Origin of the sequence: Microbacterium sp. KR10-403, from assembly GCF_040196215.1 — a bacterium.
GTDB lineage: Bacteria > Actinomycetota > Actinomycetes > Actinomycetales > Microbacteriaceae > Microbacterium.
The window spans coordinates 342244-456608 of sequence record NZ_JBEGDC010000004.1 but is presented as its reverse complement, the minus strand read 5'-3'; the positions used below and the strand labels follow the sequence as shown (position 1 = coordinate 456608).

General features: G+C 70.2%; 102 protein-coding genes and 1 pseudogene (2 of these 103 only partly in view). 49 read left to right on the top strand and 54 right to left on the bottom strand.

The window, feature by feature from the left end:
• Window positions 1-517, bottom strand: partial view of an ABC transporter substrate-binding protein gene (locus ABMQ42_RS11390; protein ID WP_349723106.1) — the start only. The gene continues 833 nt to the left of window position 1, outside the view; the window shows 517 of its 1350 coding nt (coding positions 1-517); it begins with the start codon at window positions 515-517; its stop codon lies off the left edge, out of view.
• A gap of 295 nt (window positions 518-812) precedes the next feature.
• On the opposite strand from ABMQ42_RS11390, the gene ABMQ42_RS11385 reads away from it, so the two are divergent.
• The 3 genes from ABMQ42_RS11385 (at window position 813) to ABMQ42_RS11375 (ending at window position 5203) form a co-directional block, all read left to right on the top strand.
• Entirely contained in the window at window positions 813-1802 is a 990-nt protein-coding gene (locus tag ABMQ42_RS11385; RefSeq protein ID WP_349723105.1) for a LacI family DNA-binding transcriptional regulator, read from the top strand.
• A 249-nt stretch (window positions 1803-2051) separates the two neighbouring features.
• Entirely contained in the window at window positions 2052-3572 is a 1521-nt protein-coding gene (locus ABMQ42_RS11380) for an FGGY-family carbohydrate kinase (RefSeq protein ID WP_349723104.1), read from the top strand.
• Entirely contained in the window at window positions 3569-5203 is a 1635-nt protein-coding gene (locus ABMQ42_RS11375) for a fucose isomerase (RefSeq protein WP_349723103.1), read from the top strand. The genes ABMQ42_RS11380 and ABMQ42_RS11375 overlap by 4 nt, the downstream gene beginning before the upstream one ends.
• 69 nt (window positions 5204-5272) lie before the next feature.
• Here the strand turns inward: ABMQ42_RS11375 and ABMQ42_RS11370 are convergent, their stop codons facing one another.
• From ABMQ42_RS11370 to hemE, 9 genes are all read right to left on the bottom strand, one after another.
• A complete protein-coding gene (locus ABMQ42_RS11370) occupies window positions 5273-6610 on the bottom strand; it encodes a M64 family metallopeptidase (RefSeq protein WP_349723102.1) in 1338 nt (445 codons plus the stop codon).
• A 163-nt stretch (window positions 6611-6773) separates the two neighbouring features.
• A complete protein-coding gene (gene mgtE / locus ABMQ42_RS11365) occupies window positions 6774-8123 on the bottom strand; it encodes a magnesium transporter (protein ID WP_349723101.1) in 1350 nt (449 codons plus the stop codon).
• 399 nt (window positions 8124-8522) lie between these two features.
• Complete coding sequence (gene hemL / locus ABMQ42_RS11360; RefSeq protein WP_349723100.1) at window positions 8523-9836, bottom strand: glutamate-1-semialdehyde 2,1-aminomutase; 1314 nt, start codon at window positions 9834-9836, stop codon at window positions 8523-8525.
• Window positions 9833-10819: a porphobilinogen synthase gene (gene hemB, locus ABMQ42_RS11355; protein WP_349723099.1), complete on the bottom strand. Its 987-nt coding sequence runs from the start codon at window positions 10817-10819 to the stop codon at window positions 9833-9835. Before hemB ends, hemL begins: the two co-directional genes overlap by 4 nt.
• Window positions 10820-10855: 36 nt before the next feature.
• Window positions 10856-11776 (bottom strand): hydroxymethylbilane synthase, encoded by a 921-nt coding sequence (gene hemC, locus ABMQ42_RS11350; protein ID WP_349723098.1) that lies wholly within the window; start codon window positions 11774-11776, stop codon window positions 10856-10858.
• Window positions 11773-12816: a ferrochelatase gene (locus tag ABMQ42_RS11345; protein WP_349723097.1), complete on the bottom strand. Its 1044-nt coding sequence runs from the start codon at window positions 12814-12816 to the stop codon at window positions 11773-11775. Before ABMQ42_RS11345 ends, hemC begins: the two co-directional genes overlap by 4 nt.
• On the bottom strand, window positions 12813-13529 hold the full coding sequence (gene hemQ / locus ABMQ42_RS11340) for a hydrogen peroxide-dependent heme synthase (RefSeq protein WP_502884676.1): 717 nt from the start codon (window positions 13527-13529) through the stop codon (window positions 12813-12815). Before hemQ ends, ABMQ42_RS11345 begins: the two co-directional genes overlap by 4 nt.
• A gap of 214 nt (window positions 13530-13743) precedes the next feature.
• Window positions 13744-15126 (bottom strand): protoporphyrinogen/coproporphyrinogen oxidase, encoded by a 1383-nt coding sequence (locus ABMQ42_RS11335; RefSeq protein ID WP_349723095.1) that lies wholly within the window; start codon window positions 15124-15126, stop codon window positions 13744-13746.
• Entirely contained in the window at window positions 15123-16223 is a 1101-nt protein-coding gene (gene hemE / locus ABMQ42_RS11330; protein WP_349723094.1) for a uroporphyrinogen decarboxylase, read from the bottom strand. Before hemE ends, ABMQ42_RS11335 begins: the two co-directional genes overlap by 4 nt.
• Window positions 16224-16428: 205 nt before the next feature.
• On the opposite strand from hemE, the gene ABMQ42_RS11325 reads away from it, so the two are divergent.
• Both ABMQ42_RS11325 and ABMQ42_RS11320 read left to right on the top strand, forming a co-directional pair.
• Entirely contained in the window at window positions 16429-16854 is a 426-nt protein-coding gene (locus ABMQ42_RS11325; protein WP_349723093.1) for a hypothetical protein, read from the top strand.
• Between the two features lie 63 nt (window positions 16855-16917).
• Window positions 16918-18249, top strand: a complete 1332-nt coding sequence (locus ABMQ42_RS11320) for a glutamyl-tRNA reductase (protein ID WP_349723092.1) — start codon at window positions 16918-16920, stop codon at window positions 18247-18249.
• A 31-nt stretch (window positions 18250-18280) separates the two neighbouring features.
• Here the strand turns inward: ABMQ42_RS11320 and ABMQ42_RS11315 are convergent, their stop codons facing one another.
• Window positions 18281-20176, bottom strand: coding sequence for a CocE/NonD family hydrolase (locus ABMQ42_RS11315; protein ID WP_349723091.1), 1896 nt, complete (start codon window positions 20174-20176; stop codon window positions 18281-18283).
• A gap of 128 nt (window positions 20177-20304) precedes the next feature.
• Between ABMQ42_RS11315 and ABMQ42_RS11310 the strand changes: the two genes are divergently transcribed.
• Window positions 20305-20721: a hypothetical protein gene (locus tag ABMQ42_RS11310; protein WP_349723090.1), complete on the top strand. Its 417-nt coding sequence runs from the start codon at window positions 20305-20307 to the stop codon at window positions 20719-20721.
• A 104-nt stretch (window positions 20722-20825) separates the two neighbouring features.
• Here ABMQ42_RS11310 and ABMQ42_RS11305 read toward each other — a convergent pair whose 3' ends face one another.
• Entirely contained in the window at window positions 20826-22208 is a 1383-nt protein-coding gene (locus tag ABMQ42_RS11305) for a DUF2252 domain-containing protein (RefSeq protein WP_349723089.1), read from the bottom strand.
• 46 nt (window positions 22209-22254) lie between these two features.
• Here ABMQ42_RS11305 and ABMQ42_RS11300 point away from each other — a divergent pair, with 46 nt between their 5' ends.
• The gene (locus ABMQ42_RS11300; RefSeq protein ID WP_349723088.1) at window positions 22255-23331 is read left to right on the top strand and encodes an AI-2E family transporter; all 1077 of its coding nucleotides are present in this window, start codon (window positions 22255-22257) and stop codon (window positions 23329-23331) included.
• Here ABMQ42_RS11300 and ABMQ42_RS11295 read toward each other — a convergent pair whose 3' ends face one another.
• The gene (locus tag ABMQ42_RS11295) at window positions 23332-23916 is read right to left on the bottom strand and encodes a hypothetical protein (protein ID WP_349723087.1); all 585 of its coding nucleotides are present in this window, start codon (window positions 23914-23916) and stop codon (window positions 23332-23334) included. It lies immediately after the preceding gene.
• A 142-nt stretch (window positions 23917-24058) separates the two neighbouring features.
• On the opposite strand from ABMQ42_RS11295, the gene ABMQ42_RS11290 reads away from it, so the two are divergent.
• Together ABMQ42_RS11290 and ABMQ42_RS11285 are read left to right on the top strand one after the other, a co-directional pair.
• Entirely contained in the window at window positions 24059-25240 is a 1182-nt protein-coding gene (locus ABMQ42_RS11290; protein WP_349723086.1) for a glycosyltransferase, read from the top strand.
• On the top strand, window positions 25240-26337 hold the full coding sequence (locus tag ABMQ42_RS11285) for a glycosyltransferase (RefSeq protein ID WP_349723085.1): 1098 nt from the start codon (window positions 25240-25242) through the stop codon (window positions 26335-26337). The genes ABMQ42_RS11290 and ABMQ42_RS11285 overlap by 1 nt, the downstream gene beginning before the upstream one ends.
• 15 nt (window positions 26338-26352) lie before the next feature.
• Here the strand turns inward: ABMQ42_RS11285 and ABMQ42_RS11280 are convergent, their stop codons facing one another.
• Genes ABMQ42_RS11280 through ABMQ42_RS11270 form a run of 3 tightly spaced genes read right to left on the bottom strand, consistent with a single transcriptional unit; the run spans window position 26353 to window position 27833 of the window.
• Entirely contained in the window at window positions 26353-27105 is a 753-nt protein-coding gene (locus ABMQ42_RS11280; RefSeq protein WP_349723084.1) for a hypothetical protein, read from the bottom strand.
• A 54-nt stretch (window positions 27106-27159) separates the two neighbouring features.
• On the bottom strand, window positions 27160-27573 hold the full coding sequence (locus ABMQ42_RS11275; RefSeq protein WP_349723083.1) for a type II toxin-antitoxin system VapC family toxin: 414 nt from the start codon (window positions 27571-27573) through the stop codon (window positions 27160-27162).
• Window positions 27570-27833: an AbrB/MazE/SpoVT family DNA-binding domain-containing protein gene (locus tag ABMQ42_RS11270; protein WP_349723082.1), complete on the bottom strand. Its 264-nt coding sequence runs from the start codon at window positions 27831-27833 to the stop codon at window positions 27570-27572. Before ABMQ42_RS11270 ends, ABMQ42_RS11275 begins: the two co-directional genes overlap by 4 nt.
• Window positions 27834-27999: 166 nt before the next feature.
• Between ABMQ42_RS11270 and ABMQ42_RS11265 the strand changes: the two genes are divergently transcribed.
• The gene (locus ABMQ42_RS11265) at window positions 28000-30201 is read left to right on the top strand and encodes an ATP-dependent Clp protease ATP-binding subunit (protein WP_349723081.1); all 2202 of its coding nucleotides are present in this window, start codon (window positions 28000-28002) and stop codon (window positions 30199-30201) included.
• A gap of 313 nt (window positions 30202-30514) precedes the next feature.
• Here ABMQ42_RS11265 and ABMQ42_RS11260 read toward each other — a convergent pair whose 3' ends face one another.
• A complete protein-coding gene (locus ABMQ42_RS11260; RefSeq protein WP_349723080.1) occupies window positions 30515-31888 on the bottom strand; it encodes a glucose-6-phosphate dehydrogenase in 1374 nt (457 codons plus the stop codon).
• A gap of 63 nt (window positions 31889-31951) precedes the next feature.
• Between ABMQ42_RS11260 and ABMQ42_RS11255 the strand changes: the two genes are divergently transcribed.
• From ABMQ42_RS11255 to ABMQ42_RS11230, 6 genes are all read left to right on the top strand, one after another.
• Window positions 31952-33748, top strand: coding sequence for a glycoside hydrolase family 15 protein (locus tag ABMQ42_RS11255; protein ID WP_349723079.1), 1797 nt, complete (start codon window positions 31952-31954; stop codon window positions 33746-33748).
• 60 nt (window positions 33749-33808) lie between these two features.
• The gene (locus tag ABMQ42_RS11250) at window positions 33809-34786 is read left to right on the top strand and encodes a sensor histidine kinase (RefSeq protein ID WP_349723078.1); all 978 of its coding nucleotides are present in this window, start codon (window positions 33809-33811) and stop codon (window positions 34784-34786) included.
• Window positions 34779-35474: a response regulator transcription factor gene (locus tag ABMQ42_RS11245; RefSeq protein WP_349723077.1), complete on the top strand. Its 696-nt coding sequence runs from the start codon at window positions 34779-34781 to the stop codon at window positions 35472-35474. Before ABMQ42_RS11250 ends, ABMQ42_RS11245 begins: the two co-directional genes overlap by 8 nt.
• 133 nt (window positions 35475-35607) lie before the next feature.
• Complete coding sequence (locus ABMQ42_RS11240; protein WP_349723076.1) at window positions 35608-36648, top strand: ABC transporter substrate-binding protein; 1041 nt, start codon at window positions 35608-35610, stop codon at window positions 36646-36648.
• A 36-nt stretch (window positions 36649-36684) separates the two neighbouring features.
• Complete coding sequence (locus tag ABMQ42_RS11235; protein WP_349723075.1) at window positions 36685-38424, top strand: ABC transporter permease; 1740 nt, start codon at window positions 36685-36687, stop codon at window positions 38422-38424.
• Window positions 38402-39598 (top strand): ABC transporter ATP-binding protein, encoded by a 1197-nt coding sequence (locus ABMQ42_RS11230; RefSeq protein WP_349723074.1) that lies wholly within the window; start codon window positions 38402-38404, stop codon window positions 39596-39598. Before ABMQ42_RS11235 ends, ABMQ42_RS11230 begins: the two co-directional genes overlap by 23 nt.
• A gap of 325 nt (window positions 39599-39923) precedes the next feature.
• Here the strand turns inward: ABMQ42_RS11230 and ABMQ42_RS11225 are convergent, their stop codons facing one another.
• The 4 genes from ABMQ42_RS11225 to ABMQ42_RS11210 all read right to left on the bottom strand — a co-directional run bounded on the left by ABMQ42_RS11225 (window position 39924) and on the right by ABMQ42_RS11210 (window position 44195).
• Window positions 39924-41015, bottom strand: coding sequence for an ABC transporter permease (locus tag ABMQ42_RS11225; RefSeq protein WP_349723073.1), 1092 nt, complete (start codon window positions 41013-41015; stop codon window positions 39924-39926).
• Complete coding sequence (locus tag ABMQ42_RS11220) at window positions 41012-41896, bottom strand: ABC transporter ATP-binding protein (protein WP_349723072.1); 885 nt, start codon at window positions 41894-41896, stop codon at window positions 41012-41014. The genes ABMQ42_RS11225 and ABMQ42_RS11220 overlap by 4 nt, the downstream gene beginning before the upstream one ends.
• A 105-nt stretch (window positions 41897-42001) precedes the next feature.
• Window positions 42002-42955, bottom strand: a complete 954-nt coding sequence (locus ABMQ42_RS11215; RefSeq protein ID WP_349723071.1) for a response regulator — start codon at window positions 42953-42955, stop codon at window positions 42002-42004.
• Complete coding sequence (locus ABMQ42_RS11210) at window positions 42948-44195, bottom strand: sensor histidine kinase (protein ID WP_349723070.1); 1248 nt, start codon at window positions 44193-44195, stop codon at window positions 42948-42950. Before ABMQ42_RS11210 ends, ABMQ42_RS11215 begins: the two co-directional genes overlap by 8 nt.
• A gap of 170 nt (window positions 44196-44365) precedes the next feature.
• Between ABMQ42_RS11210 and ABMQ42_RS11205 the strand changes: the two genes are divergently transcribed.
• Window positions 44366-44950, top strand: coding sequence for an NADPH-dependent FMN reductase (locus ABMQ42_RS11205; protein WP_349723069.1), 585 nt, complete (start codon window positions 44366-44368; stop codon window positions 44948-44950).
• Window positions 44951-44996: 46 nt separating this feature from the next.
• On the opposite strand, the gene ABMQ42_RS11200 is transcribed toward ABMQ42_RS11205, so the two are convergent.
• From ABMQ42_RS11200 to ABMQ42_RS11175, 6 genes and pseudogenes are all read right to left on the bottom strand, one after another.
• Window positions 44997-45188, bottom strand: coding sequence for an ABC transporter ATP-binding protein (locus ABMQ42_RS11200; protein WP_349723173.1), 192 nt, complete (start codon window positions 45186-45188; stop codon window positions 44997-44999).
• Window positions 45189-45383: 195 nt separating this feature from the next.
• Window positions 45384-45860 (bottom strand): annotated as a pseudogene (locus ABMQ42_RS11195) (ATP-binding cassette domain-containing protein); the annotation flags it as partial.
• An 11-nt stretch (window positions 45861-45871) separates the two neighbouring features.
• The gene (locus tag ABMQ42_RS11190) at window positions 45872-46735 is read right to left on the bottom strand and encodes an ABC transporter ATP-binding protein (protein WP_349723068.1); all 864 of its coding nucleotides are present in this window, start codon (window positions 46733-46735) and stop codon (window positions 45872-45874) included.
• The gene (locus tag ABMQ42_RS11185) at window positions 46732-47727 is read right to left on the bottom strand and encodes an ABC transporter permease (RefSeq protein ID WP_349723067.1); all 996 of its coding nucleotides are present in this window, start codon (window positions 47725-47727) and stop codon (window positions 46732-46734) included. Before ABMQ42_RS11185 ends, ABMQ42_RS11190 begins: the two co-directional genes overlap by 4 nt.
• Window positions 47727-48665, bottom strand: coding sequence for an ABC transporter permease (locus ABMQ42_RS11180; RefSeq protein WP_349723066.1), 939 nt, complete (start codon window positions 48663-48665; stop codon window positions 47727-47729). The genes ABMQ42_RS11185 and ABMQ42_RS11180 overlap by 1 nt, the downstream gene beginning before the upstream one ends.
• Window positions 48666-48690: 25 nt before the next feature.
• Complete coding sequence (locus tag ABMQ42_RS11175; protein WP_349723065.1) at window positions 48691-50376, bottom strand: ABC transporter substrate-binding protein; 1686 nt, start codon at window positions 50374-50376, stop codon at window positions 48691-48693.
• Between the two features lie 303 nt (window positions 50377-50679).
• On the opposite strand from ABMQ42_RS11175, the gene ABMQ42_RS11170 reads away from it, so the two are divergent.
• Window positions 50680-51576, top strand: a complete 897-nt coding sequence (locus ABMQ42_RS11170) for a LysR family transcriptional regulator (RefSeq protein WP_349723064.1) — start codon at window positions 50680-50682, stop codon at window positions 51574-51576.
• Window positions 51577-51592: 16 nt separating this feature from the next.
• Here ABMQ42_RS11170 and ABMQ42_RS11165 read toward each other — a convergent pair whose 3' ends face one another.
• Entirely contained in the window at window positions 51593-52165 is a 573-nt protein-coding gene (locus tag ABMQ42_RS11165) for a TetR/AcrR family transcriptional regulator (protein WP_349723063.1), read from the bottom strand.
• A 69-nt stretch (window positions 52166-52234) separates the two neighbouring features.
• Between ABMQ42_RS11165 and ABMQ42_RS11160 the strand changes: the two genes are divergently transcribed.
• Window positions 52235-53305 (top strand): epoxide hydrolase family protein, encoded by a 1071-nt coding sequence (locus tag ABMQ42_RS11160; RefSeq protein ID WP_349723062.1) that lies wholly within the window; start codon window positions 52235-52237, stop codon window positions 53303-53305.
• A gap of 26 nt (window positions 53306-53331) precedes the next feature.
• On the opposite strand, the gene ABMQ42_RS11155 is transcribed toward ABMQ42_RS11160, so the two are convergent.
• Complete coding sequence (locus tag ABMQ42_RS11155; protein ID WP_349723061.1) at window positions 53332-54174, bottom strand: exodeoxyribonuclease III; 843 nt, start codon at window positions 54172-54174, stop codon at window positions 53332-53334.
• A gap of 88 nt (window positions 54175-54262) precedes the next feature.
• On the opposite strand from ABMQ42_RS11155, the gene ABMQ42_RS11150 reads away from it, so the two are divergent.
• The 4 genes from ABMQ42_RS11150 to ABMQ42_RS11135 all read left to right on the top strand — a co-directional run bounded on the left by ABMQ42_RS11150 (window position 54263) and on the right by ABMQ42_RS11135 (window position 57465).
• Window positions 54263-54700, top strand: a complete 438-nt coding sequence (locus tag ABMQ42_RS11150) for a VOC family protein (RefSeq protein ID WP_349723060.1) — start codon at window positions 54263-54265, stop codon at window positions 54698-54700.
• The gene (locus ABMQ42_RS11145) at window positions 54701-55390 is read left to right on the top strand and encodes a winged helix-turn-helix transcriptional regulator (RefSeq protein WP_349723059.1); all 690 of its coding nucleotides are present in this window, start codon (window positions 54701-54703) and stop codon (window positions 55388-55390) included.
• A gap of 93 nt (window positions 55391-55483) precedes the next feature.
• Window positions 55484-56413: a phosphotriesterase family protein gene (locus tag ABMQ42_RS11140; RefSeq protein WP_349723058.1), complete on the top strand. Its 930-nt coding sequence runs from the start codon at window positions 55484-55486 to the stop codon at window positions 56411-56413.
• Window positions 56410-57465, top strand: a complete 1056-nt coding sequence (locus ABMQ42_RS11135) for a phosphotriesterase family protein (protein WP_349723057.1) — start codon at window positions 56410-56412, stop codon at window positions 57463-57465. The genes ABMQ42_RS11140 and ABMQ42_RS11135 overlap by 4 nt, the downstream gene beginning before the upstream one ends.
• A gap of 183 nt (window positions 57466-57648) precedes the next feature.
• On the opposite strand, the gene ABMQ42_RS11130 is transcribed toward ABMQ42_RS11135, so the two are convergent.
• Genes ABMQ42_RS11130 through ABMQ42_RS11120 form a run of 3 tightly spaced genes read right to left on the bottom strand, consistent with a single transcriptional unit; the run spans window position 57649 to window position 61191 of the window.
• Window positions 57649-58185 carry a YbhB/YbcL family Raf kinase inhibitor-like protein gene (locus ABMQ42_RS11130; protein WP_349723056.1) on the bottom strand — a complete coding sequence of 179 codons (537 nt, stop codon included), beginning with the start codon at window positions 58183-58185 and terminating at the stop codon, window positions 57649-57651.
• A 52-nt stretch (window positions 58186-58237) separates the two neighbouring features.
• Complete coding sequence (gene pntB, locus ABMQ42_RS11125; RefSeq protein ID WP_349723055.1) at window positions 58238-59650, bottom strand: Re/Si-specific NAD(P)(+) transhydrogenase subunit beta; 1413 nt, start codon at window positions 59648-59650, stop codon at window positions 58238-58240.
• The gene (locus ABMQ42_RS11120) at window positions 59647-61191 is read right to left on the bottom strand and encodes a Re/Si-specific NAD(P)(+) transhydrogenase subunit alpha (protein ID WP_349723054.1); all 1545 of its coding nucleotides are present in this window, start codon (window positions 61189-61191) and stop codon (window positions 59647-59649) included. The genes pntB and ABMQ42_RS11120 overlap by 4 nt, the downstream gene beginning before the upstream one ends.
• A 150-nt stretch (window positions 61192-61341) precedes the next feature.
• Here ABMQ42_RS11120 and pyrE point away from each other — a divergent pair, with 150 nt between their 5' ends.
• The 6 genes from pyrE (at window position 61342) to ABMQ42_RS11090 (ending at window position 67398) form a co-directional block, all read left to right on the top strand.
• Entirely contained in the window at window positions 61342-61920 is a 579-nt protein-coding gene (gene pyrE, locus ABMQ42_RS11115) for an orotate phosphoribosyltransferase (protein ID WP_349723053.1), read from the top strand.
• A 245-nt stretch (window positions 61921-62165) separates the two neighbouring features.
• Window positions 62166-63200, top strand: a complete 1035-nt coding sequence (locus ABMQ42_RS11110; RefSeq protein WP_349723052.1) for a LacI family DNA-binding transcriptional regulator — start codon at window positions 62166-62168, stop codon at window positions 63198-63200.
• A 110-nt stretch (window positions 63201-63310) separates the two neighbouring features.
• Window positions 63311-64600, top strand: a complete 1290-nt coding sequence (locus ABMQ42_RS11105) for an ABC transporter substrate-binding protein (RefSeq protein WP_349723051.1) — start codon at window positions 63311-63313, stop codon at window positions 64598-64600.
• 70 nt (window positions 64601-64670) lie between these two features.
• Window positions 64671-65561 carry a carbohydrate ABC transporter permease gene (locus tag ABMQ42_RS11100; protein WP_349723050.1) on the top strand — a complete coding sequence of 297 codons (891 nt, stop codon included), beginning with the start codon at window positions 64671-64673 and terminating at the stop codon, window positions 65559-65561.
• A complete protein-coding gene (locus ABMQ42_RS11095) occupies window positions 65558-66487 on the top strand; it encodes a carbohydrate ABC transporter permease (RefSeq protein ID WP_349723049.1) in 930 nt (309 codons plus the stop codon). Before ABMQ42_RS11100 ends, ABMQ42_RS11095 begins: the two co-directional genes overlap by 4 nt.
• Window positions 66484-67398 (top strand): ROK family protein, encoded by a 915-nt coding sequence (locus tag ABMQ42_RS11090; RefSeq protein ID WP_349723048.1) that lies wholly within the window; start codon window positions 66484-66486, stop codon window positions 67396-67398. Before ABMQ42_RS11095 ends, ABMQ42_RS11090 begins: the two co-directional genes overlap by 4 nt.
• A 259-nt stretch (window positions 67399-67657) precedes the next feature.
• Here ABMQ42_RS11090 and ABMQ42_RS11085 read toward each other — a convergent pair whose 3' ends face one another.
• Entirely contained in the window at window positions 67658-68434 is a 777-nt protein-coding gene (locus ABMQ42_RS11085; protein WP_349723047.1) for an HAD-IIA family hydrolase, read from the bottom strand.
• Window positions 68435-68767: 333 nt separating this feature from the next.
• Between ABMQ42_RS11085 and ABMQ42_RS11080 the strand changes: the two genes are divergently transcribed.
• Window positions 68768-69742, top strand: a complete 975-nt coding sequence (locus ABMQ42_RS11080) for an SDR family NAD(P)-dependent oxidoreductase (protein WP_349723046.1) — start codon at window positions 68768-68770, stop codon at window positions 69740-69742.
• Complete coding sequence (locus ABMQ42_RS11075) at window positions 69739-70419, top strand: VIT1/CCC1 transporter family protein (protein ID WP_349723045.1); 681 nt, start codon at window positions 69739-69741, stop codon at window positions 70417-70419. Before ABMQ42_RS11080 ends, ABMQ42_RS11075 begins: the two co-directional genes overlap by 4 nt.
• A gap of 10 nt (window positions 70420-70429) precedes the next feature.
• Here the strand turns inward: ABMQ42_RS11075 and ABMQ42_RS11070 are convergent, their stop codons facing one another.
• On the bottom strand, window positions 70430-71065 hold the full coding sequence (locus ABMQ42_RS11070; protein ID WP_349723044.1) for a metal-dependent transcriptional regulator: 636 nt from the start codon (window positions 71063-71065) through the stop codon (window positions 70430-70432).
• An 18-nt stretch (window positions 71066-71083) separates the two neighbouring features.
• Window positions 71084-72352, bottom strand: coding sequence for an Nramp family divalent metal transporter (locus ABMQ42_RS11065; RefSeq protein WP_502884674.1), 1269 nt, complete (start codon window positions 72350-72352; stop codon window positions 71084-71086).
• Window positions 72353-72615: 263 nt separating this feature from the next.
• On the opposite strand from ABMQ42_RS11065, the gene ABMQ42_RS11060 reads away from it, so the two are divergent.
• Complete coding sequence (locus tag ABMQ42_RS11060) at window positions 72616-73239, top strand: TrmH family RNA methyltransferase (RefSeq protein WP_349723043.1); 624 nt, start codon at window positions 72616-72618, stop codon at window positions 73237-73239.
• A gap of 4 nt (window positions 73240-73243) precedes the next feature.
• Here the strand turns inward: ABMQ42_RS11060 and ABMQ42_RS11055 are convergent, their stop codons facing one another.
• The gene (locus tag ABMQ42_RS11055; RefSeq protein WP_349723042.1) at window positions 73244-74566 is read right to left on the bottom strand and encodes an MATE family efflux transporter; all 1323 of its coding nucleotides are present in this window, start codon (window positions 74564-74566) and stop codon (window positions 73244-73246) included.
• A 204-nt stretch (window positions 74567-74770) separates the two neighbouring features.
• Here ABMQ42_RS11055 and ABMQ42_RS11050 point away from each other — a divergent pair, with 204 nt between their 5' ends.
• The 3 genes from ABMQ42_RS11050 to ABMQ42_RS11040 all read left to right on the top strand — a co-directional run bounded on the left by ABMQ42_RS11050 (window position 74771) and on the right by ABMQ42_RS11040 (window position 78353).
• On the top strand, window positions 74771-76150 hold the full coding sequence (locus tag ABMQ42_RS11050) for an ABC transporter substrate-binding protein (protein ID WP_349723041.1): 1380 nt from the start codon (window positions 74771-74773) through the stop codon (window positions 76148-76150).
• Window positions 76151-76236: 86 nt separating this feature from the next.
• Window positions 76237-77379, top strand: a complete 1143-nt coding sequence (locus ABMQ42_RS11045) for a carbohydrate ABC transporter permease (protein ID WP_349723040.1) — start codon at window positions 76237-76239, stop codon at window positions 77377-77379.
• 2 nt (window positions 77380-77381) lie between these two features.
• The gene (locus tag ABMQ42_RS11040; protein WP_349723039.1) at window positions 77382-78353 is read left to right on the top strand and encodes a carbohydrate ABC transporter permease; all 972 of its coding nucleotides are present in this window, start codon (window positions 77382-77384) and stop codon (window positions 78351-78353) included.
• Window positions 78354-78370: 17 nt separating this feature from the next.
• Here the strand turns inward: ABMQ42_RS11040 and ABMQ42_RS11035 are convergent, their stop codons facing one another.
• On the bottom strand, window positions 78371-78925 hold the full coding sequence (locus ABMQ42_RS11035; RefSeq protein ID WP_349723038.1) for an isochorismatase family protein: 555 nt from the start codon (window positions 78923-78925) through the stop codon (window positions 78371-78373).
• A 97-nt stretch (window positions 78926-79022) separates the two neighbouring features.
• On the opposite strand from ABMQ42_RS11035, the gene ABMQ42_RS11030 reads away from it, so the two are divergent.
• From ABMQ42_RS11030 to ABMQ42_RS11020, 3 genes are all read left to right on the top strand, one after another.
• Window positions 79023-80987 carry a M13 family metallopeptidase gene (locus ABMQ42_RS11030; RefSeq protein ID WP_349723037.1) on the top strand — a complete coding sequence of 655 codons (1965 nt, stop codon included), beginning with the start codon at window positions 79023-79025 and terminating at the stop codon, window positions 80985-80987.
• A 125-nt stretch (window positions 80988-81112) separates the two neighbouring features.
• Window positions 81113-82003 (top strand): serine hydrolase, encoded by an 891-nt coding sequence (locus tag ABMQ42_RS11025; RefSeq protein ID WP_349723171.1) that lies wholly within the window; start codon window positions 81113-81115, stop codon window positions 82001-82003.
• A gap of 236 nt (window positions 82004-82239) precedes the next feature.
• On the top strand, window positions 82240-83724 hold the full coding sequence (locus tag ABMQ42_RS11020; protein WP_349723036.1) for an MFS transporter: 1485 nt from the start codon (window positions 82240-82242) through the stop codon (window positions 83722-83724).
• Between the two features lie 285 nt (window positions 83725-84009).
• Here the strand turns inward: ABMQ42_RS11020 and ABMQ42_RS11015 are convergent, their stop codons facing one another.
• From ABMQ42_RS11015 to ABMQ42_RS10995, 5 genes are all read right to left on the bottom strand, one after another.
• Complete coding sequence (locus tag ABMQ42_RS11015) at window positions 84010-84936, bottom strand: LysR family transcriptional regulator (RefSeq protein ID WP_349723035.1); 927 nt, start codon at window positions 84934-84936, stop codon at window positions 84010-84012.
• A gap of 88 nt (window positions 84937-85024) precedes the next feature.
• Window positions 85025-86173 carry an FAD-dependent monooxygenase gene (locus ABMQ42_RS11010; RefSeq protein WP_349723034.1) on the bottom strand — a complete coding sequence of 383 codons (1149 nt, stop codon included), beginning with the start codon at window positions 86171-86173 and terminating at the stop codon, window positions 85025-85027.
• A gap of 57 nt (window positions 86174-86230) precedes the next feature.
• The gene (locus tag ABMQ42_RS11005) at window positions 86231-87253 is read right to left on the bottom strand and encodes an ABC transporter permease (RefSeq protein WP_349723033.1); all 1023 of its coding nucleotides are present in this window, start codon (window positions 87251-87253) and stop codon (window positions 86231-86233) included.
• Window positions 87250-88833 carry a sugar ABC transporter ATP-binding protein gene (locus tag ABMQ42_RS11000; RefSeq protein ID WP_349723032.1) on the bottom strand — a complete coding sequence of 528 codons (1584 nt, stop codon included), beginning with the start codon at window positions 88831-88833 and terminating at the stop codon, window positions 87250-87252. Before ABMQ42_RS11000 ends, ABMQ42_RS11005 begins: the two co-directional genes overlap by 4 nt.
• Before the next feature lie 189 nt (window positions 88834-89022).
• Window positions 89023-90192, bottom strand: a complete 1170-nt coding sequence (locus ABMQ42_RS10995) for a sugar ABC transporter substrate-binding protein (RefSeq protein WP_349723031.1) — start codon at window positions 90190-90192, stop codon at window positions 89023-89025.
• 305 nt (window positions 90193-90497) lie between these two features.
• Here ABMQ42_RS10995 and ABMQ42_RS10990 point away from each other — a divergent pair, with 305 nt between their 5' ends.
• Complete coding sequence (locus ABMQ42_RS10990; protein ID WP_349723030.1) at window positions 90498-91643, top strand: acyl-CoA dehydrogenase family protein; 1146 nt, start codon at window positions 90498-90500, stop codon at window positions 91641-91643.
• A gap of 95 nt (window positions 91644-91738) precedes the next feature.
• On the opposite strand, the gene ABMQ42_RS10985 is transcribed toward ABMQ42_RS10990, so the two are convergent.
• From ABMQ42_RS10985 to ABMQ42_RS10970, 4 genes are all read right to left on the bottom strand, one after another.
• A complete protein-coding gene (locus tag ABMQ42_RS10985; RefSeq protein WP_349723029.1) occupies window positions 91739-93772 on the bottom strand; it encodes a hypothetical protein in 2034 nt (677 codons plus the stop codon).
• Between the two features lie 460 nt (window positions 93773-94232).
• Window positions 94233-94952: an SDR family NAD(P)-dependent oxidoreductase gene (locus ABMQ42_RS10980; protein ID WP_349723028.1), complete on the bottom strand. Its 720-nt coding sequence runs from the start codon at window positions 94950-94952 to the stop codon at window positions 94233-94235.
• Window positions 94939-95736 carry an SDR family NAD(P)-dependent oxidoreductase gene (locus ABMQ42_RS10975; RefSeq protein ID WP_349723027.1) on the bottom strand — a complete coding sequence of 266 codons (798 nt, stop codon included), beginning with the start codon at window positions 95734-95736 and terminating at the stop codon, window positions 94939-94941. Before ABMQ42_RS10975 ends, ABMQ42_RS10980 begins: the two co-directional genes overlap by 14 nt.
• A complete protein-coding gene (locus ABMQ42_RS10970; protein ID WP_349723026.1) occupies window positions 95733-97142 on the bottom strand; it encodes an FAD-binding oxidoreductase in 1410 nt (469 codons plus the stop codon). Before ABMQ42_RS10970 ends, ABMQ42_RS10975 begins: the two co-directional genes overlap by 4 nt.
• A gap of 127 nt (window positions 97143-97269) precedes the next feature.
• Between ABMQ42_RS10970 and ABMQ42_RS10965 the strand changes: the two genes are divergently transcribed.
• From ABMQ42_RS10965 to ABMQ42_RS10950, 4 genes are all read left to right on the top strand, one after another.
• Window positions 97270-97662 carry a RidA family protein gene (locus ABMQ42_RS10965; protein WP_349723025.1) on the top strand — a complete coding sequence of 131 codons (393 nt, stop codon included), beginning with the start codon at window positions 97270-97272 and terminating at the stop codon, window positions 97660-97662.
• 138 nt (window positions 97663-97800) lie between these two features.
• The gene (locus ABMQ42_RS10960; protein ID WP_349723024.1) at window positions 97801-98565 is read left to right on the top strand and encodes an SDR family NAD(P)-dependent oxidoreductase; all 765 of its coding nucleotides are present in this window, start codon (window positions 97801-97803) and stop codon (window positions 98563-98565) included.
• 63 nt (window positions 98566-98628) lie between these two features.
• Window positions 98629-99576, top strand: a complete 948-nt coding sequence (locus tag ABMQ42_RS10955; RefSeq protein WP_349723023.1) for a LysR family transcriptional regulator — start codon at window positions 98629-98631, stop codon at window positions 99574-99576.
• 96 nt (window positions 99577-99672) lie between these two features.
• Window positions 99673-100098: a hypothetical protein gene (locus ABMQ42_RS10950; RefSeq protein WP_349723022.1), complete on the top strand. Its 426-nt coding sequence runs from the start codon at window positions 99673-99675 to the stop codon at window positions 100096-100098.
• A 39-nt stretch (window positions 100099-100137) separates the two neighbouring features.
• Here ABMQ42_RS10950 and ABMQ42_RS10945 read toward each other — a convergent pair whose 3' ends face one another.
• Window positions 100138-101061: a LysR family transcriptional regulator gene (locus ABMQ42_RS10945; protein WP_349723021.1), complete on the bottom strand. Its 924-nt coding sequence runs from the start codon at window positions 101059-101061 to the stop codon at window positions 100138-100140.
• Between the two features lie 37 nt (window positions 101062-101098).
• On the bottom strand, window positions 101099-101641 hold the full coding sequence (locus ABMQ42_RS10940; RefSeq protein ID WP_349723020.1) for an allene oxide cyclase barrel-like domain-containing protein: 543 nt from the start codon (window positions 101639-101641) through the stop codon (window positions 101099-101101).
• 184 nt (window positions 101642-101825) lie between these two features.
• Between ABMQ42_RS10940 and ABMQ42_RS10935 the strand changes: the two genes are divergently transcribed.
• Window positions 101826-103007 carry a sensor histidine kinase gene (locus tag ABMQ42_RS10935; protein ID WP_349723019.1) on the top strand — a complete coding sequence of 394 codons (1182 nt, stop codon included), beginning with the start codon at window positions 101826-101828 and terminating at the stop codon, window positions 103005-103007.
• Complete coding sequence (locus ABMQ42_RS10930) at window positions 103004-103660, top strand: response regulator (RefSeq protein ID WP_349723018.1); 657 nt, start codon at window positions 103004-103006, stop codon at window positions 103658-103660. Before ABMQ42_RS10935 ends, ABMQ42_RS10930 begins: the two co-directional genes overlap by 4 nt.
• A gap of 3 nt (window positions 103661-103663) precedes the next feature.
• Here the strand turns inward: ABMQ42_RS10930 and ABMQ42_RS10925 are convergent, their stop codons facing one another.
• The 5 genes from ABMQ42_RS10925 to ABMQ42_RS10905 form a co-directional block, all read right to left on the bottom strand.
• Window positions 103664-104380 (bottom strand): IMP cyclohydrolase, encoded by a 717-nt coding sequence (locus ABMQ42_RS10925; protein ID WP_349723017.1) that lies wholly within the window; start codon window positions 104378-104380, stop codon window positions 103664-103666.
• A 155-nt stretch (window positions 104381-104535) separates the two neighbouring features.
• Window positions 104536-105504: a fumarylacetoacetate hydrolase family protein gene (locus ABMQ42_RS10920; RefSeq protein ID WP_349723016.1), complete on the bottom strand. Its 969-nt coding sequence runs from the start codon at window positions 105502-105504 to the stop codon at window positions 104536-104538.
• A gap of 1 nt (window position 105505) precedes the next feature.
• The gene (locus tag ABMQ42_RS10915; RefSeq protein WP_349723015.1) at window positions 105506-105799 is read right to left on the bottom strand and encodes a putative quinol monooxygenase; all 294 of its coding nucleotides are present in this window, start codon (window positions 105797-105799) and stop codon (window positions 105506-105508) included.
• A gap of 138 nt (window positions 105800-105937) precedes the next feature.
• Window positions 105938-106705 carry a cyclase family protein gene (locus ABMQ42_RS10910; RefSeq protein ID WP_349723014.1) on the bottom strand — a complete coding sequence of 256 codons (768 nt, stop codon included), beginning with the start codon at window positions 106703-106705 and terminating at the stop codon, window positions 105938-105940.
• A gap of 340 nt (window positions 106706-107045) precedes the next feature.
• Window positions 107046-107675, bottom strand: a complete 630-nt coding sequence (locus tag ABMQ42_RS10905) for a TetR/AcrR family transcriptional regulator (RefSeq protein ID WP_349723013.1) — start codon at window positions 107673-107675, stop codon at window positions 107046-107048.
• A gap of 77 nt (window positions 107676-107752) precedes the next feature.
• On the opposite strand from ABMQ42_RS10905, the gene ABMQ42_RS10900 reads away from it, so the two are divergent.
• From ABMQ42_RS10900 to ABMQ42_RS10885, 4 genes are read left to right on the top strand one after another with little or no spacing between them, the layout of a single operon-like run.
• Window positions 107753-110470: a family 78 glycoside hydrolase catalytic domain gene (locus tag ABMQ42_RS10900; RefSeq protein ID WP_349723012.1), complete on the top strand. Its 2718-nt coding sequence runs from the start codon at window positions 107753-107755 to the stop codon at window positions 110468-110470.
• 54 nt (window positions 110471-110524) lie between these two features.
• Window positions 110525-111379: an MFS transporter gene (locus tag ABMQ42_RS10895; protein WP_349723011.1), complete on the top strand. Its 855-nt coding sequence runs from the start codon at window positions 110525-110527 to the stop codon at window positions 111377-111379.
• Complete coding sequence (locus ABMQ42_RS10890) at window positions 111286-111810, top strand: MFS transporter (protein ID WP_349723010.1); 525 nt, start codon at window positions 111286-111288, stop codon at window positions 111808-111810. The genes ABMQ42_RS10895 and ABMQ42_RS10890 overlap by 94 nt, the downstream gene beginning before the upstream one ends.
• The gene (locus tag ABMQ42_RS10885; protein WP_349723009.1) at window positions 111807-113045 is read left to right on the top strand and encodes a glycoside hydrolase family 1 protein; all 1239 of its coding nucleotides are present in this window, start codon (window positions 111807-111809) and stop codon (window positions 113043-113045) included. Before ABMQ42_RS10890 ends, ABMQ42_RS10885 begins: the two co-directional genes overlap by 4 nt.
• Window positions 113046-113492: 447 nt before the next feature.
• On the opposite strand, the gene ABMQ42_RS10880 is transcribed toward ABMQ42_RS10885, so the two are convergent.
• Window positions 113493-114365: the 3' portion of an NADP-dependent oxidoreductase gene (locus tag ABMQ42_RS10880; RefSeq protein ID WP_349723008.1), read on the bottom strand. It continues 39 nt past the right edge of the window; the window shows 873 of its 912 coding nt (coding positions 40-912); its start codon lies off the right edge, out of view — the gene reads right to left on this strand; it ends in the stop codon at window positions 113493-113495.

The following is a 114365-nucleotide window of genomic DNA, read 5'->3' as shown; positions in this document are numbered from 1 at the left end:
ATGAGAACAGGTTGGTATTGGCCCACATGTTCACGGTCTGCACCAGAATCGGCAGCGCGTAGTAGTTGTCGTCGCCCTTCGGGTTGCCCAGCTGCGCCTGCTCGAGGCCGATCGGGTAGAACTTGTCCTTCCAGTTCGCGCCCCACGTCTTCTCCGCGCACTCGTTGAGCGGGAGCAGGTTGTTGCGGTACTGCTGGGTCAGCGCGCCCGGCTGCAGGCCGATGATGTCGGGCATCGTGTTGGAGCTGGCCCGGGTCTGCAGGTCGACCAGGTACTCCGGGTAATTGAAGATCGTCGAGTCGATCGTGGTGCCGGGGTTCGCGTCCTGGAACGCCGTGACCATCTGCTGCGTCGTCTGCTGGATCGGGCTCCAGGACCGGAACGTGATCTTGCCCGTGTCGCCGGACTCGGTGCCGCCGTTGTTTGGGGCGGCACCGCCTGCGCAGGCGCTGAGCACGAGCGTACCGGCGGCCAGGGCCGCCGCGGCGATCCAGCCTCGCTTTGTTCTCCTTGACATGCTGTGTCCTCCGTTACTTCCTTGTACCGATCAGCGCGCGGATGCACGAGGTCTTGCCGGGAGCCTATGTCAACATGAAACCGATTTCGTCTGAAAGGCGGGGATCCTTCCGATATCTCCACAAACCGCGGAATTCCCAATGCTGGGGCCTGTCGAAAGCGAAAATCCAACGGGAATAGTGGCGTGCTCCTTCTGGAGGGGGCGAAGCTGCGGCCAGCCACAGCAATCGATTTCATCGCGCTAGGGTGAGTGTCGTGCGCGAGAACATCCCGCGCACGATACGCGGGGTGAGTGCATGACCACGATCTATGAGGTGGCAAAGTTGGCCGGAGTCTCGCCGGCGACCGTCTCGCGCGTCTTCAACGGGCTCGGCGTCTCCGAGGAGAAGACGCAGGCGGTGAGGGATGCTGCGCGGCAACTGCGCTTCAGTCCGAACCGCACAGCCCGATCGCTGCGCCGGCAGGAGTCGGAAGTTATCGCCCTCGTGATACCCGACATCGAGAACCCGTACTTCACCGAACTTGCACGCGGAGTCGAAGACGTCGCGCAAAGCGCTGGGTATTCCGTTGTGCTGTGCAACTCCGACGCGCAGGTCGAGAAGGAGGCCCGGTACCTGCAGATCGCGGTCGCCGAGCACATGGCCGGAGTGATCCTCGCAGCGGCCGCCGACCATACCAATCTCGACGACATTATCGCCACGGGTCGACCAGTCGTCGCCGTCGACCGCGGTACCGGATACGACATTGACGGTGTTGTCATGGCGAATCGCGCGGCCGGCACGGCGGCCACAGAGAATCTGGTGGATGCCGGATACCGCCGCATCGCCTTCCTCGCGGGGCCCGAGCACATCGAGACCGCGCAGGAGCGCGCCCAGGGGTGGCGGAGGGTCATGGCCGAGCGGCTGCCCGAAGCCCCCGTCGACGAGCTGTTGCACTACTCGAGCTTCCAGGTGGAAGGCGGGCGTAAGGCGATGGAAGAGCTGCTCAGCCTGCCGGGGCCGCCTGACGCCGTCGTCGCGGGGAACAACCTCATCGGGGTTGGAGCGATCCAGGTCCTCACCGAGCACGGCTTGACTCCGCCGCGGCTCGGCGTGGCAGTCATCGGCTCATTGCCGTTCACCACGCTGTCGCCGAGCGCGGTGACCCTTGTGCGTTTGCCTGCGCGGCACATGGGTGTCACGGCCGCGAAGCTGCTTCTCGAGCGGATCGGCGGCGATGACCAACCGGCTCGCACGGTCGTGCTGCGCAACGAGGTGCAACCGGCGACGGCCATTCGCGCGGTCTGAGCCCCGGCCTCCCGCCCGCCCTCCTGCGCGCGAGATAACCCTCCTGTGTGTGAGAGACCCTCCTCTACGCGGGGTGCTCCAGACGCCTACCGCACTCCGCACCGGGTGATCTCGGCGACAGGAGGGTCATCTCGGCGAGGGGTGGACCTCGGAGTGGGCTGCGGTTGCGGCGCATTGTGTATGAAATCGATTTCGTGTAGCGTGGGGCCGCGGTCGCGAAGGCGTCAGAAACCGCACCGGGAGGACGCGATGAAGTGCACGCTCGGCGTTGACGTCGGCACGTCCAGCACGAAGGGTGCGCTGCTCGACGAGGCCGGCGCGACCCTCGCCACGGGCGCGATTGCGCACGATGTCGGGCGTCCACGAATGGGCTGGGCGGAGATGGATGCCGCGGTCTGGTGGCGCGAGTTCGTCGCGCTCTCCCGCGAGCTGCTTTCCCGCGCGGGCGATGATATCGATCTCACCGGCGTCGGCGTGAGCGGCATGGGCCCATGCGTCGCCCTCACCGACGAACACGACGAGGCTGTCCGCCCCGCCATCCTCTACGGCGTCGACACCCGCGCGACTGCGCAGATCGAGCGGATGACCGCGGAGCTCGGCGTCGACGAGATCGTCCGGGTCGGGGGGTCTCGCCTGAGCAGCCAGGCCGCCGGCCCCAAGATCGTCTGGATCGCCGACGAAGAACCCGCCGCCTACGCGCGAGCCCGTCGCCTGTTCATGCCGGCCTCGTACCTCGCCCGCAAGCTCACCGGTGCATACGTGCTCGACCACCAGTCGGCGAGCCAGACCACCCCGCTCTACGACGTCGAGCGAGGTGCGTGGCACGAGCCGTGGTGGGATCGCTTCGCGCCCGGCATCGAGCGTCCTCGGCTGCGCTGGGCGGGCGAGATCGCCGGAACCGTGACGGCCGAGGCGTCCGAGGCCACCGGCATCCCGGTCGGAACACCGGTGACGACCGGCACCATCGACGCATGGAGCGAGGCGGTGAGCGTCGGCGCGCACGGGACCGGCGATCTGATGCTCATGTACGGCACGACGATGTTCCTCATCGTGACCGGCGAGCGGACCCTGCGCACCCCGTCGATGTGGACGACGGTGGGTGCGTTCGAGGGCACCCGCAACCTCGCCGGAGGGCTTGCGACCAGCGGTGCGATCACCGCCTGGCTGAAGGAGCTCACCGGGTCCGACTACCCCGTGCTGCTCGCGGAGGCAGAGGCATCCGGCCCCGGTGCGCGCGGAGTGGTGATGCTGCCGTACTTCGCCGGGGAGCGCACACCGATCCTCGATCCCGATGCGCGCGGCGTCATCGCCGGACTCACGCTCGACCACTCGCGCGGCGACCTCTACCGGGCCGCGCTCGAGGCCACCGCGCTCGGCGTGCGGCACAACGTCGAGACGATGCGCGCCGCCGGCGCGGACATCCGCCGCATCGTCGCCGTCGGCGGCGGCACGCAAGGCGCGCTCTGGATGCAGATCGTGTCGGATGCCACGGGCCTGACCCAGCAGGTTCCGCAGACGACGATCGGCGCGAGCTACGGCGCGGCGTTCCTCGCCGCGACGGCAGTGGCGGGGCCCGGTGAAGCCCCGCGCATCGACGACTGGAACCCCATCGTGCGGACGATCGAGCCGGATCCCGCGGCATCCCTCGTCTATGACGACCTGTTCGACCGCTACCTGCGGCTGTATGCCGGCACGAAGGACGTCGTGCACGAGCTGGTACGGGCCCAGCACGCGACACTCACCGACCCCGACCTCAAGGAGGCACCATGACCGACTACACCTTCCCGACGCCGACGGCGCGGCCGACTGCGGCCCCGAACACGGTCTACCTGATCACCTCGGGCGACCTTCGCGAACCGGCGAACATCGACAGCTGGCCGGTGCAGGCAGGGGTCGAGGCGGCGGTGACGAAGGCCTTCGAGGAGCTCGGCTGGAGCGTGCAGCGCGCCTTCGGCGTCGACGAAGAGCGCGGTCACGGGTTCATCCGCAGTCAGCGCATGGGCATGGAGGTGTTCAAGAACATCCCCGTCGACGCCCCGCTCGTGGTCGCGATCGCGAACTGGCAGTACTCGCATCACGTGCTCGCCGGCCTGCGCACGCACCGCGGGCCGATCCTGACCACTGCGAACTTCGCGCCCGATTGGCCGGGGCTGGTCGGGCTTCTCGGCCTGAACGCCGGGCTCACGAAGATGGACAAGGAGTACTCGACGATCTGGTCGGTCGACTTCACCGACGAGTGGTTCCGCGCGGGGCTCAAGGAGTGGGTCGAGACCGGTCGCATCACCCACGACGCGTCGCACGTGCGCGATCTGCCCGCGCTGCCGTCGTCGCCCGAGGTCGAGCTGGGCAGGGCGCTGGCCGCGCAGCTGGTCGACGACAAGGCCATCATCGGCGTGTTCGACGAGGGCTGCATGGGTATGTACAACGCGATCTTCGACGATGAGCTGCTCAACCACACGGGCATTTACAAGGAGCGCCTGTCGCAGTCGGCGCTGTACGCCGAGATGCTGACCGTGACCGACGCCGAGGCCGACGCCGCCTACGACTGGCTGACCGATCAGGGCATGACGTTCGAGTACGGGCAGGATGCCGCGACCGAGCTCACCCGTGACCAGGTGCAGTGGCAGCTCAAGATGTACATCGCCGCCCTGCGCATCGCCGACGATTTCGGGTTGGATGCCGTGGGCATCCAGTATCAGCAGGGCCTGAAGGACCTCGTGCCGGCGTCTGACCTCGCCGAGGGCATCCTGAACTCCACGGACCGGCCGCCGGTGCTCTCGCGCGACGGACAGCGTGAGCTGCACGCGGGCCGCGCGTTCCCGCACTTCAACGAGGCCGACGAGGGCGTCGCGGTCGACGCGCTCGTGACCAACCGGGTGTGGACGGCGATGGGACTGAACCCCGACACGACCCTGCACGACGTGCGCTGGGGCGAGGACTACGACGGCGAGTTCGTGTGGGTCTACGAGATCTCGGGGTCGGTGCCGGCGTCGCACCTCGGCGGCTGGGACAAGGCCGTCGGCAACAGGCAGGGGCACGTGTTCTTCCCCGCCGGCGGCGCGACGATCAACGGGGTGTCCAAGCCCGGCGAGGTGGTGCTCTCGCGCATTTACATCGCGGACGGTGCTCTGCACGCGGACCTGTTCCGCGGGTCGGTTGTCGAACTGCCCGCGGAGGAGTCGCAGCGCCGCAAGGATCTGACGAACCCCGAGTGGCCGATCGCCAGCGTCGTGCTGCACGGCCAGAGCCGCGACCAGTTCATGGCGCGGCACAAGGCCAACCACGCGCAGCTCGTCTACGCCCCCGACGCCGAGACCGCCGACAAGGCGCTCGCCGCCAAGGCCGCAATGCTCGACGGCATGGGCATCACGGTGCACCTCTGCGGGGAGGTGAAGCTGTAGGGCGGCCGAGAGACGACGGCAGGCCCCGCGCGCGTTCGTGACGCGCGCGGGGCCTGTATCGCTGTCGGGTCAGCGCTTCTTGTGCGGTTCCGGCGCGACCGTCCAGGTGACGGAATCGGTCAGGTAGTCCGCCCTGAACTCGGGGTCGCGCACCCAGGAGGTGGTGTCGGTGACCACGGCCTTCACGGTGCGCACGTCGACGCCACCGTTGCTGTGCGCACCCTTACCGTGGCCGTTGCTGACCGTGTTGATGCGCACGGTCGACTTGCCGCGCCACGGCTTGTACTCCTTGCCGTCGACATACCAGCGGATCTTCACCGTGTCGATCGGCACCGCGCTGACGGTGAGTGTGCTCTTGGCCTTGACCGCCGTGTCGTTGGCCGTGTGCGCGTCGATGAGCCCCGTGAACGTGTAGAACGACTGCACCATCTTCTCGCGGCTGGGCAGGTTGAACTCGCGGCCGAGGCTGCGCATGAGCGAGTTCTCGCTGGGGCGGTAGACGCCCAGTTCGGTGTAGTACGCGCCCTCGTAGGTGTCGGTGACTCCGCCGTCGGGCGAGGGCTCGCCCAGCCAGCGCCACCACTTCAGGTGGTCGGCCGTCATCGTGGCGGCGTCGTAGGTCGACGCGTTCGCCTCGACCGGCTCGTCCCAGACCCATTCGCTGCCGTCGCCGGGGTAGGCGTAGTAGGGGTATTCGTCGGCGAGGTCGCCGATCGAGTGGCCGAGCTCATGCGACAGGATCTCGGGTCCCGACGCGTTGCCGCCGCTGAAGGTGACCATCTCGTCGGAGGTGTAGCCGGCGCCGCCGTAGGTGGAGCTGTTGACGACCACGCCGATCTGGTCGGCCTCGGGGGCGAGCGATGCATACTGCTTGACCGCATCGACGTCGGCGCAGATGAGGCGGTCGAGGTTGTTGCAGTAGTAGTAGGTGCCGAGCGGAGTGTCTTTGACGACGTCGGCGGTGGGGTCGCCGCTGACGCCCGACACCGGCGAGGTGATGTTGATGCTCCAGACGTTGAAGAGGTCGCGGTAAGTGTGGAACGGCTCACGCTCCGACAGCAGCTCCCACGCGGCCTTCATCTGCTCGTCGTACAGGTCCTGCTCATCGGCGGTGTAGCCGTCGCCGAGGAACACCAGGTCGATGCGGTTCTCGCTCGGACCGTGGATCTCGACCGGAGTCAGGGTCGCTTCCGCGGTGGGGGTCGCGGCGAACGAGCGAGCCCGCGCAAGCGGGGTCGCGACCTCGGTGCGGGTGATCGACCCGTCCTGTGAGAAGACCTCGACCGTGGTGGCGTCGCTGCCGTCGGTCGTGTCGGAGTCGGCTGCGGCGGGGACGGCCGCGAGAGCGGTTGCGATCACGGCGCCGGCGGTGAGCGCCAGGCCGGTCACGCGGAGGGGATGATGCACGTGATGTCCTTTCGGGGGAAATCGGAACACACAGATATTCGGTTGTTGAGAAGTCACAGTAGGGATGCTGTGAATCGACCGTCAACGAAATCGGCCCGACCGTCCCGTGGCGATTTACGACGAATACCGTCCGGGATTTGCGGATGGAACGGCGCCAGGCGGCTCAGAGCCCGAGCACGGTCTTCGCGATGAGGAAGTAGATCACCAGGCCCGTGGCATCCACGAAGGTCGTGATGAACGGGTTCGAGAACACGGCCGGGTCCACGTGGATGGCCCGTGCGACCAGCGGCATGATCCCGCCGATGGTCGCCGCCACCGTGCACACGGCGATCAGGGTCAGGCCGATCACGACGCCGATCGGCCAGGTGTAGATCGCGCCGGCGATGGTGAACCCGACGATGCCGAGGGCGAGGCCGAGCAGGAAGCCGACGCGCACCTCGCGTCCGAGCACGCGCAGGATGTCGCGCGGCGCCACCTCGCCGAGCGCGAGCGCGCGGGTGACGGTGGTGGCCGCCTGGTTGCCGGTGTTCCCGCCGGTGCCGATCAACAGCGGCACGAACAGCGCGAGCGCGGTCATCTCCGCCAGGGTCGCCTCGAAGTGCGAGAGCACCTGCACAGTCAGCGTCGCCCCGATGGCGAGCACGAACAGCCACACGACGCGCGAGCGCACGAGCCGAGGGATCGGCGTGCTCAGGTACGGGCGTCCCAGCGGCTCGACGCCGCCCTGGCGGGCGACATCCTGACTCTCCTCGTGCTTCAGGATGCGGGCTGCGTCGTCGAGGGTGAGGATGCCGACGAGCCGCCGCTCGCTGTCGACGATCGGCAGCGCGAGCAGCCCGCGGTCGGCGCAGATGCGCGCGGCCTGCTCCGCGTCGCTGGTGGCGCTCGCCGTCTGCGGCTCGGTCATGACGTCACCGATGGCCGCGTCGTCGGACGCCGACATCAGATCGCGCAGGCTGACGACGCCGACGACCTCACGCCCGGCGCCGGTGACCGGCAGCGTGTAGACCGTCTCGGCGTCGTCGAGCCGCGCGCGCACGCGCTCCATCGTCTGCGCGACGGTGAGGCCGGGGTGCGTGGTCACGAAGTCGAGGCTCATACGGCGGCCCACGGCATCCTGCTCGTATCCGAGCACGGCCGCGGTCAGCTGACGGTCGCGCACCGGCAGCCCCTGCAGCAGGCGCTGCGCGACCGAGGCCGGCAGCTCGTCGAGCAGCCACACGCGGTCGTCGGGGTCGAGGTCGGCGAACACCGTGGCGACCTCGGAGTCCTGCAGCTGCCGGACGAGGTCTCCCTGCACTGCGGGCGAGAGCGCGTCGAAGACGGCAAGGGCCCGGTCCTTCGACAGCAGCCGGAACAGCACCGCGCCCGCCCGGGGACTCAGGCGTTCGATCGCGGTCACGATCTCATGCGGATCCAGCGCGGTGACGGCGTCGGATGCCGCGACCAGCTCATTGCCCGAGAGCAGCTGTGCGAGGTCGTCGATACGGTCGGTGAGTTCCTGGATGGTCATGGCGGAGCCTCCTGCAGCGCGCAGGCGCATGCAGCGCCCACGCGGGTCGGATGGGAAGGGGTGCCACCCCTGGCTCAGCGCAGAGGGCTCAGTGCAGAGCGGTGGAGGTGGCGTTCGGCAACGGACTGCAACTGTCACTACTCATGTCGAACCACCTCGCTCTCGTTCTCCAGGGCGCGTCTCACGCCGCGTCAAGCATAGACCGTCCGCGCTGGGCGGTCGGTGGGCAGGTGACGGGATGCCGCGGGCCGCGGCATCCATCCCCCACAGCGGCCCGGAACATGGCGCACGCCGCCATGGCCTCACAGACTTCGGAGGATGGGACGAAGCTCGGACCGTTGTGCGCGATCGCTCCGAACTTCGCGCGATGCTCCGAAGTCTGGGAGAGCGCCCGGGGGCTCAGGCCGGCGTCGCCGCGGCCGCCGCACGCGCCGCGGCCGGCAGCGCCTCGAGCACGCGCGAGACCGCGGCGTCGTCGTGCGCGGCGCTGACGAACCAGGCCTCGTAGGCGCTCGGGGGCAGCGAGATACCGGCCTCGAGCATCGCATGGAAGAAGGGTCCGTAGCGGAACGCCTCCTGCCGCTGCACACCCGCGTAGTCGGCCGCGAGCGTGTACTGGAACTGGATGCTGAACAGGTTGCCTGCGCGTGAGATGACGTGTTCGACACCCGCCGCAGACAGCGCCTCGTCGACCGCCGTCGAGATGGTCGCGGCGACGTCATCGACCCGCGCGTACACGTCCGCGTCGGCCGTGCGCAGGGTCGCGAGGCCTGCGGCGACCGCGACCGGGTTCCCCGACAGCGTGCCGGCCTGGTAGACGGGGCCCAGGGGAGCGAGCTGCTCCATCATCTCGCGCCGCGCGCCGAGGGCGGCCAGCGGCATCCCGCCCCCGATCACCTTGCCGAACGTGACGATGTCCGCGGCGACGGGCTCGAGTCCCAGCCAGCCGGCCGCGGATTCGCGGAAGCCGGTGAGCACCTCGTCGACGATCAGCAGCGCGCCGTTGTCGTGCGCGGTCTGCGCCAAGAACGCGTTGAACCCTGGCGCGGGCTTCACCACGCCCATGTTCGCCGCCGCGGCCTCGACGATGATCGCGGCGATGCGGTCGCCGTACTCGGCGAAGGCGGCGGTGACCGCGGCGGGGTCGTTGTACGGCAGCACGAGCGTCTGTGCGGCGATCTCGGCCGGCACGCCGGCGGACGCGGGCAGGGCGAGGGTGGCGAGTCCGCTGCCGGCGTCGGCGAGCAGGCCGTCGGAGTGCCCGTGGTAGTGCCCGGCGAACTTGATGACCAGCGAGCGCCCGGTGACGCCGCGCGCCAGCCGGATCGCGGTCATGGTCGCCTCGGTGCCGGTCGAGACCAGACGCACCTGCTCGATGACGGGGCGGCCGTCCGCTGTCACCGGCGCAAGCCGCGCGATCACGGCCTCGGCGAGCTCGGTCTCGGCGGGCGTCGACGCGCCGAACGACAGGCCGCGGTCGACCGCCGCGTGCACGGCGTCGAGCACCGCGGGGTGCGCGTGTCCGAGCAGCAGCGGGCCCCACGAGCACACCAGGTCGACGTACTCCCGGCCCTCGACGTCGACCACGTACGGTCCGTGGCCCGACACCAGGAAGCGGGGCGCGCCGCCCACCGAGCGGTAGGCGCGCACCGGCGAGTTCACTCCGCCGGGGATGACGGTGGATGCCGCCTCGAACGCCGTCTCGTTGGTCATGCCCGTCCCTCCGATGCGGCAAGCTCCAGCGCCCAGTACGTGAGCACGGCGCCCGCGCCGGCGCGCAGGATGCCCGTCACGCTCTCGCGGATCGCGCGGTCGCGGTCGATCCAGCCGTTGGCGGCCGCGGCCTCGATCATCGCGTACTCGCCCGACACCTGGTAGGCCCACACCGGCACCTGCGCGGTCGCCGCGACGTCGGCGAGCACGTCGAGATAGCTCATCGCCGGCTTGACCATGAGCACGTCGGCGCCCTCGGCCTCGTCGAGTGCGGCCTCACGCAGCCCTTCGACGCGGTTCGCCGGATCCTGCTGATAGGTGCGCCGGTCGCCCTGCAGCTGCGAGTCGACGGCCTCGCGGAACGGGCCGTAGAACGCCGACGCGTACTTCGCCGCGTACGCGAGCACGGCGGTGTCGGCGAAGCCGGCGTCGTCGAGCGCCTCGCGCACGGCGGCGACCTGGCCGTCCATCATGCCCGAGAGACCGAGCAGCTGCGAGCCCGCCTGCGCCTGCGCCACCGCCATGTCGCGGTAGCGCTCGAGCGTCGCGTCGTTGTCGACCGTGCCGTTCGCGTCGAGCACTCCGCAGTGGCCGTGGTCGGTGAACTCGTCGAGGCACAGGTCGGTCTGCACCACGAGCGCATCGCCGGCCTCGCGAGCTGCGACGGTCGTCGCGCGGTTCAGGATGCCGTCGGCATCGGTCGCTCCGGATCCTGTGGCGTCGCGCACGGCCGGGATTCCGAACAGCATCACACCGCCGAGGCCGGCGGCCGCGGCATCCTGCACCGCCCCCTTCAGCGAGTCGAGCGTATGCTGCACGACGCCCGGCATCGAGCTGATCGGCGCGGGCACGGAGATGTCTTCGCGCACGAACAGCGGCAGGATCAGCTGTGCCGGGTGGACGCGGGTCTCGGCGACCACGCGGCGCATCGCCGGGGTGGTGCGCAGGCGACGGGGTCGGATGACCGGATGCCAGGTGCTCATCGGTTCACTTCCTCAAGCGGGCGGCGGCCCGCGGTATCAGTTCAGTTCGTCGGATCCTGCGTCGCGCAGGGCTGCGACGACCTCGCGGGCCGCGCGCTCGCCCGCGTCGGCGCCGGTGGCCGTCACGGTGGTGGAGATCTGCCGCTGTCCGTCGAGGCTGTACACGGCGGCCGACAGGGTCAGGGCGTCGCCGTCGACGTGCGCGCTCGCGCCGATCGGGGCCGAGCAGCCGGCCTCGAGGCCCGCGAGCACACCGCGCTCGGCGGCGGCGCAGGCGGCGGAGGCCGGGTCGGCGATCTGCGCGAGCGCGGCGGCGAGCGGGGTGCCGGTCGCGTCGGCCTCGCGCACCTCGATCGCCAGGGCTCCCTGCGCGGGAGCGGAGGGCCATGCCTCGAGCGGAAGGGGCTCGGCGGCGACCTCGGTGCGGCCCAGGCGGTTGAGCCCGGCCGCCGAGAGCACGACCGCATCGAGCCGGTCTTCGCCGGTGCTGTCGAGGCGCGCGAGGCGCGAGTCCACGTTCCCGCGGATGTCGACGACCTCGAGATCGGGCCGCACAGCGCGCACCTGGGCGATGCGCCGCGGCGATCCGGTGCCGACGCGGGAGCCGGCGGGCAGATCCTCGAGCCGGGTGCCGTCGCGGGTCACGACGACGTCGCGGGCGTCTTCGCGCGGCGGAACCGCGGCGACGACGAGGCCCGGCGAGGGCGCCGTGGGCAGGTCTTTGAACGAGTGGACGATGACATCGCACTGGCCCGCGCGCAGTGCGTCGCGCAGCGCGGTGGCGAACACTCCGGTGCCGCCCAGGCTCGACAGCGAGGCGCGCGAGGTGTCACCGTGCGTCGTGATGCGGATGATCTCGACGTCCACGCCGCCCAGGGCCGCGGCCAGCGCGTCGGCGACCTGCTGCGTCTGCGCGGTCGCGAGAGCGCTGCCCCGGGTGCCGACGTGCAGGGTCATCGGGCCACCGCGGGCTCTGCGGCGTCGATTCCGGTGACCGTCGCGTGATCGGGCCACGGGCCGAGGGCCGTCAGGTGCGGACGCTGGGCGTCGGGGATGTCGTTCAGCCGCTCCTCGATGAGGTCCACCAGACCCGAGACGAACGCAGGGTGCACACCCGGGGTCGCGACGCGGGTGAAGCCGACGCCCACCTCTGCGGCGGTCTCGGCGGCCTCGGTGTCGAGGTCCCAGATGACCTCCATGTGGTCGCTGACGAAGCCGATCGGCACGACGACGACGTGCTGCACGCCTTCAGCCGCGAGCCGCCGGATCTCGTCGTTGACGTCGGGCTCGAGCCACGGGGTGCGCGGGTCGCCGCTGCGCGACTGATACGCGAGCGAGTATGCGACGCCGGGAGCCGCGGAGGCGGCGATGACGTCGGCCACGGCGAGGTGCTGCGCGACGTACGCGCCGCCGGGGCCGTGTTCGGGGCCGGATGCCTCGGCCGCCGTGTTCGGGATCGAGTGCGTCACGAAGAGCACGTGCGTCGGGGTCGCGGCATCCCGAACCGCCTCGCGCACGCCCTCGATGAAGGGAGCCACGAAGCCGGGGTGGTCGAAGAACTCGCGCAGCCGGTCGATCGTGACCGTTCCCACGAGGCCGGTGTCGGCGAGCGTCTGCTCGAAGTTCTCGCGATACTGGCCCACGCCCGAGTACGAGGTGTAGGCGCTGGTGACGACGGCGAGCAGCCGGTCGTCGCCTGCCTCGTGTGCGGCGCGAACGGCGTCGGGGAAGTACGGGTCCCAGTTGCGGTTGCCCCAGTAGACGGGCAGGTCGATGGAACGGGCGGCGAGCTCGGTCTCGAGCGCGGCCTTGAGGGCCCGGTTCTGCGCGTTGATCGGGCTGACACCGCCGTTGTGCCGGTAGTGCACCGCGACCTCTTCGAGCCGTTCGTCGGGGATGCCGCGGCCGCGGGTCACGTTGCGCAGGAACGGGATGACGTCATCCTGGCCCTCGGGACCGCCGAAGCTCGCGAGCAGAATCGCGTCGAAGTCGGTCACGACAGCACCTCGGCGACCTCGGCCGTCGAGACGACGTGGCCGGTGAAGAACGGGGTCTCTTCGACGACGTGGCGGCGGGCGTCGACGTAGCGCAGGTCGCGCATCATGTCGACGAGGTCGACCAGCTCGTCGCTCTCGATCGGCACGACCCACTCGTAGTCGCCCAGCGCGAAGGCCGCGACCGTGTTGGTGAGCACGCCGGTGTACGACGCGCCCGCCATCCCGTGCTCGCGCAGCATACGACTGCGCTCGGAGTCACGGAGCAGGTACCAGTCCTTGCTGCGCACGAACGGGTACACGGCGAGCCACGGCTTGGGCTCGACGCCGCGCACGAACGCGGGGATGTGCTGCTTGTTGAACTCGGCCGAGCGGTGCACGGCGACGAAGGTCTGGCGCGGGGTCAGTGCGGCGATCGCGGGCACGCGGCGCAGGATGCGCAGGGCCGCCTGCAGCTCGCGGGGCGTGGGGCCGTGCAGCCAGAACAGCAGATCGGCGTCGGCGCGGAAGCCCGAGACGTCGTAGGTACCGCGCACGGTGACGCCGGTGGATTCGACCTCGGCGATGGCCGCGTCGAGGTCGGCGCCGGCGGTGCTCAGCGCGCCTTCGGGGACGGCGGCTCCGGCCGGACGCGCGAACGCGGCCCAGAGGGTGTAGACGGCGGGGGCTTCGGAGGATTCGGGGGAGGGCGCAACGCGATCGGACACGACGTCCATCATCCGTCCGCCGGTTGGGAAACCCCAAAAAAGCTTCAGGTCATCTGCAAGATATCGTGCGCTCGGTCGGCAGGCGTGCGCGTCGACACGCACGGGAGTTCGGCAGTCGGTTTCGGCAACCGAGACGCAGATGTACCCGCCGAAAGCGACTGTTCGACAGGGGGTGGATGTCGCGGCGCGGGGGTGCGCGGGGCGGGGCGGGGCGACGGGCGGGTCAGCGTGCGACGGCGCGGGATGCCGCGGCCCGCGCGTCGGGCACGACCGAGGCAAGGCCCGTGCCGGCGACCCAGGCGCCGGCGACGTCCAGCCCGGGCACCGCGGCGACCGCCTGGCGCACCGCGGCGACGCGCTCGGCCTGCCCGCGGGCCGCGAGCGAGACGGCGTTCGTCCAGGTCGAGCGGGCGAATCCGGCCAGCTGCGCGGCCTCGAGCTCGACGTCGAGGAGGGCCGCGGCATCCCGCATCGCCAGCTCCTGCAGCGCCGCGTCGTCGATATCCGCAGCCTGGCTGCGGTGCCCGGCCTGGCCGTACGACAGGCGCACGACGTGGCGGCCGGAGCCGGCCTGCTCGGCGACCCACGCCCACTTGATGCTCGCGTGCGTCAGCGCCTTGGCCGCGACCACGTCGTGGGCGTCGTCGGCGACGAGCAGCCCGGTGCCGCGCGGGGCGGCATCGAGCTCGGGCGCGTCGAGCACGAGCGTGGCGAGGTCGACGCGGGTGGGCGCCGGCCAGTCCGCCGGCGGGATCAGGTCGCCCAGCAGCCGCACCGCTGCCGACTGGGCGGTCGCGACGATCACTGCGTCGGCGCGCAGGGTCTCACCGCGATCGACGTCGACCAGCCAGGCGTCGCCGTCGCGATGGATGCCGCGTACCGGCGCGTCGACGAGCACCCGGCCGCCGCGGGCGACGAGGTCGTCGGCCAGTGCCGACATCAGCGTCCACATGCCGCCGCGCAGGCTGCCGGCGGCCGATCCCGGCTTGGCTGCGCTGCCGCCGCGCAGCTTGCGCACGGCCCGGGCGAGCGAGCCGGTGCGGCTCAGCGCCGCGCGCAGCCCGGGCGCGATCGCGTCGACGGCGAGGTCGTCGGCCGGCGTCGAGTACACGCCGTTGGCGACCGGGGAGACGAGCCGGTCGAGCACGGCCCGGCCCATCCGCGTGCGGACGAGCTCGCCGAGGGTCGCCGGGGCGAATCCTTCGGGCAGCGGATCGTCGAGGTCGCGGGCGGCGCGGGCCGCGGCATCCACCCCGATCGCGGCGACGACTTCCGGTGACTGTGGGTCCATCGGAATGCCCAGCAACCCGCCCTTCGGCGACGGCACGGTGCGGTCGGGCAGGTGCAGCCACGAGCCGGCGATGTGCGGCCAGACGATCAGGTCCGAGAGTCCGAGCTCGTCGAGCAGCGGGGCGACGGCGCCCCCGCGGGTAGCGAAGCTCTCGGCGCCCGCGTCGAGGGTGAGGCCGGCGACGGTGTGGCCCGCGATGCTGCCGCCGACGGTCGGCCTCGCTTCGAGGACGGTGACGTCGGCGCCGGATGCCGCGGCCTCACGGGCCGCGACCAGCCCCGCCGCGCCCCCGCCGATGACGACGACGCGGGTCATTCGGCGCCGAGCTCGTGGATGAGAGCGACCAGGCGCGTGAGCACGGCCGGGTCGGTGTCGGGCGGCACGCCGTGACCGAGGTTCACGACGTGCGCGGGGGCGGTGCGTCCGCGGCGCACGACGTCGCGCGTGTGCTCCTCGAGCACGGACCAGGGGGCGGCCAGCAGCGCGGGGTCGATGTTCCCCTGCAGCGGCACGGACCCGCCCAGGCGCCGCGCTGCCTCATCGAGCGGCAGGCGGTAGTCGATGCCGACGACGTCGGCTCCGGCATCCCGCATCTCGGTCAGGAACTCGCCGGTGCTCAGGCCGAAGTGCACGAGTGGGGCGCCGAGGTCGTGCGCGTGCGTGAGGGCACGGGCCGATGCGGGTGCGACGTGGCGCGCGTAGTCGGCGCGGCTGAGGGACCCCGCCCACGAGTCGAAGAGCTGGCCCGCGCTGGCGCCGGCCAGCAGCTGGGCGCGCAGGAACGCTCCGGTGACGTCGGCGCACCAGGCCAGCAGCCGTGCCCACGCGTAGGGCTCGCTGTGCATGAGGCGGCGGGCGGCGAGGTGGTCGCGCGACGGGCGACCCTCGGCGAGGTACGCCGCGAGCGTGAACGGTGCGCCGGCGAAGCCGATGAGCGGGGTCGAGCCCAGCTCGGCCACCGTGCGGCGCACGCCCTCGCGGATCGGCTCGAGCGCCGCATCGTCGGCCTGCAGCGTGCCGGTCGCGACGAGCGCGTCGACGTCGGCGGCGGTGCGCACGGCGCGGTCGAAGACGGGCCCGGTGCCGGCCTGGATCTCGACGCCGATGCCCGCCAGGCGCAGCGGGATGACGATGTCGCTGAAGAAGATGCCCGCATCGACGCCGTGTCGGCGCACGGGCTGCAGGGTGATCTCGCTCGCCAGCGCCGGGTCGAGGCACGTGTCGAGCATGCCGAGGCCGGTGCGCAGTTCGCGGTACTCGGGCAGCGAGCGTCCGGCCTGGCGCATGAACCAGACCGGCAGCGTCGCGCCGCGCACACCGCGGTACGCCTGCACGAGCGGGGAGGTGGATGTCGCCCCCGTCGTCAGCGGATGGTCGGCGGGCAGCGGGGCGCGGTCAGGCTGGGCACTCACCCGGCCGATTCTCGCAGACCGGGATGGGAGCGGCTCCCGGGCAAGCCGTGGCAAACGGGGCGGGCGCCGATACCGCGCTGCGCCCGGTGGGCGCCGATGCCGCGCTGCGCCCGGTGGGCGCCGTGCCCGCGGATCGTGGCCGAATCGTCATCTCGCGTACGCGGCCGCGCGCGTATCGTGAGCGGATCGAGGCGAGGAGGCGACGATGGCGCACTTTCGGTCCCTGAGCGCGGCGGGCATCGTCGCCGCCGGCCTCGTTCTCGCGGGGTGCGCGTCGGGCGGTCTGTTCGGTGGGTCGGCCGAGGGTTCCTGCGTCGCACCGGAGGCTTCGCCCTCACCGGCCAGGGCGGCGCCGGGCGGCACCATCTCTCTGGAGGGCCGGTATTTCGCGCCGTGCAACGACACGAATGCGCACACCGACCCGCCCTGGACGTCGGTCGACCTCGTCTGGGTTCAGAACGGGCAGACCACGCCGCTGACGACCACGCGGCCGACCGACGACCTCGGCGAACTGCACGTCGACATCACCGTTCCCGTGGACGCGCCGCCCGGCGACGCGAGCGTGCGGGTCATCATGCCCGACATCTACGGCTCGCTCGACATCCCGGTGACGGTCGCGCCGGCGCCGTGACCCGACGTCCTGACCCGGCGTCCTGACGGAACGGCACAGGTGAGCGGGGTATCCTTCAATCCCGTGCTCCTCTGCTTCTCGTCCAGCCACCGCTCCGCAGCCCTCGACGTCGTCGAGCGGCTCGAGCGTCGTGCCGACGAAGTGACGGCACGACTGTCTGAGCCGGTGCCCGGAGTCGACGGCAGCGTGATCCTGTCGACGTGCAATCGGTTCGAGGTGTACCTCGATGTGCGGGATGCCGCGGCCGACGCGTCGTCGTGGGAGGCGGCATCCACCCGCCTGGCCGACACCGTCGCCGCAGCGACCGGTCTCGCGCGCGACGAGGTGCGTGAATCGGGCATCCTGCTGCACGGCGAGGCCGTCGCCGAGCACGCGATCTCGGTGGCCAGCGGCCTCGAATCGATCGTCGTGGGCGAGGGTGAGATCGCCGGTCAGGTGCGTCGCGCGCTGGAGGGCGCGCGCGAGCGCGGCACCGCGAGCCGCGAGCTCGAGCGGGTGTTCCAGCTGGCATCGCGCACGTCGCGCGGCGTCAAGAACCGCACCGAGCTGTCGAGCGCCGGCCGCTCGGTCGTGCGCCTCGCGCTCGACATGGCCGAGACGCGCATCACCGACTGGGCGCAGACCCGCGTGCTGCTGGTGGGCACCGGGCGCTATGCCGGCGCGAGCCTCGCCGCCCTGCGCGACCGCGGCGTCACCGACGTGCGCGTGTACTCGCGCACCGGACGGGCCGCGACCTTCGCCGCGAGCCACGACATCGCCGCGGTGCCGGTCGACGGGCTCGAGCAGGCCCTCGCCGACAGCGACGTGGTCGTGGCGTGCAGCGTCGCGCCGCGGGTGATCGTGGATGCTGCGCTGCTCGCCTCGGCACGCGCACTGCCGGGCGCCCTGGAGCGTCGGCTGATCATCGACCTGGGACTGCCGCGCAACGTCGACCCCGAGGTGTCGATGGTGCCCGACACCGAGCTGCTCGACCTCGAGACGCTGCGCGCGCACGCACCGCTGCCCGAGCTGGGCGCGACCGACGAGGCGCGCACGCTCGTCGACGAGGCACTCGCCGAGTATCGGCGGGCGACCGCCGAAGACGCCGTGACTCCCGCGCTGGTCGCGCTGCGCGCGCACGTGTTCGACGTGCTCGACGGCGAGATCGCGTGGGCGCGCAAGCGCGGCGACGCGACGCCCGAGACCGAGGCGGCGCTGCGGCATCTGGCAGGCGTCTTGCTGCACGGGCCGTCGGTGCGCGCCCGCGAGCTGGCCGCCGAGGGCCGCGCCGGCGAGTTCGCCGACGCCGTCACCGCGCTGTTCGGGGTCAAGCCCGCCGCCGCGCATCCGGTGGCCGAGCTGCGGCCCGCAGCCGGGCGCGACGTCGACGCCGAGCGCGACGAGACCGCGTCCTGACGCGGCTCGCCGGCCTGCGGCATCCCGACCGCTATTCGTCGAGCCTCGGCAGTGTCAGCACCTGACCGGCCGATCCGGTCGTGACCGTCACCGTGTGGGCGAACAGGCCGCCCCGATAGTTCGCCGACCCCGAGGCCACCACGACGCGAATGCGGTGGCCGGCCTCGAATCGGTGCACGAGACCCGGGAGCCGGGTCGTGAACGACCGGGACGCGTCCGGAATGCGCACGGGCGTGACCTGCCGGCCGACCAGTGCGGCGCTGCCGTCGGGAGCGACGTCGAGCACCTTCACGAACAGCACGAGCTCGCCGCGCGCCCCGAGCGTCTGCGTCAGCAGGGCACCGGGGGACGAGACCGTGAGGTCGAGGGTCGGCGAACCGGCGATGTCGAGCGATGCGTCGAGCGCTCCGGTGGTCCACTGCAGGCTGGTTCCCGGGGCGTCCGCCTCGGCTCCGGTGCCGAGGCTGCCGTCGAGCAGATCGTCGAGGATGTCGGTGGGATCTGCGCTGGTCGGCAGCCCGAGAGCGGGCGTCACGAGCCCCCAGGTGCCGGCGATGATGTCGCGCGGGTCATGCACGAGGTGCCCGCCGCTGGACAGATACAGCGGGTCCGCATCGGCGACGGGGAAGGTGTCGGATGCCGCGAACGCGGCGGCTCCGGTCGGGTCGGTGTCGTCGTCGGCCCAGTCTCGGTAGTAGGCGAACAGCGGTCCGGTGCCTACGTCCGCCCCGCGCACGTAGTGCGCGATCCAGTCGACCATGCGGCCGGTCGTGTACTGGGCGGGATCGGGTGCACTCCAGTCGATGTCGCCCGCGGCGGGTTCGGACTCGGTGTGCCCCGAGCGCTGCCAGATCATCGCGGTGGGTGTGCCCTGTGCTCGGAGCGTCTCGAACGTCGCGGTCGCCTCATTGAGGTTGAAGAGCGTGTCGCGCTCGCCCTGGATCAGCAGCGTCGGCACGCGGACATCCTCGAGATACGAGACCGGCGACACGCGGTGGAGCGCGGCGAGGTCGCTCGGCGAGGGATATCCCTGCAGCGCCCCGTGGACCAGCGTCTGGCAGACGGCCGAGATGGTGTGCTCGCAGCCGAGCAGGGCCGCGGGCCGGGTGCCGTCGACACCGGTTCCCGTCGCCGACGCCAGAAGCCCGAGCGTGAGCCCCCAGTGGATCTTCATCGCACCAGGCGTTGTGCTCGACACGCCCGTCGTGGTGGCCGTGCCGTTGGGGAACAGCGAGTAGCTCAGATCGTTCCAGGTCTCGGTCGGCACGATGGCGTCGATGCGCGGGTCGACAGGTGCCGCCGCGAGCTGAACGGCCCCGCCATAGGAGCCTCCGACCATCCCGACGCGCGGATCGTTCCGGTGGTGGGTGCCGTCGTGAGCGCGGCGATCGATCGTGACGATGTCGAGCGTGGGCGCTGCCTCGGTGTGTGCGGCGTCCTCATAGGCGATCCCGTCGGCACCGCCCAGGTAGCTGACGAGGTCTTCTGCGGCCTTCCCGTCCCGCTGCGGATCGTCCATCGAGACAGGGCAGGTCGATCCGCCGAAGCCCAGTCCTGAGTATGCGAGCACGGCATAGCCGAGCCGGGCGAACATCGTCGCCATGGGCGCGACGCCGTCCTTCGACCCGCCGAATCCGTCGGTCATGAGCACGGCCGGCACGCGGCTGCTCGGCGACGCGCCGGCCGGTGTGTACAGGTCGCCCACGACATCGCAGCGCGTGGTGTCGTCGTCGCCGACGGTGACGGCGAAGTGGAGGGTGGTGAGGGATGCCGCGGCCGAGGCCGCGGCTGCGGTCGATGTGGTCGCGGCGGGTGTGGTCCCCGTCGATGCGGCCACGGCGTTCGCCGGCACGGCGACGGCGACGGTCGCAGCCAGAGAGACAAGCCCGGTGACGGCGAGCAGACGGGACAGGGGACGAGCAGGCATCGGCACCTCCGGTTCCGGACCCGCTCCGATGCGGGCCCGGAGGGAGCCTAACGCAAAATAGACCAGCTGGTAAGTTTTATCGCCCACTCGCGGTGGACGCCGCCGCGGCGCGGGAGGACAATCGCCGTATGGCGACGCTCGACGATGTGCGCGCGATCTGCGCCGAGTTCCCCGATGTGACCGAGACGACGACCCCTCACGGCGCCCCGGCCTGGCGTACCAAGGCCGGTCAGGTGGTCTGGGAGCGCGGCCCGCGCAAGACCGACCTGCAGAAACTCGCGGCCCTCGGCCGCACCTGGCCCGACGGCCTCGTGGTGGCCGTGCGCACCGACGGTCTCGACGGCAAGGCCGCGCTGCTCGAGACCTTTCCCGACGCGTTCTTCGACATCCCGCACTTCAACGGATGGCCCGCGGTGCTCACCGAACTCGGCGGCATCGACCTGCAGCTCCTGCGCGAGACGATCACCGACGCGTGGCTGCTGCAGACCACCCCGGCCACGCGCGACGCCTGGCTCGCCGAGCACGGTCTGCCTCCCGCCCCCTGAACCGTGACAGTGCAACTGGTCGCCGAGAGAGAGGGAAGCAACCGCTTCTTCGTCCACCAGTTGCACTCTCACCGATTGGCGCGGGGTGAGGCCAGGGCGGAAGATCAGCCAGCGGGGGTGGATGCCGCGGCCGCGGCATCCAGGAACGCGTCGTAGTCCTCGCGCGAGAGCGCGGCGTACGCGTACGCCCACTCCAGCAGGGGCTCAGCGATCTTGCGGCCGCCGCCGACGTATCCGGCCACCTCGGCCGCCGTCGGCGACTGCGCGTGCGCCCGGGCGAGCACCGCCGCGCACGCCTCGGCGTAGCGCACGAACGGCACGTCGTCGAGCGTGTCCATGTCGATGCCGCCCTTCATGTCGTGGAACTGGCGCACGTACAGGTCGATTCCGGCGCTCGAGCGGAAGTGCCCGAGGAAGGGGTCGGATGCCGCCTGCAGAATGCGCTGCAGAGCCACGACCCGCCCGCCCTGGCCGTTCTGGGCCGAGTACTCCGACACGGTCGTCGGCTGCTCGACACCGCCGTACTGCGAGAGCACGCTGCGCCCGGCCTCCTTGGCCTGCAGCAGCAGGGTGTGGCCGTCGCCGTCCTGCAGGGCGATGAGATAGCAGCGGGTGCCGACGCTGCCCACCCCGACCACGCGCCGCGCGACGTCGGCGATCGTGTAGTTCTGCAGCAGCAGCCGGATGTCGACGTCCGCGGTGCGCGCGTACTCCTCGACGTACTCCTTCACACCCGTGACGACGTCGGAGGTGACGTGCGTCATGGTGGGCGGATTCTCGATGAACACGCGCCGGCCGTCGTCGCCGACCGTGGTGGTGCGCCGTGCGGCGCGCTCGCCGGTGCGCTTGCGCGCCTCGCGCGTCGCGGCCTTCAGGGTCTTTCGCGAGCGCTTGTCGAGCGCCTCCAGCGAGGCGGCGATCGTGAAGTGCGCGAAGTACCGGTCGGTCGGCGACTGCTCCACCCCGGCCCGCAGGGCGCGGGCATAGGCGCGGATCGTCGTGCGCGCGGCATCCTGCACCACCGCGTCGTCACGCGAGGTCGCCTGCCCGGCGATGATCACGCTGGTCACGAGACGCTTCACATCCCACTCCCACGGTGCCCACGCGGCCTCGTCGAAGTCGTTGAGGTCGAAGACGAGTTCGCGTGAGGGCGCGGCGTAGAAGCCGAAGTTCGAGACGTGTGCATCGCCACAGGAGGCGACGAGGATGCCGCTCGACGGTCCCTGTGCCAGATCCGCCGCCATGAGCGCCGCCGTGCCGCGGTAGAACGTGAACGGGCTCGCGCTCATCCGCTCGGTGCGCAGGGCGACGAGGTCGGGCAGGCGCGTCTCGTTCTGCGCGTGCAGGATGCCCAGCGGATCACGGCGGCCGGAACCCAGCTCGGCGAGCGCGCGCCGCGGGGTCTTGGCGCGCCGCGCGCGCCCCTGCTCGAGACGGCGTGCGAGGTCGGGCTGCGGCCACCACTCGGCGGCGAGAGGATCGCTCATGCGCTCATCATGGCACCGGGTCGCGCCCGCCCGATACGCTGGCCGGATGAAATCTCGCGACCAGCCCGTCGAGGCATCGGCACCCGCGCTGAGCCCGGCCCTGCGGGTGCTGCTGATCCTGGCGGCATCTGTCATCGCGCTGGCGGGACTCTGGTTCGCACGCGAGATCGTCGGGCCGCTCGCGCTCGGTGCGGTGATCGTGATCATCTGCCACCCGCTGCGCCACCCGCTCGAGCGCGCCGGCTGGCCGCGCTGGCTGGCGACCACCGCGGTGATCGCGGTGGCCTACATCGTGCTCATCTTCCTCGTGCTGCTGCTCGTGTTCGCGGGCATCCAGTTCGCGCACCTGGTCGCCGACTACGCGAAGGACCTCGAGACGACCGGGCAGAACCTGGTGGCGTGGCTCAGCTCGCTGGGCCTCGACAAGCAGGTGTCGGATGCCACGGCCACCTTCCTCGACGCGTCGAAGATCCTCTCCTACGTGACCTCGCTCGGCGGCACGGTGGTCAACGTGCTCATGGCGCTGTTCTTCGTGCTCGCCTACATCATCTTCATGGCCGTCGACGGGGCCCGGTACGCGCGCGCCGAGCACGAGTTCGGCCGCGGCATCCGCCCCACCGTCGAGCGCTTCCAGCGCTTCAACATCGGCGTGCGCCGGTACTACATCGTCAACGCGAGCTTCGGCGCCATCGTCGCGATCCTCGACGGGCTCGCGCTGTGGTGGCTGGGGATCCCCGCGCCGATCGTGTGGGCGATCCTCGCGTTCGTGACGAACTTCATCCCCAACATCGGGTTCGTGATCGGCCTGATCCCGCCGGCGCTGCTGGCGCTCGTGGTCGGCGGCTGGCCCATGATGCTCGCGGTGATCGCGATCTACTGCGTCGTCAACGTCGTGCTGCAGGTGCTCGTGCAGCCGAAGTTCGTGTCGGATGCCGTGAACCTGAGCCTCACGCTGAGCTTCTTCTCGGTCATCTTCTGGACGTTCATCATCGGCCCGCTCGGGGCGATCCTGTCGATCCCGCTGACGCTTCTCGTGCGCGCGCTCGTGATGGAGGGCGACCCGGGTGCGACGTGGCTGCGATGGCTGAGCGGGGACACCACCGTCGCCGGCATCGCAGACTGATCAGCTCGGGTCGAGCCGCAGCACGTCGGCCTCGCCGACGGTGAGGTCATCGACCACGCGCAGCGTGCGGGCGAGGTCGTCGAGCGAGCCGTCGACCGTGCCGAACCGCTCGCGATCGGCGCCGACCGCGGTGAGCGTCACGAAGTGCGTGCCCATGTCCCACGTATAGGTCGCGAACGGCGGCTTCGTCTGGTCGCTCGGCATCTTCATCACGAGCTTCTCTCCCTCGCCGAGATGCGGATTGCGGAACGACACGGTGTCGTCGTACTCCATCGGCATCATCGCGCGGGCGGTGCGGATCTGCGGCGTGGCCTCCTGCAGCTGTGCCATCGCGACGACGAGCCCGGGATCGTCCTTCCACATCCACACGAGCACACGCCCGTCAGCCTTGCGCATCATCAGCGGCGCCGCCTGGCTGATCAGCCAGGCGAAGGCCTTGCCGCCGGCCTGCACGCCCGTGGATCCGCTCGCCTGCTGCAGCAGCATCCGGATCGCCGCCTTGCGATGCCGCCGTCCCTTGAAACCGAGTGAGCCGGTGACCGGCACCCAGAGAGTGGGGGATGCGTCGGCTTGAAGTCGCGCCATGGCATCAGCGTAGGCGGCGGTGCTGGAGATGCGCCCGGAAGGGGCGGCCCGGCTCCCAGGCAACGTCGCGGGGCGGGGTTAGAGTGGTGAGCGGCGTGCGGCCACCGCCGTGCGTCAAGCAGAGAGAGGCACCCACTCCACCGTGACTCCCGCCGCACCCGCGCGTCCGCTGACGATCCTGATCGGCGCAGACACCTTCACCCCTCACGTGAACGGCGCAGCACGCTTCGCCGAGCGCCTCGCCGCAGGGCTGGCAGCCCGCGGCCACGACGTGCACGTCTCCGCGCCGAGCATCGGCCACCGCCACCACGGCACGTTCGTCGAGCAGGTCGAGGGACAGGCGATCACCGTGCACCGGCTGCCGTCCTGGCGCTGGTATCCGCACGACTGGCTCACCTTCGTGCTGCCGTGGATGAGCAAGCACTATGCCCGCAGAGTCCTCGACGAGATCACACCCGACGTGGTGCACATCCAGTCGCACATCGTGATCGGGCGCGGGCTCGCCCGCGAGGCGCGCAAGCGCGGCATCCCGATCGTCGCCACCAACCACGTGATGGCCGAGAACATCATCGACTTCACGACGCTGCCGCCCCTGCTCGACAAGGTGTTCCTCAAGCTTGCGTGGGACGACGCCGAGCGCACCCTGAAGATGGCGCGTGCGGTGACCACACCCACGCGCAAGGCCGCCGACTTCCTCGAGTCGACGATCGACGTCCACGGCGTCATCCCGATCAGCTGCGGCATCGACAAGGCGAACTACACGCCCGACCTCGCGCCGCGAGAGCACCGTCGTGTGCTGTTCGTCGGGCGGCTGACCACCGAGAAGCACGTGGATGTCACGCTGCAGGCCATCGCGAAGCTCGTGCCCGAGCTCGACGTCGTGTTCGACGTCGTCGGCGGCGGCGACCAGCGGCACAAGCTCGAGCAGCTGGCCGCGAAGCTGGGCATCGCCGACCGGGTGACGTTCTACGGCAAGGTGCCCGAAGACGAGCTGCGCGCCGCGTACACGCGCGCCGACGTGTTCGTCATCTCGTCGATCGCCGAGCTGCAGTCGATCGCGACGATGGAGGCCATGGCATCGGGCCTGCCGGTCATCGGCGCCGACGCGGTCGCGCTGCCGCATCTCATCCACGACGGCGAGAACGGCTACTTGTTCCCGCCCGGTGACGTCGACGCGCTCGCCGACCGCATCCGCACCGTGCTCACGGCCGACGACGCCGAGTACCTGCGCATGCAGCGCGCGTCGCTCGAGGGCGTCGAGATCCACGACATCCAGAACACCCTCGACACCTTCGAGAACCTGTATCGGGGCGACCCGCTGTAATGCGCCTGTTCTTCGACGCCCGCTACATCCGCACCGACTTCCACGACGGCATCAGCCGGTACTCCGCCGACCTCGCCGCCGCCGTCTTCGCGCAGGCGCCCGCGCGCGGCGTCGATGTGGTCTTCCTCATCTGGGACGACGCGCAGAGGATGCTGCTGCCCGACGGCGCCCGGGTGCTGAAGATCCATGCGCCCACGGCGCTGCGCGAACCGCTGACCTCGCTGATCCTGAACCGCCATCGGCCCGACGTCGTGTTCACGCCGATGCAGACGATGGGCACGATCGGTCGGCGGTTCCGGCTGATCCTGACCCTGCACGACATGATCTACTACCGGCATCGCACGCCCCCGCGCGACCTGCCCGGGTTCGTGCGGCTGGGCTGGCGGCTGTTCCACCTGTCGTACACCCCGCAGCGCATCACGCTGAACGCCGCCGACGTCGTGGCGACCGTCAGCCGCACGAGCAAACGGCAGTTCGCGCAGGTGCGGCTCACGAAGCGACCGGTCGTCGTCGTGCCCGACGCCCCGCAGCAGCTGCGCGCGGTGCTGCCGGAGGGCGTCGAGGTCATCGGCGGAGCCCGCAACCTCGTCTACATGGGCTCGTTCATGCCGTACAAGAACGTCGAGGCACTCATCCGCGGCATGGGGCGGCTGCCCGGGCGCACGCTGCATCTGCTCAGCCGCATCTCGCCCGGCCGCCGGGCCGAGCTCGAGGCGCTCATCCCCGAGGGGGCCGACGTCGTCTTCCACGGCGGCGTGACCGACGCCGAATACGCCCGGCTGCTGGCCGACCGTGCCGTTCTCGTGACGATGAGCCTCGACGAGGGCTACGGACTGCCGATCGCCGAGGCCCTGGCGCTGGGCGTGCCGGCGGTGGTCAGCGATCTGGAGATCTTCCACGAGGTCGCGGGCCCCGGGGCGCTGTACGTCGATGCCGAGGACCCCGCCGAGTTCGCCGCGGCCGTGGCCGCGCTCGACGATGCCTCGGCGCGGGGCGCGATCGTCGCCGCGGGGGCCGACCACATCGCGCAGTTCAGCTGGCCCCGGTCGGCCGAGACGCTGCTCGACGTCGTGACGCGGCTCGGCGCCGAGCACTGAGGCGCGCGCCGCAGCTCAGGTGAGGGTGAGGGTGCCGGTGATCAGCGCGCCGGCCGAGGCCGCGACCACGGCGATGCCGATGCCCAGGCCGATGCCGGCGGCGGCCTTGCCACGGCCCTTCAGCGCGAGGCCCCCGGCGCCGCAGATCACGGCGACCAGGGCGAGCAGCGACACGCAGATCGCGAAGATGTATGAGCTGGTCCGCAGCCCCTCGAGGTAGGCGGACGTGCCGTCATACCCGTGGATCAGGATCCTCTCGGTGACCAGGCCGATGATGTTCAGCACGACCGCGGTGAGCCCCGAGACCATGGCGGTCACGCCGAGGTTGTTGCGGGTCGACGGGGCCGTCGCGGGCGCGGCCCCGACGGGAGCGCCGTATGCGGGGGCCGGTGCCTGCCCGGTGAAGGCGGGACCGCTCGGCGGCGGATAGAGAAGAGTGGATGCCGCGGCCTGCGGAGCCGCGCCGGCCGGCGCGGCCTGCGGCATCGTGGCGGGCGCGGGCGCCTGGGCGTACGCGGGCGCAGGTGCCTGGGCCGGTGTGGGCGCCTGCGGGTAGGCGGGTGCCTGCGCCTGCGGGTAGGCGGGCGCTTGTGGGTAGGCGGGCGCCTGCGGGTAGGCGGGCGCGGGCGCTTGCGCGTAGGCGGGTACCTGGGGATATGCGGGTGTGGGCGGCTGGGCGTTGGTCGGCGTCTGTGCGGCCGGCGAGAGGTCGGGGCGGGGCGGCGCAGCAGGGGGATTCGCCGGCGAACCGTTCAGGGGAGTGCTCATGGATGCCGCCTCTCGGTCACCCCCAGAGTCTATGGGGTCGTCGGGAGGGCGCCGTCAGACGAGCAGCTCCCAGCCGAGGTGCTTCGCGGCGGCCTTGTCGAACGTCACGACGCGGTCGGCGCCGAACAGCTCCATCGTGGTCGCGATGAGGGCGTCGGCGAAGTCCGCGCCGTCTTCGGCGAGGGCGAGTGCGCGCACGACGCCCTCGCCGTCTTCGAACTCGATCTCGTCCGCCTGGATCAAGGCGCGCACGATCGCCAGGCGTGCTTCCTTCGACATCTTGTACGTTCGCGCGAGCGTCCACGACAGCTCGGCGAGGCTCACGTGCGTGATCAGTCCCGGGCTGTCGGGAGTGAGCGTTGCGATGACGGCCGCGGCGGCTTCATACTGTGCCGGATCGTCGCGAACGACGTAGCGTGCCAGGACGTTCGTATCGAGCCCGGTCAGTGACGCATCGAGCCCGATCACCTCTGCGTGCTCCGCAGGACATGCTCTGCTGCGGCGTCCGCGATGTCATCGTTCATCTGCTCGATCGAGACGGGCGGCTGATCGGGGTTGTAGAGCACGCCCGCGAGGTCCTTGATCGATCCCGTCTTCGGCACGATCGTGTAGCGCCCGTTCGCAAGCTTGACGAACATCACGCGCGAACCCGCGACGAGCTTCAGGTCGTCGCGCACCTCCTTCGGAACGGTGATCTGCCCCTTGCTGGTCATGGTTGCTGTCGGCATGAGATTCCTTTCGATTTTGATTCTCCCTTACAGATCTAGCGACTGCAAGGGTGTGATGGTGCCGTTGCGGGCGCCCCTTGCCGCGGCATCCACCCGCTGGTAAACTTGAGCCAGAGCGACTCAAGTTTGACGAATGACGTGAGTCCCGCAGATTTCAAGGAGACACATGAACGCACAACCCCAGCCCGGGCAGGAGGAGCAGCAGAGCCCGCTCGAACAGTTCGGCATCAACCTCACCGACCGCGCCCGCCAGGGCAAGCTCGACCCGGTCATCGGGCGAGACAGCGAGATCCGCCGCGTCAGCCAGGTGCTGACCCGGCGCACGAAGAACAACCCCGTCCTCATCGGCGAGCCCGGCGTGGGTAAAACCGCCGTGGTCGAGGGCCTCGCGCAGCGCATCGTCGCGGGCGACGTCGCCGAATCCCTGAAGGACAAGGAGCTGATCGCGCTCGACATCTCGGCGCTCGTGGCCGGCGCGATGTACCGCGGTCAGTTCGAGGAGCGCCTGAAGAGCGTGCTCAAGGAGATCACCGAGTCCGAGGGGCGCGTGATCACCTTCATCGACGAGCTGCACGTGCTGATGGGCGCGGGCGGCGGCGAGGGGTCGGTCGCGGCATCCAACATGCTCAAGCCCATGCTCGCCCGCGGCGAGCTGCGCCTCATCGGCGCCACCACCCTCGACGAGTATCGCGAGTTCATCGAGAAGGATGCCGCGCTGGAGCGCCGCTTCCAGCAGGTGTACGTCGGCGAGCCCAGCGTGGAAGACACGATCGCCATCCTGCGCGGGCTGAAGGGCCGGTACGAGGCCCACCACGGGGTGACCATCAGCGACAGCGCGCTGGTGGCCGCGGCATCCCTCTCCCACCGGTACATCCCGAGCCGCCAGCTGCCCGACAAGGCCATCGACCTGATCGACGAGGCCATGAGCCGCCTGAAGATGGAGATCGACTCGAGCCCCGTCGAGATCGATCAGCTCAAGCGTCAGGTCGACCGGATGCGGCTCGAAGAGCTGGCGCTGAAGAAGGAGAAGGACGACGCCTCGAAGGAGCGCCTGGCCAAGCTGCGCGAGCAGATGGCGGTGGCCTCGAAAGAGCTCGAAGGGCTCGAAGCGCGCTGGGCGAAGGAGCGCGCGGGGCTGAACCGCGTCGGCGAGCTGAAGAAGCAGCTCGACCAGGCGACGATCGACCGCGACCGCGCGCTGCGCGAGGCCGATTACGCCAAGGCGTCGCGGCTGGAGTACGAGACGATCAAGAAGCTGCAGGAGCAGCTCGCCGAAGCCGAGCGCGCCGAAGAGCAGCCGACCGAGCCGCGCATGGTCAACGAGCAGGTCACCGACGATGACATCGCCGCCGTGATCGCGTCGTGGACCGGTATCCCGGTCGGACGTCTGCTGCAGGGCGAGAGCGAGAAGCTGCTGCACCTCGAGTCGGAGCTGGGCAAGCGCCTCATCGGGCAGAAGGAGGCGGTCAAGGCCGTCTCCGACGCGGTGCGGCGTTCGCGCGCGGGCATCAGCGACCCGAATCGCCCGACCGGTTCGTTCCTGTTCCTGGGGCCGACCGGCGTCGGCAAGACCGAGCTGGCCAAGGCCCTGGCCGAGTTCCTCTTCGACGACGAGCACGCCATGGTGCGCATCGACATGTCGGAGTACGGCGAGAAGCACTCCGTCTCGCGCCTGGTCGGCGCCCCTCCGGGATACGTCGGCTACGAGCAGGGCGGCCAGCTGACCGAGGCCGTGCGGCGTCGGCCGTACTCGGTCGTGCTTCTCGACGAGGTCGAGAAGGCGCACCCCGAGGTCTTCGACGTGCTGCTGCAGGTGCTCGACGACGGACGGCTGACCGACGGCCAGGGGCGGACGGTCGACTTCAAGAACGTCATCCTGATCCTGACCAGCAACATCGGCTCGCCGATCCTCATCGACCCGGTGCTCTCGAGCGAGCAGAAGCGTGAGCAGGTCATGAACCTGGTGCGGGCGTCGTTCCGGCCCGAGTTCCTGAACCGTCTCGACGACATCGTGATGTTCCACGCCCTGTCGGAGGACGACCTCGCCCAGATCGTCGAGCTGTCGGTCGACCAGCTGCAGAAGCGGCTGCACGAGCGCCGGCTGACCCTCGCGGTCACGCCCGACGCGCGCGCGTGGCTCGCTCGTCGCGGATACGACCCGGCGTTCGGCGCGCGGCCGCTGCGGCGGCTCATCCAGAGCGAGATCCAGGACCGGCTGGCGATGGCGCTGCTGTCGGGCAACGTGCACGACGGTGACATCGTGCGGGTGGATGTCGCGGCCGACGACGGGCAGCTGGTGCTGACGTCGTCGGGCCCCGCCGCAGGCCCGGACGATGACGACGTGATCGAGGCCGAGCTGCTCGATTGAGGGATGGTGGATGCCGCGGCCCGAGGCTGTGCGGGCGGCGGCATCCATCGCCCTTCCGCCTGACGAGCGCATCGCCCCGTTCACGGCGTGGGCGCATCTGGAGTCGCGCACCGAGTACTGATCGGGACGCTGCGGCCGACGTTCGGTGCCAAGGCGGACGTGTTCAGAACTCCGCAAGAAAGTGCTCCGGCAGCCGCAGGACTCCCGATTCGGGTTGTGAACCGCACAGATTTGCTGAGTTCTGAACGGCGAACGGGCGCGCCCAGGCGGCGTCTCGGCCTGCCGCCGTCGCTTCGCGGCGCCCTAGGGGTGATCACCCCTGCGAGCTGGCCCACTCCGCGGGCCCGGTGGAGCCGGCCGGGTAGTCCTCGAGCGGCACCTCGCCGCGCGCCCAGGCGTCGCGGACGGGCTGGATGATGCGCCAGCACTCCTCCGCGGCATCCCCCCGCACCGACAGGGCCACATCGCCGTCGAGCAGCTGTGAGAGCACCTCGGTGTAGGCCAGCAGCGTGCTCTTGCCGATCTTCGTCGACAGCGACTCGCGACGCAGCGCGAACGGGTCGTCGCCGCCGTTGACGTTGAGCTCGAGCTCGATGCGGTCGGGGCTCAGACCGATGCGCAGCACGCCGCCGTCGGCCGGTTGGCCGGTCAGCCCGTCGGGGATGTGCCGCACCGGCTTGAACGTCACGACGATCTCGGCCTTCTTCTCGGCCATCGCCTTGCCGCTGCGCAGCGTGAACGGTACTCCCGCCCAGCGCGAGGTGCGCACCTCGCACACGATCTCGGCGAGCGTCTCGGTCTCGCGCGACGGATCCACCCCGTCTTCGTCGACGTACGACGGCAGCGTGCGGTCGTCGATCGTGCCGGCCGTGTACCGCGCGCGCCGCGAGTTCTTGACCGGGTTGTCGTCCCAGATGTGCGTGGCGCGCAGCGCCGCGCTCTTCGCATCGCGCAGGTCGATCTCGTCGAGGTCGACGGGCTCTTCCATCGCGAGCACCGCGAGCACCTGCAGCAGGTGGCTCTGCAGCATGTCGATCATCGCCCCGGCCTTGTCGTAGTACCGGGCGCGCCCCTCGAGCGCGAGCGACTCGTCGTAGCGCACGAGCACCGACGCGACGTGGTCGGCCGACCACACGGGTTCGATGAGCCGGTTCGCGAACCGCACGCCCAGGATGTTCAGCAGCGTCGACCGGCCGAGGAAGTGGTCCACCCGGAACACCCGGTTCTCGGGCACCAGCGTGGTCAGCGTTTCGTTCAGCTCGCGCGCGCCGGCCTCATCGCCACCGAACGGCTTCTCGAGCGCGAGCACCGTGTCGTCGGGCAGCGTCACCTGCGCCAGCGCCTCGCAGGCGGCGACGGTCACGGCCGGCGGCACGGCGAAGTACATGACGAGCGGCCCGTCGATGCCGGCGAGCAGCTTCTTCAGGTCGGCGGCCTTCGTGATGTCGGCCCGGGTGTAGCTCGTGGCGCCGATGCGCGAGACCTGGTCGGCGGCATCCGACGAGGCGAACGCGTCGTGCACGGCCTTCTTCCACCGCGCCGCGCTCCAGTCGTCGCTGCCGGCGCCGAGGAGGGTCACCTGGCGATCGGGTTCCCGCTGGAGCAGCTGGCCGAGCGCGGGCAGGAGCAGGCGCGACGTGAGGTCGCCGGACGCTCCGAAGATGAGGAAGGTCGTTGTCTTCGGCATGGCCTTCACGATAATCCGCTGCGGTGCTGACGCAATGGGAGCAACGGTGCCAGACTCGAGGCGATGTCGATTCCGATCGAAGATTATGCCCTGCTGAGCAACTGCCGCACCGCCGCGCTGGTCTCGCGCGAGGGGAGCATCGACTGGCTCTGCGTGCCCCGGCTCGACTCGGGTTCGGTGTTCGGCGCGCTGCTGGGTGATGAAGACCATGGATGCTGGAGCCTGCGCCCCGTCGACGCGAAGGCCACAGCGACCCGGCACTACGATGGCGACACGTTGATCCTGGTGACGCGGTGGGAGAGCGCGAACGGCATCGCCGAGGTGCACGACGTCATGCCGATCGGCAAGCACGGCAGCGTCGCCGAAGACCGCGGCGACGTGATCCGCCGCATCGTCGGGGTCAAGGGCCTCGTCGAGTTCGACCACACGCTGCGCCTGCGCTTCGACTACGCGCGGGCGATGCCGTGGGTGCGGCAGGTCGGCACCGATGAGACGCCCGAGCTCGTCGCGATGGCCGGGCCCGACGCCGTCGTGCTGCGCGGGGCGCGGGCCGTGGCATCCGATCACGTCCACACCGGCAAGATCGCGGTGGCCGAGGGCCAGAGCGTCGACCTGAGCCTGACCTGGTTCCCGTCGTACCACCAGCCGCCCGAACGGCTCGATGTCGACGACGCCGTCGAGCGCACGCGCGCGTGGTGGCAGGACTGGGCCGACAAGATCGAGCACGCGGGTCCCCATCGCGACGAGGTCGTGCGGTCGCTGGTGATCCTGCGGGCGCTGACCAACCATGTCACCGGCGGCATCGCCGCGGCCGTGACAACCTCGCTGCCCGAGGACTTCGGCGGCGTCCGCAACTGGGACTACCGGTACGTCTGGCTGCGGGATGCCGCGCTGACCCTCGAGGCGCTGCTCGACCACGGCTTCATCAAGGTCGCCGCGCACTGGCGCGAATGGCTGCTGCGCGCCGTGGCCGGCGACCCCGCCGATCTGCAGATCATGTACGGGCTGGCGGGCGAGCGCGATCTCGCCGAGCGCGAGATGCCGAGCCTGCCGGGCTACGAGGGGTCGGCGCCGGTGCGGGTCGGCAACGGTGCGGCGCTGCAGTACCAGGCCGACGTGATCGGCGAGGTGCTCGTGACGCTGGCGGCGGCGCGGGATGCCGGGCTCAACGAGTCGGCGTTCTCGTGGCCGCTGGAGAAGAAGCTCGTGGCCCAGGCCGCGCGCCAGCTCGACCGGCCCGACAACGGACTGTGGGAGATCCGCGGCGACCCGCACATGTTCACGCACTCGCGGGTGATGGTGTGGGCGACGTTCGACCGGGCGATCCGCGCCGTCGAGGTGCACGGTCTCGAAGGTCCGGTCGCGAAGTGGCGCGAACTGCGCTCCCGGGTGAAGGCGGAGATCGACGAGCACGGCGTGACCGACGGGCACTTCACCCAGTACTACGGGACGACGGAGGTGGATGCCTCGCTGCTCCTCCTCCCGCAGGTCGGATTCTGCGCGCCCGACGACGAGCGCATGCTCGCGACCGTCGCGAAGATCGAGGGCGACCTGCTGCAGGACGGCCTGCTGCGCCGGTACCGCAACAACACCGGCGTCGACGGCCTTGCGGGGGAGGAGTATCCCTTCCTCGCGTGCTCGTTCTGGCTGGTCGAGCAGTACGCCGCCACGGACCGCCTCGACGAGGCGCACGCGCTCATGGACCGGCTGTGCGGCCTCGTCAACGACGTCGGGATGCTCTCCGAGGAGTACGACATCGAGAACCGCCGGCAGGCGGGCAACACCCCGCAGGCGTTCTCGCACCTGGCGCTGGTGCGCGCCGCCGACGCGCTGGCACGGGCGCGGCACAAGCCGCGGTAGGGGGGTGGCGAAGGCGCGCGTACGAAGCCCCGGTCGCGGCCGGTTACGGTTGACGGTGACATGTCCGTCTCACCACTCCCTCAGCAGACCGACACCGAGCCGGTGCCGGTGACGCTCGCCTCCACCTTCGTGCCGGTGCGCCGCGTGTCGGCATGGAGGTCGCTCGGCCCCGTCCCCGGTGCTCTGTACGCGCTCGCCCTGCTGCTGATCGCGGCGGCGACCGTGCTCCACCACGGCGACCGCGTCTTCGTCGCCGACGTCGCGCTCGCGCTCGCCGTCGTCGCCGCCGGCGCGGGCACCGTGCGCATGCTCACGTCGCGCAAGCGGGACCTTGAGTCCAACGCGCGGCTGCGGGCCCTGGCATCCCGTCGTTCCGACCAGGTCTCCATGCTCAGCCACGAGATCCGCACGCCGCTGGCGATCATCCAGGGGTCGGCCGAGCTGCTCGCCGAGCAGGGGCCCGGCCCGCTGCTGCCGCGGCAGGAGCGCTTTCTCGGGCGGATCCTCGACAACGCCGCGCGCATGTCGACCCTGGCCGAGCAGCTGCTCATGCAGGCGCGGCTGGAGTCCGACGCCTTCGAGCTGCGGGCCGAGGACGTCGACCTGCGCGCGCTCATGCGCGGCATCGTGCTCGAACTGCAGCCGGTCACCGGGGTGCCGATCGTGCTGCATACGCCGGGCGCGCCGGTGCGCGCCGAGGTGGATCCGCAGCTGATCCGGCAGGTCATGAACAACCTCATCATGAACGCCGCGCGCTCGGACCCCGGCACGGCGAGCATCGAGGTGCGCGTCACCGGCGGCGAGGACCAGGTCGTCATCGCGGTCAGCGACGGCGGCACGGGCATGACCGACGAGCAGCGTGACCGGCTCTTCCGCCGCTTCGCCAGCGGGCGTCCGCTCGGCAACGGCACCGGCATCGGGCTGTTCATCTCGCAGCAGCTCATCCGCCTGCACGGCGGCAGGATCTTCGTCGACACGATCACCGGAAAGGGAACGACCATGCTGTTCACGCTGCCGATGCGGAGGCCCCGTGGCTGACGAGCACCTCGCCTTCGTGGTCGACGACGAGCCCGCGATGCTCGACATCATGACGTTCGCGCTCGAGACGCAGGGCTTCCGCTGCGAGGAGTTCCGCAGCGCGGAGGCGGCATGGGTGGCCCTGCATCGCACCCGTCCGGACCTCGTCGTGCTCGACGTGATGCTGCCGGGCATGAGCGGCCTGACCCTGTGCTCGCGCATTCGGGCGACCAGCGACGTGCCGGTGATGCTCGTCACCGCCAAGGGCGAGCCGGCCGAGCGCATCGCCGGCTTCGAGGCCGACGCCGAAGACTACGTGGTCAAGCCCTTCCACCCGCGTGAGCTCGCGCTGCGCGCGCAGCGGCTCGTGCGCCGTCACGAGCCGACCGGCGTGGTGCAGACCGAGTTCGGGATGCTGCGGATCGACGCCAGCGGCATCGAGGCGCAGCTGGGCACCGAGCGGATCGCGCTGACCGGCAACGAGTACAAGGTCCTCGCCGCACTCGTGGCGGAGCCCAACGTGACGATCGACTTCCGCGGCCTGCTGATCGCCGGGTGGGGCGACGGCGACCGGCTCGGCGGCCGCGAGATGGTCAAGACGGCCGTCTACCGGCTGCGCCACAAGCTCGACGCCGCCGTGCCCGACAGCGGCCGCGTGATCGAGAGCGTGCGCGGGTTCGGGTACCTGCTCCGCGCAGACGCCGCCTGACCCGCCGTCGTCGGTCACAGAACTGTGACCGAACGTCACTGACCTGTCACCGATCCCGCACGCCCTCCTTCCTAGCGTGGAGAGGTCACCAAGAAGCGCGCCCCCAAATCGCGCGAACAAAGGAGTTCTGTCCATGAAGCGATCCGCACTCACCGGCGTCGCCGTCCTCGGCGCCTCGGCCGCTCTGCTCGCCGGCTGCTCATCGACCGGCGCCAACGCCGACGGCGAGAAGCTCACGTTCATCTGCAGCCCGCAGGAGGACTGGTGCCAGGCCGTGGCCGCCGCGTTCACGTCTGAGACCGGCATCCCCGCCGATTACGTCCGCCTCTCCGGCGGCGAGGCCGTCGCGCGGCTCAGCGCGACCGGCGACACACCCGAGTTCGACGTGTGGTTCGGCGGCGGCGCCGAAGGCCACATCGCCGCCGACGAAGAGGGGTACATCGCGAAGTACACCTCGCCCAACGCGGCGCAGATCCCCGCCGAGTACAAGGACGCCGACGGCACCTGGACCGGCATCTACGTCGGTGCGCTGAGCTTCTGCTCGAACACCGATGTGCTCGCCCGCATCGGCGCCGAGGCGCCGCAGTCGTGGGAGGACCTTCTCGACCCGAAGTTCAAGTCGAACGTGGCGATGGCGCACCCGGGCACCTCGGGAACCGCGTACCAGGCGGTGTGGACCGAGGTCGAGCTCAACGACGGTGATCAGGACGCGGCGCTGGACTACTTCCGCTCCCTGCACAGCAACATCCTGCAGTACTCGAAGAGCGGCTCGGCCCCCGGGCAGATGGCGGGCCGCGGCGAGATTGCGACCGGCATCATCTTCGCTCAGGACTGCCAGAAGTTCATCAACGAGGGCTTCACCAACCTGAAGACGACCTTCCCGAAGGAGGGCATGACCTACGAGGTGGGCGCCGTCTCGCTCATCAAGAACGCGCAGCACCCGAGCGCGGCGAAGAAGTTCATCGACTGGGCCCTGACCGCCGACGCGCAGGACATCGCGCCGACCGTGGGCACCTACTCGGTGCCGACCAACCCCGACGCGAAGATCACCGATGACATGGTCGACCTCGACGAGCTCAACCTCATCAACGCCGACATCAAGGAGCAGGGCGACGCACGCATCGAGCTGACCGGCCGGTTCGACGCCGAAGTGGCGCCCGCGCCCAAGGACTGACCGGCCCCACCCGACGCCAGAGAGACGAGAGACACCATGACCACGACCGTCGAACGGGCGGCACTGCCCGTGTCGGCCCCCGCGCCGGCACCGACCGCCCGGCGACGCAGGAGCGATGCGAGCGTCGTCATCCTGGTCGTCATCGTCAGCATCGTCCTGCTGCTGATCGTCGGGTATCCGCTCATCACACTGCTGGGCACCGCGGGTTCCACGGAGGGACTTGCGGTGCTCGGGCAGGTGTTCACCAAACCCGCCAACCTGCGGATCGTCGGTAACACCGTGCTGCTGGGCCTGTGCGTCGGCACGATCGGCACGCTCGTGGGCTTCGTGTTCGCGTACGCGCAGGTCAGGCTGCGCTTCCGCGGCAAGCGGCTGCTGAACCTGCTCGCGATGATCCCCATCGTCGCGCCGCCGTTCGCGGTGGCCACCGCCGTGATCACGCTGTTCGGCCGCAACGGCGCGATCACCACGGGCATCTTCGGCTGGCAGGCCGACATCTACGGTCTGCCGGGGCTCGTGATCGTGCTGACGCTGTCGTTCTATCCGGTCGCGTACATGAACATCAAGGGGATGCTGGAGAGCCTCGACCCCTCGCTCGACGAGGCGGCCGCGGGTCTGGGCGCGGGCAAGCTGCGGGTGTTCTTCACCGTCACGCTGCCGATGCTCATCCCCGGCCTGGCCGGCTCCTTCCTCCTGCTGTTCGTGGAGGGCATCGCCGACCTCGCGAACCCGCTCGTGATCGGCGGCGACTACACGGTGCTGTCGAGCCGCGCCTACCTGGCCGTCACCGGCGAGTACAACACCGCCGCCGGCGCCGCCTACTCGTTCGTGATCCTGCTGCCGGCCGTGCTCGTGTTCCTCGTGCAGCGCTATTGGGTCTCGCGCAAGAACGTCGTCACCGTCACCGGCAAGCCCACCGGCAGCAGCGAGCTGATCACGGCCCCCAGCATCCGCATCCCGATCCTCACGCTCGTCGGGATCGTCTCGGCCCTCGTGGTCGTCGTGTACGCGACCGTGCTCATCGGCGGATTCGTCAAGGTGCCCGGCGTCAACAACGCGTTCACCCTCGACCACTTCCGGTTCGTGCTGGCGGGGCTCGGCTCCAAGGCCATGGTCGACACGACCACGCTCGCCCTCATCGCGGCGCCGATCGCCGGCATCCTCGGCATGGTCATCGCGTGGCTCGTGGTCCGCAAGCTCAAGCGGACCGCGGGTCTCATGGACTTCGTCGGGATGCTGGGGCTCGCCGTCCCTGGCACGGTGCTCGGCATCGGCTACGCACTGGCGTACATGACGCCGACGACGCTGTTCGGCATCCCGCTGCTGCCCCCGCTCGCCGGCGGCGCGGCCGCATTCGCCGGGAGCATCGCCATCGTCCTCGTCTACATCGCCCGATCGCTGCCCTCGGGCCAGCGGGCCGGTGTCTCGGCGCTGCAGCAGATCCATCCGGCGATCGAAGAGGCATCCACCTCCCTCGGCGCCAACGGCGCCACCACCTTCGGCAAGGTGACCCTGCCGCTCATCCAGGCGGCGCTGGTCACCGGCGTCACGTTCGCGTTCGCGCGGTCGATGACGACGCTGTCGCCGATCATCTTCCTCACCACTCCGGGCACCAAGATCATGACCTCGCAGATCCTCGCAGAGGTCGACTCCGGGCGGTTCGGCAACGCCTTCGCGTACTGCACGGTGCTCATCGCGATCGTGCTGGTCGTCATCCTGCTCATCAACATCCTCATCAGAAAGGTGGTCTTCCGTGGCCGCACTCACCAGCGCTGAGCACACCGGGGCCATCGGTCTCAACGACCTCGAGGAGTTCCGCACCGACGAACCCACCGGGCGCATCACCCTCGCCGGTCTCACCAAGAGATACGGCGGCCATGCGGGCGATGCCGCGGCGGTCGACCACGTCGATCTCGAGATCCGCGCGGGGGAGTTCGTCACCCTGCTCGGACCCTCGGGATGCGGCAAGACGTCGACGCTGCGCATGATCGCCGGCTTCGAGGAGCCCACCGAGGGCGTCGTGCAGCTGGACGGCGCCGTCATGAACACGGTGCCGCCGAACAAGCGGCCGATGTCGATGGTGTTCCAGTCGTACGCCCTGTTCCCGCACCTGTCGGTGCGTGACAACGTCGCATACGGACTGCGGCTGAAGCGGATACCGCAGGCGCGACTGGCCGAAGAGGTCGACACGATTCTCGCGATCATGAATCTCGCACCGTACGCCGACCGCGCTCCGCACCAGCTGTCAGGCGGCCAGCAGCAGCGCGTCGCACTGGCCCGGGCTCTCGTGATGCGCCCGAAGGTGCTGCTCTTCGACGAGCCGCTGTCGAACCTCGACGCCAAGCTGCGCGTGCAGATGCGCAACGAGATCCGCCGGCTGCAGCGCCGTCTGGGCATCACGAGCATCTTCGTGACGCACGACCAGGACGAGGCCATGACCCTGTCGGACCGGGTCGTCGTCATGAGCCGCGGACGCATCGAGCAGATCGCGTCGCCCGAGGAGGTCTACCGGCGTCCCGAGTCGGTGTTCGTCGCCGATTTCATCGGCCGCGCCAACTTCCTCGATGCGAGTGCGCTCGCCGCGCCCGTCGACGGTGCGATCTCGGTGCACGCACTGGGACAGCGCAGAACGGTGCCGTGCCACCCCGACGTGACCGCCGACAGCGACGTGCTGCTCATGATCCGTCCCGAGTCGGTGCGCCTGGAGAAGGTCGACCACGCAGCCGCCGAGTCGGGTGCGGCCGACGTGCGAGACGACCTCGGGCGTGTGCTCAGCGTGATGTTCCACGGCGACACCGTCGAATACGACGTCGAGACCGATGCCGGCACGATCGTCGCGTCGGTCTCCGACCCCACCGCGGCCGAGATCTTCGAGCCCATGGACGTCGTCCGCGTGATCGTTCCCGATGACCGTGGCTGGGTGCTGCCGCACGCGGCCCGCGAGGACTGACCGCAGGACTGGTGCGCGGCGACGCCGGGTTGGCTTGAAACAGCGTTGAACTTCCGGTTCACACACCGCCGCGAGGCTGTGTGAACCGGAAGTTCATTGCGTATTCGCCGGTGGTCGCGCTCGGGCGCTGATTTCCGCGGTGGCATGGGGCTCCCGGTGCGCTCACCGGTTGATAACTCTCGCTTATCAACTGGTGAGCGTCGTATGCGGGGTGTGCCGCTGCGCCGAAACCGGGGATTGCCGCTGACCCCCGGGACGTCGCCCTCGGTTTCGGCGGAAGTCCCCGGTATCGGCGCCGGCCCCGGCCCGCGGCATCCGCCCCCGACTACGCCTTCAGCGCCTCGCCCAGCTTCACGCGCGCGCCCATGCGCAGCAGCGAGTTGCGGTAGATCTTCGACCCCACCAGCACCGCGGCCACGCACGTGACGATCAGCAGCGCGAGCGACACGAGCGGCTCCCACCACTGCGCGGCGCCCAGGTACAGCCGCAGCGGCATCGCCACCGGCGCCGAGAACGGCACGTACGACATGACCGTGAGCACGATCGGGTTGTCGTTGAACAGGATCACCAGGATGTACGGCGCGAGGATCAGCATCGTCAGCGGCATCGTGGTCGAGCCGATGTCCTCCTGCCGCGAGACCATGGCCGCGGCCCCCGCGAACAGCGCCGCCAGCAGGATGAACCCGAACAGGAAGAACACGGCGAACCACACCATCGGCCCGCCCAGGCCCGCCAGCACCGCGTTCTGTCCGCTCACCGACAGGCCGATGATCGCGATGGCGACCAGCACGATGATCTGCCCCATCGCGAGGATCGTGTTGCCGATCACCTTGCCCGCCATCAGCGCCCGCACCGGGATCGCCGAGATGAGGATCTCGACCACGCGCGTCTGCTTCTCTTCGACCACCGACTGGGCGATCGTCGATCCGAACATCGACGCGGAGATGAGGAAGACGATGCCGAAGCCGATCGCGACCAGGTAGCGCAGCAGCGCGTCCTCGGGGCTCGCGTTCAGCAGCTGCACGGGCGGCGACACGCTCAGTACCGCGACCAGGTCCTGCGGGACGGAGTCCTTCGCCACGATCTTCACCTGCACCGGGCTGTCGGCATCGGGCACGATCGCGGCATCCACGTCGCCGCTCTTCACGAGAGCGGTCGCGGCGTCGACCGAGTCGGCGGTCGTCACCTTCAGGTTCGGGATGTCGGCGACGATCGACGCCGATTGGCTCGTCACGGCGACCGGGGTCTGCGAGGGGTTCGCGGCTGAGAAGCCTCCCCAGATGACGCCCGCGAGAGCGAACGCGAACATGATCAGCGTCGAGATGACGAACGCCTTGCTGCGCAGCTTCGAGCAGATCTCTCGCTCGGCCACGAGCCAGATGCTCTGCGCCGTCGTCGGCGCCGTGGGAGTGCTCACTGGATGACCTCCTTGAAGATCTGGGCGAGGGTGGGATGCCGCGGTGCGAAGCTCTGCACGCGCGAGCCTTCGACCGCGCGGCGCAGCACGCGCTGGGCCGTCTCGTCGTCATCGACGTCGAAGACGGCCGAGCCCGCGGCGAAGTCGACGACCTCAACGCCCGGTTCGTCGCGCAGCCAGCCGGCGTCGCCCGAGGTGTGCAGCTCGTAGCGGTGCCCGGCGTGGGCGGCACGCAGCGCGTCGGAGGATCCCGCCGCGCGGATCGTGCCCGCCGCGATGATGACGAGGTCGTCGCACAGACGCTCGACGACGTCGAGCTGGTGCGAGCTGAACAGCACCGCCACGCCCTGCGCGGCGCGCTCCTGCAGGACCCCGGCGACCACGTCGACGGCCAGCGGGTCGAGGCCCGAGAACGGCTCGTCGAGGATCAGCACCTCGGGATCGTGCACGAGCGCCGCGGCGATCTGCGCGCGCTGCTGGTTGCCCAGCGACAGCGTCTCGACCTTGTCGTTCAGGCGCTCGCCGAGCCCGAGCCGCTCGAGCAGTGCCGTCGCGTTGCGGTCGGCGTCAGCCTTCGAATAGCCGTGCAGACGCGCGAGGTAGGCGATCTGCTCGGCGACCTTCATCTTCGGATACAGGCCGCGCTCTTCGGGCATGTACCCGAATCGGCGTCGGTCGCCGTCCGAGATCGGTGCGCCGTCGAGCTGCACCTCGCCGCCGTCGGCGGCGAGCACGCCGAGCGCGATGCGCATGGTCGTCGTCTTGCCGGCGCCGTTGCCGCCGACGAATCCGGTCAGCCGCTTCGGTGCGACGTCGAACCCGACGTCGTCGAGCACCCGGCGGCCGCCGTAGCTCTTGGTGATGCCGCGCAGTTCGAGCATCCGTCCTCCTCGTTCGGTGTGCTTCCACGCTACGGAGGAGTGGGTGCCGCGGCATCCCCCCTGCGACGGGTATCGGCGTCTCCGCCGCGCGGGGGAGGAGCCCGCTCAGGCCAGGCCGCGCCGGTACGCCAGCACGACGGCCTGCACGCGGTCGCGCGCGCCGAGCTTGGCCAGCACGTTCGAGACGTGGGTCTTCACGGTGGCCTCGCCGATGTACAGGCGCCGCGCGATCTCGGCGTTGCTCAGCGCGTCGGACATCAGCCGCAGCACCTCGGCCTCGCGCTCGGTGAGGTCGACGGGCGGTACGGACTCCCGCGTCGCCGCGACCGTCGGGGCCGCCGAGGCCGGATCAGCCGCCGCGCCTCCCTGTTCAGCAGGCGCTTTCTGCGGGTCTTCGGCGGGGGAGGTCGCAGATAGTGACTGCCGAACAGGGGTGGCGCGTGCCCGGAAATGTTCAGCAGTCGGTTTCTGCGGGTCGCGGGCATCGGCGGCTGCAGAAGGTGACTGCCCAACAGAGGGGGAGGAAATGGATGCCGCGGCCCCGGAGCCGGCGGGGGCGGATGCCGCGGCCGCGGCCCCGCCGTCCGCGAACCGCGCGATCACCCGGCGCGTGACCTCGGGCGAGAGCAGTGCATCGCCCGCAGCGGCCACGCGCACCGCGCGCACGAGCTCTTCGGGCCCGGCGTTCTTGAGCAGGAAGCCCGCAGCGCCCGCCGTGAGCGCGGCGAACAGGTAGTCGTCGCGATCGAAGGTCGTCACGATCAGCACAGCGGCATCGAGCGACGGGTCGGCGACGATGCGGCGGGTGGCCTCCAGCCCGTCCATGTCGGGCATCTGCACGTCCATGCAGATGACGTCGGGCTGAAGCCGCGCAGCCGCGGCCACTCCCTCGGCCCCGGTGGACGCCTCGCCGGCGACCTCGATGCCGTCCGCCGCCTCGAGGATCAGCCGGAACCCGGCCCGCATCATCGCGTGATCGTCGACGAGCAGCACGCGCAGTGGCGGGCGCGCCGCCCCGGTCAGCGACGCGGGCACCAGCTCAGGCCCGGACTCAGGCATCGGCATCCCCCGTCGTCGCCAGTGCGACCGCGGCCTGCGGCACCGTCGCCCGCACCAGGAACCCGCCGTGCTCGCGCGGCCGCGCCTCGATCGTGCCGCCGACCGCGAGCGCCCGCTCGCGCATGCCCACCAGGCCGAGGCCCCGGCCCATGCGGGCGACGGGGCGGCCGGTGTTCGTGACCTCCAGCTCGATGCCCGCGTCGTCGTAGCGCAGGCGCACGTCGGCCGCGGCATCCCGCCCCGCGTGCCGGCGCGCGTTGGTCAGGGCCTCCTGCGCGATCCGGTAGAGCGAGACCTGCACGGTGTCGGGCACGGGGTGCGGCTCGCCGATCACGGTGAGCGTCGCCGGCAGCCCCGCCGAGGCGGACTCGGCGACGAGATCGGCCAGCCCCGCAAGCCCCACCGTGCTGGGCGCGTCGGCGTCGCCGTCCGAGCGGAGGGTCTCCAGCAGCTGACGCAGCTCGTAAAGTGCATCGCGGGCCGAGGCCTCGACCTGGCCGAGGGTGCGGGCCGCGGCATCCCGGTCCTTGTCCATCACGGCGCGGGCGGCGCCGGCCTGCACGCCCATCAGTGAGACGTGGTGGGCCACGACGTCGTGCAGCTCGCGGGCGATGCGCACCCGCTCGAGGGCGACCGCCTGCGCGGCCGTGCGCTCGCGCTCGTGCTCGAGCTCGGCGGTGCGCTCCTGGAGGGCGCGGCGCTGGAGGGAGGCGGCATACGTGCGCTCGCCGAAGAAGTAGGCGCCGCCGAAGTACAGCGCGTTGACCAGGATGTTCAGCAGCGCATACGCGACGAACGGCGAGAAGGCGCCTGCGCGCGACAGCGAGTCGTCGGCGGGATGCGTCGCCTCGACGAACGTGACCGTCAGCAGCCAGACGAACATGCCGATCGTGATGCCCGCGCGCACCCACAGGGCGCGGCGGCGATCGGGCGAGACCGCGCCGACCGTGTAGAAGCCGATGAACATCGCGATGTTGCCGGCGTACAGCTCGGGCACGTGCCAGGTGACGGCCGCGAAGTAGGCGGCGGCGGTGACGACGGCGACGGTACCCGGCCAGCGGCGCCGCACCGCGATGGCGCCGGCGAGCACGATCGCGTAGACCACGGCCGCCCACATCGGCGCCTGCTTGTCGCCGTACAGGCCGGCGACGGCGCCGAGGGCGGCACTGATGATCGCGCCCACGCCGATCGCGGCGGCGAGGGCGAGGTCCTGTCGCTGCAGGCGGGGATCGACGCGCATCCCTCCACCGTAGGAGGGATGCGGCCCCGGCGCCTCCCCCGGCGGGCGGAGATCGCCGTATGACTCCGCATGACCATTCGCGGGAATACATCACAGGAACATCGGATTGACTGTCTGCGGGGCACCCGACCCGGGGTGCCCGTCTCCCCAGAACAGAAGGACGCGCAACCGTGCCCCAGTACACGATCGGCTACATCGTCGGCAGCATCTCGTCGACCTCGCTCAACCGCAAGCTCGCGAAGGCGCTCGCCGCCCTCGCCCCCGCCGGCGTCGAGCTCGTCGAGATCGCCATCAAGGACCTGCCGTTCTACTCGCCCGACCACGACGCCGACTACCCGCAGGTCGCTCGCGACTTCAAGCAGGCCATCGCCGACGTCGACGGGGTCATCATCGTGACCCCCGAGTACAGCCGCTCGATCCCGGGTGTGCTGAAGAACGCCCTCGACTGGGCCGCGCGTCCGTACGGCCAGGGCTCGTTCGACGGCAAGCCGACCGCGGTCATCGGCACGTCGGGCGGCGCGATCTCGACCGCCACGGCGCAGCAGCACCTCAAGGCGATCCTCAGCCACTACAACGCGCCCACGCTCGGCCAGCCCGAGGGCTACATCCAGGCCACGCCGGGCCTGTTCGGCGACAACGGCGAGGTCTCGAACGAGGGCACCGCGGCGTTCCTGGGCGCGTACCTCGACGCGTTCGTCGCGCTCATCGACCGCTACGTCGACGTCGCAGCGGAAGACGAGTCGGCGGCCGCCTGACGACCGCTTCTTTCGCAATGAGGGCCGGGATGCCGCATCCCGGCCCTCATGCGTGTGCGGAAGCCGTGTCCTCGGCAGCGGCGGCAGCCGCCTCGGACGCGATGAGCGCCGCGCGCTCGTGCTCCCACTCCGGGCGGATGCGGGGGACGGCCGCGAGCAGCTGCTTCGTGTACTCGTCCCGGGGGTCGTCGAAGACCGCGTCCCGCTCTCCGTGCTCGACGATCCGGCCCTGGTGCATGACCGCGACGGTGTCGGCGATCTGGCGCACCACGGCGAGGTCGTGGGCGATGAAGATGTAGCTGAGGCCCAGGTCGCGCTGCAGCTCGCGCAGCAGGTTGATGACCAGCGCCTGCACCGACACATCGAGCGCCGACACGGCCTCGTCGCACACCACCAGCCGAGGGCTGACCGCCAGCGCGCGGGCGATGCCGATGCGCTGCGCCTGCCCGCCCGAGAACTGGGCGGGGTAGCGCTGCAGATGGTCGGGATTCAGCCCGACGCGTTCCATGAGGGATGCCGCGAATGCGCGCCGTCCGCCGGGGATGGCCTTGCGCTGGTAGTCGAGCGGGGCCGTGATGATGCGCTGCACCGTGTGGCGCGGGTTCAGCGACGAGAACGGATCCTAGAAGACCACCTGCACGTCGGTGCGGAAGCGGGCGAGCCGGCTGCCGCGGGCGGCGGTGACGTCCTCGCCGTCGAACTCGATGGTGCCCTCCGTGGCGTCCATGAGCTTGGCGGCCATCCGCGCCGTGGTCGACTTGCCGCTGCCCGACTCGCCGACGATGGCGAGGGTGCGCCCGGCGTCGACGGTGAAGCTCACGTCGTCGACGGCACGGAACACGCCCCGCTTGCCGGACAGAGCGCCGCGGCCGCGCGTGGCGAAGTCCTTCGAGAGGTGCTGCACCCGCATGATCACATCGGTCATGGGCGGACCTCCTTCATCGTGGCGACGTCGTCGCCCAGGCGCGGCACCGCGTCGAGCAGGGCCCGCGTGTAGGGCTGGGTCGTGCGTGCGAAGACGTCCTCGGCCGGCCCCTGCTCGATCTGCACACCACCGCGCATCACGAGCACCGTGTCGGCGATCTCGCTCACAACGGCGAGGTCGTGCGTGATGAACACCATGCCCATGCCGGTAGCGTCCTGCAGCTCGGTGAGCAGCTCGAGGATCTGCGCCTGCACGGTGACGTCGAGCGCGGTGGTGGGCTCATCGGCGATGAGCAGATCGGGTTCGAGGCAGATCGCCATGGCGATCATGATGCGCTGGCGCATGCCGCCGGAGAACTGGTGCGGGTAGTGGTCGATGCGTGTCTCCGCGTCGCGGATGCGCACGCGCTGCAGCGCGTCGAGGGCGACCTTGCGCGCGGCGCGCCGTGACCCGCCGCGGTGGGCGCGGTAGGTCTCCTCGATCTGCAGACCCACCGTGTAGTACGGGTTCAGGGAGGAGAGCGGGTCTTGGAAGACCATACCGATGCGCTCGCCGCGCACCCGCCGCATCTCCCGGTCCGACCGTGCGGTCAGCTCGTGTCCGTTGAGCTTCACCGAGCCGGTCGTGCGGCCGCCGCGCGGCAGCAGCCCCATGATCGCCAGCGAGGTCATCGACTTGCCCGAGCCCGACTCGCCGACGATGCCGATGGTCTGGCCCGGGTCGACGGTGAACGAGATGTCCTTGACGACGTCGGCGTCGCCGCGCGAGGTCGGGAAGGTCACGGTCAGGTCGTCGACCTCGAGCAGGCGGGCGCCGGGCAGGCGGATGCCCACCGTCTTCAGGGAGGTCTGGTCGCTCATGACGCCTTCACCCGCACTCTCGGGTCGAGGCCGGTGTAGGCCAGGTCGACGATGATGTTGGCCGCCACGACGAGCACGGCGGCCAGCAGCGTGACCGCCATGATGACGGGCTGGTCGTTCTTCGTGATCGAGTCGGCGGTCAGCTTGCCGATGCCGTTCAGGCCGAACACCGTCTCGGTGATGAGTGCCCCGCCCAGCAGCCCCGCGAAGTCCATGCCGAAGAGGGTGACGACGGGCGTGAGCGCCGGGCGCAGCGCGTGGCGGCTGATGATCGTCGACGGGTGCAGGCCCTTCGCGCGCGCCGTGCGCATGAAGTTCTGGCCCAGGGTGTCGATGACGTTCGTGCGCACGATGCGCGAGTACATCGCGGCGTAGGCGAAGGCCAGCACCGACCACGGCAGGATGTAGGTCTGGAACCACCGCAGCGGATCGTCGCCGAAGTCCACCTGCTGGGGAAACGGCAGCCACTGCAGCTGGACGATGATCACGTACTGCAGCAGCAGGGCGATGAAGTAGTTCGGCACGCTGATGCCGGCCAGCGCCGACACCATGACCGCACGATCCCAGAACCGGCCCTCCTTCAGCGCGGCGATGAGGCCGCCGACGACGCCGAACAGCAGCCACAGCACGGCGGCGCCGACCGCGAGGGTGGCACTGACCGGGAAGCGGGATGCCACCATCTCGGTGACCTGCTGGTTGGTCTGGAAGCTGAACCCGAGGCACGGCACGTCGCAGGCGACGGCGTTGGCGCCGGTGCCGAACGTGCGTCCTCCGAAGATCCCCACCATGAAGTCGCGGTACTGCACCCAGAACGGCTGGTCGAGACCGAGCGTCGTGTGGATCTGCGCGATGCGCTCGGGGCTGCAGGTCTTGCCGCAGATCTGGTAGGCGGGATCCGGCGAGAGCAGGAAGAAGATCGCGTACGTGAAGAGGCTGATCAGGAAGAGGACCAGCACGGCGCCGCCCAGGCGGCGCAGGATGTACCAGAGCATCAGGCGGCGTCTCCCGCATCGAGGATCTTGCCGAGGCGGTCGCCCAGCACGGTGAACGAGAGCACGGTGAGGAACAGGAACACGCCCGGGAAGATGAAGTACATCGGGTCGCTCGCGTACCAGGGCACCGCCTGGGCGATCATCTTGCCCCACGACGGCGTGGGCGGCACGACGCCGACGCCGAGGAACGAGAGGCCCGCCTCGGTGCCGATGTAGGCGGGGACCGACAGCGTGACCAGCACGATGATGGTGCCGCGCAGATTGGGGAGGATCTCGCGCAGGATGATGCCCAGCCCGCGTCCGCCCGAGGCGCGTGCGGCCTCGACGAACTCGCTGGTGCGCAGGCCCATGGTCTGGCCGCGGACGATGCGCGCCGTGTACGTCCAGCCGAAGACGCTGAGGACGATCACGAGCAGCACGAGCCTGTTGTCGGCGGGCAGCGCCGAGAGGATCGCGATCATGAAGATGAGCGTGGGGAACGCCATCAGGAAGTCCATGACGCGTGAGACGACCTGGTCGACCCAGCCGCCGTAGAAGCCCGCGAGCATTCCGGCGAGCACACCCAGCACCGTCGTGGCGAGCGTGGCGGCGAAAGCGATCGTCAGCGAGACGCGGGCGCCGTACGCGATGCGCGTGAAGATGTCGCGGCCGTTGCCCGGTTCGACGCCGAACCAGTGGTCCGAGCCGATGCCGCCCCCGGGGCCGACCGGAAGGCCGCCCAGATCGGGGTTGATCGCATCGGGGTCGAACTCGTTCGGTCCCCAGCCGGTGAGCTGGGCGACCAGCGGTGCGAACACCGCGAGCAGGAGGATGAAGACGATGAACGCCGCGCTCAGCAGCGCCGTCGGAGAGGTGCGCAGTTCGCGCCAGACCCGCCGGCCCGGCGTCGGGGCGCTGTCTGTGAACAGCGCCCCGACGGATCCGGACTCGACGGTCACTTCATTGAGTGCCGTCGCCACGACGTCACTCGTCCGCGTTCTTCAGACCCACCGCGACGAGGTCGATCTGCCCGGAGAACGCCGGGTCGGAGTAGGCGCCGGCGATGTTGCTGCCGGTGACGAGGACCACCTTCTGGTAGACGAGCGGCACGGCCGCCGCCATCGTCACGAGGCTCTTGTCGATGTCGGACCAGGCCTTGCCGGCGGCCTCGATGTCGGTCATGGACCGGATCTCGGTCATCTTCTCGTTGATGGACTTGTCGTTGAGCTGCGACCAGTTGTAGTTGCCGACGTCGTTGATCTGCGAGCCCTCGAACAGCGGCGGCAGGAACGTCTCGCCGTTGCCCCAGTCCGAGCACCAGGCGCCCAGGACGGCCTCGTTCTCCTTGGCCGCGTTGCCGACCGACTCCCAGTAGCTCGACGAGTCGATGGAGTTCAGCTTCACGGTGATGCCGGCCTTCTCCAGCGACTGCTGGATGGCCGCGCCCTGCGCCTGCGAGACGGTGCCGCTGGCGAGGTCGAGCGTCATCGTGAAGCCGTCGGGCAGCCCGGCCTCCGTGAGGAGCGCCTTCGCCTTCTCGGGGTCGCCGGCGTGGTCGGTCGACGGGTAGACGTCGAAGTCCTGGCGCCCGTCCATCTGCGGCGGCAGGATCGTCGTCGCGACGTCGGCGAGCAGGGTGCCGCCGGTGCCGTTCTGCACGCTGCTCTTGTCGACAGCCCAGGCCACGGCCTGGCGGGCCTTCTCGTCGTCGAAGGGCTTCTTCGTGGTGTTCAGCGCGAGGAAGGTCGAGCAGCCCATGGTGCCGCTGAGCGTGCGGGACTTGATCTCGGGGGTCTGGACGCGGGCGATGGATGCCGCCTGGATCGAGCTGCCGATGGCGTTCGCGTCATCGCCCTGGCTGGCGATGAGGCGCTCGTCCATGGTGGCCGCGTCGAGCGTCATGTTCCATTCGAACGCGTCGGGCAGCGCGGGGCGGATGCCGTCGCTCGAGGCCTTCCAGTAGTCGTTGCGCGCGAGCTTGAGGGTGGTGCCCGGCGTGTACTCGGCGACGCGGTACGGGCCCGACGCGATCGGCTTCTCGTCGAGGCTCGTGGTGGTGACACCGGCGTCGGCGGGGAAGGGCGTGTACACCGGCTGCGACACGGCGTGCGCGAAGTCGGGGAACGACCGGCTCAGGTGGAAGATGATCGTCTTGTCGTCGGGCGTCTCGATCGACTTCAGGTGCCCGTCGCGGTAGACGCCCTCGTAGCCGTCGACGTCGGCCAGCAGGGTGCGCGCATACGGCGAGCCCACGGCGATGTCGGGGTCGAACGAGCGCTCCACGCCGAAGCGGACGTCCTCGCTGGTGATCGGCGTGCCGTCTTCGAAGAAGATGTCGTCCTTCAGGTGGAAGGTCCAGACGGTCGCGTCGTCGTTCGGGGTGCCGAGGTCGGTGGCGAGGTCGGGCAGGATCTCGTTCGCCTGGTCGCCGGTGCCCTGGGTGGTGAGCGTCCGGTAGATCAGGCGGTAGAAGTCCATGACCCCGGTGTCGTACCCCTGTGCGGGGTCGAGGTGCGAGTAGCCGCTGTTGAGCACGTACACGGTGCCGCCCTTCACGGCCTGGGTCGAGGCGGAGTCTGAGGGGGCGCTGCTCGTGCCGCCGCCGGAACAACCGGCGAGCACCAGAGCGCCCACGAGGGCGATCGGTGCGAGGAGGGTTCTCATCTTCATGGTCGCGGTGCCAATCTGTGTCGGCCGACAGGCCGGGTGAGGAGGACTGGCCCCCGTCAGATGGCGGGCACGACCTGCCGCGCGCAGACATGACGGGTCGGCGATGATCCGTATGAAGGCATGCGGCGGCTGAGCTGCCGTTTCACTCGGGGGGAGTCGGGTGCTGTGAAACAGTCATGCATGACAGAGCGTCCGGGATCGCCGGGATTGCACTGTAACCAATAGTGTCAACGGTCCGAGCTATCATTGAAAGCGATTATTCATGACGAGTATCGTTCGGTTTCATCGATGAAAGGCTGAGCCGTGTTCGAGCTGCGACGATTGCGCCTGCTTGCTGAACTCGCCCAGCGCGGCACCATCGCCGACGTGGCGTCGCGGCTCTCGTACAGTCCGTCCACCGTGTCGCAGCAGCTCAGCGTCCTCGAACGCGAGGCGGGCGTGCCCCTGCTCGAACCCGATGGGCGACGGGTCAGGCTCACCCCTCACGGCCGGCTGCTGGCCGAGCATGCCGTCCGGGTGCTCGAGCTCGACGAGGCCGCGCGCGAGGCGATGCGGTCGGCGCAGTCCGGCCAGGTCACGGTGCGGATCGCCGTCATGACGACGGTCGCCGAGGCGCTCGTGCCGCGCGCGCTGGCCGAGCTCGCGACATCCTCTCCCGACATCCGTGTGGAGATGCGCGAGATGCCGCCCGAAGAGGCGCTCGACGAGCTCGCGGCGCGCGCGTTCGACCTCGTGGTGGCCGAGCAGTATCCGGGGCATACGCGCGAGCTGCACGCCGGCATCGACCGCACCCTGCTCGGGACCGACCCGGTGCGCCTGGCGGTGTCGGCCGAGTCGGCCGCGACCGGCATCGCCGACCTCGCCGACGAGCCGTGGATCATGGAGCCCGCGGGCACCGCGGTGCGCGATTGGGCCGTGCAGCAGTGCCGGCAGGCGGGGTTCGAGCCCGACGTGCGGTACGAGGCCACCGATCTGGGGGCGCACATCCGCATGGTCGCGGGGGGCCAGGCCGTCGCGATCCTGCCCGACCTCGTGTGGACCGGCGAGCGGCACGGGGTGTGCAGCGTCGACCTGCCGGGGTCGCCGGTGCGCGAGCTGTTCGCGGCCACCCGCGTGGCCTCGCGCGGCAGCGAGCCGATCGGGCGGGTGCGTGCGGCGCTGGCCGAAGTGCTCGCCGACCACCGGCCCGCGGGGGAGTGAACCGCGCGGTCGGGGTCTACTCCGCGTCGACGAGCCGTTGGATCGTCTCGCCCATCCAGGTCCGGAGCCCGTCGACGTCGTCGATTCCGCCGTCGAGAATCCGCAGTCGCGTCGTCACGCCGAGCAGGAAGACGTCGATCGCACGCGCGCGGGCCGACGCGTCTTCGCGCGTGAGCCCATAGTGCTCGAGCTGTCGCTGCAGCGGTGCGAGCGACTCGTGATCGAGGACGTCCGCCAGCATGCCCGCCGCCGCGCGGTGCTCGCCCGACGCGCGCAGCAGGGCGACGAGGGGGTCTTCGGCGCCGACCTGCACCCATCGCCCGACGATGGTCGCCGCCATCCGCTCACCCAGCGAGGCCCGCGGGCCGTTGAACATCGCGTCCACGCCCAGGCGCACCTCGGACGCGGCGGCGAAGAGCCCCTCCTTGCCGCCGAAGTACCGCGTGATGAGGTTGGGCGAGACCTCGGCGCGCGCGGCGATCGCGTGCACGGTGGCGGCACCGAACCCGCTGCTCGCGAACTCCTGACGGGCGGAGGCGAGGATGCGCTCTCGGGTCCGGGCTGCGTCTCGGGGGCGGGCGGCGGTCACCTGATCAGCGTACGCGTGCGCGACGACATATGTGTACGGCAGAACACATAAATGTGTATCTTCATACACATGCCTCTGCCCACTGAACGCGTGCCGGACTCCGCCCTCGAAGACCTCGCCGATCGGCTCGACCGCACCCGCGCGCCGCGCCTGACCGGCGAGACCGGATGGGCGCGCGGTACCGATGCCGACGCCCTCGCCGCGCTGCTCGACCACTGGCGACACCGCTTCGACTGGCGCGCGCATGAGGCGCGCATCCTCGATCTGACGTGGGAGGAGTCCGCGGGCCTCCGCGTCGTGCATCAGCGTAGTGTTGAGCCCGGCGCACCGACCGTGGTGCTGCTGCACGGGTGGCCCGACTCGGTGCTGCGCTACGAGCGGGTGCTGCCGCTGCTGCGCGACCTCAACGTCGTGGTGCCGGCACTGCCGGGCTTTCCGTTCGCCACGGAGGGGAGGGGGATGGATGCCGCGGCCATGGCGGCGCTCGTGGGTGACGCGCTGGCGAGCCTCGGCTATGAGAGGTACGTGCTCTCGGGAGGAGATGTCGGCGGCGACGTCGCCGAGCAGCTTGCGGCGCTGCACCTTGAGCGCGTCGGCGCCCTGCACCTGACGAATGTGTCGCCGCTGCACGCGGTGTTCGCAGACCGCTCGACGCTCGACGCGGAAGCGCTCACGTATGTGGATGCCGCGGCCCGCTGGTCGCGCGCCGAGGGTGCCTACATCGCGGTGCAGTCATCGAAGCCGCACACCCTGGCGGTCGGGCTCTCCGACTCGCCGGCCGGGCTCGCGGCCTGGCTCTTCGAGAAGCTGCACGGCTGGAGTGACGAGCCGTTCGCGGCCGACGACCTGCTCCTGTGGATCAGCGCCTACTGGTTCACGAACAGCATCGGCGCGTCCTTCGCGACGTACGCGGAGGCGGCGAAGCCTGTTCCGTACGTGTCGACGCCGACCGTACTCAGCCTCTTCGCCGCCGACACGAAACCGGCACCGGTGAGCTTCGCGGCGCGCTTCGTGAATGTGCAGGAGGTCGTCGCGCACGAACGCGGTGGGCACTTCGCCGCGTGGGAGCGGCCGGACGCGTATGCGCAGGATGTGCGGAAGGCGGTGGCGCTGGCGGAGAGCCGGATCGCGTCGAGGTGAGGCGGGTGCGCGGCATGGTGTCGGCGTCAGCCGAAGATCATCGGCACGTCATCGTCGTCGTCAGAGCCGAAGTCGGTGTCGACGACGACCGGCACGTGGTCGCTGGGGATCTCGCCCTTGCGCTCGTCGCGCGCGATCGAGGCGCCGGTCACCGCGTCGGCGAACGCCGTCGACCCCAGGATGAAGTCGATGCGCATGCCCTCGTTGCGGGGGAAGCGCAGCTGCTTGTAGTCCCAATAGGTGAAGCCGGTGGGGATCAGCGGGCGCACGACGTCGGTGAGCCCGGCCTCTTCGAGCGCGCGGAAGGCCTCGCGCTCGCGCGGTGAGACGTGGGTCGAGACGCCCTCGATCACCGTCGGGTCGCCGTTGTCGGCATCCGTCGGGGCGATGTTGAAGTCGCCGACGAGGGCCAGCGGCAGCTGCGGGTCGCGCCCCAGCTCGCCCTGCACATGAGAGCGCAGGGCTGCCAGCCAGTCGAGCTTGTAGGAGTAGTGCGGGTCGTCGAGCCCGCGCCCGTTGGGAACGTAGAGGCTCCACACGCGCACGCCGTCGATCAGCGCGCTGATCGCGCGGGCCTCAAGGGGCTGATCCGGCCCCTCCATGCCCTTCGCGAAGCCCGGCATGCCGTCGAACGCGGTCTGCACGTCGTCGACGGGCAGGCGGCTGGCGATGGCCACGCCGTTCCACTGGTTGAGCCCGTGCGCGTGCACCTCGTAACCGGCGTCTTCGAACGGCCCGTAGGGAAACTGGTCGGGCCGGCACTTGATCTCCTGCATCGCGAGGACGTCGACGTCTTCACGCACGGCGAACTCCACGGTGCGGGCGACGCGGGCGCGGATCGAGTTCACGTTCCAGGTGGCCAGGCGCATGCGTCCAGCCTAGGGCCGAGAGCGGACATGCCTCTTGACGGGCTACTTGTTTTTTGCAACCATCCTTGTTGAGAACAAGGAGGCCCGCATGGCCACTCAACTCTTCGTGAGCCTGCCCACCAGCGATCTCGAGCGCAGTACGAGGTTCTACACCGCGCTCGGCACCACCGTCAACGAGGCGTTCAGCGATCAGAACGGCACGTGCTTCGTGTGGGACGACAACATCTTCTTCATGCTGATCAAACGCGAGTTCTTCGCGACCTTCACCGACAAGCCGATCGTCGACCCCGCGGTCGCCGTGCAGACGTCCCACTCGTTCAGTCGGCACTCGCGCGACGAGGTCGACCGCATCGTCGCGGCGGGCATCGCCGCCGGTGGCTCCGAGCCGCGCCCCCCGCAGGACTTCGGCTTCATGTACATGCGCGACCTCGACGACCCCGACGGCAACTCGCTCGGCTTCCTCTACGCGCCGCCCGAGGAAGAACCGGAGGAAGCTCTCGACGACCAGGTTCAAGGCATCGCGTAGGTGGCCGCAAGAACCTACGGCCAGTACGGCGGGGTCGCCACGGCCGTCGAGCTCATCGGTGAACGCTGGGCGCTGCTCATCGTGCGCGACCTGCTCGTCGGCCCGCGGCGGTACACCGATCTGAAGCGGGGGCTGCCGCGCATCCCCACCAACATCCTGTCGGCGCGACTGAAAGAGCTACAGGACGGCGGGGTGATCCGCCGCGTGCCGATCCGGCAGTGCGGGCTCGTATACGAGCTGACGCCATACGGGCGCGAGCTCGAACCCGTCGTGTACGCGCTCGCGCGGTGGGGTCTGCGGGCGCTCGGCGAACCCGGTGAGGACGACACCTTCAGCGCCGACGCGCTGACCGTCGCGTTGCGCGCGGTGTTCCGGGCAGAGACCGCCGGCCCCGGCGACTACGAGCTGCGGGTCGGCGATGTCGCCCTGCGCGTGCAGGTCGACGCGGAGCTGCGCATCACCCAGCTCGCGCCCCCCGCGCCGCCCGTCGGCGGCGCGCTGCCCGTGGGCGAGCCCGGCATCACGATCACGGCGGGCAGCGGCATCCGTCATCTTCTGACGGGCCGAGTGGATGCCGCGGCCGCCGTCGCCGCAGGAGACGTGGTCGTCACGGCCGGCGATCCCGCCCTGCTGGAGCGGTTCGCCGCGACGTTCGGTCTCGATGACGCGGAGTCCCCTCCGCTGGCGTGAATCCGGCGCCCCGCGCATAACGATGTGGACACGCCGTCGTTCCACCCCTGCCGTATTGTCTACAATCGGAGACAAACACGCGAGGAGGGGTGGATGGGCGACGTCGTGACGGTGACCGGCCGCGTGCCGGCAGAGCAGCTCGGTATCGGGGTGGTGGGCGAGCGACTCGTTGCGCACCAGGAGGTGCCGCGTCCGGAGCGTGCCACCGAATCGTGGTTCTGTGAGCAGCCGGTGACCATGCCGATGCTGGGCGATCTGATGATGGGGCGCGCGAACCGCGACGACGCCGTGCTCGAGCCCGCGCACGTGCGCACCGAGCTCGAGCGCTTCGCGACCGTCGGGGGCGGTGTGGTCGTCGACGTGACGACCGTCGACGAAGGCCGCGACATCGCCGAGTTGCAACGGCTGTCGGCGAAGACCGGTGTCCGCATCGTGGCGGCGGCTGCGGCATCCACCGATCCTGACGACATCGCGGACGAGCTGCGGTCCGGCGCCATCGGGATCGTCACGGTCGGTGCCGCCGCACGCGACGACGAGCGCGCGGCGGCCTATGCGGCGGCGGTGCGCACCGGGGCGCCCGTGCTCACCGATGCGGGAGTCACCGACCCGGTCGTGCTCGTCATCGATGCGCTCGAGTCGGGGCTGCGCCCCGAGCAGATCGCGGTGCGGCCGATCGCGCCGTCGATCGGGGACCGTGAGGTGCTGCGCCGGCTGGCGGCGGCGGGCGTCTACCTGCTGTTCGACGGGCTGGGGCGCATCCCGACGATGCGCACGCTGGTCTCCGACCACGAGATCGCGGCCACGATCGCGTCACTGGTCGCCGCCGAGGCGGGCGACCGCGTGCTGCTGGGCGCGGGGCTCACGCGCAAGCACGCCTTCACCGCGTTCGGCGGCCACGGGCTGCCGTTCGTTCCCGCGCAGTTCGTTCCGTATCTGCGGATGCTCGGGCTCACCGACGCGCAGGCCGACCGGCTCATCACCACGAACGTGCACGAGTTCCTCTCCTGGACGGAGGCGACATGACCATCGAGAACCTCGCCGGCAAGGCTCTGACCGTCGAGGGCCCGGTGGATCCGGCGACGCTCGGCGAGGTGTCGATGCACGAGCACCTCTTCCTCGACATCACGGCACCCCCGCACAACCCGCGCCCGGGCTACGATCGGCCCGAGGCGCACACGCCGCTCACGCTCGAGAACCTGTCGGCGGCGCGGATGGGCGGCGCGATCATCGACAACAGCCTGCTCGGCAGCTTCGACGAGCAGCTGGCCGAGGTGCTGCCGTTCCGGTACCTGGGCGGCGGCGCACTGGTCGACGTGTCGAGCATCGGCCTGGGCCGCGACGCCGACGCGCTGCGTCGGCTCTCCCGCGCCAGCGGGCTGCACGTCGTGATGGGAGCCGGCTGGTACGAGCGCAACTTCCACCCCGCGAACATGGACGAGCTGACGGTCGAGGAGATGACCGCGCAGATCGTCGCCGACATCACGGTCGGGGTCGACGGGACCGGCATCCGCTCGGGTGTCATCGGCGAGGTCGGCGTCGAGGGCAACCCGCTGACCGACAACGAGCTCAAGAGCGTGCGCGCCTCGGGGCGCGCGTCGCGCCTCACCGGTGCGCCGATCACGTTCCACCGCGGCGGCGTCGGCGACGAGCAGCACACCGTGCTCGACGTGCTCGAAGACGAAGGGGTCGACCTGCATCGCGTCACCATGGGGCACGCGGGGACGGTCGGGCTCGACATGCCCTTCGCCCGCCGCCTGCTGGCGCGCGGCGTGTTCGTGGAGGCCGACTTCCTCGGCACGACGGGCAGCCCGTGGGGCACGCTCTTCCCGTTCACCGACCGCACCGTCGCCTTCGGGCTCAAGGCACTGGTCGACGAGGGGTTCGGCGACCGGATCGTGCTGGGCCACGACGTGTGCCAGAAGATCCAGCTGCGCCGCTACGGCGGGCACGGGTACACCTACCTGCACGAGCACTTCCTGCCCGCGCTGGTCGAGATCGGCATCGCGCCCGAGACCGTGCGCGCCTTCATGACGACGAATGCGCACCGGGCGCTGACCTTCGGCGCCCCGGCGTAGCCGGTGCGGGATGCCGCGGGCCCCGGCATCCCGGCGCTTCGCCTCGTCGCGCGCTGCCGCCCCACCTGTGCGGCCGCCCCTACCGGCGAACTCATATGAATTTGTCCTGTGCACATCACACCGGCGGCCAGTTTGATGTGCACGAGACAGTTTCATGTGAATTTGGCCATGGGTGGCCGGGGGTCAGTCGCTCGAGGCCGTCCCCACGAGGATGCCGCGGGCCAGCGTGTGGAAGTGCCGGTTGAAGCCGAGCACGGCCGGCGTCGATCCGGGGGCCAGGTCGAGGTGCGAGACATCCAGCGCGTCGACGACGAAGAAGTAGCGGTGCACGCCCGTGGTCTGCGGGGGAGCAGCGCCGATGTAGTGCTCGACGCGCGCCTCGTTCGGCAGTGTGATCGCCCCGGCAGGCAACGACCCGGCCCCGCCGTCGCCGGCGTTCGCGGCCAGCGCGGTCGTCGACGGGTCGATGTCGTACACGGCCCAGTGCCAGTAGCCCGACCCGGTCGGGGCATCCGGGTCGAAGCACGACACCGCGAAGCTGCGGGTGCCCTCGGGCGCACCCGTCCAGCTCAGCTGCGGCGAGCGGTCGGCACCGCCCATGCCCGATCCCCAGCACTCCTTGGGGAGAGCCTCGCCCTCCGCGAAATCGGTGCTCGTGACCGTCATCCGCGGAAAGTCCTTCAGCCGCGCCAACTCCGCATACGGGTCGTACTCGAACATCGCGTCCTCCTTCGTCGCAGTCCTTCCGCCCACGCTACCCGCGGCCGCGCCGTCACAGGGCCGCGAGGATGTCCTGCACCCGCTCCTTCGCGTCGCCGAAGAGCATCCAGGCGTTGTCGCGGTAGAACAGCGGGTTCGCCACGCCCGCGTAGCCCGACGCCATCGAGCGCTTGAAGACCACGACCTGCCGGGCCTCCCACACGCGCAGCACCGGCATGCCGGCGATCGGCGACCCCGGGTCTTCGGCCGCCGCCGGGTTCACGGTGTCGTTCGCGCCGATCACCAGCACCACGTCGGTTTCGGCCAGGTCGTCGTTGATCTCGTCCATCTCGAGCACGATGTCGTACGGCACCTTCGCCTCGGCCAGCAGCACGTTCATGTGCCCGGGCAGACGGCCGGCGACGGGATGGATGCCGAACCGCACCTGGATGCCCCGCTCGATGAGCCGGCGGGCGAGGTCGGCTGTGGCAGACTGCGCCTGGGCCACGGCCATGCCGTACCCGGGGGTGATGACGACCGTGGATGCCGCCTCCAGCATGTGCGCCACGGATGCGGCATCCGTCTCCTGATGCTCGCCCTGCTCCTCGTCGCCCGACGCCGGTGCGACGATGCCGAAGCCGCCGGCGATCACCGAGATGAACGAGCGGTTCATGGCCTTGCACATGATGTACGACAGGTACGCACCCGACGAGCCCACGAGCGCGCCGGTGACGATGAGCAGGTCGTTGTTCAGCAGGAAGCCGGCGGCGGCCGCCGCCCATCCCGAATAGCTGTTGAGCATCGAGATGACCACGGGCATGTCGCCGCCGCCGATCGAGGCGACCAGGTGCCATCCGAGCGCCAAGGCCAGCACGGTGACGACGACCAGCAGCCAGAGCTGCGGCGTGATCACGTACCAGACCGTGAGGGCGATGAACACGACGATCGCGCCGATGTTCAGCGCGTTCTTGCCGGGCAGCATGAGCGGACGCGACGACATCTTCGCCGACAGCTTGAGGTACGCGACGATCGATCCGGTCAGGGTCACGGCGCCGATGAACACGCCGATGAACACCTCGGCGTGGTGGATGCCGAGCAGGTTCGCGGCGACGCCCTCGTCGTGCAGCGCCCCGTTCCAGCCGACGAGCACGGCCGCGGCGCCCACGAAGCTGTGGAAGAGCGCGATGAGCTCGGGCATGCCGGTCATCTGCACGGTGCGCGCCTTATACAGGCCGATGGCCGCGCCCACCACGACCGCCACCACGAGCAGGATCAGCCCGAGCGTCGCGCTCGGCTGGCCCCAGGCGTCGGCGAGCATGAGCCAGAGCGTCGCGATCAGGGCGATGGCCATGCCGATCATGCCGTAGACGACGCCGCCGCGGGCGCGCTCGTGCCTGCTGAGGCCCGCCAGGCTCAGGATGAACAGGAGGGCGGCGACGATGTACGCCGCGCCGGCGACCGCGCCGGCAACGCTCGCCGCGGTCACTTCTGGGTTCCCTTGACGAACATCGACAGCATCCTGCGTGTCACGGCGAAGCCGCCGAACACGTTGATGCTGGCGACGAGCACGGCGATCGCGGCGAGGATCTGCACGGCGACGCTGGGCACGGTCAGCTGCATCATCGCGCCGACGATGATGATGCCGCTGATCGCGTTGGTCACGCTCATGAGCGGCGTGTGCAGCGCGTGCGTGACATTGCCGATCACATAGAAGCCCACGACGACTGACAGCGTCAGCACGAGGAAGTGCTGGGGCAGGGGCGGTGGCGCGAACGCGCAGATCGCGAACAGGGCGGCCATGCCCAGGGTGATCAGGGCCAGCCGCGCGGTGCGCGACATCGGCTGCTTCTCGGGAGGGGTGGATGCCGCGGGCTCGGCGGTCTGCGCGGGTTTCGCCGCGGGCGCGGCCGACACCGACACGGCCGGCGGCGGCCAGGTCACCGCGCCGTCGCGCGCGACGGTCACGGCACGCTGCACGACATCGTCGTCGATGGTCAGCTCGCCGTCCTTGCCCGGGGTCAGCAGCGTCAGCAGGTTGACGAGGTTCGTGCCGTACAGCTGCGACGCCTGGGCCGGCAGCCGGCGCGCGAGGTCGGAATAGCCGAGGATCACCACACCGTTGTCGGTGACGACGCGCTCGTCGGCCACCGATCCCTCGACGTTGCCGCCCTGCGCGGCCGCCATGTCGACGATGACGCTGCCGGGCTTCATGCTCGCCACATCGGCCGCGGTGATCAGGCGCGGCGCCTTCCGTCCGGGGATCTGCGCGGTCGTGATGATGATGTCGACGTCGCGTGCCTGCTCGGAGTAGATCTCGGCGGCGCGCTTGTCGTAGGCCTCGCTCGTGGCCTTCGCGTAGCCGTCCGCGGAATGCTCCACCGCGGCATCCACCGCCAGATAGTGTCCGCCGATCGAGGCGACCTGATCGGCGACCTCGGGACGCGGGTCGGTCGCCCGCACGACGGCGCCCAGGCTCGAGGCGGCGCCGATGGCGGCGAGTCCCGCGACGCCGGCGCCGGCGACCAGAACCTTCGCGGGCGGCACCTTGCCAGCGGCCGTGACTTGCCCGGTGAAGAAGCGGCCGAACTCGTGGGCGGCTTCGATGACGGCCCGGTATCCGGCGATGTTCGTCATCGAGCTGAGCACGTCCATCGACTGGGCGCGCGAGATGCGCGGCACGGCGTCGAGGGCGAGCGCGGTCACGCCGCGTGCGGCGAGCTTCGCGAGCAGCTCGGGGCTGTGCGCGGGGCTCAGCAGGGCCGCGACCACCGCGCCCGGGCGCAGCAGGGCGATCTCGTCGTCGGTGGGGGCGGCGACCTTCAGCACGACGTCGGCGGACCAGGCCTCGGCGGCGTCGGCCAGCGCGGCGCCCGCGTCGACGTACGCCCGATCGGGGAGGCTGGATGCCGCGCCCGCGCCGCGCTCGACGATGACGTCGTAGCCCAGTGTGCGGATCTTCTCGACGGTGGTCGGGGTCGCGGCGACGCGTGTCTCCCCGCGGTGTTCGGCGACGATGCCAAGACGCATGGATGCTCCGTGATCTGGTCGGGTTTCTGCGACCGACTATAGGGCTCGGGTGTGCGGTTCCGGCGATCTTGCCGGCGTCTCGGCGTGAAAGAATCGGCGGATCTTCGCCGTTCAGAAGGCCGCGGCATCCCGCCCCGTAGACTCGTGCCCATGACCGTCGCCTCCACTCCCGCGCTCGAAGCCGACCGCCAGACCCTCATCGGTCTGATCACCGACGAGGCCGTGTTCCACGGCGATTTCACGCTGTCGAGCGGCAAGAAGGCGACGTACTACGTCGACATGCGCAAGCTCACGCTCGACCACCGTGCGGCCCCGGCGATCGGGCGCATCATGCACGACCTGATCCGCGATGTCGACGGCGTCGTCGCGGTCGGCGGGCTGACCCTCGGCGCCGATCCCATCGCCAATGCGGTGATGCACGAGTCGGTGCGCACCGAGCGCCCGCTCGACGCGTTCGTCGTGCGCAAGGAGCCCAAAGACCACGGCCGCGGCCGCCAGATCGAGGGGGCGGATGTCGCGGGCAAGCGCGTCGTCGTGCTCGAAGACACCTCGACCACCGGGCAGTCGGCGCTCAAGGCGGTCGAGGCGCTGCGGCGCGAGGGCGCCGAGCCGGTCGCCGTCGCGGTGATCGTCGACCGCAAGACCGGCGCGCAGGCGGCGGTCGAGGCGGCGGGGCTCCAGTGGCTGGCCGCGATCGACCTCGACGACCTGGGGCTCGCCCCGCAGTAGCTGGGTCAGGCGTCGTTCTTCGTCGCGCTTTGCCCCCGTATCGCCCGGAACCATCCGCCGAATTCATATGAATCCGTCGAATGCACATCGAACCGGCGGCGGTGTGATGTGCTTTGGACAAATTCATATGAATTTGCCCTCGGGGCGGGTGCCGTCGCAGCGGCGGACGGGCCTGACCGAGGCGGGCGCACGAGGACGCCACGGTCTTTGGTAACGTTGCCGAAAACGTGCCAGATCGGACCGCCATGGACGACGAACCGACGCTCGACAAAGCGCCCCGTCGCGCGACGATGAAAGATGTCGCCGCGCGGGCCGGTGTCGGCCTGTCGACGGTGTCGCGCGTCGTCTCGGGCAAGGGCGGCGTCGCCCCCGCGAAGGTGCGCGCCGTCGAGAAGGCGGTCCGCGAGCTGAACTTCAGCCGCAACGACTCCGCGCACACCTTGCGCACCGGGTCGTCGGCGATGATCGGCATGGTCGTCACCAACATCTCCGACCCGTTCTTCTCAGCGCTGATCAAGGGCGTGGAGGGGCGCGCGCGCGAGCGCGACCTCGTGGTGCTGGTCACGTCGGTGACGGATGCCGCGGACGAAGCCGAACGCGTCATCAAGCGCCTGCTGCGCCGCAGCCTCGACGGGCTCATCCTCGTCGCGCCCGAGGGTGCCGACCTCGCCTTTCTCGGCGACCATCCCGACACCCCGGTCGTCTTCGTGGATCAGCCGCCGAGCGACCACGTCACCGCCGACCTGGTGGTCGTGGACAACGAAGGCGGCGCCGTCGCCGCGGTCGAGCACCTCTACACGGCCGGCCACCGGCGCATCGCCTGCTTCGCACATGAGAGCGGCCGCTATACCTCGGTGCGGCGCGAAGCCGGTTACTATCAGGCGCTCAAACGGCTCGGCCTGCCCGCGGACCGCGCGCTGGTCGTCTCGGTCGAAGACGACGTCAACGTCTGCGCCGAGGCGCTGCTCGAGCTGGCGCGACTGCCCGACCCGCCCACTGCGATCTTCTCCACGAACGGCCGCACCACGCGTGCGCTGCTCGGTGCGCAGCGGCTGCTCGCATCGCGCCTGGCGCTCGTCGGCTTCGACGACTTCGACCTCGCGGAGCTGATGGACCCGCCGACGACCACGATCGCCCAGGACCCGGTCGCGATCGGTGCGGCGGCGGCGGAACTGCTCCTGAACCGCATCGACGGACGATCCGGGCCGACACAGCGCATCACCCTGGGCACGCGGCTCGTCGAGCGCGGGTCGGGCGAGCAGCCCCCGCATCACGATTAGGTCACATCGGCCGCGTGCGGCACGGCCGCGGCTTGCGTTTGGCAACGTTTTCAGATTTCATAGCATCCAGCCGGCGGAATGCGGGCTGACAACATCCAACGGAGGATCACATGCGCAAAGCACTTGCAGCAGTCGCGGGCCTGGCGGTCGCCGGTCTCGCACTCGCCGGCTGCTCCGGTTCCAGCGACAACGGCGACAACGGGAACAGCGCGAAGGACGACAGCCAGGTCGAGGTGTTCACCTGGTGGGCATCGGGTTCGGAGAAGGCCGGCCTCGACGCGCTCGTCAAGGTGTTCAACGAGCAGTTCCCGAACACCAAGTTCGTCAACGCGGCCGTCGCCGGCGGCGCCGGCTCGAACGCGAAGAACGCACTCGCGTCGCGGCTGAAGGCGAACAACCCGCCGGACTCGTTCCAGGCCCACGCGGGCGCCGAGCTCACCGACTACATCGAGGCCGACAAGATCGAGGACCTCAGCAGCTTCTACGACGAGAACGGGCTGACCGACGTCTTCCCGTCCACGCTGCTGGACCGCCTGACCGTCGACGGCAAGATCTACTCGGTGCCCAGCAACATCCACCGCGCCAACGTCACCTGGGTCAACACCGACCTGCTGACCAAGGCCGGCATCGACCCCAAGGTCGCCCCCGCCGACCTCGACGCGTGGCTGGCCGACATGAAGAAGCTGAAGGACAGCGGCGTCGAGACGCCGCTGTCGGTCGCGACCGACTGGACCCAGGTGCAGCTGTTCGAGAACGTGCTGCTCTCCGTGCTCGGCGCCGACGGCTACCAGGGCCTGTGGGACGGGTCGACGAAGTTCGACTCGGCCGAGGTCACGACGGCCATCGACTATTACACGAAGCTGCTGAGCTACGCGAACACCGACGGCACCGGGCAGGACTGGCCCGTCGCCACCGACATGGTCATCGACGGCACCGCCGCCTACAACGTGATGGGTGACTGGGCGCTGGCCGAGTTCGACGCGAAGGGCAAGACGTACGGCAAGGAGTACACGACCTGGCCGACGCCCGGCACCGACGGCATGTTCGACTTCCTCGCCGACTCGTTCACACTGCCGGTGGGCGCCCCGCACGCCGCGGGCGCCAAGAACTGGCTGAAGACGATCAGCTCGGCCGAGGGCCAGAAGGCCTTCAACCTCGCCAAGGGCTCGATCCCGGCGCGCACCGACGCCGACCCGGCCGACTACCCGGAGTACCAGCAGGGTGCGATGGCCTCGTTCGCGAAGGACACCGTGGTCAGCTCGCTCGCACACGGTGCGGCCGTGAAGATCTCGTGGCTGAACGACATCACCTCGGCGATCGGGCAGTTCGTCTCCACCAAGGACGCCGGCACGTTCCAGGACGCGCTCGTCCAGGCGCAGACCAAGGGTCTGGGTCAGTAACAACCGCTGAATGCGCGGGGCGGCGTCACGGCGTCGCCCCGCGCGCATCCTCACGTCAAGGAGGACACCGATGCGCAAAGGCATCCGCAACTGGGGGCCGCCGCTGCTCCTCATCTCGCCGACGCTCATCCTGGTCGGCATCTTCGTCTACGTCCTCATCGGCGTGAACTTCTCGACCGCCATGACCAAGGACTCGGCGCTGACCGCGTCGGAGTTCGTCGGCCTGCAGAACTTCACCGACCTGCTCACCGAGCCGCGCTTCCTGCACTCGCTGGCCAACCTCGGCATCTTCACCGTCTTCTTCATGGTGGGCACGATGCTCTTCGGCTTCCTCTGGGCGTGGATGCTGGACAAGGGCGTCACCGCCGAGGGCGCGTTCCGCTCCATCTACCTGTTCCCGATGGCCGTCTCGTTCGTGGCGTCGGGCGTGGTGTGGCGCTGGCTGCTCAGCTCGGCCCAGGGCGACCGCGCCTCGGGGCTGAACCGGCTGCTGCAGTCGATCGGGCTCGGCGGTCTGCAGAACGACTGGTACAACGCGCCGGGCTGGGGCATGGCCGCGATGGCCATGCCGGCCATCTGGCAGCTCGCCGGCTATGTCATGGCCCTCTTCCTGTCGGGCTTCCGCGGCATCCCCGAAGAACTCCGCGAGGCCGCGCGCATGGACGGCGCCTCCGAGTGGAAGCTCTACCGGCACGTCATCTTCCCGCAGCTGCACCCGGTGGCGCTCTCGGCGCTGGTGATCGTCGCGCACATGTCGCTGAAGGTCTTCGACCTGATCATGGCGGTGACCGGATCGGTCTACATCACCGAGGTGCCCGCCACCTACATGTGGGTCGCGCTGACCGGGGGCGAGTACGGCAAGGCATCCGCGATCGCGACGATTCTGCTGCTGCTGGTGTGCATCTTCATCGTGCCGTACCTGATCTACACGGCCCGCGCCGAGAGGAAGGCCCGCCGATGAGTGAGACCATGGCGGTCACGACCGGCATCGAACGGCGCAACGAGCGCCTCGGCGCCGCTCCGAGCGGCAGCCGCGCGAAGCGGCGACTGAGCCGGACGGCCAAGTACGTCATCCTGCTCTTCTTCGTCGTCATCGTGCTGATGCCGGTGTACGTCCTGCTGGTGACGAGCCTGAAGGGACCGTCCGACGTCTCGGCGATCACCTCCTGGCGTCTGCCGAGCCGGTGGCCGTGGCAGGCCGGCCCCGACGGGGCGACCGGCTTCGACAACTGGGTCACCGCGTGGAATACGCTGGCCGCACCGATCGGGCGCACCTTCCTGCTCGCGATCCCGGCCGCGATCATCTCGGCGATGCTCGGCTCGATGAACGGCTTCGTGCTCTCGCGCTGGAAGTTCCCCTACGCGAACGTGGTGTTCACGCTGATCCTGTTCGGCATGTTCATCCCGTACCAGGCGATCATGGTGCCGCTCGTGCAGATGAAGACGACGCTGGGCATGCCCAGCAGCATCGTCACCCTGCTGTTCGTGCACATCATCTACGGCCTCCCGATCTGCACGCTGATCTTCCGCAACTACTACGAGGGCGTGCCGAACGAGCTCATGGAGGCCTCGCGGGTCGACGGCGCCGGCATGCTCGGGTCGTACTGGCGCATCATCCTGCCGCTGTCGCTGCCCGGGTTCGTCGTGACGATCATCTGGCAGTTCACCTCGGCGTGGAACGACTACCTGTTCGCGCTGTTCCTCTCGGATGCCAACCAGGGCCCGGTGTCGCTGTCGCTCGTGAACCTGTCGCAGGGTGCCCAGCTGTCGAACTACGGGGCGTCGATGGCGGGGGCGCTGATCGCGTCGCTGCCGACGCTGCTGGTCTACATCATCCTCGGCAAGTACTTCATCGGTGGACTGATGAGTGGGTCGGTCAAGTCGTGACCGACCTCGCTCTGGCCGTCGATCTGGGCGGCACGAAGGTGGAGGCCGCCCTGGTCGACGCCACCGGTGCCGTCGTGCCCGGATCTCGGTCGCGCCGCCCGACCGGGCCGCGCGCCACTCCCGACCTCTTGCAGGGCGCGCTCATCCAGGTCGTGCGCACCGTGCTCTCGGGCGCGGGTGACGGGGTGGTCGGCGTCGGCATCGGCAGCGCGGGACCGATCGACCACGCGGCGGGCACGATCGCCCCCGTCAACATGCCGGCACTGCACGGGATGCCGCTGCGCGACGTCGTCGCCGACGCCGTGGCCCGCGCGGGCCATCCCGATGTGCCCGTGCGACTGGGTCATGACGGCGGCTGCCTGGCGCTGGCCGAGTCGTGGGTCGGAGCGACCCGCGACGCGCGGGTGTCGCTGGCGTTCGTCGTCTCGACGGGCATCGGCGGCGGCTTCCTCATCGACGGGCGGCTGTTCGCCGGCACGACCGGCAACGCCGGTCACCTCGGCCAGCTGCACTCCGACGACGGCGTCTCGCTCGAACGGGTCGCCTCGGGACCGGCGAGCGTCGAGTGGGCGCAGAAGCAGGGATGGGCGGGTGCCAGCGGCGAAGAGCTGGCGGCGGCCGCGGCATCCGGCGATTCCATCGCCCGTGCCGCGATCGAGCGCTCCGCCCGTGCGATCGGCCGGGCGCTCGCCGACATCGCGGCGCTCGTCGACGTCGAGGTCTTCGCCGTGGGCGGTGGGTTCTCGCACGTCGCCGACGACTACGTCGACCTCATCGGCGCCGCGTTGCGGGACGCCGCGGCGCTGGACTATGCGCGCGCGGCGCGCGTCGTGCGCAGCGGGCTGGGCGGCGACGGGCCGCTGATCGGGGCCGCGGCCCTCGTACTGCAGGCGGACCGCGCACCGGCGTAGCCGCTCGCGCCGTTCAGAACTCAGCTCATATCGACGCTTCGTGCCGCCATCATGCCGATTTCGCGATTCTGCGGCGCAGTCCGGATGAGTTCTGAACGCCGCAGGCCGGCTGAGTTCTGAACGCCGCAGGCCGCAGCCGATTCAGTCGCCGTCGTGCCGGTGCCGGATGTACTGCACAACGAACACGATGAGCGTGCCGGCGACCACAAGGGTGGTCACCGCGAACAGCAGGTTCTGCTCGAGTGCGCTCACGGATGCGTCAGCGGTCCACGAGGTCGGCCACCGAGTCGACGATCTCGTCGGGGCGGAACGGGTAGCGCTCGATCTCGGCGCGGTCGGTGATGCCCGTCTTGACGAGAACGGTGTGCAGGCCGGCCTCGATGCCTGCGACGACGTCGGTGTCCATGCGGTCGCCGATCATGCCGGTGTTCTCGGAGTGCGCGCCGATCTGGTTCATCGCCGAGCGGAACATCATCGGGTTCGGCTTGCCGACGACGTACGGCTCTTTCCCGGTGGCCTTGGTGATGAGCGCGGCGAACGAGCCGGTCGCCGGCACCACGCCCGCGGGCGTCGGACCGGTCGAGTCGGGATTCGTGATGATGAAGCGCGCGCCCGCGTTGATGAAGCGGATCGCCATCGTGATCGCCTCGAACGAGTACTGCCGGGTCTCGCCGACGACGACATAGTCGGGCTGCGTCTCGGTCATGATGAAGCCGGCCTCGTGCAGCGCGGTGGTCAGACCCGCCTCGCCGATGACGAACGCCGACCCGCCGGGCATCTGCGACTTCAAGAACTGGGCGGTCGCCAGTGCCGAGGTCCAGATGCGGTCCTCGGGCACGTCGAGACCCGAGCGCGCGAGCCGCGCCGAGAGGTCGCGCCGCGTGTAGATCGGATTGTTCGTGAGGACGAGGAACGGGATGCCGCGGTCCCGCCACTGCGCGAGCAGCTCGGATGCCCCGGGGATCGGGCGGTTCTCATGGACCAGCACGCCGTCCATGTCGGTCAGCCAGCACTCGATCTCGGCTCGGGTCCGCATGCGCCCAGCCTAGCGGGCCGCACCCGGGCGACCCCGCGAGGTCGCACGGTATTCCGCGAGGTCGCGCGGTTCTCCGCGAGGTCGCGTGGTATTCCGCGAGATCGCACGGTTCTCCGCGAGGTCGCGTGGTATTCCGCGAGATCGCGCGGGAGCGCGCCGTGCGATCTCGTGAGGATGCGTGCGACCTCGCGACGATGCGTGCGACCTCGCGACGATGCGTGCGACCTCGCGACGATGCGTGCGACCTCGCGACGATGCGTGCGACCTCGCGGGGGCGGGCGCGCCGCGCACGCACTGCGGGCCCCGATGCCGTGGCGGGAATATGCTCGAGACGTGGCGCGGACGGCCTGGGATCCCCGACGCCTGCCCGACCTGAACGGCAGGCGCTACCTGGTGACCGGTTCCACGCGGGGCCTGGGGTATTTCGCGACCGAACAGCTCGTGCGCGCGGGCGCCCACGTGATCCTCACCGGCCGCAACCCGAACCGGCTCGCGGCCGCACACGCCGCGATCGAGCGGCGCGTACCCGGCGTCGGAGAGGAAGACGCGGGCAGCGTCGAGACCCTCCTGCTCGACACCAGCAACTTCGGCTCGATCCGCGCGGCGGCCGCCACGGCCCGCACCCGCGGACCGTTGCACGGGCTGCTGCTGAATGCGGGCATCGTCCATCCTCCGCACACCCGTCAGACCGTCGGCGGGCAGGAGCTCGTGTTCGCGACGAACGTCCTGGGACACTTCGCCCTCGCCGGTGAGCTGCTGCAGAATCTGGCCGTCGTCGGCGGCCGGATGGTCTGGCTCGGCAGCCTCGCGGCGTTCGCCGGCGACCGGGGCCCGATCGATCCCGAGCTCGTCGAGGGCTACACCCCGTGGCGCGCGTACGTGCAGTCGAAGATCGCGACCACCGTGCTCGGCCTCGAGGCCGACCGGCGGCTGCGCGACGCGGGCGTGCCGGTCGCGAGCGTGGTCGCGCACCCGGGCTACTCGATCAGCGGGCGCACGCCCGGCGTCCGCGGGGTCAACGAGCCCAGCCGGATGACCCGGTTCATCGACAACCTGCAGACGCCCATCGCCCAGTCGAAGGAACACGGCGCGTACGCGCCGGTCCGGGCACTGATCGACCCCGGCATCGAGGGCGGCCAATACTGGGGCCCGCGGTTCGCCGTGCACGGCAGCCCGCACCGGACGATGCCGGCGAAGTCGACCCGCGACCCGGCGCTCGGCGCCCGCCTCTGGGAGTACTGCGAGAACGCGACGCGCGTCCGCTGGCCGTTCGAGAAAGCCGCCCGCGCCCGACGGCGGCTGCGGTGAGCGAGGCCGTCGCACCCGCGCGGCGGTGGTGGGATGCCGCGACCCTGCGCTCGTGGGCGGTCGACGCGAACGACGGGATCATCGCGACGGCCGGTGTGCTCGAGGGCTTCGCCGGTGCGGGGGCCGCCGACCACGTGCTGATCACGGCGGCAGCGGTTGCCACGGTCGCCGGGGCGCTGAGCCTCGGCGGGACGAAGTGGGCCGCGGCCGAGCGCGAGGCGCAGCTGCTCATCGTCGAGAGCGAACAGGAGCGCCTGGCCACGCATCCCGACGACGAGATCGCCGAGCTCGTCGCGCATTACGAGGCGAAGGGACTCGACCCCGAGCTGGCACGGCGCGTGGCCGCCGAGCTGTCGGCGAAGGACCCGCTGGGCGCCCAGCTCGAGAGCGAGTTCGGCATCGACGACGTCATGACCGTGGGCGAGACGATCGGCATCGGGGTCGGCGCGGGCATCGCGTTCCTGATCGGCGCGTTCATCCCGTTCCTGCTCACGGTGTTCGTGCCCCACCTCGAGTACTGGGGGATCCTTGCGGCGGTCGTCGTCTCGCTCGTGGCCGTCTCGCTGATCGCGGCGCGCGCCGGGCACCTCTCGGTGCGCCGCACGATCGTGCGGTCGCTGATCGTGGGCGTGGGCACGACCCTGATCAGCTACCTCGTCGGCCTGTTCCTGTTCTGACCGCGGCCGCTCACGCGGTGAGCCACACGGCGTCGGCGGCGCCGGCCGGCACCGCGCGGCTGGCTCCGGCGACGCGCACGCGCCCCGTGGCCTCCACCTCGACCGCGGTGCCGATGTCCATTCCGGCATCCTGCACCGCCCGCAGCAGCACCGGATCGCGGTCGCTCACCCGGAGCACGCGCCCCTGATGACCTTCCGGCGCGTCGGCGAGCAGCACGAACTCCTCGCGGTGCACGCGCCCGTCCGCGTCGGGGATCGCGTCGCCATGCGGGTCGAAATGCGGATGCCCGAGACGCTCGTCGATGCCGGCGAGCAGTCGGTCGCTCAGCGCATGCTCGAGGACCTCGGCCTCGTCGTGCACCTCGTCCCACGCGTAGTCGAACTCGCGCACGAGCCAGGTCTCGATGAGCCGGTGCCGACGGATGATCGCGGCCGCCCGGCGCGATCCCTCGGCCGTCAGCGCGATCGGGCCGTACGGCCGGTGCGAGACGAGTCCCTGCGCCGTGAGCTTCTGCACCATCTCGGTCACGCTCGACGGCGCGAGCGAGAGCTGCGCGGCCAGCTGCGACGGGGTGATCTGCTCGTCCTGCCACTCGGTGTGGTGGTAGATCGTCTTCAGATAGTCGTCGACGGCGGGGGAGGGCATCATCCCAGGGTAGAGGGGTCAGGCGTCGGCGGCGACGAGGACCAGCAGCATCCCGTTCAACACGATGAGGGCGACGGATGCCGCGACCCCGAGCACCGTCGTGGCGGCACGGTTGCGGAACCGGCCCAGCACCGCGCCGCGGGCGGTCAACGACACCAGGGGGATCAGCGCGAACGGGATGCCGAACGACAGCACGACCTGACTGAACACGAGCGACCGTGTGGGATCGGCGCCGATGCCGAGCAGCAGGAGGGCGGGCAGCACGGAGACGAGTCGGCGCAGCAGCAGCGGGATGTGCGCGTGCAGCAGGCCGTGCATGATCTCGGCGCCGGCATAGGCCCCCACCGAGGTGCTCGCCAGTCCGCTGGCCAGAAGGCCTACGGCGAACAGCGTCGCGACGACGGGCCCGATGCCGGTGCGCAGTGCGGCGTAGGCGCCCTCGAGCGAGTCGGTGCCGGCGACTCCCGCGAGGTTCGCGGCCGCGAGCAGCAGGATCGCGACGTTCACCGCCCCCGCGATGAGCATGGCCAGCGAGACATCCCAGCGTGTGGCACGCAGCAGCCGGGGGATCGGCGTGGGGTCGGTCCCGAAGCGGTCGCGGGTGAGGGCCGAGTGGGCGTAGATCGCGTGCGGCATCACGGTCGCACCGAGGATGGATGCCGCGAGCAGCACCGACCCGGAACCCTCGAACCGCGGCACGAGCCCGGCGGCGACGCCCGCGGCGTCGGGCGGGGCGACGAAGACGCCGGCGACGAAGCCCACGGCGATGATCGCCACCATGCCGATGATGACGAACTCGAACGTGCGCGCCCCGTGTCGGGTCTGCACCATCAGCAGGGTGAGGGAGACGACCGCGGTGATCGCGCCGCCCCAGAGCAGCGGAAGGCCGAACAGCAGCTGCAGCGCGACCGCCCCGCCGATGACCTCTGCCACGTCGGTGGCCATCGCGACCAGCTCGGCCTGCAGCCAGTACGCGCGTCGCGCCCACGGTCGGCGGATGCGCTCGCCGAGCAGTTCGGGCAGGCTGCGGCCGGTGACCAGGCCCAGCTTGGCGGACAGATACTGCACGAGCCAGGCGATGAGGTTCGCGAGCACGACCACCCAGATCAGCAGGTAGCCGTATGTCGCGCCGGCCGTCATGTTGCTCGCGACATTGCCGGGGTCGAGATAGGCGACTCCCGCGACGAGCGCGGGCCCCAGCATCCACACCCTCCGGGAGGGGCGCGCGGCCGTCGACGAGGCGGAGCGCGGCGCTGCGCGCAGCACATCGACCTCATCTTTCGGCACGCCGAAATCGTAGCGCTGTTTTCGGCATCCCGAAACCCTGTGAGGCCAATTCGATCGGTCGGCATGTCCGCCTTCCACGCGGTCCTCGCCTCGGGCGAGGGGAGTGGACGAGGCGAGGACCGAATGGCGCGAAACTGTCCTCTGCTCGGCAGATCCCCTCGCCTCAGGCGAGGGTGGGGTGTGAGAAGCAGGCGAGGGTGGGGTTCGAGAAGCAGGGCGAGGGTGGGCGGCCGCAGGGTCCACGGCGCGACTAGCCTGGAGCGGTGAGCGAGCCCGAGCCCGAGATCCCGTACGGAGTGGGCCCCTGGCCCGGCGGGCAGGCGCAGTGGCCGACCGACCCGCGCTACGACCCCGAGCTGCTCGCGCACGGCGACCGGCGCAATGTCATCGACCGCTACCGGTACTGGAGCATGGACGCCATCGTCGCCGACCTCGACACGCGGCGGCATCCGTTCCACGTCGCCATCGAGAACTGGCAGCACGACATGAACATCGGCTCGATCGTGCGCAGCGCCAACGCGTTCCTCGCCGACACCGTGCACATCGTCGGCAAGCGGCGCTGGAACCGCCGCGGGGCCATGGTCACCGACCGCTATCAGCACGTCATGCACCACGAAGACGTCGCGGCGTTCGCCGCATGGGCCGCGGCGGCGTCCCTGCCGATCGTCGCCATCGACAACGTGCCGGGATCGGTGCCGGTGAACGAGGCGGAGCTGCCCGAGCGGTGCGTGCTCCTGTTCGGTCAGGAGGGCCCGGGACTGTCGCCGGAGGCGGTGGATGCCGCATCCGCCGTCGTCGAGATCACCCAGTACGGCTCGACCCGGTCCATCAACGCCAGCGCGGCCGCGGCCGTGATCATGTACGAGTGGTGCCGCCGCTGGGCGTGAGCCGCTACGCCGGCTGCGTCATCCACTGCGGGCGGCGGATGCGCCAGCCCAGCGTCGCGAGCCGGGCGAGCATGTACACCCCGAAGAACGCGACGGCCAGCCACGCGAGGCCCGCAGCCCCGCCCGGGTGCCAGATCGACAGCGCGATCAGCACCGGTACGTACACCACGAGGTTGAGACCGCCCGCGATCGCGAGATAGCGGGCGTCGTTCGCGCCGATCAGCACCCCGTCGAGCACGAACACGACCCCGCAGATCGGCTGCGCGACCGCCAGCACGATCAGGGCGGGCTGCACGAGCGCCGCCACCTGCGCGTCGCCGGTGAACAGCATCCCGATCCATCCCGACAGCCCGCCGATCAGCGCGCCCACGACGACGCCGAACCAGACGCCCCACGCCAGCGTGCGGCGCAGCACCTGCCGCACCTCGCGCGTCGAGCCCGACCCCAGCCCCTTGCCGATGAGTGCCTGCGCGGCGATCGCCAGCGCGTCAAGGGCGAAGGCCGCCGTCGAGAACATCGTGAACGCGACCTGCCAGCCGGCGAGCTCCTGCGTGCCGAATGCGGTCGCGACAGCGACCGTCGCCAGCAGGGCGACGCGCAGCGACACCGTGCGCAGGAACATCCACACGCCCGAACGGGCCGACCCCCGCACGCCCTCGCGCTGCGGCCGCACCGACGCCTGATGCCGGCGCGCCAATCGGCCGATCACCGCGACGTACGCGGCGACCATGCCCCACTGCGCGACGACGGTGCCGGTGGCCGAGCCCGCGATGCCCCAGCCCAGCCCGTAGATGAACAGGGCGTTCAGCAGGGCGTTCGCGGCGAAGCCGATGCCGGCGATCCACAGCGGCGTCACCGTGTCTTGCATGCCGCGCAGCAGCCCGGTCGCGGCGAACACGATGAGCATCGCCGGCAGCCCCCACATCGAGATGCCCAGGTATGCCTCGGCGTCGGCGGTGACCTCGGGTCCGGCGCCGAACAGCCCCACCAGCAACGGCGTGCCCAGGTACCCGGCCAGTGCCAGCACGGCACCGAGCCCGAGGGCCAGCCACATGCCGTCGATGCCGACCGACACGGCCCGGGTCGCATCGCCCGCTCCGAATCGCCGCGCGACCGCGGGGGTCGTCGAGTACGCGAGGAACACCATCAGTCCCACGATCGTCTGCAGGATCGCGGATGCCACGCCCAGTGCCGCCAGCGGCACCACGCCGAGGTGCCCGACCAGGGCCGAATCGATGATGAGGAACAGCGGCTCGGCGATGAGCGAGCCGAGCGCCGGGACCGCGAGCCGCAGGATGTCGCGGTTCAGGGTTCCGGGCGTGCTCACGGGTCGAGCCTACGGGGAGGGGGAGACATCCCCGTTCTTGCACGTTGTCTGTACGTCTGTTCAGAGGCGGCTGACAGCGGCATCCACCCACCACCCGCACGACTACCGTCACGATTGCGAACTGATACCAGTCCGTCCTCGCCACGCCGGCCGTCATGACCCGAGTCGACGCGACACAGGCAACGAGATTGCGAGGAGTGCATCATGCGTGCACACGGAATCGGTGGGAGAGCATCCGGATCGCGGCGCGCCCGGCAGGTCGCCGTCCTGGCCGTGGCGGCAGCATCCGTCGTCGGCCTCAGCGCCTGCAGCTCGGGCGGCGGCTCGGGCGGGGGATCGGGCGGCAACGCGAGCGGGAGCGTCAAGGGGGCGACCGTGACCATCTACGGTCCCGACACCGGCACCGAGGCCACCGAGCTCGAAGCGTCGTGGTCGGCCTGGGCGAAGCAGCAGGGCATCACGATCCAGTACACGGGTGACAAGAACTTCACCGCGAACATCGCCACCAAGATCCAGGCGAACTCGCTGCCCGACATCGGCATGTTCCCGCAGCCGGGGCTCCTGTCGGCAGCCGTCCAGACCGGAAAGGTCAAAGAGCTGGACTCCGCCACCGCCGCCAGCGTGAAGAAGAACTTCTCCACAGACTGGCAGGGCTACGTGACCTCCGGCGGAAAGCTCTACGCGACCCCCATGGACGCGTCGGTGAAGGGCTACATCTGGTACTCGCCGGCCGACTTCAAGAAGTGGGGCGTGTCCGTGCCGACGACCTATGACCAGCTGCTGCAGCTGACCAGCACGATCCGCCAGAAGACGGGGCAGCCTCCGTGGTGCGCCGGGTTCAACTCGGGCGACGCCTCCGGATGGCCCGGTGCCGACCAGCTCGCCGAGCTCGTGCTCGCCGACGCAGGGCCGTCGGTGTACGACGCCTGGGTGAAGGGGACCACGAAGTTCACCGATCCGGCGATCGCCAGTGCGTTCGACACGCTCGGCAAGACCCTGCTGAACCCGCAGTACGTCAACGCCGGGTTCGGCGACGTCAAGTCGATCAACTCGACCGCGTTCGGCGATGTCGCGACGCCGCTCGCCTCCGGCAAGTGCGCGCTGACGAACCAGGCCACCTTCCTCGAGGCGAGCTTCGCCACCGCGAAGACCGCGGCGGGGACCACGCCGAAGGTCGCGCCCGACGGTGACATCTGGGCGTTCCCGCAGCCCGGCCCGACCGCGGGGAAGAACGCGGTCGTCGGCGGCGGCGACTTCGCGGCGGCGTTCGACTCGAACGCGGCCACCCAGAAGGTGATGCAGTACCTCTCCAGCGCGGACTGGGCCAACAGCCTGATCGCGGTGCCGAACGCCTCCTTCATCAGTGCGAACAAGGGGCTGGATGCCACCAAGGAGCAGGACCAGCTGCTGGCGAGCGCCATCAAGATCCTGCAGGATCCGGCCACCGTGTTCCGCTTCGGAGCGGACGATGCGATGCCCAACGTCGTGGAGACGGCCTTCTGGACCGGAATGGTCGACTGGATCAACGGGAAGTCCACGTCGGACGTGCAAGCCCAGATACAGGCGGCCTGGCCGGCCGGCTGAGCCGGTCGTCGGGGCGGGGCCCGTGTGGGCGCCCGCCCCGGCCATCATCTCGGCCATGATCGTTCCCCCTGAAAGGGAGGGTGTCGATGTCCGCGTTCTTCTCCTGGCTGGCGGGGCTGCCTCCGCTGGCCCAGATCCCGATCGTGATCGTCGCGTTCGGGATCGTGATGGTGCTCGTCGTCTTCTTCATCGAAGTCGCCCCGCGCTCCGGGCGCGGCTATTCGATCATGCGGCTGTGCGTCGCGATCGGTGTGCCGCTCGCGGTGCTGCTGGTCCTCGGCATCGAGGCGGGCGCGTTCTGGGTGCTGATCATCGCGGCGATCCTCGGCGGGGGGCTCTTCTGGCTCGACTTCCGAGCACGCAGCGGCTCGGGCTATGTGCTCCAGCTGTTCGCATTCCTGTCGCCGGCGCTGCTGCTGCTGGTCATCGGCCTGGTGTACCCCGCCGTGCAGACGTTCGTGAACGCGTTCCGCAGCAATGACGGCACGCACTTCGTCGGTCTCGACAACTTCGTCTGGGTGTTCTCGGGCGGCAGCACGGGGCTGATCGCCTTCATCAACACGATCGTGTGGGTGATCATCGCACCGGTGTTCGCCACCGGCATCGGCCTCTTGTATGCGGTGTTCGTCGACCGCAGCCGCGGCGAGAAGGTACTCAAGGTCTTCATCTTCATGCCGGTCGCGATCTCGCTGGTGGGCGCGTCGATCATCTTCAAGTTCTTCTTCGACTACACGCAGGACCCGCAGATCGGCCTACTCAACCAGGTCGTGGAGTGGTTCGGCGGAACGCCGGTGGCCTGGCTGCAGAACTATCCCCTGAACATGGTGATGCTCATCATCATCCTGATCTGGACGCAGACCGGCTTCGCGATGGTGCTGCTCTCGTCGGCGATCAAGGGGGTGCCCACCGAGCAGGTGGAGGCGGCCGAACTCGACGGCACGAACGCATGGCAACGGTTCTGGAACGTGACGGTCCCCGGCATCCGCCCCACCATCATCGTGGTCTGGATCACGATCTCGATCGTCTCGCTGAAGGTGTACGACATCATCGCCGCCACCACCGGCGGTCAGAACGACTCGACGGTGCTCGGGTACGAGATGGTCAAGCAGTTCGAGATCCTGCCGCCGCAGGCCGGGCACTCCGCAGCGCTGGCCCTGTTGATCTTCATCCTGGTGACCCCGTTCATCTGGTACAACGCGCGCAATCTCAAGCGTCAGCGGGAGGAATAGCGATGAGCACCAGCGCCAGCACCAGCACCATCGCCGGCACTCGCACCGGCGCCGCCACCGGCTCGGCGAATCGCGGCGCACTGCGGCGCACGAAGCTGCGCCTGTCGAGCCCATGGGCCACCGTCGGCGCGATCGTCATCGCGGTGATCTGGACGATCCCGAGCTTCGGCCTGTTGGTCACCTCGTTCCGGCCACCCGCCGACATCACCACCAGCGGCTGGTGGACGGCGTTCACCAACCCGCAGTTCACACTCGACAACTACATCAACACGCTGAACTTCAACGACACCATCACCGTCGGCCAGTCGTTCGTCAACTCCCTGGTCATCACGATCCCCGCGACCGTCTTCCCCATCACGCTCGCGCTGATGGCCGCCTATGCGTTCGCCTGGATCGACTTCAAGGGCAAGGACTGGCTGTTCATCGCCGTCTTCGCGATGCAGGTGGTCCCGTTGCAGATGGCTCTCGTGCCGCTGCTGAGCATGTACTCGAACGGGCTCACGCTCTTCGGCGTCCAGATCTTCCCCGGACTGAACCTGAACAGCCTCACCTCCACCTACGCCGAGGTCTGGATCTCGCACACGATCTTCGCGCTGCCGCTGGCCGTGTTCATCCTGCACAACTCGGTCTCGGCCATCCCGCGCGATGTCATCGAGGCGGCGAAGGTGGACGGCGCCGGGCACGGCCAGACCTTCTTCCGCATCGTGCTGCCCCTGTCGATGCCGGCGATCGCGTCGTTCGCGATCTTCCAGTTCCTGTGGGTGTGGAACGACCTGCTGGTCGCGACCGTCTTCGCCCCCGGCGCGAATGCGCCCATCACCAAGCTGTTGACCGACCTGTCGGGCACGTACGGGCAGCAGTGGTATCTGCTCTCGGCGGGGACGTTCCTCGCGATCATCGTGCCGCTGATCGTGTTCTTCGCGCTGCAGCGCTTCTTCGTGCGCGGCCTGCTCGCCGGGGCGACGAAGGGGTGACGAGCGGGTGACGCAGCTCAGCCGAAGTCGACGTCTGCCGCATCGACGACGGCGGCGGTGCGCCCGGGTGCGCCCTGGAACGACCAGTACAGGTTCGTGTGGGCGATCACCTGGTCGACCGGGGGAGCACCCCACGCCGACTTGTCGCCGGCGGTGTGCGCATCGCCCACGAGCGTCGTGTCGTAGCCGCGCGTGAACGCGCCGTGGATCGTCGAGCGGATGCACGCGTCGGTCTCGGCGCCCGAGACGACGAGCCGACCCACGCCCAGCCGGGCGAGGACCTCTTCGAGGTCGGTGCCCTCGAACGCGTCGCCGTACTCCTTGTGCACGATCGCCTCGTCGGCGGCCGGCTCGAGCTCGGCGACGATGCGCCAGCCCTCCGTGCCGGTGACGAGCTCGTCTTCGGCGTGGTGCTGCACCCACACCACCGGTGTCTTCGCGGCGCGTGCCTTCTCGACCAGGCCGTGGATGCGCCCCACCACGGCGTCGCGCTCGTATGCCTCGCCCACCACGTCGTTCTGCACGTCGATCACGAGCAGCGCCGTGGCGGGGCGGTCTGTCAAAGTCGTCATGTCCAGCCTCCTGCACCCACCATAGAGGGGGGTCCCGACATCCACTCCTCCCTCCGTCGGTGTGAGCGGGAGGGGTGACCGGCATATCCTGGAGAGCATGACCGACACCCCCCGTTCGGGCCTCGAGCTCGACGCGTTCAGCGCCGACATCCGCCCGCAGGACGACCTCTTCCGTCACGTCAACGGCACGTGGATCGATGAGACCGAGATCCCCGATGACAAGGCGCGCTGGGGCTCGTTCCACTTCCTCGCCGAGCAGGCCGAGAAGGATGTGCGGGCCATCGTCGAGGAGTCGCAGAGCGCCGAGCCGGGCACCGAGGCCCGCAAGATCGGCGACCTCTACGCGAGCTTCATGGACACCGACCGCATCGCCGAGGTCGGCACCGCCCCGTTGAACGAGCAGCTCGCCGCCGTCGACGACGTGGACTCGATCCCCGCGTTCCTCGCCGCGGTCGGCCGGCTCGAGCGCGACGGGGTCGGCGGCATCATCGACCTCTACATCGAGCCCGACCCGGGCGACCCCGAGCGGTACGTGCCGTTCTTCGTCCAGAGCGGCATCACGCTGCCCGACGAGAGCTACTTCCGCCTCGACAACTTCGCGGACACCCGTGAGGCCTACCAGGGGCACATCGCCCGCATCCTCGAGCTCGCCGGCGTCGCAGACGCCGCAGCCGCCGCCGCGCGCATCCTGACGCTCGAGACCGAGCTCGCCTCGCACCACTGGGACAACGTCCGCAGCCGTGACGCCGTCGAGACATACAACCTCAAGACCTGGGACGAGACGCAGGAGCTCGTCGGCGTCGACCTGACGCCCTGGCGGGATGCCGTCGCCGGCGGTCGCGACGACGCCTTCGCCGAGATCGTCGTCAGCCAGCCGAGCTTCTTCGAGGCGCTGGGCGGGCTGCTCGTCGAGGAGCGCCTCGAGGACTGGAAGGCCTGGCTGCGCTTCAAGGTCGTGCACTCCGCGGCCCCCTTCCTGGCCGACGCGTTCGTCGACGAGAACTTCTCGTTCTACGGCACGCAGCTCACCGGCGTGCCGGTCAACCGCGAGCGGTGGAAGCGCGGCGTCGGGATCGTCGAGGCGGCGCTGGGCGAGGCCGTCGGGCGCGTCTACGTCGAACGGCACTTCCCGCCGGCGGCCAAGGAGGCCATGGACGAGCTGGTCGCCAACCTCATCGCGGCGTACCGCCAGTCGATCTCGGGTCTCGCATGGATGAGCCCCGAGACCCGCGAGCGCGCGCTCGCCAAGCTCGACGCCTTCACCCCGAAGATCGGCTACCCCGTGAAGTGGCGCGACTACTCGTCGCTGCAGATCGACGCGGGCGACCTGGTCGGCAACGTGCGCCGCGCGCACGTGTTCGAGCACGACCGGCAGCTCGCGAAGGTCGGCCAGCCGATCGACCGCGACGAGTGGTTCATGACACCGCAGACGGTCAACGCCTACTACAACCCGCTGATGAACGAGATCGTGTTCCCGGCGGCGATCCTGCAATACCCGTTCTTCGATGCGGATCGGGATGCCGCGGCCAACTACGGCGGCATCGGCTCGGTAATCGGCCACGAGATCGGCCACGGGTTCGACGACCAGGGCAGCCGCTTCGACGGCGACGGCAAGCTGTCGGACTGGTGGACCGACGCCGACCGTGCCGCCTTCGAGGAGCGCACCAAGAGCCTCATCGCGCAGTACGACGCGCTGGTCCCGGTCGGGCTGAGCGACGAGCATCACGTCAACGGCGCGCTCACGATCGGCGAGAACATCGGCGACCTCGGGGGCCTGGGCATCGCGATCACCGCGTACGCGCTGGCGCTCGGTGAGACCGACGCCCCCGAGATCGACGATTTCAGCGGCATCCAGCGACTGTTCCTGAGCTGGGCGCAGGTGTGGCGGCAGAAGGGGAGGGATGCCGAGACCATCCGTCTCCTCACGATCGACCCGCACTCGCCCAACGAGTTCCGCTGCAACCAGATCGTGCGCAACCTCGACGCGTTCTACGAGGCCTTCGACGTCACCGAATCGGACGCGCTCTGGCTCGCCAAGCCCGAGCGGGTGACGATCTGGTGACGACTGGGCCGATCGCAGCTCTCGGATAGCACCGATACCCCACAATTGAAGACGTCGTGTGTGCGCCGCGCGCACGACTCCCCCTTGACGATCGCGGAAGGACACGAGTGGGCACGCCCCCAGACATGGCGCCGCTTCGGGGGACGCGGCGCGGAAACAGCCGACTGCCGAGGAGGGCGGCGGTCGGCAGACGCAGCTTCACGTCGACACTGAAGGCGCTCGACGAGCTCGCCCGCTCGGGCGCACAGGTCTCGGTGCGCATCGACGACCTCGACCGCGGCAGCTCGGTGCTCATGGGCGACGACTTCGTGACGCTCCCGGTGGCAGGACTCGGTGTCGTGCCGTTGCTGATCGAGGTGGCCGCGCAGATCGAGGCCGGCACGCTCGACGGGCTCGAGATCGTGGACCGCAACATCATCGACCGCGTCGAGAGCGGCGGGGTTTGGCAGCACCTGAAGGCGCCCGCGCTGCCCGTCGTCGACCTCGCCGTGCTGGCCGCGGCCGCCGGAGACGGCACCGCTGCCAACGCGCTGATCACCCGCGTCGGACTGCCGGCCGTGCGCTCCCGCATTGAGGACCTCGGGCTGTCGCGCTCGGCGCTGCTCGACCGGTTCCGCGACAACCGCGGACCCGACGACGCCCCGCATGTGGCGCTGGGCACCACGCGAGAGCTCGCTCAGCTGTTCGCGGCCCTCGTGAACTCCGAGGTCGTGAGCGCGGGCGTGAGCGCCCAGGTGGCCGAGTGGCTGAGCCTGAACCACGACCTCTCGCTCATCGCCTCGGCGACCGGGCTCGATCCGTTCGCGCATTTCAACGACCGGCACGGCCTGCTGTTCATCAACAAGACCGGGCGCGCCGACGGCGTGCGCTGCGAGGCGGGGGTGCTCGCAGGTCCCCGCGCCGGGGTCGCCTATGCGCTCACGGTGTGCTTCGACGACCTGTCGATCGCGCACCGGCTGCGCGCGCACGATGCGTTCCGCACCCTCGGCGTCGAGCTCATGGAGTACGTGTTCTGACGCGGCTGCGGGCGGCCGCGGCATCCCCTCTCTCCCCGTGAAATCGCCGCTGATCGGCCACATGCGGCCCAGACGGTGGTAAGTTTCCGACCGCCTGGCAGCCTCGGTGCCTGCCCGCGATGTCCGACCCGACTCCCTCACCGCCCGTGCGACACCGGCACTGACCGGACCTGATCACAACGCAGTGAAAGGGGAACGGACATGTACGGCACCGTCTCGATTTCGAGGAAGGCATCATGAGCGGCTCGGCCGGCACGGCCGGCAGCCGACGAGAGTACCAGCGGTCGAGGCCCGAACTCGGCGAACCGATCCCGGAGGGCTCGCGCCGGGTCATGGCGCGGCTGGACCGGATCCGCACCTGGTCGCTCTCGCCCGCGTTCCTGATCATCATCGGTCTGGGATTCCTGTTCACGTTCTACGACATCTTCGACATCAACGTGTCGTTCGTGCAGACGTGCACGCAGCTGGTCCCGGGCTGCACGCCCGAGACGGCGCTGGACTACCTGGCGCTGCCCACGATCATGAACCTGCTCGGGTACGTGGTCGGCACGCTCGTGCTGAGCCCGCTGTCGGACCGCATCGGCCGGCGCAACATGCTGCTGATCACGATGCTGATCACCGGACTCGGCTCGCTGTACACGGCGCTGGCGCCCGACTACGCGAACTTCGTGGTCTCGCGGGCGATCACGGGTGTGGGCATCGGGGCGGACCTGGCGATCGTGAACACCTACGTGGGTGAGGTCGCCCCCAAGCAGTCGCGCGCGAAGTTCACGACCGTGGTGTTCATCATGTCGGCAGTCGGTGCGTTCGTGGGCATCTGGCTGGGGCTGATCCTGACGACGGAGCCCACGCCGTGGCCGACGGGGCTGCCGTTCGCGGCAGGTCTGGAGAACGGGTGGCGCTGGATGTATGTGGTCGGAGCGGCCCTGGCGATCATCGCGATCCTCCTGCGGTTCCAGCTGCCCGAATCGGTGCGCTGGCTGCTGCAACGGGGACGGACGGAGGATGCCGCGGCCATCACCGACGACATGGAACGGCGTGCGCTGCGTCGGGGAGCCCTCGACGAGCCCTCGCTCGCCGACGTGCCGACGCACTGGCCGCCGGCCCGCAGGGTGCCGTACGCCGACATCTTCGGCAATCCGGTCTACCTGCGCCGCGTGATCCTGCTGTTCTTCATGTGGTTCATCGGCTACATCACGGTGTACGCGTATGCGGCGGGCCTGACCTCGGTGCTGACCTCGCTGAAGTTCACGCCGCCCGAGGCCGGGATCATCGCCGCCGTCGGATCGATCGGCTTCATCATCGAGGCCGTCGTGATGTCGTTCATCGTCGAGAAGCTCGAGCGCCGGTACTGGCTGCCGATCGGCACGGTCGTGACGTTCATCGGCGCGATCGTGGTCGCCGTGGGCAGCAGCTCGCTCGCGGTCACGTTCCTCGGCGCGATGATCATCTTCGCCGGGTTCAACCTGTGGGTCTCGCCGAGCTACGCGATGACGATCGAGAGCTTCCCGACCCGCGCGCGGTCGACGGGCTTCGCGATCGTCGACGGTGTCGGCCACATCGGCGGCGGCATCGGCATCCTGATCCTGGCCCCGCTGATCCCGCACCTGTCGGTGTTCTGGGCGCTCATGCTGATCTCGTCGTTCCTGATCATCGCGTCGATCCTCGCGCAGTTCACGCCGCACACCCGCAACCGCGTGTTCGAGGAGGTCTCGCCGTAGCCGGGGTGCGCGCGGCGCGGGCGAGCGGAATGGAGGGGGCGAGCAGAGAGGGCGAGCAGAACCCCGGGTGTGAAGAACGAGCGCGAGAGCGAAACGGAGCAGCGGACGCAGAACGGGGTAGCGCGAGCGAAAGGCAACCCACGCGCGCCCGCACATCACACTGTCCCGCGCACATCAGACCTCCGCCGGTGTGATGTGCACGGGACAATTCCATGTGAATTTGCCGGGCGAGGGGCGGATGGACGTGTCTGGCCGGAGGGGAGGACGGGTGAAGCCGCCGGCGCGTCAGACGTCGGCGCCGAACTCGACGAGTTCCGACGCGGCGCGCAGCTGCGAGACGAGCCACGTCAGCGCCGGGTCGCTGGATTTCGAGGGATGCCAGTGGGCGGCCTCCACGAGCACGCTCGGGGCGATCTCGGTGCGGGCGATCGTGAGCCCGAGCTGATCTGCGTACCGGCGGGCGGTGCGCTCGGGCACCCAGCCCACCCACGGTGTCTTCGTCACCGCGAACGGCACCTGCATGAACCCCTCGACGTTCACCGCCACGCGCGGCGTGATCTCGGCGGCGCTGAGCATGTCGTCGATGTGGGTCGAGGCGTGCGGGCCGAACACCGAGCGCACGTGCCGCAGCCCGTGCAACGCGGTGAGCGACAGCGCGCCGTCGCGGAGAGCCGGGTTCGCGGCATCCACCACACACACGAAGCGGTCGGAGAAGAGGGACGCGCGCTTGCCGGGAACACCACGGCCGGTCGCGGCGATCGTGATGTCGCGTCGCAGCAGGTCGACGGGGGAGACGATGTCTTCCATCGGCAACCCGTCGAACTCGATGCTCGTGTGCGGAGCCTCGCGCTGCAGGATCGACAGCAAGGGGCTGGTGAGCTCGGAGAGCACATAGTCGGATGCCGACACCAGGAAGGTGCGGGTCGACGTCATCGGGTCGAACTCGGGCAGCACCTCGAACACCCGGTGCACCTCGACCATGCAGTCGGCGACCGCGGGCATCAGCGATTCGGCGAACGGGGTGAGCGTGAAGCCGCGCCCCTCGCGCACCAGCAGCGGGTCGTCGAGCAGATCGCGCAGGCGCGAGAGGGCTCCGCTGACCGCCGGCTGCGTCATGCCCACCAACTCGCCCGCGCGCGTCAGATTGCGCTCGGCGAGGAGCGCATCGAGCACGACGACGAGGTTCAGGTCGAGCTTGCGGACATCGGTCACGGTGCCTCGGCCTTCTGTGTGCGGATGTGCGGCGTACGTGCGCCCCTCATATTAGAGAGTGCGCCTTTGCGGTGGGAGGGGGCAACGGTCATGGCAGTTCCGTCAGGGCGCTCATGGAGTCGGCCATGAGGCGGCCGTAGGCGGACGCGTCGGCGGGCGCATGCTGCTCCCAGTCGGACAGTTGTCGGGAGTTCTCGACGACAAGGCGGCACCGCGGAATCCGCCGTGCGGTGAACGACCTCAACGCCGCAGGGACGTCGTTCTCGACCTGCAACGACTCGGCGAGGACGAGGGCGTCCTCCACGGCCAGGCCGAAGCCGTACGCGAGATGGGGCGTGGTCGCGTGCGCCGCGTCGCCGACCAGCACGACCCGGCCGCGGTGCCAGGGCGCAGGCTGCAGGACGCTGTACAGGCCGCGGAAGTCAGCGCCCGGCCGCAGCGTGGCCGCGATGCCCGTCGCCGGACCCCCGAACGCGCTCACACCCGCGCGCAGCGCCGCATCGACATCGCCGATGTCGCCGCGGGACGGCTCGGCGGCGAAACTCTTCAGCAGGTACACGTAGAGCGTGTCGTCCGACAGCGGGAGCAGTCCGAGCTTGCCTTCCGGGCCGGAGAGCATCATCAGTTCGTCGATGTCTCCGCGCTCGGCTTCTGCGCGCCAGATGCACTGCCCGCTGTATACAGGGACCGCGGCATCCTGTCCGAAGACCACCTCCCGCGTGGACGAGCGGATGCCGTCCGCGGCCACGACGAGGTCGAAGGCGTCCGCGGTGCCGTCGGTGAAGGTGACGTCCACCCGCGCCGTACGCGCGCGGTGGGCGTCGTCGTCGGACTCGTCGTGGAGGGCGGAGACGCTGACCGCGTAGCGCAGGTCGACCCCGGAGTCGAGCGCGGTGCGCTCGAGGATCCGCGCGAGGTCGGAGCGGTGCAGCTCGATGGAGGCAGGGTAGCCGGGGACGAGGGTCCGAGGACGCAGGGGCGGAGCGGTCGGAGCGCCATCGGCGTCGAGCAGATGCACGGTGGCCGTCGTGTGCCCGGCGGCCACGATCTCATCGATCAGGCCCAGAGCCGCCAGCGCGCGCAGAGGAGAGTTCTGGATGTTGACGGCGACTCCGGTCGGCGTCTGGGCGCTCTCCCGCTCGACGATCCGCACCCGGGCTCCGATGCGGGCGAGGGCGATGCCTGTCACCAGGCCGGCAGGACCGCCGCCGATGATGAGCACCCGGATCCCGGTCATGGAAGACGTCTCCGATCGGCTGTGCGGCCGCGCGGGGTCGCGCGCGGCCGCACGCGCTCAGCCCTGCCGCTTCTTGCGGCCGAGGTAGGTCGACAGCGCGACCGCGGCGATCAGCGCGATGCCGTTGAACACGTTGGTGGTCCAGCCGGCGTAGCCCATGAACGTCAGGCCGGTGACCGAGACCGAGAGCAGGATGCCGGCGATCACCGCCCCCCAGACGTTGAAGAAGCCGGGGGTGATGGCCGTGGCGCTCAGGAAGATGAACGTGATGCCCTTGAACAGGAGCGACCCGCCGTCGCTGGCCGTCGCCGACCCGACCTGCGAGAGCTGCAGGACGCCGGCGAGCGAGGCCAGCAGCGACGCGATGACGAAGCCCAGCCACAGGTTGCGGTCGACCCGGATGCCGACCAGGCGGGCGGATGCCGTGCTCGACCCCATGCCGTACAGCGAGCGGCCGTACGGGGTGTGGGTGAGGATGTACCAGACGATCAGCGCGATGATCAGCACGATGTACACGGTGATCGGCAGGCCGAGGAACTTCGACGTCGACAGCTTCACGATGAACGAACCGGTGGGCGCCGACAGGCGCTGGCCGCCGGTCCACAGCATCGAGATGCCGTAGAGCAGCAGCGACATGCCCAGGGTGGTCACGAACGGGTTCATGCGCATCTTCGTGACGAAGAAGCCGTTGGCCAGGCCGATGATCGGCGAGCAGACGACGGGGATGAGCACGGCCAGCCACACCGGCCAGCCGAAGCCGTGCTCGGTCTGGTCCATCAGCCGGGCCGCGAACACGGTGGTGATGGCGGCGGTGGCACCGACCGAGAAGTCCATGTATCCGGCCACGAACGGGAACATGGCCGCGAGCGCCACCATGAGCGCGCAGAGCATGTTCGTGAGGATCGTGTTCAGGCTGCTCACCGTCATGAACTGGTGGCTGGTGCCGGGATAGAACACGAAGAACGCGATCACCGCGAGCGTGATGATGATCAGCGTGTACTTCTCGAAGAAGGCGGTGACCGAGGACGGCCGCTTCGCGATGACGACGGTGTCGGTCGTCGGGGAGGTCGAGGTCGTCATGACGCCATCGTCCTTTCGGAGGGGGTTTCGGGTTCGTAGACAGTGCGGCGGGTGCCGGGTTCACGCAGGACGAGCGAGACGAGTCCGTCGACGTCGAGCTGACCGGCCAGCACCTCGCCGGTCAGGCGGCCGCGCGCCAGGACGAGCACGCGGTCGCACAGCGCGTGCAGCTCGGCCATGTCGCTGGAGGCGACGACGACCGTGCAGCCCTCGCGTGCGGCGGCGCGGATCGTCTCGTAGATGTCGGCGCGGCTCATGACGTCGACGCCCTGGGTCGGCTCGTCGAGCAGCAGCAGGCGCGGGTGCCGCTGCAGCCAGCGGGCGATGATCACCTTCTGCTGGTTGCCGCCCGACATCGAGCTGAACAGGGCGTCGGCGCCGGCGACCTTCACGCCGAATTCGTCGATGAGGGTGGATGCCGCGGCCTGCTCCTTCTTGCGCGGCATCCGTCCGCCCACGAAGTACTCGCCGAGCATCGCCATGGCGAGGTTGTCGCTGACGGTGAGGTCCATGAACGCGGCCTCGCGGACGCGGTTCTCGGGGACCATGCCGACTCCGGCGGCCATCGCGTCGTGCACGTCGCGCGGCGCGAACGGGCGGCCGTCGAGGGCCAGGGAGCCGGCCGAGGGCTGGTGCACGCCGAACAGCGCCTGCAGCAGCGATGAGCGGCCCGACCCCTGGAGCCCGGCGATGCCGACGATCTCGCCGGCGTGGGCGGTCATGGTCACGTCGCGCAGCGGACCCGACTCGAGGTGCTCGACGGTCAGCACGGGCTCGCCGTGCGTGTGCGTGCGCTCGCCGGTGGGGGCCAGGGCCACGACGAGGCCGCCGGCCATCAGCGAGATGAGCTCGTCCTCGGTGGGATGGGCGTCGACGAGGGTGCCGACGACCTTGCCGTCGCGGAACACCGTGAAGTCGTCGGCGACGTCGAGCACCTCCTGCAGCCGGTGGCTGACCATGACGACGGTCTGGCCGCGGTCGGCGAGCCGGCGGATCTTGTCGAGCAGCAGCGCCGACTCGGCGGCGGCCAGCGATGCGGTCGGCTCGTCGAGCACCAGGATGCGGCGCTCGCCGTCGGTGCTGCCGCGCAGTGCTCGGGCGATCGCGACCATGGTGCGGTCGGAGGGGCGCAGCTCGGCGACGGCCCGCTGCGGGGAGACGTCGAGGTCGTACTCCAGCAGCACGTCGGCGACCTCGGCGTTGAGCCTGCGCCAGGCGATTTTGCCGAACGCGGTGGTGGGAAAGCCGGTGTCCAGGCCGAAGTTCTCGGCGATCGACAGCTCTTCGAACAGGCCGAGGTCCTGATGCACGAAGCGGAGGCCGGCGCCGTGGGCGTCCTGCGCGGTCCACCGGCGCAGGTCGTGGCGCTCGCCGCCGATCTCGAGCTCGCCTCCGTCGGCGGTGTAGACGCCGGCGAGGATCTTGATCGACGTGCTCTTGCCCGAGCCGTTGCCGCCGAGCAGGGCGTGCACGGTGCCGGGGCGCACGGCCAGAGAGGCCTTGCGCAGCGCCCGGGTGCCGCCGAACTGCTTCTCCACGTCGTTCAGGTGCAGCACGTACTCGGGTTCGGGCTGTGTCACGATCGCGACTCCTTCGTCGGAGAGAACTCGCCCCAGAACGTTCTGAGGCATCCATATGGAATCACGCCCGGCCATGAGCCGGTATGCGCCTGGAGTGATGCCTATCATCAGGGGCGCGGAAGCCAGACGGCCGGAGGCCCCCGGAACGGTGTTCCGAGGGCCTCCGGCCGCTGTGTGGATGCGGGGGCGTCAGTTCACGCCCCACGAGGCCTCGAAGGCCTTCTTGAAGTCGACGCTGCCGGCGAAGTCGCCGGACGCCGGCATGTTGTGGTCCGCGTCGATGAGCTTGACCTGCTCGCCGATGTCCTGCGGGTCCTGACCGGCCAGCACGCGGATCGCGGTGTCGACCGAGCCCCAGGCGCCCCACTCCGAGGCGTAGCCGACGGTGGCGTCGAAGCCGCTGTTGCCCGCCTTGATGAGCTTCAGCGCCGACTCGTCGCCCGAGCGGCCGATGATCAGCAGCTGGTCGTCGAGGCCGTTCTGCACGATCGCCTGCGAGAGGCCGCCGGTGAGGTAGCCGTCGACGGGGATGATGAGCGCGTTGGCCTCGGGGTGGGCGAGGATCTCGGTCATCACCTTCTGCACGTACGAGCCGTCGCCGTTCTCCTCATCGCTGACGTCCACGACGTCGACCACGGCCGACTTCGCATCGACGCCGAGCGTGTCGAGCTGCTTCGAGAAGCCGTCGACGAGGAACTGGCCCCAGGGGCCGCCGGTCGCGTTGATGACGATGGCCTTCACGCCGTCGCCGATCTTGCCGTACGCGTAGTCGGCCTGCAGGGCCGCCTGGGCGTACCAGATGCCGGTCTCGGGGTCGGTGTCGGCCATCCAGTAGCGGATCGACGACCACTGCTGCGGGTCGCAGTTGTCGACGCCGCCGCCGCCGATGATCGTGACGCCGGCCTTGTGTGCGGTGGTGAACGCGGTCTGCGCGGCGACGCAGGGGAAGCCGATCGGCACGATGACGTCAGCGCCGGCCGAGACGGCCTGGCTGACGGCGTCGGCGAAGCCGGTGCCGCCCGAGTTGAGGTTGCCGTCGGCGACCTTGGCGGTCCAGCCGGCGGCCTCGGCCGCCGCGACGGTGGCGGCGGTCGGGGTCGAGCAGCTCGGCACCGCCTGCCCGCACGAGATCACGTACAGCGTCTTGCCCGCCGTGACGTCCACGGAGGGCAGTGCGCTCAGGTCGGCGCCCACACCGGCGTAGGCGGCGTCGAGGGCCTTCTGCTGCGAGGCGCTGACGGTTGAGGTCGTGCTGTCGGTGGTCGAGCCGGCGTTGGTGCCGTCGCTCGAGCACGCCCCCAGACTCAGGGCGAGGACTGCGGCGCCTGCCAAGGCGCCGAGCTTGCTGATCTTGTTCACGGGACACTCCTGCCGTGTGCGGGGCGGGGGTGTCGAACAGACCGGCACCCTCGCCAGTGGTCGGGTCTGGCATTCTCTGCCAGCGGAGCAAGCACAACACCCTCGGGCCGCGCGAGGGAAGTAGGCGCTTCCGATGCGTGTCATCGCCGGGCGCGATAGTCGGTGCGGCGGAAGTGCCGGATATCTCCTATCGTGCCCTCCTGGTTCCGCCGATGCGATCGTCGATCCATGCTGGATGAGGCGGGATGCCGCGACGTCGATGTCTGCGGACGAAGCCGACGCGCGCACGAGGGGGTCTGCACCGCATGGGCGACGGCCGACATGAGACGAGGACGACCGCCGCAGTCGACCCGGTGATCCGGGCGCGGGGCGTGCTGCCGGCGCTGCGCAGCGATGCCGCGGCATCCGATCGCCGCAACAGGCTCACCGTGTCGGTCCTCGCCGCACTCGGTTCCGCCGGCCTGCTGGGCCTGCGCGGATCCGAGGGGCGCGACGGCCGGCAGCTCGACTGCAACACGATCGGCGCCGTGGTGGCGACGCTCGCCGAGGAGCACGCCTCGGCGGCCTGGGTCGTCGGCTCGTTCGCCCGCGCCGCCGTCCAGGTCGCGGCGGATCCCGTGCTCGCCCGTGCCGCGAGCGAGCACGGCGAGGGGCTGCTCATCGCCGACGCGCACGGTGCGCCCGCGCGTGCCGTGGCGGTCAAGGGCGGCTTCCGCCTCACGGGGCTGTGGCACTCCGTGCCGGGCAGTGCGCACGCCGATCTCGCGCTGGTGTCGTTCGTGCTTCCCGGCGGGGATCCCGAGCACCCCGTGCGCGCGGTGCTGCCGATGTCGCAGCTGACGCGGCATGAGACGTGGGATGCCGCGGGTGCCCGTGGTGCGAGTCCCGAGACACTGGAGGCCGAAGGGGTCTTCGTGCGCGCGGACGCGGTCGGTGCCGCCGGCCTGCGACGCGGCTACGATCCCGCGCACGCCATCGTGCCGGCATCCACCGTCGTCGGTGCCGCCTCCGGTGCGCTCGACCACGCGCTGGCGTCGGTGCGGAATCGCCCCTGGCCGGGCACCCGGTACGAGACGGCCGCAGAGTCGGCGACGATCCAGGGCAAGCTCACCGATGCGGCCATGCACATCTCGAGCGCGCGGCTGCACCTGCATCGCGCGGCCACCTCGGCGGACCGGTACGCGGTCGACGCGGCGGCGATGCCTCCCGAGGTGCGCATCCGCTCGCGTGTCGACATCGGCTGCGCCACGTCTGCGGCGGTGTCGGCACTGGACTCGGTGATGAGCGCGATCGGCGCGCAGGCGGTGGCCGAGACCGCGCCGTTCGAGCGGGCCTGGCGCGATGTGCAGACCCTGTCCCGTCATGCCGCCGTCGATCCGCTGACCGCGCGCGAGGCGTTCGGGCACTTCCTCGTCGGGCGCGGCGGGGCACTGCACGAGATCCCGCTGTAGACGCCGATACGGCCGGGGCACTGCACGAGATCCCGCTGTAGACGCCGGAGCGGCCGGGGAGGTCGCCCTCCCCGGCCGCCGTGTGTGCGCCCGGGCTACTTGCGGTGCGCCGTGGCCTTCGCGTTGCTGTGCTGCGTCTGGGCGCTGTGGCCCTTCGCGTGGTGCTTCGCGCTCGCCGAGACGAGGATGTCGCCGGTGTAGGTGACGCCGGCCTTGGGGGTGATGACCTCACCGTCGATGGACACGATGCCGTTGAGCTTCGAGGTCTTGTCGACCGTGAGGCTCGTGACGTACGACTTACCCGTGACATTCCACGTCGAGTGGTCGGCCAGGTCGACGATGACGCCGCCGTTGACCGGCGCCGACACCGTGTTGGTCACGTCGCCGATGCGCTCGTAGTTGGCCTCGTCGACGGTGCCCGAGTGCACGGCGGTCGTCGTCGAGATGCGGCCGGTGACCGAGCTGCCGTCGAGGTTGACGACGAGGTTCTTCGCCACCGTCGCGCCGTTGAACAGGTCGCCGCGAAGGTCGTCGTCGGTGACGTTGGTCACGGTGACGGCGCGCTGCGTCGCGTCGGCGCGGGCTGCGGCATCCGTCGTCTGCTTCACATCGGTCGGGTCGTTGTACGAACCGCCGGGGCCCGGGTCGTCCTGGTTCATGACCTGCACGAGCACGCCGGTGCCGGAGTGCAGCGTCGGCGCCGACTTTCCGTCGCCGGTGATGTTGTAGGTCGTGGTACCGGTGTTCGACTTGTCCTCGAACGTCGCCAGCCCCGTGCTGACCCGCGTGCCGCCGTCGACGTTGACCGTGTTGTCGCCGGCCCAGGTCATGAAGCCGATGCGGTCGGAGCTGAGCTTCGAGTTCTGCTTCGTGAGCTGCTTGAGCTCCTTGTTCGTCAGGCCGAGGTTGAGCGAGTCGTTCAGCGCTGCGACGGAGGCCTTGTCGCTGTCGCCGAAGTGCAGCACGTTCTCGCCGTTCGCCGAGATCGAGATGTAGCTGTTGACGTCGAACCGCGAGCCGAGATACTCGCCGGTGGCCGAGCCGATGCCGTAGGTGCCGTACCCGGAGTCGATGGTCTTGATGCTGCTGTTGATCGCCGTCAGCTTCACGCCGCTGCCGGCGTCGGTCGACAGCACGCCCCAGTCCTCGGCGGTGATGTCGGAGTCGATGTACGACGCCTTGCTGCCGTCACCCAGCAGCAGGGTCGCGCGGTTCGTGCCCTCGAGCCCGAGCATCCACGGCGCCGCGACCATCGTCGGCATGTCGACGTTGGCGACGTAGTCGCTGGGCAGCGTGCCGCCCGACACGTCGATGTCGGAGTGCTTCACGACGACGTTGGCGCCGCCGTCGGAGATGATCGCGGTGCGCACGACACCGGCGTTCTTCAGCTTGAGGCCGTCGATCGTGACGTTCGCGCCGTTGTCGCCGACGATCGCCGCGCCGTCGTCGGCGAAGTCGTTGCGGCCGTCGCCGGTCATCGAGATCTTCGAGTCCTTGACGGTGTAGTCGACGCCGTCGAACCACATGCCGTTGAACGTGGAGCCGGTCGAGACGATGTTCAGGCCCTTCGACCCCGTCGCGGTGGGCTGGCCGCCGAGCCAGCTCGAGGGCACCGACTGCGACTGGTCGATGCCGTCGGAGTCGACGTACAGCGACTGGCGGATCGGGAACTCGACCCGGTTGGGCGACTCGCTGTGCCGGGTGGTGACGGTGAGCACGACGCCGTCGCGGTGCTTGCTCACGTAGCGGCCGGGCTGCAGCCAGCCGGCCACGTCCTGGATCGAGAACCAGGCCTGGCCGGTCTCGACGCCGTCGACGGTGAGCGTCACGTCGTACCCGTCGGGGGCGACGAGCTGTCCGCCGTCGGCGATGACGAGCTTGTCGAGATCGGTGGTCGCGCTGATCGTGCAGGTGTCGTCGGCGGCGACGGTCAGCACGTTGCGCACGATGCCGCTGGCGCTGTTGCCGCAGCTGAGGGCGGATGACGGGGATGCCGCGAGCGCGGCGCCGGGCACGAGCATGAGCGATCCGCCGACGGTGGCGACGGCGACGGCGACGGCCGCCAGTCGGCGTGCGCGTCGCGGCGACGAGACGCCGAAGGCGTCCGTCTGGGGCGATGTGTTCCTCATTGGGGAGGGTTCCTTTCCTCGGGTCACCGGTGATCCGGGTGACGACCTTGTCGGGAACATTCGTAGTCGCCGACACGGCCGGGTCCGATTGCCGGTGCGCCGATGCCTTGTATCCACCCGGTCGGACTTGACAGGCCGCCCTCGATGGACGTTCCTGGTGCAGAACCGCGGAATCTCGCGGTTTCGCGGGGTATCGGCCCGGGGCTCGCGCGGGGCTCGGTCCGGGCTCGGCCTGGGTCACCTCCGTGTTCGGCAGTCGATTTCTGCGGGTTCGGGTGCGTGGCGGTTGCAGAAGGTGACTGCTGAACGAGTGCTTCCTCGTTCAGCAGTCAGTTGTGACCGGCGTGCGCGACGAAGATGCGCAGAAAGCGACTGCTGAACGTGCGGGATGGATGCCGCGAGCGACGTGCATGCGGCGCACGACGCGGCGCGGGTCAGGGGCAGCCCGCCGCGACGCTCGTCAGAGGCGGCTCTCGCCGCCGTCCACGAGCAGCGTCTGCCCGGTCACGAACGACGCATCGGGCGAGGCCAGATACGCGACTGCGGCTGCGATGTCGTCGGGCCGGCCCGCGCGGCCGATCGCCTGTCTGGCCTGCACGTGCGCGAAGTGCTCGGCCGGGACGGTCGCGACAGCGTTCTCGGTGGCCGTCAGCCCCGGAGCGACGGCGTTCACGGTGATGCCGTCGGGGCCCAGCTCGGTCGCCAACCCTCGCACCAGCCCGGTGAGCGCGCCCTTGGTCGCGATGTAGTGCGCCATCGCGGGCGGGGGAGCGAAGTAGCTCGACGACGTGATCATGACGATCCGTCCGTCGCCCCGCTCGCGCATGCCGGGCAGGGCGGCCTGGAGCAGATGGAACGCGCCGTCGACGTTGACGGCGAACGTCGCCCGCCACTGCTCCGCGCTCAGCTCGGCGAACGGCGTCATGCGCTGCAGCGCCGCGCAGTGCACGAGCACCTGCACCGGGCCGAGCTCGCGCTCGACCCGCGTGACGGCGGCGGCCGTGGCATCCCGATCCGAGATGTCGCAGTGCAGTTCCAGGATGCCGTCGCGCGGCGCCTGCGGCGCGGCGACGTCGAGGCTCGCCACCGCGCGGCCGGCCTCGCGCAGACGGGCGGCGATCGCGGCGCCGATGCCGTTCGCGGCGCCGGTGACGATCGCCACGCGCTCAGTCGGCGGCAAGGGTGCCTCCGTCGATCACGATGTTCTGTCCGCTCACGAACGCGCCGGCGTCGGAAGCCAGCCAGACGACCGCGCCGGCGACCTCCTCGGGGCGGCCGAAGCGGCCGAGCGGCGTCTTGGCGAGCCGGGCGGGCGCGGCATCCGGGTCATCCGTGATCGGCCGCGCGAAGTCGGTGGCGATCACCCCGGGAGACAGGGCGTTCGCGCGGATGCCGCGCGGGCCCCACTGCACGGCGATGTTGCGCGCGAGCTGCGCGTTCGCGGCCTTCGTGATGCCGTAGCCGCCGATCGCACGATTGCCGCGCAGCCCCGACAGGCTCGACATGACGAGGAACAGCCCGCCGCCGCCGTCGGCCATCACCGGCAGGGCGGCATCGGCCAGGCGCAGCACCGAGCGCACGTGCAGCTCGACCATGCGGTCGAAGCGCTCGAGCGCCGCCTCGGTGCCGGGGTGCGCGGCGTCTTCCGGGGCATCCATCGCCGCACCGGCATTCGCGAAGACGACGTCGATACGGCCGAAGCGACTCACTGCGTCGGCGACGAGGGCGGCCGGGGCCGTCGGAACGGTCAGGTCGCATTCGACGCCGACCGCGCTCATGCCGCGAGCGGCCAGTTCGTGCGCGACCGCCTCGGCGTCGCCGAGCCCGGCGAGCACCACGTGCGCCCCGGCGGCGGCCAGCGCCTCGGCGGTCACCCGCCCCATGCCGCTGGTCGCACCGGTGACGATCACGACGCGGCCGGCGAGGGAGAACAGCGTGTCGGGGCGCAGCGGAGAGTCGATCATGCCCGCGCCGGCTCCCAGTGATTCGTGTTCACGGTGGCATCGTCGGCGGACAGGTACCGGTGGAAGCGGCCCTCCGGGTCGCGGTCGGCGATGATCCGCTGCAGCCGCTCCCAGTTCTCGGGCGCCATGAAGCGCAGCTGACGGTTGGTCATGTCGCTGTCTCCGAGGTACTGGCCCGCGGTGACCGGCTCGGCGTGCGCGAAGACCTCGTTCACCCAGGCGCGGTTGCGCGCGTACTCGGCCGGGTCCTCATAGACCGTGTAGGCGGCCACGTATGCGTCGGTGTGCAGCGAGAACGCCATGTCGGGCAGCGGGCGCCGGGGCGCGTTGCTCATCCAGATCGCGAAGCCGCGGTCGGTCGGGTTCGTGGTGAACAGCGGGCGGATGCCCTCGACCATCGCGGCGATGCCCTCATCGGTGTTCTCGCCGTCGATCCACGCGTTGTCGGTGATGTACTGCCAGTGCTCGGGGTTCTGGCGCTCCTGCTCGGCGCGCTGCTCGGCCAGCGACGACGGCGCGGCGTCCTTGACGAAGACGGCGCGGTCGAGGGCGGGGGAGTCGTTGAACGCGGCCAGCGAGGCCCGCGCGTGGGCGAGGTCGTCGCCGAACGCGAAGCCGGTGACCAGCAGCAGCCGCCGTTCGGAGCCGTCGGGCAGGGGCGTGGGCACCGAGACGCACACGATCTCGACGTTGTCGGGGATGTCATGGTGCGCCCGGTACATCCAGCTCATGACCTCGGTGAAGTCGTCGAGCTCATAGCCGTGCACGGTGTGCGCGACCGCACCGGCCGCGGGCCGCGTCGCGAGGTGGAAGCGCACCACGATGCCGGGGTAGCTGGGGCCCGCGCCGCGCGCGGCCCAGTACAGGTCGCTGTTCTGCTCGGCGTCGGCGCGCACGAGCTCGCCGTCGGCGGTGACGACGTCGACCGCGATGACCGACTCGGCCGCCCAGCCCCAGCCGCGCTGGTTCCAGCCTTGGCCGCCCTGCAGCAGGAAGCCGCCGATCCCCACCGACGGGCAGTGGCCGCCGTTGAAGAACCGGCCGCGCTCCTCGAGGTAGGGCGAGAGCACGTCCCCGCCCTTGACGGCGGGGCCGGCGACGACGATGTGCGTCTGCGCGTCGTACTCGATGCCGTCGAGCGCGCCGAGGTCGATGAGCAGGCCGCCGTCGCGCACGCTCCACGCGGCCCAGGCGTGTCCGCCCGAGCGGACCGCGACCGTCCAGCCGCGCTCGGCGGCCAGACGCACGCCGCGCTGCACGTCGTCGATCGACGCGGCGATGAGCACGGCGTCGGGCTGCCGGTCGGGGCGGCGCCCGTTGAACACGCGGCCGACGCGGGCGTCGTCCCAGTCGGGGTCGGAAGGCAGCACGAGCCGGCCGTCGAAAGCGGGGATGGCAGAGGTCATCGTCGAACTCCTCGAGAAGAGATGGTGATCCGATCCGACAGTACGGTTCGGGATGCCGCGGCACAGCGCCCCGCCGGGCATACCAGCTATCGCGGCGCGGGCCGCGGCGCGCTGGTAGTCCGGAGGCATGACCCACTTCCGCATTCCCTCGACCCTGCTGCCGCCGCCCGGTCCGTACTCGCAGGTCGTCCGCGCCGGCGATCTGGCCTTCGTCTCGGGCCAGGTGGGCGCCGATGCCACCGGAGAACTGGTGGGTCCCGGCATCCCGGAACAGGCGACGCAGGCCCTCGAGAACATCTCCCTCGCGCTCGCCGAGGTCGGCATGAGCCTGGCCGACGTCGTCAAGCTCACGATCTTCGTCGCCGATGCGGCCGACCTCGCGACGCTGGTGCCGCACATGGATGCGCTCTTCCCCGCACTGTTCCCCGCCGGGCTGCCCGCGAGCTCGCTGGTGATCGTGCAGCGACTGTTCGACCCTGCGCTGCGCATCGAGATCGAGGCGATCGCCCGCGCACGATGACCCGCGATGACTGGTATCCGGCCCAGCGCGTACCTGCGGCACGGGCCGCATGCGTACGGTGGCAGGGCAGGTCGATGCGAGGGCGCGTCCGGTCGGACGCCGCGCACCACCGACGAGCAGACGAATCAGGGAGGGCCCGTGGGCAGGCTGGACGGCAAGATCGCACTCATCACCGGCATCGGCGGCGGCATGGGCCGCGACGCGGCGCGCCGGTTCGCGGCGGAGGGCGCGCGCGTGGTCGGCTGTGACCTCAACCCCGCAACGCTCGATGAGACCGTGCAGATCGTCCGGGCCGAGGGCGGCGAGATCACCGGATTCGGCGGCGTCGACCTCAGTGACGCGCAGATCACCGCGGAGTGGGTGGATGCCGCGGCCGCCGTCTACGGCGGTGTCGACATCCTCTACAACAACGCCGGCATCCAGCGGTTCGGGCCGATCGACGAGCTGTCGCTCGACGACTGGGAGCTGAACCTGCGCGGCGAGCTGAGCATCGTCTTCTACGCGGTGCGCGCGGCCTGGAAGCACCTGAAGCAGCGCGGCGGCGTCATCGTCAACATCGGCTCGATCGCCGGCACGCGCGGCGTCGAGTTCATGCCGCAGAACGTGCACGGCGCCGCCAAGGCCGGTGTCATCAACCTCACCCAGCACCTCGCCGTCGAGGGCGGGCCGCACGGTATCCGCGCCGTGTGCATCTCACCGGGATTCATCCAGACCCCGGCGACGCAGTTCCTCGTCGACAACCCGCCCGCCGAGCTCAAGGCGACCTGGGACCGCATCCCGCTGCGCCGGGTGGGGCAGACCTCCGACATCGTGAACGCTGCGCTCTTCCTCTCTTCCGACGAGGCGACCTGGATCACCGGCGTGAACCTCGTCGTCGACGGGGGCGGGTCCGTCCTCGGATGACCGCGGTGGGCCCGGTGTCGGACTCGCGGCCACGCACGTAGCTCGGCCCGCTACGATGCGACCATGTCCGTCGGTCACGACCTGAACCTGCTGCTGCCGCTGCGGGCGCTGCTCGAAGAGGCCAACGTCACGCGCGCCGGGCAGCGCGTGCAGATGGGGCAGTCGTCGATGAGCACGGCCCTGGCGCGGCTGCGGACGGTCTTCCATGACGAGTTGCTCGTGCGGGTGGGACGCGAGTACGAGCTGACCCCGCTCGCCCGTCTGCTGCTGCCGCAGGTGCAGGAGACCGTGCCGCTCATCGAGCGGGTGCTCGCGGGCGAGACGGGCTTCGACCCCTCGTCGCTGCGCCGCGGCTTCACGGTGATGATGACCGACTACGGCACGATGCGCCTGCGCGGCGCGATCGCCTCGGTGCTCGAGCGCGCCCCGCAGATGCGTGTGGACGTCGTGCCGCTGCCCGAGCGCCCCATGGAGAGCGCCCGCGACCTCATCACCCACGACTTCGTCGTCGCGGTGCCGGGCATCGGGATCGAGGGGCGCAGCGCCGATGTGCTGCGCGACGAGTACGTGTGCCTCATCGACCCGCACAATCCCGCCCTTGTGGACGGCGAGCTGACTCTCGAGGCCTTCGTCTCTCTGCCGCAGGCGGTGGCGCAGTTCGGTCGCCTGCACTTCACGCCCGCCGACCGCAGGCTGCGCGAGCTGGGCATCGACCGGAGGGCGCCGCGGGTGACCGCCGGCAGCTTCCTGCCGCTGCCGTCGATCGTCGCCGGCACCGATCTGGTGGCCGTCGTCCCGCGCGTGATCGCGGAGACGCTCGGCCCCTCCGACGGCGTCATCGGGGTGCCGACGCCCTTCGGAAGCGTCTCGATCGAACTGCGGCTCTGGTGGCACGAGAGCCATGACGGCGACCCCGCGCACGTGTGGTTCCGGCAGCAGCTCATCGAGGCGATCCGCGCCGACGAGACACTGCAGATCGGGGAGCGGAGCTCCTCCCCTCCGTCACGATGACAACCATCGTCACGCCGATGTTCCGACGCGGCATCCCGCCACGTAGCTTCGATCACGCAGTGGATTCGCTGTGCAGCTTCGACGTCAGGAGTGTCGATGACGGTTGCATCCGGCTTGGTCGACGGCGCCGGTGACGCCGGTGCCGTCGCGGCGCTCGCGCTCGCGCGTGCGGGACTCGACGTGACCCTCGCGGGCGGCGGCCCGACGGGCGAGGCGGCATTCGATGTCGCGGTGGCCCTGCGCACGCTGGGGGAGGAGGACTCCCCGGACGGTGGCCTCGAAGACCTGCTGCGCGAACGCGGCGTCGAGGTGCGCCCCGACGCCCGCCTGGTGGGGTCGGTCGTCATCGACCGGCACATCGAGGTCGAGCTCTCCGACGGCCGCGTCGAGAACCACGACATCGTGGTGGTCGTGGGCGGAGGGGTGGATGCCGCGCCCTGGCAGATCCTCGCGAGCGATGCCGTGCCGCATCCCACCGCCGTCGCCGACGCGATCGCGACGCTGGCCGTCCTCGCCGGCTGACGCCGCGCTGTTCGCGGGTTACACCGCGCTGTTCGCGGGCTACGCCTCGGCAACGTCGGCGAACTCGATGCGCTCGGAGACCGTGCGCAGCACCTCGAGCAGCCAGTTCAGCGCCGGGTCGTCGGAGCGCGAGGGATGCCAGTAGGCCGACTCGACCAGGACGGGCAGGCGTATCGGCAGGCGAGCCGTGGCCAGGCCCAACTCGTCGGCGTACAGCTCGGCGAGGCGCGTCGGGGCGAAGCCGAAGAAGCCCGTGCCCGACACGGTGAACGGCACCGGGAGGAAGCCCGGCACGATGCGCGCGACCGTCGGGCTGACTCCGGCGGCGGTGAGGGCGTCGTCGGCGTACATCACGACCCCCTCGGCGAGGGCGACCTGCACGTAGGGCATCTCGGCGAGGTCGTCGAGCGACAGCTCGCCGTCGCGCAGGCGCGGGTTGTCGGCCGCGACCACGCACGCCATGCTGTCGGAGAACAGGGCCTGATGCTTGCCGGGGATGTCACGGGCTGCGGAGGCGACGACGACGTCTTCGCGCAGCAGGTCGACGGGCTCGACGCTCATGAGGGGTGAGAACTCCACCGACACGGCGGGCGCCTGCTCTTCGAGCACGGCGAGCAGCGGACCGGTCATGACCGACAGCGCGTAGTCGGACGCCGTGATGCGGAACTGGCGGTCACTGGTGAGGGGATCGAACAGCGGGCGGATGTTCAGCGTCCGGGCGATCTCGGCCATCGCCTCGCGGACCATCGGCTGCAGTTCGACGGCCTTCGGCGTCAGGTCTGACATGCGGCCGCCCCGCACGAGCAGCGGGTCGTCGAAGAGCTTGCGGAGCTTCGCGACGGCGCCACTCACGGCGGGCTGGGTGAGCCCGATCGTCTCGCCGGCGCGGGTGAGATTGCGCTCGGTGAGGATCGCATCGAGCACGACGAGCAGGTTGAGGTCGATGCCCCGCAGATCGCCCATCCCGCATCCCTTCGATCTCCACCAGAATAGGCCGCGGCTACTTCAGCTTGAGCGTGATCGTCTGGTCGCTTCCCGAGGCGTCGAACGACATGGTCCCGGTGGCGCCGAGATAGGCGCCGGTGCCCCCGGTGACAGTGAGCGTGAACTGCGGGTCCTGTGTCACGACGCCGGCCACCTGGATGCTGCCGTCCGCGAGGACGATCGTGCCGGTCGCTTCGCTCACGTGCGTGTCGTGGTCGACGACGACGGCGGCGACATGCACCTGACCGACGTTCTCGCCGTCGGACGAGAGGTTCTGCGTGAACGCGAGCAGATCGCCGATGTCGGGCCCCTGGTCGCTCTTGTCTCCGAGGTCGACGAACACGTTGTCGCCATCGATGTCGGTCGCGATGTACGACAGCGTGGTGAGGTTCGCGGCCGGTGCGACGCCGGCCGGCGCGGCGGCATCCGCCGGATGGCTCGGCGACGCGCAGGCGCTGACGCCGCCGATGATGAGGCCGCCCGCGATGACGACGGCGGCCGCACGGGGTGCCCGCGTGTTCGCAGATGGACCTGATGCCGAGCTGTGTGAAGAGAACATGACTGCTCCTTGCTGTGGTTGAGTCCTTCGGCGGTGCGTTCTTCGCGCCGCTGATGAGGACGCTAGGGATGCCGCGTGCCCGGGCCGTCCACCGCGCGGTGACACCTGGCCCCGCCGCCTCCATCGTGCGGTGTCCATCGCTGGTTTGACGTGCCGGCGCCGACGGCCGAATAGCATGTGGAAAATGAAGGTGCTGAGTCGATGGGGACTGGATGTATTCCTCGTCCTCCTTGCGATCGGGCAGACCGTCGTGATCATGCTGAGCGCCGAAGGCCTGCGAGTTCTCGGCGCGCTGCTGGCGGCCGTGTCGGCACTCGTGCTGATCGCGCGTCGCATCCAGCCGCTGGCGGCGAGCATCCTTTCCCTCCTCGCGCTGGGCGCGTGCCTGTGCGTGCTGCCTGAGACGCCGACGCTCGCCTTCATCAGCCTGCTCACGACGTTCGCGATCGTCGCGGCGATCAACTCGACACGGGATGCCGTGATCTGCTGGTTCGTCGGCGCCGGCGTCCTCGCGGCCGCCGTCATGCTGACCGGCCCCGCCGATCAGCTCGGCGACTACGCGCTGACGCTCGCGTTGTGCAGCGTGATGTGGATCGCGGGGCTGCTCGTGAGCCGTCGCACGCGGCAGGCGGCGCTCGTCGCGATGCAGCTGGAGCTGGCCGAGCTGGAGCAGGAGAAGCTCGTGCAGGAAGAGCGGTCGAGAATCGCCCGCGAGCTGCACGACGTCGTCAGCCACGGGCTGACCGTGGTCATCGTGCAGACCGTGGCCGCCAGATCGGCCCTCGAAGACGTCGCTGCCGAAGACGTGCCGTCGTCGGGTGCCGCCCCGTTGGTCGCCGACGCCGAGCGTCACCTCGCGTCGGTCGAGTCGGCGGCGCGGGAGGCCCTGGCCGACATGCGGCGGATGCTCGACCTCCTGCAGCCGGACGAGGGTGCGTCGGATGCCCCTCCGCCGGCGGCTCCGCGGCTGGTGGAGGTCCCCGCGCTCTGCGACCGGGCGCGCGAGGCCGGGCTCGACGTCGACGACTCGCGGGTCGACAGCTCGCTCGCGCTGTCGCAGGGACTTGAGGTGGCGGTGTACCGGATCGTGCAGGAGGCGCTCACGAACAGCATCAAGTACGCCCCGGGGTCTCGCGTGGTCGTCACGCTCGAACGCGACGGCGGTGACGTGTGCGTCGAGGTGGCGGATGCCGGATCGGCGGCTTCCGCTCGCGCGGAGATCGCGCCGGGTGGCAACGGCCGCGGCCTGCTCGGGATGCGCGAACGCGCGGCCGCCTACGGGGGCACGGTCATGGCGTCGCGATCGGCATCGGGCGGGTTCACGGTGCGCGGCCGACTGCCCATCTCGAGGGAGGCCGGCGTATGATCCGCGTGCTCCTGGCCGACGATCAGGCGCTCGTGCGCGATGGATTCCGTGCACTGATCGATCGCGATCCTGAGATGGAGGTCGTCGCCGAGGCGTCCGACGGCGTCGAAGCGGTGAGCCTGGCCCGCTCCGAGCATCCCGACGTCGTGCTCATGGACATCCGGATGCCGCGCGTCGACGGACTCACCGCGACGAAGCAGGTGCTGGCGCTCGCGGACCCGCCGCGCGTCCTCGTGCTGACGACGTTCGACCGCAACGACTGGGTCTTCGAGGCGCTGAAGGCGGGCGCGAGCGGATTTCTCCTCAAGGACGTGCGCGGCAAGCAGCTGACGGATGCGATCCGCACCGTGGCGGAGGGTGACGCGCTGCTTGCGCCCTCCATCACGCGCCGGCTGATCGAGGAGTTCGTCGCGCATACGCCCTCGGTGCCGCTGCGTGCGTCTCAGCTGCTGACCGAGCGCGAGCTCGAGGTGCTGCGGCTGCTGGCCGGCGGACTGTCGAATGCCGAGATCGCCGAGCGGCTGGTCGTCGAGCTGTCCACCGTGAAGACGCACGTCAACCGCTTGCTGTCGAAGCTCGATCTGCGCGATCGCACCCAAGCCGTCGTCTACGCCTACGAGTCGGGTCTCGTCGTGCGCGGCGCGGGCCTTTGATCGTCAGTTCGAGGTCGGCCGCGCGTACATGACTGCCGAACCGAGCCCGCGCGCGACGTCGAAGCCGACCAGCGCGACGCGGTACTGCGGGTTCAGGGCGGCCCACAGCTTCTTGGCGACGCTCTGCCAGGTCTCGCCCACGGAGGCGTTCAGAGCGATGCCACTGGCGGCAGGGGTCGTCGCATCGCCCGTGTAGGTCGTGATCGCGAGGCTCTGGCCGGTCTCGACCGACGTGGTGTGCACGGTGCGCTGCTGCGCCTGCCCCGGCCAGCCCGGAACCGGAACGGCTCCCGAGACACTGACATCCGTCATCCCGCCGTCTTCTGTGAGAGTGGCGTAGGCGGTGATCCGCGGCGTGAAGATCGGCGGGTCGGGCTCGAACGCGATGTCGCGCACGGCGGCCTCGAACGGGGTCCCGGCGGTGACGCGCTCGAACAGCGGGGTCACCTGGTCGCCGTTGCCGACGACGAGGTCGCGCGCCGAGCGGCGGATCGCGACATAGTGACGCAGGGCGTCGACGGGGCCGTTTGAGGAGTCCTTGACCTCGACGGCGTCGGCCTGCACGTCCATGTAGCGCTCGCGCGACGCGGCGCTACGGCCGGTCAGCCAGTACAGCGCGAAGCCGGTGCCGTCGACATCGCGGCCGAGAACGACGCCCCGGCCCGGATAATCGCGTTCTGCAAGGACATCCACCAGACCCGGTGCGGAAGAGTTCGCCACCCTGCGATTATCCCATCTGCGGCCATGGGCGCACCGCGGCGGCCGACGTGAAAGTCCCGCCGCGCGACCCGTCACGACCGCGAGATCACACTTGTGCACGCTGAAAGTGCGGCCAAGCGTGCACAAGCGTGATCTCGTGAGCAGCAGCGGCCCGGTCAGAGCCGGTCGGGGCCGTACGTGCGGCGCGCCGGCGGCACCGTGTACCCGGGGCTCGTCTGCTCGACGATGCGGTTGGAGATCGATCCCAGCCCCTCGACGGTCATAGTCACGACGTCGCCGACCTGCAGCGGCGGGATGACGAGCTCGCCGCCCGCGCGCGCCCACCGCTCGGAGAGAGCGCCCTGCGAGGCCGTGCCGGTGGCCAGCACGTCGCCGGCACCCACCCATGCGTCGCGCGAGGCGTGCACGAGCATCTCCTCGAACGACCACGACATGTTGCGCAGGTTGTCGGTGCCGACGACCTCGCCGTTGATGGCGACGCTCATCTCGAGGGCGTAGCGGTCGCCCTCGCGGTACTTCTCGAGCTCGTCGGGCGTGGTGATCCACGGGCCGAGGGTGTTCGCGAAGTCCTTGCCCTTGTTCGGGCCCAGGCCCACGCGCATCTCGTTGCCCTGGATGTCGCGTGCGCTCCAGTCGTTGAACAGGCAGAAGCCGGCGATGTGCTCGGCCGCCTCTTCGATCGGCACGTCGCGCACGGTGTCTTTCACGATCATCGCGACCTCGAGCTCGAAGTCGAGCTTCTGGGTGAACGGCGGCATCGGGATGTCGGCGCCGCTGGGCACGACCGACCACGGGTTCATGAACAGGAACGCCGGCGCCTCGTACCACTGCGCGGGAACCGTGCCGTCGCCGGGCTCGTTCTTCTTCATGCCCGCGATGTGCGCTTCGAAGACCAGGAAGTCGCGCATCGCCCGCGGCTCGACCGGCACGGCCAGCGTCGCGTCGTCGATCGGCAGCTTCTGCGCCTTGCCGGCGCGCAGGTCCAGGTCGCGGCGCTGGTCCTCGGGCATCGTCAGCAGGTCGAGGATCTCGGGGTCACCCGGGATGTCCTGGATCTTGCCGTGCTGCAGCCGCCCGGTGTGGACGATGCCGTTCGTGCCGAGATAGCGCGCGTACTGCGCCATGTCAGAAGTCCAGGGTCTCGTAGAAGTCCTTCTGGCGGACCTCGAGCGCGGGAACGGCCTGACCGGCCGCCCACTTCTCGAAGTGCGGGTAGGTGCCGTGGGCCTTGAAGGCGTCTTCGTCGGTGTAGACCTCGAAGATGCGGAACGTGTTCGGCTCATCGGGCGACTGGTACGCCTGGTAGTACAGGTTGCCGGGTTCTTCGCGCGACGCCGGCGACAGCTGCTCGAGCGCGGAGCGCACGGTCTCGGCTTCGCCGTCCTTGGCGATCCAGGTGGCACTGCAGATGAAGGCCATGGGTGTTTCCTCTCTCAACCTCTTCGTCGGGGGAACATCGTCCCTCTGCTGATCACGCTACGGACGGGGGATGCCGCGGGCCACGTCGTCACGTCGATGACAGGCATCGCGCGGGCCGGGGCCCGCGGCATCCACCCCTCACTCGTCGAAGATGGCGACCGCCCGAGTCCAGCCGGCCGACGCCCCGCGCACCTTGGCGGGGAAGCACGCGACCGTGAAACCGAACGCGGGGATGTCTTCGAGGTTCTGCAGCTTCTCGATCTGGCAGTAGCCGACCTCGGCGCCGGCCTTGTGGCCCTCCCACACGATCGAGGGATCACCGGTCTCTTCGAACAGGCGCCGATTGATCGACACCGGCAGGTCCCAGCCCCACGCGTCGGTGCCGACGACCCGCACGCCCTTGCCGGTCAGGTGCAGTGTCGCCTCGCGGCCGAAGCCGATGCCGGTGTCGATGTAGTCGTCCTGACCGTAGGCGGCGGAGGCGACCGTGTGCGCGAGCACGATGTCGAGCGGCTGCAGCTCGTAGCCGATGCGCTCAAGCTCGGCGTCGATGTCGGCGGGGCTGACCAGGTGCCCGTTGGGCAGATGCCGCAGGTCGAGCTTGACGCCGGGACGGAAGAACCAGTCCAGCGGCACCTCATCGATCGTCCACGAGCGCTCGCCGTTGTTCATGGTCGGGTGGTAGTGCCAGGGGGCGTCGACGTGCGTGCCCGCGTGGGTCGTGATCGTGACGGTCTCGGCGGCCAGGCCCTGCCCCTCGGGCAGCTGCTCGGGCTCGATGCCGTACATCGCGTGCATGTCGGCGAGGCCGGCGATGTGGTCCTTGTACTCGATCTTGGGCCGCAGGAACGGCGGGTCCACCGGGATGACGTCATCCAGCGGCATCGACAGGTCTACGAAACGCATTCCAACTCCTTCGTGGGTACGCCCCATCCAACGCGTCGGGCGCGGAGCGCGCTGCGCCCGGCGCGGATGACAGGTATCGCGGAGTGGAGGGCGGGATGCCGCGGCAGCGGCCTCGCGGAACGAGCCGCTGCAGGGACGCGCCGCTGCGCGGACGCGCTCGGGTCGCTGATGTCGTCGCGCTGCTGTTATCGACGTTCGCGCCTGTTATTCGCGGGCGCGAACGCCGAGAACGACAGCGCGAGCGGAGCGGGCCGCGCCGAAACGGGCGCGTGTGCAGAGAACACCAGCGCGAGCGGAGTACCGGCGCGCCTAGGGTGACGGTCGCCGCGCGCCGCGCGCGTCAGAGCGCGACGGGCTCGCCGCTCACGGTGATGGCCGGCAGCAGGCGCTCGATGTGCCCGCGGATGAGCGCGGTCATGTCGAGCGCGCCGCGCGTGATCACCCACTGCAGCTGGATGCCGTCGGCCACGGCGATGCACTCGCGCGCGATGGACTCGTGGTCGATGTCGGCGCGCAGGCGCCCCTGCTCACTGCCGGCGCGCAGGGCGTCGGCCAGCGAGGCGACAGCGTGCTCGTACCGCTGCGCGAACAGCGCGTGCGCCGGGCTGTTCGGGTCGGCCGCCTCGGCCGAGATGAAGACGAACAGCTCGGTGAGGGCCGGCTGCGATGCGAACCACTCGGTGATGTGCAGCATCTGGCGGAACAGGCCGAGCCCGTCGTCATCGAGCTGTGCGGACGCCGCGAGGTCTGCGGCGATGTCGAACCGGTGATCGGCGATGGCCAGCAGCAGATGCTGCTTGGTGGGGAAGTAATGCTTGAGTCCCGGGGTGGTCAATCCGACCGCACGGGCGATGTCGGCCAGCGAGGTCTGCGAGTAACCCTCGGTGGCGAACCGCTCGGTGGCAACGTCGAGGATGCGCTCGCGCCGCTCGCGCCCGACCGCATACGACCCCCGCTTCGTCGATACCACGTAGCCACCGTAGCCATGTTGCCGATGAGCGAAAACCTCTACCGTAAGGTATTCAGATTCTCGGCGAAGGAGCACGGGTGGATCAGCGACGGTGTCACGACCTGAGGGTGGAGCATCTGCATGCGCCGCTCGCGGTCGCCACCTCCGTACCGCGGTTCTCGTGGCTCGTCGAACATGAGCAGACGGCGTATCGCCTCACTGTGCGCACGCCCGGGGGCGAGCTGGTCTGGGACAGCGGCCGCACCACGAGTGCCGCGACCTCGCTGGTGCCCTACGCGGGCACGCCCCTGCGCAGCGACACCGATCACACCTGGACGGTGGAGAGCTGGGATGCCGCGGGCACCTGCGCGCGCGGCGTTTCCCGCTTCGGTACCGGGCTGTCGGCCGCGGACTGGACGGCGCCCTGGGTGGAGCCGGTGCAAGACGCGACGGTGCTCGAGCGCTGGTCGCTGCAGGACTGGATCCGCGGAGCGGGCCCCGCGACAGCGGCGGAAGAGCGACTGCGGTCCGTGCAGCTGCTGCGGCAGCGCATCCACCTCCCTGAATCTCCGGTGCGGGGGCGGCTGTATGCCACCGCACACGGGGTGTACCAGGCGTCGCTGAACGGCGAGCCGGTCGGCGACGAGGTGCTCGCGCCGGGTTCCGACAGCTATCGGCACCGGGTCAGCGTGCAGGCGTACGACGTGACCGCGCCGCTGCGTGCGGGCGAGAACGTGTTGGGCATCGCTCTCGCCGACGGCTGGTGGGCGGGCCGCATCGGCCTCACCGGGTCGAGCGCGCAGTTCGGCGACCGCACCGCGGCGACGTGGCAGCTGCACGTCGAACTCGCCGACGGCCGGCGCATCGTCTGCGGTGCCGACGGTGACGTCGTCAGCGCCCCGGGCCCGTGGCGCTACGCCGACCTGTTCGTGGGGGAGTGCTTCGACGCGCGTGGGGCCATCCCAGATTGGGATGGCCCCAGCTTCGACGCCTCGACCTGGACGCCGGTGCGCGTGACCGACGAACCGACCACGACACTCGTGCCCTTCGCCGGTGAGCCGGTGCGGCGCCTGCACGAGCTGCCGATGTGCGTGCTGCACGACGACGGCGAGGGCATCGTCCTCGATGCCGGCCAGGTCATCGCGGGGCGTGTTCGCCTGCGACTCTCCGGGCTGCGAGCCGGCCAGCGCGTGACGATCGAGCACACCGAGACGCTCGCCGCCGACGGCGCGTGGTTCGTCAACATCGTCGGCATCAACAAGGACCAGACCGACGTCTACATCGCGGCCGGCACCGGCGACGAGACCTACGAGCCCGTCTTCACGTACCACGGCTTCCGTTACGCTCGCATCCGCGGTCTCGATGCCGGAATGAGGGTGGATGCCGCGGCCGTCGTCATCGGCAGCGACCTGGAGCCGACCGGCACCTTCGAGACGTCCGACCCGCGACTGAACCGCCTGCACGAGAACGTCGTCTGGAGCCAGCGGGGCAACTTCGTCTCGGTGCCCACCGACTGCCCGCAGCGCGAGAAGGTCGGCTGGACCAGCGACGCGCAGGTGTTCGCCCCCGCGGCGACGAACAACGCGCGGGTCGCGTCGTTCTTCACCCGCTGGCTGGCGAATCTGCGCGCCGATCAGCTGCCCGACGGCGCCGTGCCGATCACCTCGCCGCGCAGCCCGTTCGACGCCGAGGCCGCCGCGGCGGCGGATGGTGTGGGCGGCATCGTCTCAGCCGCCGGATGGTCGGACGCCATCGCCTTCGTGCCGTGGACGCTGTACGAACGCTACGGCGACGAGCGCGTGCTGGCCGAGAACATCGACGCGATCCTCGCCTGGATCGAGTGGCAGCAGCGGGCCGCGGCATCCGCTCTTCCCGATGCGCTGTCGGGCGCACCGCTCTCACCGGAGCGCGAGGCTCGGCAGAGGCTGCTCTGGAACACCGGCGACCAGTTCGGCGATTGGCTCGCGCCCTCGACGATGGAGGGGCGGCCGGTGCACGAGGCGATCGGCATCGCGCCGGCGCTGACCGGCGAGCTGGTCGCGCCCATGTTCCAGGCGCAGACGCTGACCCTCGCCGCGCGCATGACGGCGGTGCTCGGACGCGATGCGGAGTCGGCCGAGCTCGCCGCCCGCGCGCGGGCGGTGCGCGCCGCGTTCGCCGCCGAGTACATCGACGAGTACGGCGACCTGCCGGTGCGGTTGCAGGGTGTGTACACGCTCGCGCTCGCGTTCGACATGGTTCCTGACGAGCTGCGGGCTTCGGTCGCCGACAGGCTCGTCGAGCTCGTGCACGAGCGGGGAGATCGGCTCGACACCGGCTTCTTGTCGGTGCCGTACCTGCTCGACGTGCTCTGCGACACCGGACACCGCGACCTCGCCCGCCGCCTGCTGTGGCAGAGCGAGATGCCGTCGTGGATGTACGAGGTGGATGCCGGGGCCACGACGATCTGGGAATCGTGGGATGCCGTCGCGCCCGACGGCACGCCCCGCGCGACCTCGCTCAACCACTACGCGTTCGGCTGCGTCGACGACTGGCTGTACCGGCGCGTGCTGGGGATCGCGCCGGTACGGCCCGGCTACCGGCACGTGGTGATCGAGCCCGATCTCGAGATCGGCGTGACCTTCGCCCGCGGCTCGGTGACCACGCCGTATGGCGCGATCGGCGTCGACTGGGCGCTCGAGGGTGCCGGCGCCCGAGTCACGTGCACCGTGCCGCACGGGGTGCATGCCGAGCTGCGGCTGGGCGGTCGCAGCATCCATCTCCCTCCCGGATCTTCCACACACCACTGCGCGCCCGTCGCGCTTCAACACAACTGAACACACCCACCCGACTCCCGGTGACGGATGCCGGACATACGCAAGGACGCGGACATGACCATGAACAATCAGACCGACGCCGCCGACGTCGACGAGCAACCGCAGGAGTGGCCGAACCCCCGTGGGGGCTTCCTCTTCTTCCTCGGCTTCGCCGCGATCGGGGCCGGCATGGCACAGCTGGTGCCGGCGGTGCTCACGCTGTCGCTGAAGGCGAATCTGCTGGATCCGAAGAACGCCACGACGATCCTGTCGGTCGTCGTGGCCGTCGGCGCGGTGTTCGGCCTGATCGCCGCTCCGACCTTCGGGCGGCTCAGCGATCGCATCACGTGGCGCACCGGACGCCGTCGGCCGCTGCTGATCCTCGGCGCGGTGCTCATGGCGATCGGCGCGCCGGTCAGCTACGCCGCCCCGACCACCTTCCTGCTCACGATCGCGGGCACCCTCACGATGCTGGGCGTGGTGGCGGTGACGGTGGCCTGCACGGCGATCCTCGCCGACCAATACGCGCCCGAGCGCCGAGGTCCGGCATCCGCCCTCATCGGCATCAGCCTGCCGGTCGGAGCGGTCATCGGGCTGTTCTTGGCGCAGCTGGTGTCATCGTCGCTGCTCGCGCAGTTCTTGATCCCCGCGGCCATCGGCGTCGTGAGCGCGCTGCTGCTCGCCGTGCGCCTGCCCGACCGGGTGATCGGTCGCGACGAGGTGCCGGTGTTCACCGTGCGTGACTTCTTCGGCACGTTCTGGGTCAACCCGGTGAAGAACCCGTCGTTCGGGTGGGCCTGGTGGAGCCGGCTGCTGATCTTCTTGGCATCGCCGCCGTGCAGGCCTACCAGGCGTTCTACCTCATCCTCGGTCTCGGCTTCACGCCCGCCGAGGTGTCGGGAGCCGTGTTCCTTTCGACCCTGGTGCTGACGGCCTTCGCGCTGGTGTTCGCGCCTCTCGTCGGCAAGATCTCCGACCGGGTCGGGCGGCGCAAGCCCTTCGTGATCGTGGCCGCGCTCATCTTCGCGGTGGGGCTCGTGATCGTCACGTTCGCGAACGACTACGGCATGTTCCTCGTAGCGATGGGCGTTATGGGCATCGGCCAGGGCGTGTACATGGCCGTCGACCTGGCGCTGGTCAGCGAGATTCTGCCCGACAAGCGCAACATCGCCAAGGACATGGGGATCATGGGCCTGGCCAGCACCCTGCCCTCGTCGATCGTGCCGGCGCTCGCGCCGATCCTGCTGGGTATCGGCGCCTCCGCCGCGCACCCGCAGAACTTCCCCGCGCTGTTCCTCACCGGGGCCATCGCGGGCCTGCTCGGCGCCGCCTTCATCCTGCCCATCAAGAAGACGAAGTGAGTTCCTCGATGTCCTTTCCTCCCGGGTTCCTCTGGGGCGTCGCCACCGCCGGCCACCAGGTCGACGGCGGCGACGCAGACAGCGACACGACCTTTCTCGAGAGTGTGACGCCGACCGTGTTTCACGAGCCCGCGGGACCCGCCTGCCGGTCGTGGGAGCTGTGGGCGACCGATCTCGATCTCGCTGCGGGGATGGGGTTGAACGCCTACCGCTTCTCCGTGGAGTGGGCGCGCGTCGAGCCGGCGGCGGGTGAGTTCTCGGATGAGGCCCTCGCTCACTACGACGCTCTCGTCGATGGATGCCGCGCTCGAGGCCTCGCGCCCGTGATCACGCTGAGCCACTTCACGAGCCCGCACTGGTTCGCGATGCGCGGGGCGTGGCTCGACCCCGAGGCGCCCGCGCTGTTCGCGCGATTCGTGCGCGCCGTGATCGAGCGGATCGGCGACCGGGTACGGGCCGTGGTCACGTTCAACGAGCCCAACCTGCCCGAGATGCTGACGTGGAGCGAGCTGCCCCCGATCGTCGCCGAGCTCGAGCGGGCGACGCTGGAGGCGGCATCCCGCACCGCTGGTGTGGCGCGGTATCGCACCGGCAACGTGATGATCCCCGAGGATTTCGCGGGCATGCGGGTCGGGATGACCGCCGCGCACCGCGCCGCGAAGGAGGTCATCGCCCAGCTGCGCCCACACCTACCGGTCGGTTTGTCGCTGTCGATGGCCGACGATGTGGCCCTGCCCGGCGGCGAGGCGCTGCGCGACCGCAAGCGTGCCGAGGCGTACGACTACTGGCTGCGGCTGGCGGGCGCCGACGACTTCGTCGGCGTGCAGAACTATGAGCGGCTCACATATGGGCCCGACGGACTGGTCGCTCCGCCCGCCGAGGCCGTCCGCAACGAGATGGGCAGCGTCGTCGAGCCCGACTCGCTGCGCGGCGCCGTCGCCTACGCGCACGAGGTCAGCGGCGTGCCGGTGTTCGTGACCGAGCATGGGCTGAGCACGGGAGATGACGCGCTGCGTGCCGGGTTCATCGAGCCGTCGCTGGAGGGCCTCGCCGCCGCGATGGCCGAGGGCGTGCCCGTGATCGGGTACTGCCACTGGACGCTCATCGACAACTTCGAGTGGATCTTCGGCTACACGCGCCAGTTGGGACTCTGCGCGGTCGACCGCGAGACGTTCGCGCGCACGCCGAAGCCGAGCGCCGGGGTCTACGCGCGCGCCGTCGCGGCGCGGCGGTGACGCGGGGCGGTGAGCACGACGCGGGTGTGAGGCGCGCGGCGGAGGGCACGACAGGCGATGCCCCACGGCCTCGCGCTGCCCCACGGCCTCGCGCTGCCCCACGGCCTCGCGCTGCTCCGATCCGCGTTCGCGCCCGTGATTCGCAGGCGCGAACGCGGAGAACGACCGCGCGAGCAACGCCCTGGCGTGCCGAAACGGGCGCGCGAGCAGAGAGCAGACGCGTGGGCGAAGAACGGGCGCGCGAGCAGAGAACGGGCGCGTGAGGTCCGAACCGAAGCCGCGTCTCGCTCCCCGACTCGCGAGATCATCCTTGTGCACGCTCCGACGCGTCAAAACCGTACACAAGGATGATCTCGCGGAGTGGAGGGAAGGATGCCGCGGCTCGGGGCTCCCGGAGAGGGGGCACGACGCGGGCGCGCGGATCCGCCCCGCCGTCGTGCAACGTGCTCAGACCGTGACGACAACCTTGCCCGCGGCGTGCGCCGAGCCGACCGCGCGGAACGCGTCGGCCACCTCGTCGAGCGCGAACGCCGCTGCCACCGGCAGGCGCAGCGCTCCGCGAGCCACTCGGTCGACCAGGCCCGCGAGGTTCTCGGCCGTGCGCGCGGAGCGCTCGACATTGTTCACGCCCAGTTCGTCGAGCGCGGCGTAGGCCGCGATCGCGACCATCCGGTCGACGGGCACGCCCAGCGCGACGCCGGCGTCGAGCGCGTCGCGTCCGTGGCAGTCATAGACCGCCGTGAGCTCGACACCCTGCAGCGAAGAGACCAGCTCCGGCCCGTATGCGACGGGTTCCACACCGAGCGACCGCAGCAGCTCGTGGTTGTGCTCCGACGCGGTGCCGATCACTCGGGCACCGGCCTCGACTGCCAGCTGCGCCGCGACGAGACCGACAGCCCCGGCGGCACCGCCGACCAGCACGGTGTCACCTGCGCCCACGGGCACGGTCGCGAGCACCGACACCGCGGTGAGCCCGGCCATCTTCAGGCCGCCGGCCACCGCGGCGTCCACCGATGCAGGCCGCCGCGCCAAGTCCGAGGCGAGAGCCACCGCGTTCTCGGCGGCCGAGCCCGTTGCCGAGCCCAGCACCTCGTCGCCCACGGCGACCGGCGTGCCGTCCCAGTAGACGGCACCCGGGCCCACCGCCGAAACGACCCCCGCGACATCCGATGCGACGCGCCGCGGGAACGGCGCGTCCGAGGGGATGAACGCCGACAGCAGCTTCGCGTCGAACGGGTTCAGGCCCGCCGCGCGCACGCGCAGCACCACCTCACCGTCGCCGGGAGCATCTTCCGGAACCGATCCGACGTAGAGCACGTC

Bases quoted from the DNA above. Each gene is read 5' to 3' on its own strand.
- ABMQ42_RS10955 (WP_349723023.1), top strand. From the start codon at position 98,629: ATGTCCGTCGGTCACGACCTGAACCTGCTGCTGCCGCTGCGGGCGCTG.
- ABMQ42_RS11335 (WP_349723095.1), bottom strand. From the start codon at position 15,126: ATGACCCGCGTCGTCGTCATCGGCGGGGGCGCGGCGGGGCTGGTCGCG.
- ABMQ42_RS10910 (WP_349723014.1), bottom strand. From the start codon at position 106,705: ATGCGTTTCGTAGACCTGTCGATGCCGCTGGATGACGTCATCCCGGTG.
- hemQ (WP_502884676.1), bottom strand. From the start codon at position 13,529: ATGGACGTCGTGTCCGATCGCGTTGCGCCCTCCCCCGAATCCTCCGAA.
- ABMQ42_RS11030 (WP_349723037.1), top strand. From the start codon at position 79,023: ATGACCGACACCCCCCGTTCGGGCCTCGAGCTCGACGCGTTCAGCGCC.
- ABMQ42_RS11265 (WP_349723081.1), top strand. From the start codon at position 28,000: ATGAACGCACAACCCCAGCCCGGGCAGGAGGAGCAGCAGAGCCCGCTC.
- ABMQ42_RS10920 (WP_349723016.1), bottom strand. From the start codon at position 105,504: ATGGCGCAGTACGCGCGCTATCTCGGCACGAACGGCATCGTCCACACC.
- ABMQ42_RS10950 (WP_349723022.1), top strand. From the start codon at position 99,673: ATGACGGTTGCATCCGGCTTGGTCGACGGCGCCGGTGACGCCGGTGCC.
- ABMQ42_RS10895 (WP_349723011.1), top strand. From the start codon at position 110,525: ATGACCATGAACAATCAGACCGACGCCGCCGACGTCGACGAGCAACCG.
- ABMQ42_RS11270 (WP_349723082.1), bottom strand. From the start codon at position 27,833: ATGCCGACAGCAACCATGACCAGCAAGGGGCAGATCACCGTTCCGAAG.
- ABMQ42_RS11255 (WP_349723079.1), top strand. From the start codon at position 31,952: ATGTCGATTCCGATCGAAGATTATGCCCTGCTGAGCAACTGCCGCACC.
- ABMQ42_RS11185 (WP_349723067.1), bottom strand. From the start codon at position 47,727: ATGCTCTGGTACATCCTGCGCCGCCTGGGCGGCGCCGTGCTGGTCCTC.
- ABMQ42_RS11070 (WP_349723044.1), bottom strand. From the start codon at position 71,065: ATGCCCTCCCCCGCCGTCGACGACTATCTGAAGACGATCTACCACCAC.
- ABMQ42_RS11380 (WP_349723104.1), top strand. From the start codon at position 2,052: ATGAAGTGCACGCTCGGCGTTGACGTCGGCACGTCCAGCACGAAGGGT.
- ABMQ42_RS10970 (WP_349723026.1), bottom strand. From the start codon at position 97,142: ATGACCTCTGCCATCCCCGCTTTCGACGGCCGGCTCGTGCTGCCTTCC.
- ABMQ42_RS11310 (WP_349723090.1), top strand. From the start codon at position 20,305: ATGGCGACGCTCGACGATGTGCGCGCGATCTGCGCCGAGTTCCCCGAT.
- hemB (WP_349723099.1), bottom strand. From the start codon at position 10,819: ATGAGCACCTGGCATCCGGTCATCCGACCCCGTCGCCTGCGCACCACC.
- ABMQ42_RS11025 (WP_349723171.1), top strand. From the start codon at position 81,113: ATGGCGCCGCTTCGGGGGACGCGGCGCGGAAACAGCCGACTGCCGAGG.
- ABMQ42_RS11285 (WP_349723085.1), top strand. From the start codon at position 25,240: ATGCGCCTGTTCTTCGACGCCCGCTACATCCGCACCGACTTCCACGAC.
- ABMQ42_RS11240 (WP_349723076.1), top strand. From the start codon at position 35,608: ATGAAGCGATCCGCACTCACCGGCGTCGCCGTCCTCGGCGCCTCGGCC.
- hemL (WP_349723100.1), bottom strand. From the start codon at position 9,836: ATGACCAACGAGACGGCGTTCGAGGCGGCATCCACCGTCATCCCCGGC.
- ABMQ42_RS11300 (WP_349723088.1), top strand. From the start codon at position 22,255: ATGAAATCTCGCGACCAGCCCGTCGAGGCATCGGCACCCGCGCTGAGC.
- ABMQ42_RS11160 (WP_349723062.1), top strand. From the start codon at position 52,235: ATGCCTCTGCCCACTGAACGCGTGCCGGACTCCGCCCTCGAAGACCTC.
- ABMQ42_RS11020 (WP_349723036.1), top strand. From the start codon at position 82,240: ATGAGCGGCTCGGCCGGCACGGCCGGCAGCCGACGAGAGTACCAGCGG.
- ABMQ42_RS10915 (WP_349723015.1), bottom strand. From the start codon at position 105,799: ATGGCCTTCATCTGCAGTGCCACCTGGATCGCCAAGGACGGCGAAGCC.
- ABMQ42_RS10985 (WP_349723029.1), bottom strand. From the start codon at position 93,772: ATGAGGAACACATCGCCCCAGACGGACGCCTTCGGCGTCTCGTCGCCG.
- ABMQ42_RS11220 (WP_349723072.1), bottom strand. From the start codon at position 41,896: ATGCTCGAACTGCGCGGCATCACCAAGAGCTACGGCGGCCGCCGGGTG.
- ABMQ42_RS11155 (WP_349723061.1), bottom strand. From the start codon at position 54,174: ATGCGCCTGGCCACCTGGAACGTGAACTCGATCCGCGCCCGCGTCGCC.
- ABMQ42_RS11325 (WP_349723093.1), top strand. From the start codon at position 16,429: ATGGCGCACTTTCGGTCCCTGAGCGCGGCGGGCATCGTCGCCGCCGGC.
- ABMQ42_RS10940 (WP_349723020.1), bottom strand. From the start codon at position 101,641: ATGTTCTCTTCACACAGCTCGGCATCAGGTCCATCTGCGAACACGCGG.
- ABMQ42_RS11010 (WP_349723034.1), bottom strand. From the start codon at position 86,173: ATGACCGGGATCCGGGTGCTCATCATCGGCGGCGGTCCTGCCGGCCTG.
- ABMQ42_RS11200 (WP_349723173.1), bottom strand. From the start codon at position 45,188: ATGCACCAGGGCCGGATCGTCGAGCACGGAGAGCGGGACGCGGTCTTC.
- ABMQ42_RS11235 (WP_349723075.1), top strand. From the start codon at position 36,685: ATGACCACGACCGTCGAACGGGCGGCACTGCCCGTGTCGGCCCCCGCG.
- ABMQ42_RS11175 (WP_349723065.1), bottom strand. From the start codon at position 50,376: ATGAAGATGAGAACCCTCCTCGCACCGATCGCCCTCGTGGGCGCTCTG.
- ABMQ42_RS11035 (WP_349723038.1), bottom strand. From the start codon at position 78,925: ATGACGACTTTGACAGACCGCCCCGCCACGGCGCTGCTCGTGATCGAC.
- ABMQ42_RS11005 (WP_349723033.1), bottom strand. From the start codon at position 87,253: ATGACGACCTCGACCTCCCCGACGACCGACACCGTCGTCATCGCGAAG.
- ABMQ42_RS11140 (WP_349723058.1), top strand. From the start codon at position 55,484: ATGGGCGACGTCGTGACGGTGACCGGCCGCGTGCCGGCAGAGCAGCTC.
- ABMQ42_RS11110 (WP_349723052.1), top strand. From the start codon at position 62,166: ATGGACGACGAACCGACGCTCGACAAAGCGCCCCGTCGCGCGACGATG.
- ABMQ42_RS11190 (WP_349723068.1), bottom strand. From the start codon at position 46,735: ATGAGCGACCAGACCTCCCTGAAGACGGTGGGCATCCGCCTGCCCGGC.
- ABMQ42_RS10965 (WP_349723025.1), top strand. From the start codon at position 97,270: ATGACCCACTTCCGCATTCCCTCGACCCTGCTGCCGCCGCCCGGTCCG.
- ABMQ42_RS10930 (WP_349723018.1), top strand. From the start codon at position 103,004: ATGATCCGCGTGCTCCTGGCCGACGATCAGGCGCTCGTGCGCGATGGA.
- ABMQ42_RS10975 (WP_349723027.1), bottom strand. From the start codon at position 95,736: ATGATCGACTCTCCGCTGCGCCCCGACACGCTGTTCTCCCTCGCCGGC.
- ABMQ42_RS11120 (WP_349723054.1), bottom strand. From the start codon at position 61,191: ATGCGTCTTGGCATCGTCGCCGAACACCGCGGGGAGACACGCGTCGCC.
- ABMQ42_RS10945 (WP_349723021.1), bottom strand. From the start codon at position 101,061: ATGGGCGATCTGCGGGGCATCGACCTCAACCTGCTCGTCGTGCTCGAT.
- ABMQ42_RS11250 (WP_349723078.1), top strand. From the start codon at position 33,809: ATGTCCGTCTCACCACTCCCTCAGCAGACCGACACCGAGCCGGTGCCG.
- mgtE (WP_349723101.1), bottom strand. From the start codon at position 8,123: ATGACCATCCAGGAACTCACCGACCGTATCGACGACCTCGCACAGCTG.
- ABMQ42_RS11045 (WP_349723040.1), top strand. From the start codon at position 76,237: ATGTCCGCGTTCTTCTCCTGGCTGGCGGGGCTGCCTCCGCTGGCCCAG.
- ABMQ42_RS11210 (WP_349723070.1), bottom strand. From the start codon at position 44,195: ATGCGCGTCGATCCCCGCCTGCAGCGACAGGACCTCGCCCTCGCCGCC.
- ABMQ42_RS11215 (WP_349723071.1), bottom strand. From the start codon at position 42,955: ATGCCTGAGTCCGGGCCTGAGCTGGTGCCCGCGTCGCTGACCGGGGCG.
- ABMQ42_RS11105 (WP_349723051.1), top strand. From the start codon at position 63,311: ATGCGCAAAGCACTTGCAGCAGTCGCGGGCCTGGCGGTCGCCGGTCTC.
- ABMQ42_RS11050 (WP_349723041.1), top strand. From the start codon at position 74,771: ATGCGTGCACACGGAATCGGTGGGAGAGCATCCGGATCGCGGCGCGCC.
- ABMQ42_RS11135 (WP_349723057.1), top strand. From the start codon at position 56,410: ATGACCATCGAGAACCTCGCCGGCAAGGCTCTGACCGTCGAGGGCCCG.
- ABMQ42_RS11305 (WP_349723089.1), bottom strand. From the start codon at position 22,208: ATGAGCGATCCTCTCGCCGCCGAGTGGTGGCCGCAGCCCGACCTCGCA.
- ABMQ42_RS11280 (WP_349723084.1), bottom strand. From the start codon at position 27,105: ATGAGCACTCCCCTGAACGGTTCGCCGGCGAATCCCCCTGCTGCGCCG.
- ABMQ42_RS11040 (WP_349723039.1), top strand. From the start codon at position 77,382: ATGAGCACCAGCGCCAGCACCAGCACCATCGCCGGCACTCGCACCGGC.
- ABMQ42_RS11375 (WP_349723103.1), top strand. From the start codon at position 3,569: ATGACCGACTACACCTTCCCGACGCCGACGGCGCGGCCGACTGCGGCC.
- ABMQ42_RS11385 (WP_349723105.1), top strand. From the start codon at position 813: ATGACCACGATCTATGAGGTGGCAAAGTTGGCCGGAGTCTCGCCGGCG.
- pyrE (WP_349723053.1), top strand. From the start codon at position 61,342: ATGACCGTCGCCTCCACTCCCGCGCTCGAAGCCGACCGCCAGACCCTC.
- ABMQ42_RS10990 (WP_349723030.1), top strand. From the start codon at position 90,498: ATGGGCGACGGCCGACATGAGACGAGGACGACCGCCGCAGTCGACCCG.
- ABMQ42_RS11295 (WP_349723087.1), bottom strand. From the start codon at position 23,916: ATGGCGCGACTTCAAGCCGACGCATCCCCCACTCTCTGGGTGCCGGTC.
- ABMQ42_RS11130 (WP_349723056.1), bottom strand. From the start codon at position 58,185: ATGTTCGAGTACGACCCGTATGCGGAGTTGGCGCGGCTGAAGGACTTT.
- ABMQ42_RS11100 (WP_349723050.1), top strand. From the start codon at position 64,671: ATGCGCAAAGGCATCCGCAACTGGGGGCCGCCGCTGCTCCTCATCTCG.
- ABMQ42_RS11315 (WP_349723091.1), bottom strand. From the start codon at position 20,176: ATGCCTGCTCGTCCCCTGTCCCGTCTGCTCGCCGTCACCGGGCTTGTC.
- hemC (WP_349723098.1), bottom strand. From the start codon at position 11,776: ATGACCCTGCACGTCGGCACCCGGGGCAGCGCTCTCGCGACCGCGCAG.
- ABMQ42_RS11260 (WP_349723080.1), bottom strand. From the start codon at position 31,888: ATGCCGAAGACAACGACCTTCCTCATCTTCGGAGCGTCCGGCGACCTC.
- ABMQ42_RS11085 (WP_349723047.1), bottom strand. From the start codon at position 68,434: ATGCGGACCCGAGCCGAGATCGAGTGCTGGCTGACCGACATGGACGGC.
- ABMQ42_RS11150 (WP_349723060.1), top strand. From the start codon at position 54,263: ATGGCCACTCAACTCTTCGTGAGCCTGCCCACCAGCGATCTCGAGCGC.
- ABMQ42_RS10935 (WP_349723019.1), top strand. From the start codon at position 101,826: ATGAAGGTGCTGAGTCGATGGGGACTGGATGTATTCCTCGTCCTCCTT.
- ABMQ42_RS11095 (WP_349723049.1), top strand. From the start codon at position 65,558: ATGAGTGAGACCATGGCGGTCACGACCGGCATCGAACGGCGCAACGAG.